The 112,652-nt window shown below is 67.0% G+C and carries 100 protein-coding genes and 1 pseudogene; 61 read left to right on the top strand and 40 right to left on the bottom strand.

All coding sequences use genetic code 11. The features are described from left to right. Nucleotides 1-148 precede the first annotated feature (148 nt). From AC1DZY_RS06480 to eda, 10 genes are all read left to right on the top strand, one after another. On the top strand, nucleotides 149-1,738 hold the full coding sequence (locus tag AC1DZY_RS06480; RefSeq protein ID WP_476819268.1) for an ABC transporter substrate-binding protein: 1,590 nt from the start codon (nucleotides 149-151) through the stop codon (nucleotides 1,736-1,738). Nucleotides 1,739-1,864: 126 nt separating this feature from the next. Continuing rightward, the gene (locus AC1DZY_RS06475) at nucleotides 1,865-2,890 is read left to right on the top strand and encodes an ABC transporter permease (RefSeq protein ID WP_476819267.1); all 1,026 of its coding nucleotides are present in this window, start codon (nucleotides 1,865-1,867) and stop codon (nucleotides 2,888-2,890) included. A 168-nt stretch (nucleotides 2,891-3,058) separates the two neighbouring features. Then, a complete protein-coding gene (locus AC1DZY_RS06470) occupies nucleotides 3,059-3,280 on the top strand; it encodes a type II toxin-antitoxin system RelE/ParE family toxin (RefSeq protein WP_476819266.1) in 222 nt (73 codons plus the stop codon). A 14-nt stretch (nucleotides 3,281-3,294) separates the two neighbouring features. Then, nucleotides 3,295-3,588 carry a helix-turn-helix domain-containing protein gene (locus tag AC1DZY_RS06465; protein WP_476819265.1) on the top strand — a complete coding sequence of 98 codons (294 nt, stop codon included), beginning with the start codon at nucleotides 3,295-3,297 and terminating at the stop codon, nucleotides 3,586-3,588. Next, nucleotides 3,585-4,475, top strand: coding sequence for a nickel transporter permease (nikC, locus tag AC1DZY_RS06460; RefSeq protein ID WP_476819264.1), 891 nt, complete (start codon nucleotides 3,585-3,587; stop codon nucleotides 4,473-4,475). The genes AC1DZY_RS06465 and nikC overlap by 4 nt, the downstream gene beginning before the upstream one ends. A 2-nt stretch (nucleotides 4,476-4,477) precedes the next feature. Next, complete coding sequence (locus tag AC1DZY_RS06455) at nucleotides 4,478-5,335, top strand: ABC transporter ATP-binding protein (protein WP_476819263.1); 858 nt, start codon at nucleotides 4,478-4,480, stop codon at nucleotides 5,333-5,335. Between the two features lie 11 nt (nucleotides 5,336-5,346). Continuing rightward, on the top strand, nucleotides 5,347-6,102 hold the full coding sequence (locus AC1DZY_RS06450) for an ABC transporter ATP-binding protein (protein WP_476819262.1): 756 nt from the start codon (nucleotides 5,347-5,349) through the stop codon (nucleotides 6,100-6,102). A gap of 115 nt (nucleotides 6,103-6,217) precedes the next feature. Continuing rightward, nucleotides 6,218-7,723, top strand: a complete 1,506-nt coding sequence (gene zwf, locus AC1DZY_RS06445; protein WP_476819261.1) for a glucose-6-phosphate dehydrogenase — start codon at nucleotides 6,218-6,220, stop codon at nucleotides 7,721-7,723. After that, a complete protein-coding gene (locus AC1DZY_RS06440) occupies nucleotides 7,723-8,409 on the top strand; it encodes a 6-phosphogluconolactonase (protein WP_476819260.1) in 687 nt (228 codons plus the stop codon). The genes zwf and AC1DZY_RS06440 overlap by 1 nt, the downstream gene beginning before the upstream one ends. Nucleotides 8,410-8,441: 32 nt before the next feature. Further along, a complete protein-coding gene (gene eda, locus AC1DZY_RS06435) occupies nucleotides 8,442-9,086 on the top strand; it encodes a bifunctional 4-hydroxy-2-oxoglutarate aldolase/2-dehydro-3-deoxy-phosphogluconate aldolase (protein ID WP_476819259.1) in 645 nt (214 codons plus the stop codon). A gap of 3 nt (nucleotides 9,087-9,089) precedes the next feature. Here eda and AC1DZY_RS06430 read toward each other — a convergent pair whose 3' ends face one another. After that, on the bottom strand, nucleotides 9,090-10,196 hold the full coding sequence (locus AC1DZY_RS06430) for an NAD(P)/FAD-dependent oxidoreductase (protein ID WP_476819258.1): 1,107 nt from the start codon (nucleotides 10,194-10,196) through the stop codon (nucleotides 9,090-9,092). A gap of 16 nt (nucleotides 10,197-10,212) precedes the next feature. After that, nucleotides 10,213-11,385, bottom strand: a complete 1,173-nt coding sequence (locus AC1DZY_RS06425) for a M20 aminoacylase family protein (RefSeq protein ID WP_476819257.1) — start codon at nucleotides 11,383-11,385, stop codon at nucleotides 10,213-10,215. Between the two features lie 312 nt (nucleotides 11,386-11,697). On the opposite strand from AC1DZY_RS06425, the gene AC1DZY_RS06420 reads away from it, so the two are divergent. From AC1DZY_RS06420 to AC1DZY_RS06410, 3 genes are all read left to right on the top strand, one after another. Continuing rightward, nucleotides 11,698-12,753: a DUF2778 domain-containing protein gene (locus AC1DZY_RS06420; protein ID WP_476819256.1), complete on the top strand. Its 1,056-nt coding sequence runs from the start codon at nucleotides 11,698-11,700 to the stop codon at nucleotides 12,751-12,753. A gap of 252 nt (nucleotides 12,754-13,005) precedes the next feature. Next, nucleotides 13,006-13,227, top strand: a complete 222-nt coding sequence (locus AC1DZY_RS06415) for a hypothetical protein (protein WP_476819255.1) — start codon at nucleotides 13,006-13,008, stop codon at nucleotides 13,225-13,227. A 236-nt stretch (nucleotides 13,228-13,463) separates the two neighbouring features. Continuing rightward, nucleotides 13,464-14,783: a tetratricopeptide repeat protein gene (locus AC1DZY_RS06410; protein ID WP_476819254.1), complete on the top strand. Its 1,320-nt coding sequence runs from the start codon at nucleotides 13,464-13,466 to the stop codon at nucleotides 14,781-14,783. A gap of 46 nt (nucleotides 14,784-14,829) precedes the next feature. On the opposite strand, the gene AC1DZY_RS06405 is transcribed toward AC1DZY_RS06410, so the two are convergent. Beyond that, entirely contained in the window at nucleotides 14,830-15,798 is a 969-nt protein-coding gene (locus AC1DZY_RS06405; protein WP_476819253.1) for a threonine ammonia-lyase, read from the bottom strand. 169 nt (nucleotides 15,799-15,967) lie between these two features. Between AC1DZY_RS06405 and argE the strand changes: the two genes are divergently transcribed. The 6 genes from argE (at nucleotide 15,968) to AC1DZY_RS06375 (ending at nucleotide 23,044) form a co-directional block, all read left to right on the top strand. Then, nucleotides 15,968-17,119, top strand: a complete 1,152-nt coding sequence (argE, locus tag AC1DZY_RS06400) for an acetylornithine deacetylase (protein ID WP_476819252.1) — start codon at nucleotides 15,968-15,970, stop codon at nucleotides 17,117-17,119. 232 nt (nucleotides 17,120-17,351) lie between these two features. Next, the gene (locus AC1DZY_RS06395) at nucleotides 17,352-18,941 is read left to right on the top strand and encodes an ABC transporter substrate-binding protein (RefSeq protein ID WP_476819251.1); all 1,590 of its coding nucleotides are present in this window, start codon (nucleotides 17,352-17,354) and stop codon (nucleotides 18,939-18,941) included. Between the two features lie 117 nt (nucleotides 18,942-19,058). Further along, on the top strand, nucleotides 19,059-20,039 hold the full coding sequence (locus tag AC1DZY_RS06390) for an ABC transporter permease (RefSeq protein ID WP_476819250.1): 981 nt from the start codon (nucleotides 19,059-19,061) through the stop codon (nucleotides 20,037-20,039). Nucleotides 20,040-20,055: 16 nt separating this feature from the next. Beyond that, nucleotides 20,056-21,000 carry an ABC transporter permease gene (locus AC1DZY_RS06385; RefSeq protein WP_476819249.1) on the top strand — a complete coding sequence of 315 codons (945 nt, stop codon included), beginning with the start codon at nucleotides 20,056-20,058 and terminating at the stop codon, nucleotides 20,998-21,000. 38 nt (nucleotides 21,001-21,038) lie between these two features. Then, complete coding sequence (locus AC1DZY_RS06380) at nucleotides 21,039-22,040, top strand: ABC transporter ATP-binding protein (protein ID WP_476819248.1); 1,002 nt, start codon at nucleotides 21,039-21,041, stop codon at nucleotides 22,038-22,040. After that, a complete protein-coding gene (locus AC1DZY_RS06375; protein WP_476819247.1) occupies nucleotides 22,037-23,044 on the top strand; it encodes an ABC transporter ATP-binding protein in 1,008 nt (335 codons plus the stop codon). Before AC1DZY_RS06380 ends, AC1DZY_RS06375 begins: the two co-directional genes overlap by 4 nt. A 6-nt stretch (nucleotides 23,045-23,050) precedes the next feature. Here the strand turns inward: AC1DZY_RS06375 and AC1DZY_RS06370 are convergent, their stop codons facing one another. Further along, a complete protein-coding gene (locus AC1DZY_RS06370) occupies nucleotides 23,051-24,316 on the bottom strand; it encodes a peptide ABC transporter permease (protein ID WP_476819246.1) in 1,266 nt (421 codons plus the stop codon). Nucleotides 24,317-24,512: 196 nt separating this feature from the next. On the opposite strand from AC1DZY_RS06370, the gene AC1DZY_RS06365 reads away from it, so the two are divergent. Beyond that, nucleotides 24,513-24,722, top strand: coding sequence for a DUF2478 domain-containing protein (locus AC1DZY_RS06365; RefSeq protein ID WP_476819245.1), 210 nt, complete (start codon nucleotides 24,513-24,515; stop codon nucleotides 24,720-24,722). 18 nt (nucleotides 24,723-24,740) lie between these two features. Continuing rightward, the gene (gene mobA, locus AC1DZY_RS06360; RefSeq protein ID WP_476819244.1) at nucleotides 24,741-25,391 is read left to right on the top strand and encodes a molybdenum cofactor guanylyltransferase MobA; all 651 of its coding nucleotides are present in this window, start codon (nucleotides 24,741-24,743) and stop codon (nucleotides 25,389-25,391) included. A gap of 121 nt (nucleotides 25,392-25,512) precedes the next feature. Here the strand turns inward: mobA and AC1DZY_RS06355 are convergent, their stop codons facing one another. Together AC1DZY_RS06355 and AC1DZY_RS06350 are read right to left on the bottom strand one after the other, a co-directional pair. After that, the gene (locus tag AC1DZY_RS06355) at nucleotides 25,513-26,637 is read right to left on the bottom strand and encodes an Mrp/NBP35 family ATP-binding protein (protein WP_476819243.1); all 1,125 of its coding nucleotides are present in this window, start codon (nucleotides 26,635-26,637) and stop codon (nucleotides 25,513-25,515) included. Further along, nucleotides 26,628-26,894, bottom strand: a complete 267-nt coding sequence (locus AC1DZY_RS06350; protein ID WP_476819242.1) for a sulfurtransferase TusA family protein — start codon at nucleotides 26,892-26,894, stop codon at nucleotides 26,628-26,630. Before AC1DZY_RS06350 ends, AC1DZY_RS06355 begins: the two co-directional genes overlap by 10 nt. A gap of 223 nt (nucleotides 26,895-27,117) precedes the next feature. Between AC1DZY_RS06350 and mobB the strand changes: the two genes are divergently transcribed. Next, nucleotides 27,118-27,636, top strand: coding sequence for a molybdopterin-guanine dinucleotide biosynthesis protein B (gene mobB / locus AC1DZY_RS06345; RefSeq protein ID WP_476819241.1), 519 nt, complete (start codon nucleotides 27,118-27,120; stop codon nucleotides 27,634-27,636). A 7-nt stretch (nucleotides 27,637-27,643) separates the two neighbouring features. Next, nucleotides 27,644-28,900, top strand: coding sequence for a molybdopterin molybdotransferase MoeA (locus tag AC1DZY_RS06340; RefSeq protein WP_476819240.1), 1,257 nt, complete (start codon nucleotides 27,644-27,646; stop codon nucleotides 28,898-28,900). On the opposite strand, the gene AC1DZY_RS06335 is transcribed toward AC1DZY_RS06340, so the two are convergent. The 3 genes from AC1DZY_RS06335 to AC1DZY_RS06325 all read right to left on the bottom strand — a co-directional run bounded on the left by AC1DZY_RS06335 (nucleotide 28,901) and on the right by AC1DZY_RS06325 (nucleotide 34,424). Continuing rightward, nucleotides 28,901-29,665 (bottom strand): TIGR02186 family protein, encoded by a 765-nt coding sequence (locus tag AC1DZY_RS06335; RefSeq protein ID WP_476819239.1) that lies wholly within the window; start codon nucleotides 29,663-29,665, stop codon nucleotides 28,901-28,903. Beyond that, nucleotides 29,662-30,591, bottom strand: coding sequence for a sulfite exporter TauE/SafE family protein (locus AC1DZY_RS06330; RefSeq protein ID WP_476819238.1), 930 nt, complete (start codon nucleotides 30,589-30,591; stop codon nucleotides 29,662-29,664). Before AC1DZY_RS06330 ends, AC1DZY_RS06335 begins: the two co-directional genes overlap by 4 nt. 278 nt (nucleotides 30,592-30,869) lie before the next feature. Next, nucleotides 30,870-34,424, bottom strand: coding sequence for a tetratricopeptide repeat protein (locus tag AC1DZY_RS06325; protein WP_476819237.1), 3,555 nt, complete (start codon nucleotides 34,422-34,424; stop codon nucleotides 30,870-30,872). A 360-nt stretch (nucleotides 34,425-34,784) separates the two neighbouring features. Here AC1DZY_RS06325 and AC1DZY_RS06320 point away from each other — a divergent pair, with 360 nt between their 5' ends. The 6 genes from AC1DZY_RS06320 (at nucleotide 34,785) to AC1DZY_RS06295 (ending at nucleotide 41,841) form a co-directional block, all read left to right on the top strand. Beyond that, entirely contained in the window at nucleotides 34,785-35,240 is a 456-nt protein-coding gene (locus AC1DZY_RS06320; RefSeq protein WP_476819236.1) for a MerR family transcriptional regulator, read from the top strand. A gap of 243 nt (nucleotides 35,241-35,483) precedes the next feature. Beyond that, nucleotides 35,484-37,280 carry an acyl-CoA dehydrogenase C-terminal domain-containing protein gene (locus AC1DZY_RS06315; RefSeq protein ID WP_476819235.1) on the top strand — a complete coding sequence of 599 codons (1,797 nt, stop codon included), beginning with the start codon at nucleotides 35,484-35,486 and terminating at the stop codon, nucleotides 37,278-37,280. A 58-nt stretch (nucleotides 37,281-37,338) separates the two neighbouring features. Continuing rightward, nucleotides 37,339-38,547, top strand: coding sequence for an acetyl-CoA C-acetyltransferase (locus AC1DZY_RS06310; RefSeq protein ID WP_476819234.1), 1,209 nt, complete (start codon nucleotides 37,339-37,341; stop codon nucleotides 38,545-38,547). 87 nt (nucleotides 38,548-38,634) lie between these two features. Then, nucleotides 38,635-39,084, top strand: a complete 450-nt coding sequence (locus AC1DZY_RS06305; RefSeq protein WP_476819233.1) for an endonuclease domain-containing protein — start codon at nucleotides 38,635-38,637, stop codon at nucleotides 39,082-39,084. Further along, complete coding sequence (locus tag AC1DZY_RS06300) at nucleotides 39,081-41,285, top strand: 3-hydroxyacyl-CoA dehydrogenase NAD-binding domain-containing protein (RefSeq protein WP_476819232.1); 2,205 nt, start codon at nucleotides 39,081-39,083, stop codon at nucleotides 41,283-41,285. The genes AC1DZY_RS06305 and AC1DZY_RS06300 overlap by 4 nt, the downstream gene beginning before the upstream one ends. Before the next feature lie 172 nt (nucleotides 41,286-41,457). Further along, complete coding sequence (locus tag AC1DZY_RS06295) at nucleotides 41,458-41,841, top strand: hypothetical protein (RefSeq protein ID WP_476819231.1); 384 nt, start codon at nucleotides 41,458-41,460, stop codon at nucleotides 41,839-41,841. A 185-nt stretch (nucleotides 41,842-42,026) separates the two neighbouring features. On the opposite strand, the gene AC1DZY_RS06290 is transcribed toward AC1DZY_RS06295, so the two are convergent. Beyond that, nucleotides 42,027-42,260 carry a hypothetical protein gene (locus AC1DZY_RS06290; RefSeq protein WP_476819230.1) on the bottom strand — a complete coding sequence of 78 codons (234 nt, stop codon included), beginning with the start codon at nucleotides 42,258-42,260 and terminating at the stop codon, nucleotides 42,027-42,029. Nucleotides 42,261-42,268: 8 nt separating this feature from the next. Next, complete coding sequence (gene aptA, locus AC1DZY_RS06285) at nucleotides 42,269-43,609, bottom strand: omega-aminotransferase AptA (RefSeq protein WP_476819229.1); 1,341 nt, start codon at nucleotides 43,607-43,609, stop codon at nucleotides 42,269-42,271. A gap of 177 nt (nucleotides 43,610-43,786) precedes the next feature. On the opposite strand from aptA, the gene AC1DZY_RS06280 reads away from it, so the two are divergent. The 3 genes from AC1DZY_RS06280 to AC1DZY_RS06270 all read left to right on the top strand — a co-directional run bounded on the left by AC1DZY_RS06280 (nucleotide 43,787) and on the right by AC1DZY_RS06270 (nucleotide 48,155). Next, nucleotides 43,787-45,568, top strand: coding sequence for a tetratricopeptide repeat protein (locus AC1DZY_RS06280; RefSeq protein ID WP_476819228.1), 1,782 nt, complete (start codon nucleotides 43,787-43,789; stop codon nucleotides 45,566-45,568). A 153-nt stretch (nucleotides 45,569-45,721) separates the two neighbouring features. Continuing rightward, on the top strand, nucleotides 45,722-47,209 hold the full coding sequence (locus AC1DZY_RS06275) for an EAL domain-containing protein (RefSeq protein WP_476819227.1): 1,488 nt from the start codon (nucleotides 45,722-45,724) through the stop codon (nucleotides 47,207-47,209). A 76-nt stretch (nucleotides 47,210-47,285) separates the two neighbouring features. Next, a complete protein-coding gene (locus tag AC1DZY_RS06270; protein WP_476819226.1) occupies nucleotides 47,286-48,155 on the top strand; it encodes a TIGR01459 family HAD-type hydrolase in 870 nt (289 codons plus the stop codon). Between the two features lie 100 nt (nucleotides 48,156-48,255). Here the strand turns inward: AC1DZY_RS06270 and AC1DZY_RS06265 are convergent, their stop codons facing one another. Beyond that, nucleotides 48,256-48,639, bottom strand: coding sequence for a response regulator (locus AC1DZY_RS06265; protein WP_476819225.1), 384 nt, complete (start codon nucleotides 48,637-48,639; stop codon nucleotides 48,256-48,258). A 268-nt stretch (nucleotides 48,640-48,907) separates the two neighbouring features. On the opposite strand from AC1DZY_RS06265, the gene AC1DZY_RS06260 reads away from it, so the two are divergent. From AC1DZY_RS06260 to mutL, 9 genes are all read left to right on the top strand, one after another. Then, nucleotides 48,908-49,351, top strand: a complete 444-nt coding sequence (locus AC1DZY_RS06260; protein ID WP_476819224.1) for a MaoC family dehydratase — start codon at nucleotides 48,908-48,910, stop codon at nucleotides 49,349-49,351. Nucleotides 49,352-49,435: 84 nt separating this feature from the next. Beyond that, nucleotides 49,436-50,416, top strand: a complete 981-nt coding sequence (locus AC1DZY_RS06255; RefSeq protein WP_476819223.1) for a bifunctional riboflavin kinase/FAD synthetase — start codon at nucleotides 49,436-49,438, stop codon at nucleotides 50,414-50,416. Between the two features lie 210 nt (nucleotides 50,417-50,626). Then, a complete protein-coding gene (gene ileS / locus AC1DZY_RS06250) occupies nucleotides 50,627-53,791 on the top strand; it encodes an isoleucine--tRNA ligase (protein ID WP_476819222.1) in 3,165 nt (1,054 codons plus the stop codon). Continuing rightward, complete coding sequence (gene lspA / locus AC1DZY_RS06245) at nucleotides 53,788-54,270, top strand: signal peptidase II (protein WP_476819221.1); 483 nt, start codon at nucleotides 53,788-53,790, stop codon at nucleotides 54,268-54,270. The genes ileS and lspA overlap by 4 nt, the downstream gene beginning before the upstream one ends. Before the next feature lie 76 nt (nucleotides 54,271-54,346). Next, nucleotides 54,347-55,015 (top strand): hypothetical protein, encoded by a 669-nt coding sequence (locus AC1DZY_RS06240; protein ID WP_476819220.1) that lies wholly within the window; start codon nucleotides 54,347-54,349, stop codon nucleotides 55,013-55,015. A gap of 119 nt (nucleotides 55,016-55,134) precedes the next feature. Beyond that, nucleotides 55,135-56,427, top strand: coding sequence for a M16 family metallopeptidase (locus tag AC1DZY_RS06235; RefSeq protein ID WP_476819219.1), 1,293 nt, complete (start codon nucleotides 55,135-55,137; stop codon nucleotides 56,425-56,427). A 61-nt stretch (nucleotides 56,428-56,488) separates the two neighbouring features. Then, nucleotides 56,489-57,784 (top strand): M16 family metallopeptidase, encoded by a 1,296-nt coding sequence (locus AC1DZY_RS06230; RefSeq protein ID WP_476819218.1) that lies wholly within the window; start codon nucleotides 56,489-56,491, stop codon nucleotides 57,782-57,784. A gap of 46 nt (nucleotides 57,785-57,830) precedes the next feature. After that, nucleotides 57,831-59,153 (top strand): glucose-6-phosphate isomerase, encoded by a 1,323-nt coding sequence (locus AC1DZY_RS06225; protein WP_476819217.1) that lies wholly within the window; start codon nucleotides 57,831-57,833, stop codon nucleotides 59,151-59,153. Nucleotides 59,154-59,295: 142 nt separating this feature from the next. Next, nucleotides 59,296-61,098 (top strand): DNA mismatch repair endonuclease MutL, encoded by a 1,803-nt coding sequence (mutL, locus tag AC1DZY_RS06220; RefSeq protein ID WP_476819216.1) that lies wholly within the window; start codon nucleotides 59,296-59,298, stop codon nucleotides 61,096-61,098. Between the two features lie 2 nt (nucleotides 61,099-61,100). On the opposite strand, the gene AC1DZY_RS06215 is transcribed toward mutL, so the two are convergent. The 5 genes from AC1DZY_RS06215 to AC1DZY_RS06195 form a co-directional block, all read right to left on the bottom strand. After that, nucleotides 61,101-61,475, bottom strand: coding sequence for a DUF2019 domain-containing protein (locus AC1DZY_RS06215; RefSeq protein ID WP_476819215.1), 375 nt, complete (start codon nucleotides 61,473-61,475; stop codon nucleotides 61,101-61,103). Next, nucleotides 61,472-61,660: a hypothetical protein gene (locus AC1DZY_RS06210; RefSeq protein ID WP_476819214.1), complete on the bottom strand. Its 189-nt coding sequence runs from the start codon at nucleotides 61,658-61,660 to the stop codon at nucleotides 61,472-61,474. Before AC1DZY_RS06210 ends, AC1DZY_RS06215 begins: the two co-directional genes overlap by 4 nt. Before the next feature lie 60 nt (nucleotides 61,661-61,720). Continuing rightward, complete coding sequence (locus AC1DZY_RS06205; RefSeq protein WP_476819213.1) at nucleotides 61,721-62,122, bottom strand: hypothetical protein; 402 nt, start codon at nucleotides 62,120-62,122, stop codon at nucleotides 61,721-61,723. Nucleotides 62,123-62,307: 185 nt separating this feature from the next. Next, nucleotides 62,308-62,868, bottom strand: coding sequence for a 16S rRNA (guanine(966)-N(2))-methyltransferase RsmD (gene rsmD, locus AC1DZY_RS06200; protein ID WP_476819212.1), 561 nt, complete (start codon nucleotides 62,866-62,868; stop codon nucleotides 62,308-62,310). Nucleotides 62,869-62,880: 12 nt separating this feature from the next. Further along, on the bottom strand, nucleotides 62,881-65,151 hold the full coding sequence (locus tag AC1DZY_RS06195) for a pseudouridine synthase (RefSeq protein WP_476819211.1): 2,271 nt from the start codon (nucleotides 65,149-65,151) through the stop codon (nucleotides 62,881-62,883). A 244-nt stretch (nucleotides 65,152-65,395) separates the two neighbouring features. Here AC1DZY_RS06195 and AC1DZY_RS06190 point away from each other — a divergent pair, with 244 nt between their 5' ends. After that, nucleotides 65,396-65,824, top strand: coding sequence for a nucleoside deaminase (locus tag AC1DZY_RS06190; RefSeq protein WP_476819458.1), 429 nt, complete (start codon nucleotides 65,396-65,398; stop codon nucleotides 65,822-65,824). 1,110 nt (nucleotides 65,825-66,934) lie between these two features. On the opposite strand, the gene AC1DZY_RS06185 is transcribed toward AC1DZY_RS06190, so the two are convergent. Beyond that, nucleotides 66,935-67,678, bottom strand: a complete 744-nt coding sequence (locus AC1DZY_RS06185; protein ID WP_476819210.1) for a sulfite exporter TauE/SafE family protein — start codon at nucleotides 67,676-67,678, stop codon at nucleotides 66,935-66,937. Nucleotides 67,679-67,953: 275 nt separating this feature from the next. On the opposite strand from AC1DZY_RS06185, the gene AC1DZY_RS06180 reads away from it, so the two are divergent. Next, nucleotides 67,954-68,700, top strand: a complete 747-nt coding sequence (locus AC1DZY_RS06180) for an ArsR/SmtB family transcription factor (protein WP_476819209.1) — start codon at nucleotides 67,954-67,956, stop codon at nucleotides 68,698-68,700. On the opposite strand, the gene AC1DZY_RS06175 is transcribed toward AC1DZY_RS06180, so the two are convergent. From AC1DZY_RS06175 to purD, 5 genes are all read right to left on the bottom strand, one after another. Next, nucleotides 68,660-69,532: a patatin-like phospholipase family protein gene (locus tag AC1DZY_RS06175; RefSeq protein WP_476819208.1), complete on the bottom strand. Its 873-nt coding sequence runs from the start codon at nucleotides 69,530-69,532 to the stop codon at nucleotides 68,660-68,662. The genes AC1DZY_RS06180 and AC1DZY_RS06175 overlap by 41 nt on opposite strands. Before the next feature lie 229 nt (nucleotides 69,533-69,761). After that, entirely contained in the window at nucleotides 69,762-70,667 is a 906-nt protein-coding gene (locus AC1DZY_RS06170) for an alpha/beta fold hydrolase (protein WP_476819207.1), read from the bottom strand. Continuing rightward, nucleotides 70,664-71,083: a type II toxin-antitoxin system VapC family toxin gene (locus AC1DZY_RS06165; RefSeq protein ID WP_476819206.1), complete on the bottom strand. Its 420-nt coding sequence runs from the start codon at nucleotides 71,081-71,083 to the stop codon at nucleotides 70,664-70,666. The genes AC1DZY_RS06170 and AC1DZY_RS06165 overlap by 4 nt, the downstream gene beginning before the upstream one ends. After that, nucleotides 71,080-71,337, bottom strand: a complete 258-nt coding sequence (locus tag AC1DZY_RS06160) for a type II toxin-antitoxin system VapB family antitoxin (RefSeq protein ID WP_476819205.1) — start codon at nucleotides 71,335-71,337, stop codon at nucleotides 71,080-71,082. Before AC1DZY_RS06160 ends, AC1DZY_RS06165 begins: the two co-directional genes overlap by 4 nt. Nucleotides 71,338-71,394: 57 nt before the next feature. Then, nucleotides 71,395-72,675: a phosphoribosylamine--glycine ligase gene (gene purD, locus AC1DZY_RS06155; protein ID WP_476819204.1), complete on the bottom strand. Its 1,281-nt coding sequence runs from the start codon at nucleotides 72,673-72,675 to the stop codon at nucleotides 71,395-71,397. A 90-nt stretch (nucleotides 72,676-72,765) separates the two neighbouring features. Here purD and xseA point away from each other — a divergent pair, with 90 nt between their 5' ends. Continuing rightward, nucleotides 72,766-74,358, top strand: coding sequence for an exodeoxyribonuclease VII large subunit (gene xseA, locus AC1DZY_RS06150; protein WP_476819203.1), 1,593 nt, complete (start codon nucleotides 72,766-72,768; stop codon nucleotides 74,356-74,358). A gap of 12 nt (nucleotides 74,359-74,370) precedes the next feature. On the opposite strand, the gene AC1DZY_RS06145 is transcribed toward xseA, so the two are convergent. Next, nucleotides 74,371-75,204 (bottom strand): dienelactone hydrolase family protein, encoded by an 834-nt coding sequence (locus AC1DZY_RS06145; RefSeq protein ID WP_476819202.1) that lies wholly within the window; start codon nucleotides 75,202-75,204, stop codon nucleotides 74,371-74,373. Nucleotides 75,205-75,294: 90 nt separating this feature from the next. Here AC1DZY_RS06145 and AC1DZY_RS06140 point away from each other — a divergent pair, with 90 nt between their 5' ends. After that, nucleotides 75,295-75,516 (top strand): DUF2093 domain-containing protein, encoded by a 222-nt coding sequence (locus tag AC1DZY_RS06140; protein WP_476819457.1) that lies wholly within the window; start codon nucleotides 75,295-75,297, stop codon nucleotides 75,514-75,516. Nucleotides 75,517-75,520: 4 nt separating this feature from the next. Here AC1DZY_RS06140 and lpxK read toward each other — a convergent pair whose 3' ends face one another. The 5 genes from lpxK to AC1DZY_RS06115 all read right to left on the bottom strand — a co-directional run bounded on the left by lpxK (nucleotide 75,521) and on the right by AC1DZY_RS06115 (nucleotide 79,889). Then, a complete protein-coding gene (gene lpxK / locus AC1DZY_RS06135) occupies nucleotides 75,521-76,522 on the bottom strand; it encodes a tetraacyldisaccharide 4'-kinase (protein WP_476819201.1) in 1,002 nt (333 codons plus the stop codon). Continuing rightward, nucleotides 76,522-77,823: a 3-deoxy-D-manno-octulosonic acid transferase gene (locus AC1DZY_RS06130; protein ID WP_476819200.1), complete on the bottom strand. Its 1,302-nt coding sequence runs from the start codon at nucleotides 77,821-77,823 to the stop codon at nucleotides 76,522-76,524. The genes lpxK and AC1DZY_RS06130 overlap by 1 nt, the downstream gene beginning before the upstream one ends. Then, a complete protein-coding gene (locus AC1DZY_RS06125) occupies nucleotides 77,820-78,569 on the bottom strand; it encodes a lysophospholipid acyltransferase family protein (RefSeq protein ID WP_476819199.1) in 750 nt (249 codons plus the stop codon). The genes AC1DZY_RS06130 and AC1DZY_RS06125 overlap by 4 nt, the downstream gene beginning before the upstream one ends. A gap of 155 nt (nucleotides 78,570-78,724) precedes the next feature. Then, on the bottom strand, nucleotides 78,725-78,961 hold the full coding sequence (locus AC1DZY_RS06120; protein ID WP_476819198.1) for a DUF4170 domain-containing protein: 237 nt from the start codon (nucleotides 78,959-78,961) through the stop codon (nucleotides 78,725-78,727). Nucleotides 78,962-79,076: 115 nt separating this feature from the next. Further along, complete coding sequence (locus AC1DZY_RS06115; RefSeq protein WP_476819197.1) at nucleotides 79,077-79,889, bottom strand: 3'(2'),5'-bisphosphate nucleotidase CysQ; 813 nt, start codon at nucleotides 79,887-79,889, stop codon at nucleotides 79,077-79,079. 267 nt (nucleotides 79,890-80,156) lie between these two features. Here AC1DZY_RS06115 and AC1DZY_RS06110 point away from each other — a divergent pair, with 267 nt between their 5' ends. Next, complete coding sequence (locus tag AC1DZY_RS06110) at nucleotides 80,157-80,678, top strand: DUF6101 family protein (protein ID WP_476819196.1); 522 nt, start codon at nucleotides 80,157-80,159, stop codon at nucleotides 80,676-80,678. A gap of 17 nt (nucleotides 80,679-80,695) precedes the next feature. Here the strand turns inward: AC1DZY_RS06110 and AC1DZY_RS06105 are convergent, their stop codons facing one another. From AC1DZY_RS06105 to AC1DZY_RS06095, 3 genes are read right to left on the bottom strand one after another with little or no spacing between them, the layout of a single operon-like run. Beyond that, the gene (locus tag AC1DZY_RS06105) at nucleotides 80,696-81,142 is read right to left on the bottom strand and encodes a GNAT family N-acetyltransferase (RefSeq protein ID WP_476819195.1); all 447 of its coding nucleotides are present in this window, start codon (nucleotides 81,140-81,142) and stop codon (nucleotides 80,696-80,698) included. After that, nucleotides 81,139-82,098: a 4-hydroxybenzoate octaprenyltransferase gene (gene ubiA, locus AC1DZY_RS06100; RefSeq protein WP_476819194.1), complete on the bottom strand. Its 960-nt coding sequence runs from the start codon at nucleotides 82,096-82,098 to the stop codon at nucleotides 81,139-81,141. Before ubiA ends, AC1DZY_RS06105 begins: the two co-directional genes overlap by 4 nt. 16 nt (nucleotides 82,099-82,114) lie before the next feature. Further along, entirely contained in the window at nucleotides 82,115-82,600 is a 486-nt protein-coding gene (locus AC1DZY_RS06095) for a hypothetical protein (RefSeq protein WP_476819193.1), read from the bottom strand. 212 nt (nucleotides 82,601-82,812) lie between these two features. Between AC1DZY_RS06095 and AC1DZY_RS06090 the strand changes: the two genes are divergently transcribed. The 4 genes from AC1DZY_RS06090 to AC1DZY_RS06075 all read left to right on the top strand — a co-directional run bounded on the left by AC1DZY_RS06090 (nucleotide 82,813) and on the right by AC1DZY_RS06075 (nucleotide 86,749). Further along, nucleotides 82,813-83,568, top strand: a complete 756-nt coding sequence (locus tag AC1DZY_RS06090) for a 16S rRNA (uracil(1498)-N(3))-methyltransferase (protein ID WP_476819192.1) — start codon at nucleotides 82,813-82,815, stop codon at nucleotides 83,566-83,568. Nucleotides 83,569-83,720: 152 nt separating this feature from the next. Then, a complete protein-coding gene (locus AC1DZY_RS06085) occupies nucleotides 83,721-84,893 on the top strand; it encodes a carboxylate-amine ligase (RefSeq protein ID WP_476819191.1) in 1,173 nt (390 codons plus the stop codon). Nucleotides 84,894-85,099: 206 nt separating this feature from the next. Further along, nucleotides 85,100-86,479, top strand: coding sequence for a glutamate--cysteine ligase (locus AC1DZY_RS06080; RefSeq protein WP_476819190.1), 1,380 nt, complete (start codon nucleotides 85,100-85,102; stop codon nucleotides 86,477-86,479). 93 nt (nucleotides 86,480-86,572) lie between these two features. Beyond that, nucleotides 86,573-86,749 carry a Flp family type IVb pilin gene (locus tag AC1DZY_RS06075; protein WP_476819189.1) on the top strand — a complete coding sequence of 59 codons (177 nt, stop codon included), beginning with the start codon at nucleotides 86,573-86,575 and terminating at the stop codon, nucleotides 86,747-86,749. A 10-nt stretch (nucleotides 86,750-86,759) separates the two neighbouring features. On the opposite strand, the gene AC1DZY_RS06070 is transcribed toward AC1DZY_RS06075, so the two are convergent. Beyond that, nucleotides 86,760-87,653 (bottom strand): LysR substrate-binding domain-containing protein, encoded by an 894-nt coding sequence (locus AC1DZY_RS06070; RefSeq protein WP_476819188.1) that lies wholly within the window; start codon nucleotides 87,651-87,653, stop codon nucleotides 86,760-86,762. Nucleotides 87,654-87,809: 156 nt separating this feature from the next. Between AC1DZY_RS06070 and AC1DZY_RS06065 the strand changes: the two genes are divergently transcribed. Together AC1DZY_RS06065 and AC1DZY_RS06060 are read left to right on the top strand one after the other, a co-directional pair. Continuing rightward, complete coding sequence (locus AC1DZY_RS06065) at nucleotides 87,810-88,169, top strand: DUF1127 domain-containing protein (RefSeq protein WP_476819187.1); 360 nt, start codon at nucleotides 87,810-87,812, stop codon at nucleotides 88,167-88,169. Nucleotides 88,170-88,449: 280 nt separating this feature from the next. Continuing rightward, nucleotides 88,450-90,345, top strand: coding sequence for a methyl-accepting chemotaxis protein (locus tag AC1DZY_RS06060; protein WP_476819186.1), 1,896 nt, complete (start codon nucleotides 88,450-88,452; stop codon nucleotides 90,343-90,345). 75 nt (nucleotides 90,346-90,420) lie between these two features. Here the strand turns inward: AC1DZY_RS06060 and AC1DZY_RS06055 are convergent, their stop codons facing one another. From AC1DZY_RS06055 to AC1DZY_RS06040, 4 genes are all read right to left on the bottom strand, one after another. Continuing rightward, nucleotides 90,421-91,368, bottom strand: coding sequence for a DUF937 domain-containing protein (locus tag AC1DZY_RS06055; RefSeq protein WP_476819185.1), 948 nt, complete (start codon nucleotides 91,366-91,368; stop codon nucleotides 90,421-90,423). Next, nucleotides 91,349-92,779 carry an MATE family efflux transporter gene (locus AC1DZY_RS06050; protein WP_476819184.1) on the bottom strand — a complete coding sequence of 477 codons (1,431 nt, stop codon included), beginning with the start codon at nucleotides 92,777-92,779 and terminating at the stop codon, nucleotides 91,349-91,351. Before AC1DZY_RS06050 ends, AC1DZY_RS06055 begins: the two co-directional genes overlap by 20 nt. Continuing rightward, entirely contained in the window at nucleotides 92,776-94,638 is a 1,863-nt protein-coding gene (locus AC1DZY_RS06045; RefSeq protein WP_476819183.1) for a monovalent cation:proton antiporter-2 (CPA2) family protein, read from the bottom strand. The genes AC1DZY_RS06050 and AC1DZY_RS06045 overlap by 4 nt, the downstream gene beginning before the upstream one ends. 124 nt (nucleotides 94,639-94,762) lie before the next feature. Continuing rightward, entirely contained in the window at nucleotides 94,763-95,410 is a 648-nt protein-coding gene (locus AC1DZY_RS06040) for a glutathione S-transferase family protein (RefSeq protein WP_476819182.1), read from the bottom strand. 133 nt (nucleotides 95,411-95,543) lie between these two features. On the opposite strand from AC1DZY_RS06040, the gene ispH reads away from it, so the two are divergent. The 4 genes from ispH (at nucleotide 95,544) to AC1DZY_RS06020 (ending at nucleotide 98,977) form a co-directional block, all read left to right on the top strand. Continuing rightward, the gene (ispH, locus tag AC1DZY_RS06035) at nucleotides 95,544-96,545 is read left to right on the top strand and encodes a 4-hydroxy-3-methylbut-2-enyl diphosphate reductase (protein ID WP_476819181.1); all 1,002 of its coding nucleotides are present in this window, start codon (nucleotides 95,544-95,546) and stop codon (nucleotides 96,543-96,545) included. A gap of 12 nt (nucleotides 96,546-96,557) precedes the next feature. Further along, on the top strand, nucleotides 96,558-97,523 hold the full coding sequence (locus tag AC1DZY_RS06030; RefSeq protein WP_476819180.1) for a homoserine kinase: 966 nt from the start codon (nucleotides 96,558-96,560) through the stop codon (nucleotides 97,521-97,523). Nucleotides 97,524-97,844: 321 nt separating this feature from the next. Next, nucleotides 97,845-98,291 (top strand): ribonuclease HI, encoded by a 447-nt coding sequence (gene rnhA, locus AC1DZY_RS06025; protein ID WP_476819179.1) that lies wholly within the window; start codon nucleotides 97,845-97,847, stop codon nucleotides 98,289-98,291. Between the two features lie 104 nt (nucleotides 98,292-98,395). Beyond that, nucleotides 98,396-98,977 carry a hypothetical protein gene (locus AC1DZY_RS06020; RefSeq protein WP_476819178.1) on the top strand — a complete coding sequence of 194 codons (582 nt, stop codon included), beginning with the start codon at nucleotides 98,396-98,398 and terminating at the stop codon, nucleotides 98,975-98,977. Nucleotides 98,978-99,208: 231 nt separating this feature from the next. On the opposite strand, the gene AC1DZY_RS06015 is transcribed toward AC1DZY_RS06020, so the two are convergent. From AC1DZY_RS06015 to AC1DZY_RS06005, 3 genes are all read right to left on the bottom strand, one after another. Beyond that, a complete protein-coding gene (locus tag AC1DZY_RS06015) occupies nucleotides 99,209-99,658 on the bottom strand; it encodes an N-acetyltransferase family protein (protein WP_476819177.1) in 450 nt (149 codons plus the stop codon). Nucleotides 99,659-99,950: 292 nt separating this feature from the next. Then, on the bottom strand, nucleotides 99,951-100,775 hold the full coding sequence (locus AC1DZY_RS06010; RefSeq protein ID WP_476819176.1) for an IS5 family transposase: 825 nt from the start codon (nucleotides 100,773-100,775) through the stop codon (nucleotides 99,951-99,953). A 31-nt stretch (nucleotides 100,776-100,806) separates the two neighbouring features. Further along, entirely contained in the window at nucleotides 100,807-102,174 is a 1,368-nt protein-coding gene (locus tag AC1DZY_RS06005; protein WP_476819175.1) for a HAMP domain-containing protein, read from the bottom strand. 176 nt (nucleotides 102,175-102,350) lie between these two features. Here AC1DZY_RS06005 and AC1DZY_RS06000 point away from each other — a divergent pair, with 176 nt between their 5' ends. From AC1DZY_RS06000 to AC1DZY_RS05980, 5 genes and pseudogenes are all read left to right on the top strand, one after another. Further along, entirely contained in the window at nucleotides 102,351-103,298 is a 948-nt protein-coding gene (locus tag AC1DZY_RS06000) for an ArdC family protein (protein WP_476819174.1), read from the top strand. Nucleotides 103,299-103,444: 146 nt separating this feature from the next. Continuing rightward, a complete protein-coding gene (locus AC1DZY_RS05995) occupies nucleotides 103,445-105,568 on the top strand; it encodes a ParB/RepB/Spo0J family partition protein (protein WP_476819173.1) in 2,124 nt (707 codons plus the stop codon). Nucleotides 105,569-105,747: 179 nt separating this feature from the next. Continuing rightward, a pseudogene (locus tag AC1DZY_RS05990) lies at nucleotides 105,748-110,117 on the top strand (strawberry notch-like NTP hydrolase domain-containing protein). Further along, nucleotides 110,117-111,163 carry a DUF7146 domain-containing protein gene (locus AC1DZY_RS05985; RefSeq protein ID WP_476819172.1) on the top strand — a complete coding sequence of 349 codons (1,047 nt, stop codon included), beginning with the start codon at nucleotides 110,117-110,119 and terminating at the stop codon, nucleotides 111,161-111,163. Before AC1DZY_RS05990 ends, AC1DZY_RS05985 begins: the two are co-directional and overlap by 1 nt. 344 nt (nucleotides 111,164-111,507) lie before the next feature. Next, entirely contained in the window at nucleotides 111,508-112,437 is a 930-nt protein-coding gene (locus tag AC1DZY_RS05980) for a DUF2493 domain-containing protein (RefSeq protein WP_476819171.1), read from the top strand. Nucleotides 112,438-112,652 lie beyond the last annotated feature (215 nt).

Here is a 112,652-nt window from a genome sequence, read left to right as displayed (position 1 = left end):
TCGAGCGGCTGCGCAAGAATTAGGCATGGGCTGCCTTCGGGCTGCGGGCGCTTGCGAGCGTCATGGCTGGACATCGCCCGTGAACTGGTCCCAAAATGCACCGAACGGCCGAAAAGCGGCCGGCGAAATCAAACGATGGGGAATTTCCATGCGTCATGTAGCGAAATTGCTGGCGGTATCCGCCTTCAGCGCCCTGATGGCCTCGACCGCGATGGCCCAGACGCCGAAGGACACGGTCGTCATGGCCAAGCAGATCGACGACATCATTTCGCTCGACCCGGCCGAGGTGTTCGAGTTTTCCGGCGGCGAAGTCGTCGGCAACGTCTACGACAAGCTGGTCAAGTTCGATCTGGCCGACCCCTCGAAGCTCTACGGCGATCTCGCCGAGGGCTGGACCATCAGCCCCGACAGCAAGACCTACACCTTCAAGCTCAAGCCCAACGTCAAGTTCCACTCGGGCAATCCGCTGACGGCGGAGGACGTGGTCTATTCGTTCCAGCGCGTCGTGGCGCTGAACAAGTCGCCGGGCTTCATCCTGACCCAGTTCGGCCTGACCAAGGACAACGTCACCGCGATGGTCAAGGCGGTTGATGCCAGCACCGTCACGATCACCGTCGACAAGCCCTACGCGCCGAGCTTCTTCCTGAACTGCCTGACGGCGAATGTCGGTTCGATCGTCGACTCCAAGCTGGTCAAGGCCAACGAGAAGGCCGGCGATTTCGGCTATGAGTGGCTCAAGCAGAACTCCGCCGGCTCGGGCGCGTACAAGCTGCGCGCCTGGCGCGCCAACGAGCAGTACACGCTCGAGGCCAACGACGCCTGGTTCATGGGCGCGCCGAAGATGAAGCGCGTCGTGGTGCGCCACGTCGCCGAGCCCGCATCGCAGCGCCTGCTGCTCGAGAAGGGCGACGTCGACTACGCCCGCAACCTGTCCAAGGACCAGCTCGAAGCCGTCAAGGCCAATGCCGATGTCGTCCAGCAGGTCGGCGAGAAGGGCTACATCCTCTATCTCGGCCTGAACCAGAAGAACCCCAACCTCGCCAAGCCCGAGGTTCGCGAGGCCCTGAAATACCTCGTCGACTACGATTCCATCGAGCGCAACATCGTGTTCGGCACCTACAAGCCGCACCAGGCCTTCCTGCCCAAGGGCTTCCTCGGCGCCATCGACGACCGGCCCTACAAGTTCGACCCCGCCAAGGCCAAGGAACTGCTCGCCAAGGCCGGCCTGCCGAACGGCTTCTCGGTCACCATGGACACCCGCTCGGTCAACCCGATCACCGACATCGCGCAGGCGGTGCAGGCGAACTGGGCCCAGGCCGGCATCAAGCTCGAACTGATCCCCGGCGACGGCAAGCAGACCCTGACCAAGTACCGCGCCCGCACCCACGACATCTATATCGGCCAGTGGGGGCCGGACTATCAGGACCCGCACACCAACGCCGAGACCTTCGCGATCAACGAAAACAACGCCGAGGACGCCCGCTCCAAGACGCTCGCCTGGCGCAATGCCTGGGACATCCCGGAGATGAGCAAGAAGACCGGCGCGCTGGTTTTCGAGACCAACAGCGAGGCCCGCAAGACCGGCTATGAGGGCATGGAGCGCGAGCACCAGAAGGTCTCGCCCTTCGTCATCATGTTCCAGCAGGTCGAGGTCGCCGCCCACCGCAAGAACGTCGACGGCCTGATCCTGGGGCCCGGCTCGGCCAGCAACCTCTACTCGAAGCTCAGCAAGAACTGAGATCGGCTCTCGTGATCGATCCGCCGCGGCTGTAACGGCCGCGGCGGATTTCTTGCTTGGGCAATCCCCGGCAAGACGACGAAAACCCCAACAACAAGAAGCGGTCGGGTCTTTATGGCGACAGGCATGGCGGGACGGTCGATGCGCTGGGGCAAGCTGGCCTGGCGCGAAATCTCGACGGTGGCGATCACGATTTTCGGACTGCTGCTGGTCACCTTCTTCATCGCCCGCGTCATACCGATCGACCCCGTGCTGGCGGTGGTCGGCGACAACGCCAAGCCCGACGTTTACGATGCAGCCCGCGCCGCGCTCGGCCTCGACAAGCCGCTCTGGCAGCAATTTGCGATCTATGTCGGCAAGGTCTTCACCGGCGATCTCGGGAAGTCCGTGCTGACCTCCAATCTCGTCGTCGACGACATCAAGCGCGTCTTTCCCGCCACGCTGGAGCTGGCGACGCTCGGCACGGCCATCGGCGTGACGCTCGGCGTTCCGCTCGGCGTGCTGGCTGCGGTCTATCAGGGCCGCTGGCCCGACCAGCTCGCGCGCCTGATCGGCCTGCTCGGCTATTCCGTCCCGGTGTTCTGGTTTGGCCTGATGGGCCTGCTGCTGTTTTACGCCAAGCTCGGCTGGGTCGGCGGTCCCGGCCGCATCGGCGTGGCCTATCAGGATTTCGTCGATCCGATCACCGGCGTCCTCGTTATCGACGCGGCGATGCAGGGCGAATGGGAGGCGTTCCGGGACGCCTGGTCGCACCTGATCCTGCCTTCGGCCGTGCTCGGCCTGCTCAGCGTCGCCTATATCAGCCGGATGACGCGCAGCTTCATGATCACCGAGCTGCAGCAGCAATACGTCGTCGCCGCCCGCGTAAAGGGCATGTCGGAGGTCCGGGTGATCTGGCGTCACGCGTTGCGCAACGCGGTGGTGCCGCTCGTCACGGTGATCGCGCTCTCCTACGCCAATCTGCTGGAGGGCTCGGTGCTGACCGAGACGATCTTCGCCTGGCCGGGGCTTGGCCGCTACATCACCAACTCGCTGCTCAATGCCGACATGAATGCCGTCCTCGGCGGCACGCTGGTCGTCGGCGGCGTTTTCATCGGCGTCAATCTCATCTCCGACATCATCGGCCGTCTGGTCGATCCCAGGACACGGTAAAGGCAGTCATTGCGTCAATGTATCAATTTTGGTACTCATGCCTAAGCCATTCGAAAAGAAGCTGGCCGCGAAATTCTATGAGCCGAGAGGGGCGCTGCTCCCGTCAGGGAGTGGCTACGGGGTCTCTCTCCGGAGGATCGGAAGGCGATCGGAATCGATATCAAGACGGTGGAGTTTGGCTGGCCTGTCGGCATGCCTCTGTGTCGCTCTCTGGCGGGACGCAAGGGTCTTTGGGAGGTGAGAACGAACCTCTCGGGCGGGCGCATCGCGCGGGTTCTGTTCTGCATTCACGAGGGTCGGATGGCGCTTCTGCATGACTTCGAAAAGACGACTCAGAAGACGCCGGATCGCGAGCTTGATATCGCCACGAGGCGGATGAAAGGATTGTGAGATGAGCGAAGGTCTTGAGAGAAGGTCTTGAGAAAGGTCGCCTCGGGCAGTCGTTCGACGATTTCCTGAAGGAAGATGGCATCTACGAGGAGGTCACCGAGACCGCCGTCAAGCGAGTCATCGCCTGGCAACTCAGCGAAATCATGCAGGAGCAGAAAATCACTAAGGTCGAAATGGCGCGGCGCTTGGCCACCAGCAGAGCGCAACTGAACCGGCTGCTCGATCCCAACAACGATTCGGTCACGCTCGGCATGCTCTCGCGCGCCGCCAGAGCGGTGGGCCGCAACATTCGACTCGAGCTGGCATGAGCACCTGGACCGACTATCTCGTCACCGACTCACCAGCTTCGCGCGGACAGGCGCGGCTGGGCCAGCTCTACCGGCAATGGCTCGCCTTCAAGCGCAATCCGCTGGCGGTCGCCGGGCTCGTGATCGTCGTCGCGCTGCTGCTGGTCGCGGCCCTTGCGCCGGTGATCGCGCCCCATAATCCGCTGGCCCAGAACCTCGACCGGCGTCTGATGCCGCCTTCGGGTGTCAACTGGTTCGGCACGGATTCGCTCGGCCGCGACATCTTCAGCCGCATCGTCTACGGCGCGCGGGTGACGCTCGTCATCGTCGTCCTCGTCGTGATCTCGGTCGGACCGATCGGCCTCCTGATCGGCGCGACCTCGGGTTATCTCGGCGGCTGGGTCGACCGGCTGCTGATGCGCATCACCGACGTGTTCCTGGCGTTCCCGCGCCTCGTGCTGGCGCTGGCCTTCGTCGCCGCGCTCGGACCCGGGCTGGAGAACGCCGTCATCGCCATCGCCATTACCGCCTGGCCGCCCTATGCCCGCGTCGCCCGGGCGGAGACGCTGATCATCCGGCAGCAGGACTATATCGCCGCCGTCAGGCTGCAGGGCGCCTCGCAGTGGCGCATCGTCTGGAAGCATGTCGTGCCGATGTGCCTGCCCTCGCTGATCGTGCGCACCACGCTCGACATGGCCGGCATCATCCTGACTGCGGCTGGCCTCGGCTTCCTGGGCCTGGGCGCGCAGCCGCCGATCCCGGAATGGGGCGCGATGATCTCGGCCGGCCGCGAGCAGATCTTCGACCAGTGGTGGGTCGCGACCTTCCCGGGGCTGGCCATCTGCATCGTCGCGCTCGGCTTCAATCTGCTCGGCGACGGTCTGCGCGACGTCATGGACCAGAGGTGACCATGACAAGCGAAACGCCCTTGCTCGAACTCGACAATCTCCGCGTCAATTTTCACACCCCGACCGGCATTGTGCGCGCGGTCCGGGGCCTGTCCTTCACGCTGGGCCGCGAGCGGCTCGGCATCGTCGGCGAATCCGGCTCCGGCAAGTCGATGACGGGCCGCGCCATCCTCGACCTCATCCCCTATCCCGGCGAGGTGCTGGCCGATCGCATGGTCTATCGCGGCCAGGATCTGCTGACGATGGACAAGCGCACGCGCCGCAAGCTGCGCGGCCGCCACATCTCGATGGTGATGCAGGATCCGAAATTCTCGCTCAACCCGGTCCAGACCGTGGGCGAGCAGATCGCCGAGGCCTATCGCGTCCATCACAAGGCCAGCGCCAGGGAGGCGAGGGAGCGCAGCCTCGCCATGCTCGAGGCCGTACAGATCCGTGAGCCGGGGCGCGTCTACGAACTCTACCCGCACGAGGTCTCGGGCGGCATGGGCCAGCGCGTCATGATCGCGATGATGCTGATCGCCGAGCCCGACATCCTGATCGCGGACGAGCCGACCTCTGCGCTCGACGTCACCGTGCAGCTGCAGATCCTGAAAATCCTCGACGATCTCGTCACCAGCCGCGGCATGGGGCTGATCTTCATCAGCCACGACCTGCATCTGGTGCAGTCCTTCTGCGACCGCGTGATCGTGATGTATGGCGGCAAGGCGATGGAGACGCTGCCGGCCGCTGAGCTCGCCGACGAATCCGCGCGCGGTCGCCGCCACCCCTACACGCTGGGCCTGCTCGGCTGCCTGCCCGATCTCGACCACCCCCGCGAGAAGCTCTCGACCCTCAACCGCGATCCGGCATGGCTGGCATGAGCGGGACCGACATGCCCACGCAACCCGCCATCATCATCGACAAGCTCAACGTCTCCTTCGGCGATTCGCATGTCGTGAAAGACCTCTCCTTCACCGTGCAGCCCGGCGAGAGCTACGGCATCGTCGGCGAGTCCGGCTCGGGCAAATCGACCGTGCTGCGTGTTCTCGCCGGCCTCAACCGGGAATGGAGCGGCGATGTCGCGATCCTGGGCGAGAGCCAGCCCAAGATCCGGAACAAGGCCTTTCACCGCGCCGCCCAGATGGTCTTCCAGGACCCCTACGGCTCGCTCCATCCCAAGAAGACCGTCGATGATGCGCTGGCCGAGCCGCTGGCGATCCACGGGATTCGTGATGCCGAGGCCAAAATCGCCCGGGCCATGGCCGAGGTCGGGCTGCCGTCTTCGTTCCGGTTCCGCTACCCGCACCAGCTTTCGGGCGGCCAGCGCCAGCGCGTCGCGATCGCCCGCGCGCTCGTGCTGGAGCCGACGATCCTGCTGCTGGACGAGCCGACCTCGGCGCTCGACGTCTCGATCCAGGCCGAGGTCCTGAACCTGCTGCAGGCGCTGCGCCATGAACGCAAGCTCACCTACATCCTCGTCAGCCACGATCTCGCCGTGGTCGCGCATATGTGCGAGCGCCTGCTCGTGATGCAGTTCGGGCGCGGCGTCGAGGAGATGACCTCCGCCACACTCGCGGCCCGCAGCCCGCAGACCGCCTACGCCCAGCAATTGCTAACCGCGAGCGAGGGCTTCAGGCGCGCCGGCTGACGGGGCAGTGCGGCCTTGCCGCCAAAGCGTTTGGCAAGATCCCTGCGAGGTCTCATTCTCGTCGCAGGCTTGCCTTCAACTCGACAGCCGCCTGACCGTCACGGAGCCCAATCCCATGGATGCCATCGCCGACCGCGCCCCGAGACTGGAGGCCGCGCCCGAGCGCACGCCAGTGCCGACCTTCGATCTCGTGATTTTCGGCGCCAGCGGCGATCTCGCCTTGCGCAAGCTGTTTCCGGCGCTGGCCCAGCGCAACCGGGAGGGCGTCTTCTCGGAGGACAGCCGCATCCTCGCCATGGTCCGCAAGGAGGAGGATGTCGAGGGTCTGCCCAAGCAGGTTGCCAAGCGCCTCAAGGAGGAAGGGCTCGGCCCTGAGCAGATCGCGGATTTCCTGCGCCGCCTCACCATGGTGCAGGCCGATGCGCTGAAGCCCGAGACTTTCAAGGCGCTTAAGAAGGCGCTCGGCGACACCGACCGCGTCCGCTCCTTCTATCTCTCGACGCCGCCGGACCTCTTCATCCCGATCTGCCAGAACCTCGACAAGGCCGGCATCCTGACGCCGACCTCGCGCATCATTCTGGAGAAGCCGCTCGGGCGCGATCTGGCTTCGGCGCGCGAGATCAACGACGCCGTCGCCGCCATCCTCCCGGAAGACCGGACCTACCGGATCGACCATTACCTCGGCAAGGAGACGGTGCAGAACCTGCTGGTGCTGCGCTTCGCCAACACGCTGTTCGAGCGCTCCTGGTCGAGCCGCGACATCGACAACGTCCAGATCACGGTGGCCGAGACGGTCGGGCTGGAGACCCGCGCCGGCTATTACGACAAGGCCGGCCACATGCGCGACATGGTGCAGAACCATCTCATGCAACTGCTCACGCTTTTTGCCATCGAGCCGCCCAACATGCTGGAGGCCGGCGCAGTTCGCGACGAGAAGATCAAGGTGCTGAAGGCGCTGCGCCCGATCGTCGGCCCCGACGTCCAGCGCTACACCGTGCGCGGGCAATATGGTCCCGGCCAGATGGATGGCCAGCGCGTGCGCGGCTACGCCGACGAACTCGGCCATGCCAGCAACACCGAGACCTTCGTCGCCCTGCGCTGCGAGATCGACACCTGGCGCTGGGCCGGCGTCCCGATCTATCTGCGCACCGGCAAGCGCATGGCGCAGCGCTATTCCGAGATTGCGGTGACCTTCAAGCCGGTGCCGCACTCGATCTTCGGCGGCGGCAGCTGCGACAGGCTCGACGCCAACCGCCTCGTCATCCGGCTCCAGCCCAATGACGGCGTCCAGCTCCAGCTGATGATGAAGGTGCCGGGTTCGGGCAAACTCAAGATCGTGCCGCGCCAGCTCGATCTGCGTTATTCGACCGCCTTCGACGAGCGCACGCCCGATGCCTATGAACGCCTGCTCACCGACGTCATCCGGGGCGACCAGACCCTGTTCATGCATCGCGACGAGGTCGAGCAGGCCTGGGCCTGGATCGATCCGATCATTGCCGGCTGGCAGGACTATGCCCCCCATCCGCATCGCTACACGGCGGGTTCGTGGGGGCCGTCCCAGGCGATCGGCCTGATCGAGCGGGAGGGCCGCTCATGGGCCGATCCGGAGGACCTGATCTGATGTCGACGGCCGCAGGCCCGCTGGTCTGGCATCGCTTCGAGACGCTGCACGATGCGTCCGAGGCGCTGGCCGAGGCGGTCGCGATCCGGCTCCGGGTTCTGCTGGATACGCAAGGGCGGGCTCTGCTCTGCGTGCCGGGAGGGACCACGCCGGCGCGGTTCCTGGCAAGTCTCGGCGACCATGATCTCGCCTGGGACAAGGTCACGCTGCTGCCGACCGACGAGCGTTTCGTCGCGCCAGACGACGTGGCCTCGAACGAGCGGATGATCCGCGAGAATTTCGCGCCGCTGCTGGACGGGCGCGCCGCTTTCCTGAGCTTTCACGGCTATGGCAGCGATATCGAGGCGGCTGCCTCGACCTTGGGCGGTGTGCTGTCGGCGCTGCCGCCGATCGACCTCCTGGTCTGCGGCATGGGAACGGATGGCCACATCGCCTCGCTCTTCCCCGGTGGCGCGCCTGTGGCTGGCGGCGATGGCGACGTCGTTATGGCTCGTCCGCCGGGCCTGCCGCCGCGCCTGTCATTGTCCGCCGGCCGGCTCGCCGGTGTCGGCTGGGCCTGTCTGCTCGCGGCCGGCGGCGTCAAGGAAGCCGTGCTGAAGGCAGCGCCTGAGCGTGCCGTGGCGCTTCCCGTCGATCTGCTGCTGGAGCGGCCGCAGGGGCTCGACGTGTACTGGGCGAAGGCTTAAGCGGGCGCGAGGCCTTTGAGGAGTTGCGACCCATGTCGAATGAACCGGAAATCGCGCGGCTTGCCGCCTGCGGCGTCGTGCCGGTGGTGGTGATCGAGGATGCGCATCTGGCGGCCCCGCTGGCGCGCGCGCTGCTGGCAGGTGGCATCGATGTGATCGAGGTCACCTTGCGCCGCCCCGCCGCCATGGCCGCTCTGGAAACGATTGCGCGCGAGGTGCCGGAAATCCTGAGCGTGGCCGGCACCGTCGTCACGCCGGGCCAGGTCACCGAGGTCAAGGATGCCGGCGCGCAGGCCGTCGTCAGTCCCGGTTTCTCCGAGGCCGTGGACGACGCCATGCGCGCTGCTGGATTACCCTGGCTGCCTGGCGTCGCCACGGCGTCCGATTGCATGCGCGCGGTCGCGGCCGGGCGGCTCACCTGCAAGTTCTTCCCCGCCGAGCAGGCTGGCGGCACGGCGGCGCTGAAGGCGCTGTCGGGCCCGTTTCCGCAGATGAAATTCTGCCCGACCGGCGGCGTCGGCCTGAACAATCTCGCCGATTATCTCGCCCTCAAGCAGGTCATCTGCGTCGGCGGCTCCTGGCTCGTGCCGGCCGACGCCATCGCCAACCGCGACTGGTCGCGCGTCACGCAACTGGCGAAGGAAGCCCGCGAGCGGGTCGCGGCGTTGCGAGGTTGACGCTCACGCCGCTAGCCGCTGCACCACCATCTCGGCGATCGCCAGCGAACTCGTCAGCCCTGGACTCTCGATCCCGAGCAGGTTGACGAGGCCGGGCACGCCATGCGCGGCCGGGCCATCGATGCGGAAATCCGGCATCGGCTCGCTCTGCGAATGCAGCTTGGGCCGGATGCCGGCATAGTCGGCGACGAGCGCGCCGTCGGGCAGCGCCGGCCAATAGGTGCGGATCGCGGCGTAGAATTTGTCCGCACGGGCCGGATCGACGATCAGGTCCTGGTCGTGCGCGACCCATTCGACATCAGGCCCGAACTTGACCCGGCCGGCCATGTCGATCGTCGCGTGAATGCCCAAGCCCGCCGCTTCGGGAACCGGATAGACCAGATGCGAAAACGGCTGCTTGCCGAGCAGCGAGAAGTAGTTGCCCTTGGCGTAGTGCTGCACCGGGACATGGGCCGCCGGGAAACCTTCGAGCTTGCCGAGCAGTTTCGGCGCGCCATGGCCGGCCGAGTTCACCACGGTCCGCACCGAATAGGTCGCAGGCTCCTCGCCGCCGAAATCGACGCTGAACCCCTCGGCCTCGCGTCGCCAGCCGGCGATCGGCGTGTTCAGCGCGAGCGACCCTCCAGCCGCCTCGCATTCGCCGAGCAGCGACAGCATCAGCGCGTGGCTGTCGACCACGCCGGTCTCGGGCGAGAGCAGGGCGATCTCGCAGCGCACCTCGGGCTCGCGGGCCCTGGCCTCGTCGGCGTCGACCCAGCGCAGCGTCTCGACGCCCGACGCCGTGGCTCGCGCCATGATCGTCTCCAGCGCCGGCCGCTGGCTGGCCGAGGTCGCGACGATCAGCTTGCCGCAGGCCTTGTGGGGCAGGCCGCGCTGACGCAGGTAGGGGTACAGCAGCCTGCGGCCTTCGACGCAGACCTTCGCCTTCAGCGAGCCCGGCGGATAGTAGATGCCGGCATGGATGACCTCGCTGTTGCGCGCCGAGGTCTGCGTGCCGATGCCCTCAGCAGCCTCGGCGATCACGACCTCGCGGCCAGCCAGCGCCAGCGCTCGCGCGGTCGCGAGGCCGACGACGCCGGCCCCGATCACAAGGCAATCGATATCGCTCATCCGTGCGCCGACGCTCTCACGCGTGCTGCGGCATGGCGATCTCGACCAGGCTCGCCCAATAGGTCACGCCGACCGGAATCGCCGCATCATTGAACTCGTAGGCCGGATGATGGAGCCCTGCGGAATCGCCGTTGCCCATCATGATGTAGGCGCCCGGCCGCTCCTCCAGCATGTAGGAGAAGTCCTCCGAGCCCATCGTCGGCGGGATTTCGGTGTCGATCGAATCCTTGCCGAAGATGCTTTTGGCGGCGCTGGTCACGAAATCGGTCTGGCCGGCATGGTTGAAGGTCACAGGATAGCCGCGGTCGTAATCGACGGTCGCGACCAGGCCGAAGGAGAGCGCGACGCCGGCTGCGATCTCGCGGAAGCGCTTCTCGGCGAGGTCGCGCATGTCGGGCGAAAGCGTGCGCACCGTGCCCTTGATCTCGGCGGTCTGCGGAATGACGTTGAACGCCTCGCCCGCCTTCACCGCCGTCACCGAGATGACGAGCGACTCCATCGGATCGGCATTGCGCGAGACGATGGTCTGCAGCGCGGTGACCAGATGACATGCCGCGATCAGCGGATCGACCGTGTCGTGGGGCTTGGCGGCGTGGCCGCCACGGCCCTCGAAGGTGACCAGGAATTTGTCGGCGGCCGCCATCATCGCGCCCTTGCGGATCGCGAACTGGCCGATCGGAAGGCCAGGCATGTTGTGCAGGCCGTAGACCTCCTGCACGCCGAAGCGCTCCATCAGACCGTCCTTGCACATTTCCTTGCCGCCGGCGCCGCCTTCTTCGGCCGGCTGGAAGATCACGATCGCGGTGCCGTCGAAATCGCGGGTCTCGGCGAGGTATTTTGCCGCGCCCAGCAGCATGGCGGTGTGTCCGTCATGGCCGCAGGCGTGCATCTTTCCCGGCACGGTCGAGCGGTGCTCGAGATTGGTCTCCTCATGGATCGGCAGCGCGTCCATGTCGGCGCGCAGGCCGATGACCTTGCCCGAGCCCTGGCCCTTGCCACGGATCACGCCGACGACGCCGGTGCGGCCGATGCCGGTGACGACCTCGTCGACACCCCAGGCCTTCAGCTTCTCGGCGACGACGCCGGCGGTGCGGCCGACATCGAACAGCAGTTCGGGATGACGATGAAAGTCGCGGCGGATCGCGGAAATTTCGGGGGCGAGCGCGGCGATGAGTTCGGATTTGGGCATCGGATCCTCGATGGGAAGGCGGCGGCATGGTCCGCGGGAAACGGGTTGCCAAGCCTGCAAGCTAGCGCGGGACGCTGGCCCCTGTCCAAGCCGATTGCGGCATGAGGGGGCGGAAGTGGCGGAATGGCTTCCTGCAAGCGCCATGAAGCAGCGCCGATTCATCGGCGATTAACCAAAACGCGGTCTTATAAAGGCAGGACGAGTTTTGGGGCTTCCATCACAGTCAGGCGCAACGAGCGGCCCCCATTTGCGCGGGGCGGCGTTTAGGTCTGCCGGGGCGGCGGCGCGTATCCGAGTATCCGAGAGTGCGTCATGAGTAACCCGATCGGCAGGCGAAGCGGCGGCTTTTCGCAGTCCCGCATCAGACGCCGCCGCAGTCATTTCTCCCGCAGGATCATCGCCGTCGTCGCGCTGGGCTTGGGCGCGGCCGCTGCCGTCTCGCTGTGGGATCTGCCGGATTCCAAGCCCGCCACATCGGAGCCGGATCGGAAGGCCACACCCGTCATCATCGCTGCGGCGAATGCTTACGAGCCGCTGCTCGATTCCGGCTACTCGCTTGGTCATGCGCCGCAGGGCTTCGGCCGCAGCACCCCGCTCGGGGCGGAGTTCCTGCCGTCGACGCCAGCCGAGATCGCAGCCCCCCATCCGCCGGTCCGCGCGGTCGAGCCGAAGCCCGCGCCGATGCCGCCCGATGCGTCGCAGCTTGTCCAGAATGCACCGCTGCCGATGCCGCGCCCGCCCGGCCTGCGCTCTCCGACTGCGCCGGAGCGCCCCGCGATCGCCAGCCCGCAGCCGTCCCAGCGCCGCGTGAAGACGGTCGCCGTTCCCGCAACGCCGGCCGATAATCGCTCCTTCTTCGAGAAGCTGTTTGGCGTCCGGCGTTCGCCGGGCGAGGCGCTCGCCTATGCCGCGCCGCAGGACGATGTCGTCGACGCCGGTCGCGGGCGGCGCCTGAGCCCGCTGCCCTCGACGCCGCTCGCCTCGGCGGCGCGGACGGCGGTCTACGACATCAGCGCCCGCGTGGTGCACATGCCCAATGGCGACAAGCTCGAGGCTCATTCCGGCCTCGGCGACAAGCTCGACGACCCCCGCTTCGCCCATGTCCGCATGCAGGGCGTGACCCCGCCCCATGTCTACGACCTGACCGAGCGCGAGGCGCTGTTCCACGGCGTCAGGGCGCTCAGGCTCAACCCCGTCGGCGGCAGCGGCGCGATCCATGGCCGCGCCGGGCTGCTCGCCCACACCTATCTGCTCGGCCCCAACGGCGATTCCAACGGCTGCGTGTCGTTCAGGGACTACGACAAGTTCCTGCAGGCCTTTCTCCGGGGCGAAGTCCGGCGGCTCGTGGTCGTCGCGAAGATGGGGTGAGCTGGCGGGGCGCCGCGTCGTCTCGTTCCTTCTCCTATCCGGGTTCGCACGAGACCCCCGACGTGGAACCCTATCCCGGAGGGACAGGGGTTCTTCCAGTGCCATTTTCGTCATCGTCGGGCTTGTCCCGGCCATCCACGTCTTGCGTCGCTGTCGAGGAGCGAAGCCGGGTGATCATGCTCGCTGACGCCGTCACATGGCGGCGGCATTCCGACCGTGCTATCGCGCCTGGCCAGCGGAAAGTCCGATATCATGAGCGACAGCAAGGCCTTTCAGATCGAAGTCACCTCGCCGTCCCGGGCCGGGCGGCAGGTCTTCTTCGTCGAGGCGGCGTCCGAGGATGCGGCACTGACGGCTCTCGCGCTGCATCCGGCGCTGCCGCCGGAATCCGCCCTCAAGCTCCAGCGCCGCCTGAGCGATTCGGAGCTCGATCTCCACCAGATCGGGACAGACGATATCGTGCAGTGGGTTTAGGGATTGCGCCGACAGGACAGGCGACAGGGCGGATTTAGCCCCGTTGCCGAGCGCGATCTCCGCATGGCTCGAGCCGTCGCTTTTTCTTGCCGCGGCTATGATGCCAGAATCGTCATTCTGGCGACGCCGGCGAACTGTGCCTTCGACGCGATGATGTAAAGTGTCGAATTGCAACGACGGACGACCATGCGCAGAGAGCGATAACCGTATTGTCCGTGACGGCTCCGGGACGTTCGATGACCCAATATGACCGACGAGATTTGCCCATCTCTACAACGTCCGAGGTGGCGGCGGAGCGCTACCGCGAGGGCGTCGATCTTCTCATGGCGGCTTGGCCAGGCGCGGAGGCGACGCTTGATCAGGCCATCGCGGCCGATCCGGATTTTGCGCTGGCCTACGCGGCAAGGGCGCGGCTGCACGCTATCCGTGGCGAGGCGGGGGCCGCGAAGGCTGCGATCACCGTGGCGACTGAACTGGCCGAACGCAATGGCACTGCGCGCGAGCGGAGCCATGCGGCGGTGCTGGCGCTTGCAGTCACCGGTCAATCCGCGAAGGCTCTAGGCGCTGCGTTCGCCCATAACGACATGTGGCCGCGCGATGCTCTCATCCTGTCGCTGCCGCTTGGCGCCTTTGGCCTCCTGGCCTTCTCGGGCTTGCCAGATCATGATCAGGCCAGGGTCGATCTTGTCGAGCGGCATGCGGCGAGCTTCTCGGACGATGATTGGTGGTTCCTGACCTATCGCGGCTGGTCCCATACCGAGAACGGCTCCGTCGCGCATGGCCGCAAGCTGACGGAGCGCGGTCTTCTCAGCCGCCGCCAGAATGCAAATGGGGCTCACGCGCTGTCGCACGCCATGTTCGAGCAGGGCGCTGGAGAAGAGGCGGAAGCACTGATTGCCGACTGGCTGCCGATCTATGAGCGCTCGGGCATTTTGCACGGGCACATCGCCTGGCATGCCGCGCTCGCGGCGCTGGAGCGCGACGATCCCGGGCAGGCGCTCGCGATCTATACCGAGCATGTCCAGCCCGCTGTCACCAAAGGCGTACCGATCAACGTCATCACGGACAGCGTGTCGTTGCTTTGGCGTCTTCAGGCTTACGGCTATGACGTTCCGGCGGGACTGTGGGAAGCGGCAGGCGCCTATTCCTCCAACTACTTCGGCAAGGCCGGCTTCTCGTTCGCTGACGCTCATATGGGTTTGCTGGCGGCGGCGACCGGAAACACGGTGGCGGCGACGGAGCGCATCGAGGAGCTGACCAGGCTTGTCGAGGCGGGCACTCTCGCGGCCGGGCCTGTCGTCCCGGCGATCTGTCGCGCGGCGCTGGCCTTTGCCGAGGCCGATTATGCGGGCTGCGTCCGTATCCTTGAGCCGGTCGCGGCCGAGGTCGTCCGCATCGGCGGCAGCAACGCTCAGCGCGAGGTGATAGAGGATACGCTGCTTCAGGCGCTGATCCGGAGCGGTGAAACGGCGAAGGCTAGGGTGCTGCTCGACCGCCGCCTGCACCGCCGGCCTTCGCTGCGGGATACGCGCTGGCGCGGCCTGCTCGCCGCGTAGGCCTTCGCGGAACTACTTTTCGCGAGCGAGCCTGGACTGGCGGCCTCTAAACCCCGAACCGCTCCCGCCACGCGGCGATATCCTCCAGCGCGACGTTCGAGCCGCAGAGCACCAGCCCCACGCGCTCGCCAGGCTTGAACATGTCCTTCCGCGCCATCGCCGCCGCGACGACGCAGGCCGCCGCCGGCTCCAGCAGGACGCGCCCGTTCTGCAGCACCCAGACGAGTTCGCGCACCGCCTCGGCGTCCGGCACCACGACGATCTCCTCGAGGAACTGGCGCGCGGCGGCCATGGTGCGCTCGGTGGCGAAGGGCGCGTTCAGCGTGCGCGCGATCGAGGTCGCGCGCAGCGGCACCGGCTTTCCCGCCGCCAGCGCCTGCGTCATCGTGGTCGCGCCTTCCGTCTCGACGCCATGGATGCGGACGGCCGGATCGAGCCCCTTCAGCGCCGCGCCGACGCCGGCCGCAAAGCCGCCGCCGCCAATCGAGATGAAGACGTGGTCGAGCCGCCCGCCGGCGTCGCTCGACAGCTCCAGCCCCAGCGTGCCGTGCCCGGCGATGATAGCGGGGTCATCGAAGGAATGGATGTTGGTCATGCCTTGGGCGGCGTAGGCGTCGGCCTTGGCGAAGGCCTCGATCGCGTCCTCGCAGAGTTCGACCTCGCCGCCGGCGCCTTTCGTCAGCGCGATGTTCAGCGCCGCGACATCCTTCGGCATCAGGACGAGCGCGCGCGCGCCCATCGCGCTGGCGACCATCGAGACGGCGATGGCGTGGTTGCCGCCCGAGACCGTGACGACGCCGCGCTTCAGCTCGGCCTCGCTCATCGACATCAGCTTGTTGAAGCAGCCGCGCACCTTGAAGGAGCCGGCGAGCTGCAGGGATTCGACCTTGACGACGGTCTCGAAGCCGAGCCGGGCCGAGAGGCCGGCGCTGTGATAGGTCGGCGTGCGCCGGACCTTGCCGCTGATGCGGGTGGCTGCGGCCTGGATGTCGGCAAGCGTGACGTCGAAATTCATGAGCCTTGAGCCTTCTGCTGGGTCGCTGCTCTTATAAGCGAGGTTTGAGCCGGCGCGAGCCCGCCTTCGCGCAAGCCGGTCAGGCGCTGCCGAGTTGACCTTGCGCGTCAACGGCATAGCCTGCGGCACGAAACCTGCCTGCCGCCGTGGCTTTTGGAGACTGAAAAACGTGACGCTGACGCCCAAGGAGATGCTTGCCAAACTGGTTTCGTTCAACACCGAATCGCAACGCAGCAATCTCGACCTGATCCATTTCTGCCGCGACTATCTCGCAAGCCTCGGCGTCGAGAGCACGCTGGTGCCGAGCGAAGACGGCCAGAAGGCCAATCTCTACGCCACGATCGGCCCGAAGGTGGACGGCGGCGTCGTGCTCTCGGGCCATACCGACGTGGTGCCGGTCGCCGGCCAGGACTGGACCTCCGATCCCTGGACGCTGACCGAACGCGACGGCAAGCTCTACGGCCGCGGAACCTGCGACATGAAGGGTTTTGATGCCATCTCGCTCGCGCTCGTCCCGGAGATGCTGGCCGCACCGCTGAAGCGCCCGGTCCATATCGCGCTGTCCTATGACGAGGAGGTCGGCTGCCTCGGCGCGCGCATCCTCGCCAAGGCGATGACGGCGGCCGGGCTGAAGCCTTCGGCCGTGATCGTCGGCGAGCCCTCGATGATGCAGGTCGTCACCGGCCACAAGGGCGGCACGCGGTTGAAGACCACCGTGCGGGGTCATGCCGTGCATTCCAGCCGCGTCGATGTCGGCGTGCCCGCCGTGATGGTCGCGGGCCGGCTGATCGCCTGGCATGACGAGGTCATGTCCGAGAACAGGGCGAACGCCAGGAACGACAATCCCTTCGAGCCGCCCTACACCACGCTGCATGTCGGCGTCGTCCACGGCGGCACGGCGGTCAACATTACCGCAGAGCACTGCGCCTTCAGCCACGAGGTCCGCGTCATCCCCGGCGAGGAGCACATCAACTATGTCGAGCTCTACAAGGCAAAGGTCGCCGAGCTGGAGGCGCAGATGAAGGCGATCGCTCCGGCATCGGGCATCGATGTCGAGGTCACCTCCTTCACCCCGCCGCTCGGGCCCGAGATGAACGGCGAGGCGGAAGCCCTGTCGCGCCGGCTCACCGGCGACAATGGCAGCCATGTCGTCGCCTACGGCACCGAGGGCGGGCTGTTCCAGGCCGAGGGCTGGTCGACCGTGGTCTGCGGCCCCGGCGACATCGCCCAGGCCCACCAGCCCGACGAGTTCATCACGATCGCCCAGCTCGATGCCGGCGCGGCCTTCGTGCGCGGCGTGATCGCGGAGCTGTCGCGCTGAGGCGCGGCAACAGGATTGCGCTTGCGCGCGGCGCCCCCCGCCTGTTTCGTGGGCGCCGCGTGGAGGTTCCCGAAATAAAGTTCGATTTGGAACAAAATCTGGCGCGGGCATGTAGACGGACGACCCGTCTGCTCAATAATCTCCTATAGTGCAGGCGGTCGGCGCAATATCGTTCGCCCCGCCGGAGCCGCTCTCGCGTAGAGCGGGCGTCAACCATCTGGGAGCATCGACCATGTCCTTCAAGACGACCTGCCTGGCCGCCGTGGCGATGCTCGCATTGACCTGCGGGACGCTTCAGGCCCAGACGCTGCGCTACGCCAACCAGGGCGAGCTCAAATCGCTCGATCCCTACACCGTCAACGAGACGACGACGCACGCCCATCTCGGCCATCCCTATGAAGGGCTGATCCGGCGCGGCAAGAATCTCGAAATCCTGCCCGGCCTCGCCGAAAAATGGGAGGTCTCCGCCGACGGGCTGACCTGGCGGTTCTTCCTGCGCAAAGGCGTCAAGTTCCATGGCGGCGAGGATTTCACCGCCGACGACGTGGTGTTCTCGGCCGACCGTTCGCGTGCGCCCGGCTCCAACGTGCAGACCCGCGTCCCGACCTCCGCCAAGGTCGTCAAGATCGACGATCACACGGTCGATTTCATCCTGACCTCGCCCAACCCGATCCTGAACTACCAGTGGGACACCTGGTACATCATGTCGAAGAAGTGGGCGGAGGCGAACAACTCGACCGCCCCGACACCCGCCAGCGCCACGACGCCGACCTTCGCCTCGCTCAACGCCAACGGCACTGGCGCGTTCAAGGTCGAGAGCCACCAGCCCGGCGTGAAGACCGTCTACAAGGTCAACGAGAACTGGTGGAACAAGAGCCCGGAGCACAATCTCAAGGAAATCATCTTCACCCCGATCGCCTCGGACGCCACCCGCGTTGCGGCGCTGCTCTCGGGCGAGGTCGATGTCATCGAGCCGGTTCCGGTGCAGGACATCCAGCGCGTCAACAGCGCGGCCAACGTCCAGGTGCTGACGGGGCCGGAGCTGCGCACGATCTTCCTCGGCATGGATCAGGTCCGCGACCAGCTCGTCGAATCGAGCGTCAAGGGCAAGAACCCCTTCAAGGACATCAAGGTCCGGCAGGCTTTCTATCAGGCGATCGATATCGAGACGATCAAGACCCGCGTCATGCGCGGCCTCTCGACGCCGTCGCCGCTGATGATCGCGCCCGAGCTGTTCTCCAACGCCGGTTTCACCCGCGCCAAATTCGACTCGGCCGCCGCCAAGAAGCTGCTGACGGAAGCCGGCTATCCCGACGGCTTCGAGGTCGGCATGGACTGCCCCAATGACCGCTACGTCAATGACGGCGCGATCTGCCAGGCGGTCGTCGGCATGCTCGCCCGCATCGGCGTCAAGGTGAACCTCAACGCCCAGCCCAAGGGCCAGTATTTCGGCAAGGTGCTGAAGCCCGGCGGCTACAACACCTCGTTCTACCTGCTCGGCTGGACGCCCGGCACCAGCGACGCCCACAACGTGCTGTTCGACATCCTCGGCTGCCGCGACAACCCCGCCTCCTCGCGCGGCGAATCCAACGTCGGTGGCTATTGCAACAAGAAGGTCGACGCTCTGACCGACAAGATCCTGGTCGAGGCCGACAAGGCCAAGCGCGACGCCATGATCAAGGAAGCCTTCCAGATCGTGATCGACGATTTCGGCTACATCCCGCTGCACCAGCAGGCTTTGGCCTGGGGTGTGTCGAAGAAGGTCAAGCTCTCCCAGCGCGCCGACAACGCCGTGAACTTCCAGTACGCGACGAAGGAGTGAGCGGGTGCAGCGTCATTCTCGGGCTTGACCCGATAATCTCATGACCAGAATGCACCGGTGTCGGAGATGGTCGGCTCAAGCCCGACCATGACGGCTCGGTAGCAACCCAAGGCGTCCATGCTCGCTTTCATCCTGCGCCGGCTGTTCCAGTCGCTCATCGTCATGCTCGCCGTGGCGCTGATCGCGTTCGCGATGTTCCGCTTCGTCGGCGATCCGGTGAACCAGATCGTCTCGATCGATACGCCGCAGGCGCAGGTCGCCGAAATCCGGCGCTCGCTCGGGCTCGACGACCCGTTCCTCGTCCAGTTCGCGCGCTACGTCTACAACGCCGCCCGCCTCGAATTCGGCATCTCCTACCAGTTCCGCCTGCCGGTGATCTCGCTCTTGGGCGAGCGCGCGCCCGCCACGCTGGAGCTCGCGCTGATGTCGGCGCTGTTCTCGCTCGCGGTCGGCATTCCCATGGGCGTCTACACCGCGCTGAAGCGCGAAAGTCCGCTGGCGAAACTCTTCCAGGCGGTCTCGCTCATCGGCATCAGCCTGCCAACCTTCCTGATCGGCATCCTGCTGATCTACCTGTTCTCGGTGACGCTGGGCTGGCTGCCCTCCTTCGGGCGCGGCGAGGTCGTCAAGCTCGGCAATTGGTGGACGACCGGGCTTCTGACCGCCTCGGGCCTCAAGGCGCTGATCCTGCCCTCGATCACGCTGGGCCTGTTCCAGATGACGCTGATCATGCGGCTGGTGCGCGCCGAGATGCTGGAGGTCTTGCGCGCCGACTACATCAAGTTCGCCCGGGCGCGTGGCCTGAAGACCCGCACCGTCCATTTCGGCCATGCGCTGAAGAACACGCTGGTGCCGGTCATTACCATCGCCGGCCTGCAACTCGGCTCGATCATTGCCTTCGCCATCATTACCGAGACGGTGTTCCAGTGGCCGGGCATGGGCCAGCTCTTCCTGCGCTCGGTGCAGAACGTCGATATTCCGGTGATGGCGGCCTATCTGATCATGATCTCGTTCCTGTTCGTCTCGATCAACCTGATCGTCGACCTGCTCTACGCCATGGTCGATCCGCGCCTGCGCGCGACTGTCGGCGCGCATTGAGCGGGGAGGGGACGACATGACCATCGCCAAGCCCCCGAGCGAAAAGGCTCCCACCCGCTGGGAGCGCTTTCGCGACAGCGACATCCTCGCCAGCTTCCTGAAGTCGAAGGTGACGATGGTCGCCGCGCTCGTCGTGCTGATCCTGTTCATCGGCGCGGCGTTCTCGCCTTGGCTCGCGCCGACCAACCCGTTCGACCCGGCGACGGTGTTCCTGGCCGATTCGATGATCCCGCCAGCCTGGCAGGATGGCGGCGAGGCCCGCTTCGTGCTGGGCACCGACGATCAGGGCCGCGACCTCTATTCCGCGATCCTCTACGGCATGCGCGTCTCGCTCGTCGTCGGCGGGCTCGGCTGCATTCTCGCGGCCTCGATCGGCATCACGCTGGGCCTGCTCGCGGGCTATCTCGGCGGCCGCACCGACGCGATCATCATGCGCATCGCCGATGTCCAGCTCACCTTCCCGGCGATCCTGATTGCGCTCCTGATCGACGGCGTCGTGCGTGGCATCTTCAAGAACGCCTCGCGCGAGGACACGGCGATCTACGTGCTGGTGATCTCGATCGGCCTGAGTTTCTGGGTGCAGTACGCCCGCACCATTCGCGGCTCGACGCTGGTCGAGCGCAACAAGGACTACGTCATGGCGGCACGGCTCGTCGGCCTGCCCGCGCCGCTGATCATGCTGCGCCATATCCTGCCCAACGTCATCGGGCCGGTGCTGGTCATCCTGACGATCAATCTCGGCCTTGCGGTCATCACCGAGGCGACCCTGTCGTTCCTCGGCGTCGGCCTGCCGGCGACGCAGCCCTCGCTGGGCACGCTGATCTCGATCGGCAACAAGTACCTGTTCTCCGGCGACTGGTGGATCGTCGCTTTCCCCGGCATCACGCTGGCGGCGCTCGTCCTGGCTGTGAACCTGCTCGGCGACTGGCTGCGCGACGCGCTCAATCCGAGGCTGAGGTGAGAGATGGTTGCCTGCCGACGCCCATGGCCGTTTCCGCGATGACTGATCCCGTCCTTTCGGTCCGCGACCTCACCGTCGAGTTCGTGACGCGGCGCGCCACCTTGCGCGCGCTCGATGCGATCTCGTTCGACATCGCGCGCGGCGAGGTGCTCGGCGTCGTCGGCGAATCAGGTGCGGGGAAATCCGTCACCGGCTCGGCGATCATCGGGCTGATCGACCCTCCCGGCCGCATCGCTGGCGGAGAGGTCCTGCTCTCTGGGCAGCGCATCGACAACCTGCCGCCCGACGCGATGCGGAAGGTGCGCGGAAAGCGCATCGGCATGATCTTCCAGGATCCGCTGACCAGCCTGAACCCGCTCTATCGCGTCGGCGAGCAGTTGATCGAAACGATCCGGACCCATACCGACCTCAACGCCACCGATGCCCGCAAGCGCGCCATCGCGCTTCTCGACGAAGTCGGCATCCCCGCGCCCGAGCGCCGCATCGACGGCTATCCGCACGAGTTCTCCGGCGGCATGAGGCAGCGAGTGGTGATTGCGCTGGCGCTCTGCGCCGAGCCTGAGTTCATCATCGCCGACGAACCGACGACGGCGCTCGACGTCTCCGTGCAGGCGCAGATCATCGCGCTGATCAAGCGGCTCTGCGCCGAGCGCGGCACCTCGGTCATGCTGGTCACCCACGATATGGGCGTCATCGCCGAGACGGCCGACCGGGTCGCGGTGATGTATGCCGGGCGCATCGCCGAGATCGGGCCGGTGCGCGAGGTGGTGAAAGAGCCCCTGCATCCCTACGCAAGGGGGCTGATGGGCGCGATTCCCTCGCTCGAGGGCGAGACCGACCGGCTCGTGCAGATTCCAGGCTCCATGCCGCGCCTCTCGGCGATCCCGAAGGGCTGCGCCTTCAATCCCCGCTGCGGCCAGGTCTTCGCACGCTGCCATGTCGAGCGCCCGGAACTGATCGCGGTCGGCGACCGCAAGGTCGCCTGCCATCTCTACGATGCGTCCCAATCCTCGCGTGACAAGCCGGAGATCGCGGCGTGAGCCAGAGCCCTCCCGAACGGCCGTTCATCGAGGTGCGCGATCTGCGCCGCGTCTTCGACGTCTCGAAGCCCTGGCTCAACCGCGTGCTGGAGCAGGCGCCGCGGCAATATCTCAAGGCGGTCGATGGCGTTTCCTTCGACATCCGCCGCGGCGAGACCTTCGCGCTCGTGGGCGAGTCCGGCTCGGGCAAGTCGACGGTGGCGCGCATGGTGGTGGGCCTGCTGCCGCCCTCGGGAGGCACGGTCGCGATCGCCGGAATCTCGATGAACGACGTCAATGTCGCGCAGGAGCGCCAGCGTCTGCGGCGGCGCATCCAGATGATCTTTCAGGACCCTTACGCTTCGCTCAATCCGCGCTGGCGCGTCGGAAGGATCATCGCCGAGCCGATCCGCGCCTTCGACATCGTCCAGGGCGAAGCCGACATCGCCGACCGGGTCGGCGAATTGCTGACGCTCGTCGGCCTGCACCCCGACGACGCGAAGAAGTTTCCGCACGAATTCTCCGGCGGCCAGCGCCAGCGCATCGCGATCGCCCGCGCGCTTGCCTCCAACGCCGAGTTCATCGTCTGCGATGAGCCGACCTCGGCGCTCGACGTCTCCGTGCAGGCCCAGATCCTCAACCTGATGCGCGACCTGCAGCAGAAATTCGGCCTGACCTACCTGTTCATCTCGCACAATCTCGCGGTCGTCAGGCACATGGCGACGCGCATCGGCGTGATGTATCTCGGACGCCTCGTCGAGGTCTCGGACGGCAAGCAGCTCTTCTCGAACCCGCGCCACCCCTACACCCGCATGCTGCTCGACGCGGTGCCCGACCTTGCCATGGCCGGCAAGGCGCGCGAGGGCGTGAAGGGCGAAATCCCCAACCCGATCTCCCCGCCTTCGGGCTGCACCTTCCATCCGCGCTGCCCGCTGGTCTTCGAGCGCTGCCGTGTCGAGAACCCGCTTGTGATCGACGGGGTCGCCTGCCATGCGGTCAACGAGGGCCGCGTCGCGGCGGCCTGAACCGCCTCAGACGCTGTTCGTCGGCGCGGCCGGCCGATCGGTCTTGCGCCGGTTATGCGCTTGCGGCTCCGACAGCGGGGCGACCGGCCGTTCGGTGCGGTACTGTCCGCGCGCGATGGCGGTGAAGAGCAGCGCGACGGCCGCCAGCGTCATCAGCCACCAGGGTTGCAGCGTAGCGAAACCCAGCGCCGTCAGGGCGAACGCAGTGGTATAGGCGGCGACGCCGCCGGCCGCGAGCGCGCCCTGCATTCGGCCTGCCGCGCGAATGGCGAAGTAAAGGCAGATCGAGGCGGCGGCTGCACCGACGATTCCCAGTTCGTACCAGGTCTCGAACAGCAGCGTCGTCGGCGTCGTCTGAGGCAGCGCGCCGGTCACCCGGCCACGCAGCACGGTGTCGAGCCCATGCCCGGTGACGAGTTGGACCGGCTCGCGGCTGACGACATCGGCCCAGACGCCGAGCGCCAGCACGAAATCGCCGGCGCTCTCGGGAAAGCGCGACACGATCGGGATCAGCAGGAAGGGCAGGATCGGCGCGAGCAGCATCACGCCGGCGATGACGGCGGCAATGATCGGAACGGCCTTGTCGCGGTTGGCCGTGACAGCGCCGAACGCCGCCGCGCCGCAGATCATCGCGACCGCCTCGCCATCCTCGAAGCGCGTCAACGCGAGCATGCCGACGAGAAGCGCCAGCCCCAGCGCGCTCAAGCCGCGTGCGCGCGACAGCAGCCAGGCCAGCGCCGGCCAGGCCATGATCAGCACGACGCTGACGCCGCGCTCCACGCTGCCGACCTCGACCTCCGAGCGACGAAGCGCCGCAAAGACGATCAGCGCCAGCGCGAAAATTGCCGCAAGCCCGGTGCCCAGCGCGGCGAGATTGAGGTTGGAGGCGCGCATGCGTTCGGGCAGCGCCGCCGTGCCGCAGAACCCGAGCGCCACCGCCAGCACGAGATTGCCGGCCTTTTCCGTCGCCGATGTCGTGTAGGGGCTCCAGATCAGCGAGAGCACGGCCCAGCCGACGAGCCCGAGCAGGATCAGCCCCGGCCGGCTCGTCAAGGCGCGCTTCAGCGTGCCGGTGAACCAGCCCGGCTCCTCCACCAGCGACGATATCACCAGCAGGATCACCCCGATCGGCACCAGCACGACGGCGGCGCGGCGAGACACCAGCGAGGCCACCGGCAGCGCGAGCGCGAGTGTGGCGAAGCCGATGCGGCGCAGCAGCACGGCTGCGTCGGCGGCAGGGTCGAGCGGGCCTTGGGCGTTGCGGCGGATCATCAGGGCAAACCGGCAGGGTTCGCCCGGAAAAAGCGCCGGACAATCAACCCCTTCCAACCTTAGCGCGTGGGCAGGCGGGCGACTGTAGGGGCGGTGCAACACTGTCGCTGCATCTCGCGCGGCCATTTCCGGGCGAAAAGTCGATCTGACGAAAGCGCTCTGGCGGGATCGCACCGTTCATGGGATGAATCGGGCGATGATGATCGCCGCTATTCCCCACGCCCGAGGTTTTCCGATCGATGGCTTGATGGCCGATCTGGCCATGCGCCTGAAACGGCGGGGCTTGCGGCTCGGCGGCCTCGCCCGGCACAACACCGGCGATTGCGACGGTGGCTGCCGGGCGATGCTGCTGGAGATGCCGGCGGTCGAGGCCTGGGCGCCGGCGCGGGCCGAGATCGCGGCCTGAGGCCGGAGCGCGATGGCCATGGCTGACACGGGCCATCCCGAGACCCTCGGTCTGCTTCTCGCCGGCGGCCTCGCCCGGCGCATGGGCGGTGGCGACAAGCCGCTGCGGATGCTCGCCGGCAGGGCGATCCTCACCCATGTGATCGCGCGCCTCGGCCCGCAATGCGATGGCCTGCTGCTCAATGCCAATGGCGATCCGGCCCGCTTTGCCGGCCATGGCTTGCCTATGGCGGCTGACAATGTGCCTGGCTTTGCCGGGCCATTGGCCGGCATTCTGGCTGGACTCGACTGGACGGCGGAGCATCGACCGCACCTGCAATGGCTGGTCAGCGTCGCCGCCGACACGCCCTTTATCCCACCCGACCTCGTCGCCCGTCTGCACGGCGCGCGCGAAGCGGCCGGCGTTCCGCTCGCCTGCGCGGCGTCGGGCGGCCGCGCGCATCCGGTGATCGGCCTCTGGCCGGTCTCGCTGCGCGAAGAGTTGCGCCATGCGCTGACGGTCGAGGATGAGCGCAAGGTCTCCCGCTGGGCGGCCCGTCATGGCTGCGCATCCGCTGAATGGCCGGCCCTGCCGGTCGATCCCTTCTTCAACGCCAACACGCCTGAGGATTTTGCTGAGGCCGAACGCCTGTTTGCGGTGCTCGGGGATACCCTCCCAGCACCGCCTTGAGGGCCGCCATGGTCGCGCGCCGCTATTCCAGCGTCGCGCGCCATCTCGCCACGGGACAGTTCGCCCTGCAACAGGGTGAACACCCGATCTAGCTGGATCGCTGCTGTTTCGGCCGCTGGAATCACTCGATGACGATCCGCGGCGCGGCCCGGACCGGGCTGCCCGCAAGTCTCGCCATGACCTCCCGCGCGATCATCAGATAGGCTTTGGCATGGGCGGAGTCGGGGTCGCTCGCCACGATCGGGCGGCCGCCATCGGAGGTCTCGCGGATCGGCATCGCCAGCGGAATTTCGCCAAGGAACGGCACGTTCTGGCGCTCGGCTTCATGGCGCGCCCCGCCATGGGCGAAGATGTCGGAGCGGTGGCCGCATTCCGGGCAGATGAAATAGCTCATATTCTCGACGATGCCGAGGATCGGCACCTCGACCTTGCGGAACATCGCGACGCCGCGGCGCGCATCGAGCAGGGCCAGATCCTGCGGCGTCGAGACGATGACGGCGCCAGCCAGCGGCACCTGCTGCGCCATCGTCAGCTGCGCGTCGCCTGTGCCGGGCGGCATGTCGACCACGAGCACGTCGAGTTCGCCCCACGCGACCTCGCGCAGCATCTGGGTGATCGCCGAGATCACCATCGGCCCGCGCCAGATCATCGGCGTCTCCTCGTCGATCAGGAAGCCGATCGACATGATCTTCAGGCCATAGGCCTCCATCGGCGCGAGCGTCCGGCCCGAGACGAGGCGCGGCTTGCCGCTGACGCCGAAGATCCTGGGCACAGAGGGCCCGTAGATATCGGCGTCGAGGACGCCGACCTTGAGCCCGAGCGAAGCCAGCGCGACCGCGAGGTTCGCGGTGGTGGTCGATTTGCCGACGCCGCCCTTGCCGCTGGCGACCGCGATGATCTGTTTGACGCCCGGAACGCCCGTGGCCTTGGGAGGCGGCCCGCCCGGGCCGGCAGGGCGATGCGCCTGATGGCGGGCCTGGGCGGCGGCCGATGCCGGGGCCTTGTCGGCGGTCAGGCCGACGAGAACCTGCGTCACGCCCGGCAATCCGGAAACCGCGCTCTCGGCGGCCTTGCGCACGGGCTCCATCGCGGCGGCCTCGGTCGCGTCGATGCCGATGGCGAAGATCACCTTGCCGCCGTCGATCAGCACGTTGGCGATGCGTCCCGAACTGGTCAGCGATTGCCCGCTCGCCGGCAGCTTCACCAGTTCGAGCGCGCGCAGGATGTCGGCTTCGGTCACGGACACTGTTGCAAAACTCCGGCGTCGCTGGCGTGCGCCGCGACCTTGCGAATGTGGAAGACGAGGAGCCCGCCTTCGGCGTCACTGTGCTCGATGGCGTCGCCGGTCTCGCGCAGCAGGTTGGGGATGTCGATCGCCGCCATCGGATCGGTGCATTCGATGACCAGCAGCGCCCCGGTCTTCGCGCTTTTCAACGCCTTGCGCACCCGCAGCGCCGGCAGGGGGCATTTCAGACCGCGCAGATTGAGCGGGATCGTGGTCATGGCGCTCGAAAACTCCGAGGCAGGGCTGCGCTTCATATGATGGCTCGCGCGCCGGTAGCAACCGCGCTCGCCTCGCCCGGATGCTGCGCGGGAAAGGGCGTGCGCCCGGCTTCCGGCAGCCTTGCCCGCTTGACCACGCGATGCGAACTGAAAGATGACAGCGGGGCGCGCCGGACGCGCGGTTTTATTCCAGCACGGTTTTGTCCTTGCACGAAGGCTCTCGATGCGCGTGATCGGTCTGGCGGGATGGAGCGGCGCGGGCAAGACCACGCTCCTGACCCGCCTCATTCCCGAACTGGCCAGGCGCGGCATCTCGGTCTCGACGCTGAAGCACGCCCACCACGCCTTCGATCTCGATACGCCCGGCAAGGATTCCTATGCCCATCGCGAGGCCGGCGCGCGCGAGGTCTTGATCTCCTCGCAGGTCCGGTGGGCCGTGATGCACGAATTGCGCGGCGCGCCCGAGCTGCGCCTGCCGGAGCTGCTCGGCCATCTCTCGCCGGTCGACCTCGTCATCATCGAGGGCTTCAAGCGCGATCCCCATGCCAAGATCGAGGTTCACCGCACGGCCAACGGCAAGCCGCCGCTGCACCCCGACGATCCCAGCATCATCGCCATCGCGAGCGACATCGCGTTCCCGATGGCCGGGCGGCCGGTGCTCGGTCTCGACGATATCGCTGGCATCGCCGATCTTGCGCTCGCCGGATCAGAGCCGATCGCAACCGTGCTGGCGCGGGGCTGAGGATGTCATGGCGCAGCTGAGCCGGGACGAGGACGCCGTGGCCGGCACGCTGATGAGCGTCGAGCAGGCGACGGAGCGCGCGCTTGCTCTGGTCGCGCCCGTCGCCGGGACCGAGAGCGTCGCACTGGCTGACGCCGATGGCCGCGTGCTGGCGCAGGACGTCGTCGCGGGCCTCGATCTGCCGCCCTTCGCCAACTCGGCGGTCGATGGTTACGCCGTGCGCTTCTCCGATCTCACCGGGGCGGGCGAGACGAGGCTCGCGCTTTCGGGGCGGGTCGCCGCCGGCGCCGAAGCATCGGGCGTGTCGAGCGAGGGTGTCGCCATCAGGGTTTTCACCGGCGCGCCGCTGCCGCCCGGCGCCGATACGGTCTTTATGCAGGAGGATATCGGGCTCGACGGCGGCGTCCTGCGCCTGCCTGACGGTCTTGAACGCGGCGCGAATGCCCGTCCGGCAGGCGAGGATATCGCGCGCGGCGAGACAGCTTTGCAGGCGGGGACGCGCCTGCGACCGCAAGACCTCGCGTTGCTCTCCGCGCTCGGCATGACCGGGATCGATGTCCGCCGCCGCCCGCGTGTCGCGCTCTTCTCGACGGGCGATGAGCTGACGGAGCCCGGCGCAGCGCTCGCGCCCGCCGCGATCTACGACGCCAACCGCAGCCTGTTACGGGCCATGCTTGCGCGCGCCGGGGCGGAGGTCGTCGATCTCGGCATTCTTCGCGACGATCCGCATCGACTGACGCAAAGACTGGCGGAGGCCGCCACCTCCTGCGATCTGATCCTGACCTCGGGCGGCGTCTCCGTCGGCGAGGAGGATCACGTCAAGGCCGCCGTCGAAAGCGCCGGCTCGCTGGCGCTTTGGCGCATCGGCATCAAGCCCGGCCGGCCCGTCGCGATGGGCAGGGTCGGCGATACCCACTTCATCGGCCTGCCCGGCAATCCCGTCGCGGTCTTCGTCACCTTCGCTTTCGTAGCCCGCCCGCTGATTGCGCGGCTGGCGGGCACCGGTTTCGTCGCGCCGACGCCGCTGCCGGTCAGGCTCGGCTTCAGTTACGACAAGAAGGCGGGCCGGCGCGAATATCTCCGCGTTTCGCTCGCAACCGGCCCGGACTGCATCATGGTTGCGCTGAAATACCCGCGTGACGGGGCGGGCGTACTGACCTCGCTGACGCGGACGGACGGGCTCGTCGAACTCGCCGAGGGTCTGACACGGATCGAGGCCGGGGCGATGATGCCGTTTTACGGATATGCCGGGCTGATCGGCTGATCAGTCGCGCCGGAACACCACGCTCGACAGCCAGCCGAAGAACAGCGCCAGCGCCACCGTCGCCAGTCCGTACAGCAGGGGCTGGTCATGCGCGCCCGAGGCCAGCCGCTGCTCGATGCCGGATTTGACCACCTCGAAATTCGTGGTCTGGCGCGCCAGCGGCACGCCGCCGGAATAGAGCACGATCTCGATTTCATAAGTGCCGGTCGGCGCGGTCGCCGGCACCTCGATCGGCGCGCTGAACAGCGTGTTGGAGAGGAAGGTGACGCCGCGCTCCTCCAGCGAATAGAGCCCCTTCTCTTCCAGGATGCGCACCATGCCTTCCCGGAAGCGGGCGGTGGTGACGTCGAAATCCAGCCCCGAATCGGGGTGGAGCTCGGCATTGCCCAGCCCGATGCGATCGCGCCGCGCCGTCTCCTCGCTCATGATCTCGCCGAGCGGCCGATTGCTGGACACCGAGAGGAAGACCGAGTTCTCGGGAAAACGCCGCTGCGTCCGGTTGATCCAGATCGGCCCGAGCCGCTCCTTCTCGCGCACCAGCAGCATCCGCCTTGGGCCGCGCACGGTGACGAGGATGTCGTAGGGGTCGGCGCGCCCGGTGGTGCGTCCATCGCGCTCGACCAGCCCGAAGACGGTGAGCTGGTCGCCGTCATAGTTGGAGGTGATCTGGATCTGATGCGTCGAGATCGACGCGATCAGCGTCTCGGCTTGCGCCTGATGTGTCGATAGGGCCAGCAGGGCGAGCGCTGCGAAAAACCGCCTCATCGCGCCCGCTCCGGCACGACGACGGAAAATGCCTCGGTCGGCGGCACGACGAGTTCCACGATGAAGCGCAGGCCGACCGAGAGGATCAGCAGCGCCAGCAGCAGCCGGAAGGATTCGACATTGAGGTTGCGCGCCGCCCGCCCGCCGAACTGTGCTCCGATCACGCCGCCGACCAGCAGCAGCACCGCCAGGATCAGGTCGACCGACTGGTTGGTGATGGCGTGCAGCACGGTCGCGCCGGTCATCGTCACGAGGATCTGGAACAGCGAAGTGCCGACCACGACAGCGGGCGGCACGCGGAAGAAATAGATCAGCGCCGGCACCAGGATGAAGCCGCCGCCGACGCCGAGGACCGCGCCGATGAAACCGATCACGACGGCCAGCACCGCGATCGGCAGCACGCTGGCATAGAGCCCGGAGCGATGGAATCGCATCCGCAGCGGCAGGCCCATCCACCACGGATGCGTGCCCGCGCGTCGCCGCAGCCGCGCCGGCTTGCCGGCCCGCACGCGCATCATCGCCCGCACCGCGTCATAGAGCATCAGTCCGCCGATGATGGTGAACAGCGTCACATAGGACAGCGTGATGACGAGCTCGAGCTGGCCGAGCCGGCGCATCAGGTTGAAGAACAGCACGCCGAGCACCGTGCCCAGGATGCCCCCCGTGACGAGCACCGTACCGAGCTTGAAGTCGAGCGCGCCGCGTCGCCAATAGGCCAGCACGCCGGTGGTCGAGGAGCCGGCGACCTGGGCCGCCACGGTCGCGACCGCTACCGCAGGCGGAATATCGAGGAAGATCAGCAGCGGCGTCAGCAGGAAGCCGCCACCGACCCCGAACAGGCCCGAGATGAATCCGACCGCGCCGCTGAGGCCCAGCACCATCAGGATGCTGATCGGAAGCTCTGCGATCGGGAGGTAGATCTGCAATCCCTGGTCCTCGCGCCCGGACGCGATCTGGCAGGAGCGCCACGCCCGATCGTCCCATCCTGCACCAATCGGGTTAAGGTATGATGCCCTGGCGCGGAAACGCGTCCGCCATGGGGATCATCCTCGACGCGGCGATCGCCGCTGCGGAGATAAATGTCGCGAGGCGGGGAGGGCATGCGCCGGTTGGCGGTTTTGCTCTTCGCCCGTCAACACGTCGAAACCGTGACATTGTGGACGAAAGCGAAAGAGGCGCCTGCGGCGCCCCTCTCTTGCGCAGTTCAGCCGCGCTGCGGCTTGGCCGGCTTCTTGGTCGCGGCGCTCGGCGTCTCGTCCCAGCCCTTGGCCGGCGGAGCGACCTCGTTGGCGTTGGCTTCGAGCGCCTTGGGCTTCCAGCGTTCCACCGAGAGCTTGGCCGCCGCAAGGTCGGGGGGCGACATGCGCTGGCCGACTTCGTCGCGCTTGCGGCCGGCGTCCTCGTCGCCCTGGCCCGCCGCGATGGCAAACCAGAGATAGGACTGCCCGAGATCGGCGGGAGCGCCAAGCCCGCGCCCGAGCAGGATCGCGAGGTTGTACTGGCTGTCGCGCACGCCGAGTTCGGCCGCCTTGCGGAACCATTCGGTCGCCTGGGCATAGTCGGGCTTGCCCGAGACGCCCTCGGCATGGAGGACGGCGAGATTGTGCATCGCCTTGGCGTTGCCGCGCTCGGCGGCGCGCGTGTACCAGACCCGGGCGAGCCCGATGTCGCGCGGCGCGCCGACGCCTTTCTCGAACATGTTGCCGAGCCGGAACTGCGCCGGCGCGAGTCCCGCGACGGCGGCGCGCTCGAACAGGCGTAGCGCGAGCTTGGGGTCGCGCGTCGCGCCGGGGCTGTCGGCGGCCTTGCTGGCGAGTTCGTAGACCGCCCGCGCGTCGCCGGAGAGAGCCGCCTTCCGGAGGCCGTTGCTGCCGAGGCTGGCGGGCAGGTCGCCGAGGCCGGTCACTGGCTGGAGCGTGTCCTGGCTCACGGCCGGTGCGGTCGTGGGAAGCTGCATCGGCGCGGACCCGGTCACGTCGGGCGTCGCGACGGACGCAAGCGCCGATCCTGCGATCGAGGGCAGGGAGGCGATGGGAGCCACGGGCTGCAGCGCCGAGGTCTGGTCCTTGGCGGGTTTATCCTGGGACGGCTTGGCCGGCTCGATCTCCGTGGCGGCCTGCGGTGCGGCGACCGTGGCTTCGGGAGCCTGCGGGCTTTCCTTGGCGACGGGAGCGATTTTTGTGCCGCCCTGGAGCGCGCCGGTCGCGACATGGACCGCGCCCATGGCGAGCACGACCGCGGCGACGCCGAGCAGGATCGGCCGCCGGCGCTTCTCCATGATTTCCTTGAGCCTGCCGCCCCCCTTGGCGGGCTCGGCAGTGTCGGCGGGCGGCGTCGCGGCTTCGGTCGCAGCCTTGGCGGAGCGCCGTGCGGCCGCGATCAGGTTCTGGCGGATCGATTGGGGGTCCTGCGCGGTCGCCTGCGCCGCGCCGGCGCGCGGACGGCCGGAGCCGGGTTCGAGCGGCAGGTCGAGCGACGCCATCGAGGGCGTCTCCGGCTGGGGCGGTGCGACCCGGTCGGAGGCGATCCTGTCTTCGAGCGCGACGCTGACATGGGCCGGCAATTCGGGCATCCGCGCCATCGGCATGACGGGCGCGCGGGGCTTCTCGGCGGAGCGGGGCGACATCGCCGGCCGCTCGGCGGGTGCAGCCTGTCGCTCGGTCGCGAGTTCGCCCTCGATGCTGGCAAGGCGCGAGATAATGGTTTCGAGCGTCTGGTGGACGGCGCCGATCGCATCCTGCGTCTCGCGGCCCGAGGAGACATGGGTCTCGCGCAGACCGGTCAGCAGGTTGCTGAGCTCGGCAATGCCGGCGCCCGGCGCTGCCTTGCCGGACATGTCGGCCATCGCGGCGCGGGCGGCGCGCTCGGCGGCGTCCGTGGTGTCCTGGCGCAGGGTCTGGAGATGGAAGACGAGATCCTGCAGCGTCCGTTCGATGCCGGTCTCGGCCGAGCGCGTCGCGGCTGCCGTGTCGAGCCGGGAGGCGATGCCGGAGATCTGCTGCTCCAGCGCGTCGAAGGAATCGGTGCCAGCGCCGGGACGGCCGGCCTCGTCGATCTTCTCGGCGAGGTTGCGCAGCATGTCTTCGATCGGGCGCAGGTCGACGCGGGCGACCTGGACGTTTTTGCCCTCGTTGACGAGCTGGGTCAGATTGCTGGAGGCGGCGAGATTTTCGATCCGCCCGGCCAGAGCCTCGATCTGCCGGGTCACGGCGGTCGGGCCGTGCTCGGCCAGGCTTTCGATCCGCTGCTGCAGCGTTTCGATCCGGCTTTCGAGCTGGCTGGGCTGCTGCCGGCCTGCCATGTCCTCGAGCTTGATCACGAGCGCTTCGATACGGTCGGACAACACGTTGGAGACGCCGTGTCCCGAGGCGTCCATCGCGCTCAGCTTCGCGGCGAGCTGTTCGGCCTGGGCGCTGATCACGTCGGGCCGCATCGCCGGCAGCGCGTCGATCTTGCCGGCGAGCGCCTCGACCTGCCGCGACAACGACATCATCGGGGCCGGGTCGGCATGGCGATCATGGCCGCGATCGGCCATGATGGCGTCGCGGACGTCCTCGATCGTCAGCGCGAGGCTGCGCAGCTCGCGGCCGTCCGGCTGCACGTCGCGCAGCCGCGTCATCTCGGAAGACAGCGTCGAGACCTGGCGCGACAGGTCGTCGAGGCGCGGATCGCTCGCCGACGACGACATCATGTCGCGCAACTCGGAAATGTCGCGCATGACCGGAGCCAGCACCGAGCGGTCGCCGCCGCGCGCGGCAAGCGCATCGACCTTGGCGGCGAGGTGGGCGATTTCGAGTTCGAAGCGCTCGTAGCTTTCGCCCGAGCGTTCCTGCGAGAGGCGCGAAACCTCCGACTCGATCCGCGCCAGCGGCTTCATGACCGGGTCGAGCCGGTCGCGGCGGTCCAGCCTGTCGAGGCGCGAGCCGAGATCGGCAATCATGGCCTCGATCGGCCTTGTGTCGATCTGGGTGATCTGCGGCGCACGCTCGATGGCGGCGGGGCGCGGACGGGGCGCGGGCTCGGCTGCCGGGCTCGCAGGCGCGATCCGGGCGCTCAGCTCGCGCAAATCCTGGCGTAGCGCCGCGATGCGGTTCTCGGGGATCGTCGTCTGGCGGAACTGCTGCGGCTCGCTGTCCACATCCAGCGCGCGCTGGCGGGCGCGGATGTCGCCGACGGCTGCGGCCAGCCCATCGCGGCTGAAGGCGAGGCGCGGCGCCTGCGCCGGCTTGCGCTGGGCCTCTACGTTCTTGCGCTCGATATCGACGAGGCGCTCGCCCATGCTCTTGATCGCGTCGGCGATGACGTTGGTCGCGCGTTCCTGGCGCTCGGCCGCGGCGCGTTCGCCGGAGGTGATGCGGCTTTCGGTCTTCTCGATCCAGCGCGTGATCGAATCGAGCGCGCCGGCTGTCTGCGCGCTGGATTCACGCGTCAAACGCTCGGCGCTTGCGGCCTGGCTGATGACGGCCTCGATGTCGTCGCGCGACAGGGCAGGCGTCGCCTGCCGGGGGGCGGCGCTGGCGGCGGCCTGCGAGGAGGTGTCCATCTGGCCTTGCGACAGCCGGGCGAGGCGCTCCGATAGCGCCGCGATATCGAGCTGCTCGGGAGGCGCGCCGTCGGAATCGCCCTCTTCGGCCTCTTCCCTGATCTTGTGATCGAGCCATTCGCCAAGCGTCATGCCGGCGCGACGCGCTGCTGCCTTGGCTGCATCGCGGGTGCGGGGGTCGACGCCCTTCACGCTCCAGGGCAAGCTTGTAGCCATGATGTCGCTCGCCTGCGGGGCCTAGTCCCTGGTCTGGACGGTGCAGGCCCCTGATCCCGCTGCCGTCCCTGCGAATTCGGCGATCCGTGAAGATAACGTTGCCGTTGACGCGACGCCGATCCGCAGACCCGACTTTTCGCGGGCATGGTAAACAGGGAGTTAAGATCGACGGGCGTCCGGTTAATTTTTTACGAATTGCCGCTGCGGCAAGGCTTTGAAGCCGGCTCGTAACCGTAACTTACCTGAGGGAAGGTCGATATTACCTGACGCTAGGAGATGGGCGACGCTATGTGGGGCTCAACGAATCCTGACCGCCAGTGTTGCCGGTCGATTCGAATCCAGCCCGCAAGGAATGCACCCATGTCACGCCACAGCCTCGCTATGGCGGCCTCTTCGACTGTTGAAGGCCGCTCGTCCCAGTCCACGCCCGCCGAGGCCGATCTCGCCGGCGGCTTCACCATCAGCGACCTCGCCCGCGATTTCGACGTCACCCTGCGCACCCTGCGCTTCTACGAGTCCCGCGGACTGCTTTCTCCGGCCCGCTCGGGCATGACCCGGATCTATTCCGGCCGCGACCGCGCCCGCCTCACTCTCATCCTCAAGGGCAAGCAGCTCGGCTTCACGCTCGTCGAGATCCGCGCCATGCTCGCCAACGAGGAAAAGAAGGGCGGCGCGACCGCCGAGGGTTCGGCTTCGGTCGGCGGGCTCCAGCTCAGCCAGGAGCAGGTCTCCGAGCAGCTCGAGCTGCTGCGCGCCCAGCGCAAGGAAATCGACGAGGCGATCGTCGAGCTCGAGGCGACCCAACGCCGCTCCTGACGCGCCTGTCTCGCTAAAAATTCCGTCTGCCGTGCAAAACAAGCCCCGGGCGTCGCGCCCGGGGCTTCTTGCTGTCGAGATGTCGTTGCGCCCGCCCGAAAGCGGGGTCAGGATCATCTCCGCGATCACCAGATCGCGATTGCCTCTTGCGATTCCGCCGAGATAGTTTATATGTGAACTATCTGGAAGCGGTGCTATCGCGAATGCGCGACCGACCTGCTTTGCGACGAGAGGGAGGATAAAATGCCGGTTTACAAGGCGCCCGTCGACGACACCCTGTTCCTGCTCAACGACGTCTTCAACATCGAACGCTACAACAACCTGCCGGGCTTCGCCGACGCGACGCCCGACGTGGTCGAGGCGGTGCTGGGCGAGGGCGCCAAGCTTTGCGAGGAAGTGCTGCAGCCGCTGAATCTCTCCGGCGACCAGGAGGGCTGCGTCCGCAATCCCGACGGCAGCGTCACCACGCCGAAAGGCTTCAAGCAGGCCTATGAGGCTTTCGCCGGGGGCGGCTGGATCGGCCTGGCGATGGACCCAGAATATGGCGGCCAGGGCCTGCCCTACACGCTCGGCGCCGTGATGAACGAGTTCGCCTCCTCAGCCAACATGGCCTTTTCGATGTATCCCGGCCTGACGGCGGGCGCGATCGCGGCGCTTTATGTCCATGGTTCCGACGAACAGAAGCGTACCTATCTGCCCAAGATGATCGAGGGCGCCTGGTCGGGCACCATGAACCTGACCGAGCCGCATTGCGGCACCGATCTCGGCCTGATCAAGACCAAGGCCGTGCCGCGCGGCGACGGCTCCTATGCCATCTCCGGCACCAAGATCTTCATCTCGGCCGGCGAGCAGGACATCACCGAGAACATCATCCATCTCGTTCTGGCCCGCATCGAGGGCGCGCCCGCCGGCGTCAAGGGCATCTCGCTCTTCGTCGTACCGCGCAACAGCGTGGGCGCGGACGGCTCGGTCGGCGAACGCAACGGCGTCTCCTGCGGCTCGATCGAGCACAAGATGGGCATTCACGGCAATTCGACCTGCGTCATGAACTATGACGGCGCGCAGGGCTGGCTGATCGGCACGGAGAACAAGGGCCTCAACGCCATGTTCGTGATGATGAACGAGGCGAGGCTCGGCGTCGCGATCCAGGGCCTGGCCCAGTCCGAGGTCGCCTACCAGAACGCCGTCGCATACGCCAAGGACCGTATCCAGGGCCGGGCGCTCACCGGCGCCAAGGAGCCGGCCAAGGCGGCCGACCCGATCATCGTCCATCCCGACGTGCGCCGCACGCTGATGTCGATCAAGGCCTTCAACGAGGCCGCGCGCGCCTTCGTGATCTGGAATGCGCTGAAGTCCGACATCGCCCACCGTTCGGCCGATGCCGGCGAGCGCCAGGCCGCCGACGACCAGCTCGGCCTGATGACGCCGGTGCTGAAGGGCGTGCTGACCGATGTCGGCTTCGACAACGCGGTCAAGGCCCAGCAGATGTATGGCGGCCATGGCTACATCGCCGAATGGGGCATGGAGCAGTTCGTCCGCGACGCCCGCATCGCCATGATCTACGAGGGCGCCAACGGCGTCCAGGCGATGGACCTCGTCGGCCGTAAGCTCGGCCGTGACGGCGGCCGCGCCATCATGAGCTTCTTCAACGAGGTCGGCGGCTTCCTGCAGGAGAACGCCGGGGACGAGGTGCTGAAGCCCCTGTTCGCGCCGCTTCTGGTCTCGCTTGGCCATCTCCAGCAGGCGACGATGTGGTTCATGCAGAACGCGCTCGCCAAGCCTGACAACGCCGGCGCCGGCGCGACCGACTACATGCACCTGCTCGGCCTCGTCTCGCTTGGTTATATGTGGGCGAAGATGGCCAAGGTCGCGCAGGACAAGCTCAAGGCCGGAGCCAACGGTTCGACCGAGCGCATGAACACCAAGCTCGCCACCGCTCGTTTCTTCATGGAGCGCAGCCTGCCCGAGACGGCGGCGCATCTGGCGCGGATCACCACCGGCGCGGATTCGACCATGGCGCTGAGCGCCGACCAGTTCTGACCATGACGTCTGGCACAAGAACAAGCCGCCTCAGTGCGGCCAGCCCGGGAGGCCTCCAATGGCAGACGCCTACATCTACGATCACGTCCGCACGCCGCGCGGCAAGGGCAAGGCCGACGGCTCGCTGCACGAGGTCACGGCGATCGAGCTCGGCACCACGACGCTGCGCGCGCTGAAGGACCGCAACGGGCTCGATACCAGGCTGGTCGAGGACGTCGTCTTCGGCTGCGTCGATCCGGTCGGCGAGGCCGGGGCCGACATCGCGCGGGCCGTCGCGCTCAAGGCCGGCTACGGCAAGGAGGTGCCGGGCATCCAGATCAACCGCTTCTGCGCGTCGGGACTCGATGCGGTCAACCTCGCCGCGGCGCAGGTGATGTCGGGCCAGAAGGAGATGGCGATCGGCGGCGGCGTCGAGAGCATGTCGCGCGTCGGCATGGGCGCGTCGGGCTTCGGCATGGCGGTCGACCCATCCGTCGCGATCGATACGTATTTCATGCCGCAGGGCATCTCGGCCGATCTGATCGCGACGAAATACGGTTTTTCCCGGGATGACGTCGACGCCTACGCCGTGCGCTCGCACAAGCGCGCCGCAGCCGCCTGGGAGGCCGGACGCTTCAAGAACTCGGTGATCCCGGTCACCGATATCAACGGGCTGATCATCCTCGACAGGGACGAGACCATCCGTCCCGGCACCGACATGCAGGCGCTGGCAAGCTTGAAACCTGCCTTCGTCCAGATGGGCGAGATGGGCGGCTTCGACGCGGTCGCGACCGCGGCGCATCCTGATGTCGAGTTCGTCAATCACGTCCATCACGCGGGCAATTCGTCGGGTATCGTCGATGGCGCGGCAGCCGTCCTCGTCGGCTCGAAGAAGGGTGGCAAGGCAGCGGGCCTCAAACCCCGCGCCCGCATCCGCGCCTTCGCCACCGTCGGCTCCGACCTCGCGCTGATGCTGACCGGTCCGGTCGACGTCACCGAACTGGTGCTCAGGAAGGCCGGCATGAAGACCAGCGATATCGACCTGTTCGAGCTGAACGAGGCGTTTTCCTCGGTGGTCCTGCGCTTCCAGCAGGCCTTCGACATCGATGACGCGATTCTCAACGTCAATGGCGGCGCCATCGCCATGGGTCACCCGCTCGGCGCGACCGGCGCGATGATCCTCGGCACCGTGCTCGACGAGCTGGAGCGCACCAACAAGACGACCGCGCTGGTGACGCTCTGCGTCGCCGCCGGCATGGGCGTCGCCACCATCATCGAACGGGTTTGAGTTTCGTCCTTCTCCCCTCGGGGGAGAAGGTGGCCCCGCGAAGCGGGGTCGGATGAGGGCAGCGCCAACGTCGGAAAGGAGGGTCCAATGCAGCGCCGGAATAGCACGCCGACCCGTGATTTCGCACGCGGCCAGCGACGTGCGCCTACCCGTGCGGAAGCCCTGTTCTGGCAGGCGGTGCGCGGCCGTCGTTTCGGCGATCTAAAGTTCAAGCGCCAGATAGCAATTGGCCCCTACATCGCCGACTTCTGTTGCTTCGAGCACCGCCTCATCGTCGAGCTGGATGGCGAGCCGCACTGTGACCCTCAACAGCGCCTGCACGATTTGCGACGCGACACGTTCCTTCAGGCTCAGGGCTATCTCGTCCTGCGCTTCCCCAATGACATTGTCTTGACCGGCCTCGAACTCGTTTTGCGCCAGATCGCAGAGCGCCTCGCGCTGGCCGAACGTCCCTCATCCGACCCCGCTGCGCGGGGCCACCTTCTCCCCCGAGGGGAGAAGGAAGAGCGCCCTCTGGAATCAGGAGATTCAGCATGAACCTCACCAATTTCCGCTTCGAGACCGATTCTGACGGCATCGCCACCGCGACATGGGACATGCCCGGCCGCTCGATGAACGTCATCACCCCCGAGGTGATGACCGAGCTCGACCAGATCATCGACAAGGTCGCCTCGACGGAAGCCATCAGGGGCTGCGTCGTCACCTCCGGCAAGGAGGCCTTTTCCGGCGGCGCGGATCTCACCATGCTGCAGGGCCTGCGCGATCTCTATGTCGGTCTCGCCAAGGAGAAGGGCGAGCAGGTCGCGATGCAGACCTTCTTCGACGAGAGCCGCAAGCTTTCGCTGCTCTACCGCAAGCTCGAAACCTGCGGAAAGCCCTTCGCTGCCGCAATCCACGGCGTTTGCCTCGGCGGGGCTTTCGAGCTTGCGCTCGCCTGCCAGTACCGCGTCGTCTCCGACGATGCCTCGACCCGCGTCGGCCTGCCCGAGATCAAGGTCGGGCTGTTTCCGGGAGCCGGCGGCACCCAGCGCGTCTCGCGGCTGATGCAGACCGGCGACGCCCTGCAGATGATGTTCAAGGGTGAGCAGGTGAAGGCGCTGCCGGCGCGCAATACCGGCCTCGTCCATGCCGTCACGGCCCGCGCCGAAATGGTCGAGAATGCAAAAGCCTGGCTCAAGGCCAACCCGGCAGCGACGGCGCCCTGGGACCAGAAGGGCTTCAAGCTGCCCTCCAACAAGGTCTATTCCCCGGCCGGCATGCAGATCTGGCCGCCGGCCAATGCGATCTATCGCCGCGAGACCAATGACAACTACCCGGCCGCACGCGCCATCCTGAACGCCGTCTATGAGGGGCTCCAGCTCCCCATGGATCTCGGGCTCAAGGTCGAGAGCCGCTACTTCGCCAAAATCCTGCGGACGAAGGAGGCGGCCTCGATGATCCGCTCGCTCTTCGTCTCGATGCAGGAACTGAACAAGGGCGCGCGCCGCCCGGCCGACGTTCCGCCCTCGAAGCTCAAGAAGGTCGGCATCGTCGGTGCCGGCTTCATGGGCGCGGGCATCGCCTATGTCTCGGCGCAGAACGGGCTCGAGGTCGTGCTGGTCGATCGCGATCAGGAGGCCGCCGACAAGGGCAAGGCCTATTCGCACAAGCTGGTCTCCGACCAGATCATGAAGGGCCGCGCCAAGACCGCCGACCGCGATGCCATTCTGGGTCGCATCAACGCCACCGCCGACTACGCCGCGCTGAAGGGCTGCGACCTGATCGTCGAGGCGGTGTTCGAGGACCCCAAGGTCAAGGCCGAGGTGATCGCGAAGGTGGAAGCCGCCGTCGGTCCCAGGACGATCTTCGGCTCCAACACCTCGACCCTGCCGATCACCGGCCTCGCCGAGCACAGCCAGCGGCCCAAGAACTTCATCGGCGTGCATTTCTTCTCGCCGGTGGAAAAAATGCTGCTGGTCGAGATCATCATGGCCAAGAAGACCGGCAAGAAGGCGCTCGCCATGGCGCTCGACTTCGTCCGCGCCATCCGCAAAACGCCGATCGTCGTCAACGACACGCGCGGCTTTTACGCCAACCGCTGCGTCGGCAACTACATCCGCGAGGGCCATCTCATGCTGATGGAAGGCATCCCGCCGGCGATGATCGAAGCCGCCGGCAAGCAGGCCGGCATGCCGGTCGGCCCGCTCTCGCTCAACGACGAGGTCGCGGTCGATCTGGCGTACAAGGTGCTCAAGGCGACCAAGGTCCAGCTTGGCGATGCGGCGGTCGATCCGGCGCAGGAAAAGCTGCTCACCGACATGGTCGAAAAGCACGGCCGGCTCGGCCGCAAGAATAAAAAGGGCTTCTACGATTATCCCGAAGCCGGGCCCAAGCGCCTCTGGCCCGGCCTCGCCGAGCTGACCAAAAACCGCATCGATCCCGAGCAGGTCGACATGACCGAACTCAAGCACCGCCTGCTGGTGACGCAGGCGCTGGAGGCGGCGCGTACCTATGAGGAGGGCGTCGTCACCGATCCTCGCGAGGCCGATGTCGGCTCGATCATCGGCTTCGGTTTCGCGCCTTACTCCGGCGGCACCCTCAGCTATATCGACAACATGGGCGCGGCCGCCTTCGTGAAGCTCTGTGAGGGCCTGGCGAAGAAGCACGGCGAGCGCTTCAAGCCGAACCGCCAGCTCAAGCGCATGGCGAAGACGGGCGAGAGCTATTACGGCGCGGCGGCGGGGAAGGCGGCCGCCTAGAACCTTCTCCCCTCGGGGGAGAAGGTGGCTCGGCGAAGCCGAGACGGATGAGGGAAGGGTCGCCGAAGCGGCCCTTTTTTCGTTTTAGTGATCGGAGGGCCGAAACTCATCCTGACAGCTATTGGCCTTGGTCGGTCCAACATGACGGCCGACGTCGGCGAGGATAAATCGGATGAAAACGCTCGTCGACTACATGTACCGGGACGCGTCAAACTATAAGCAGTTCGGTCATTTCGTTCTGGACGGTCCGTTCGATCTGGAAGCCGTCGAGCCATTCATGTGGGACGGCGAATTCTTCATCCCCGAACGAGTTGGCGTGAGAACACTCGTGCCGGCCGAGAAAACGCGGGATGATCACTACCTCCACACAATCGCGTCGACCCGCGTGGTCGAGGCAACAGATTTTCTGATGCCAGCGGACACTTTTGTAGAGCGATTTCGCCAAGCGGCGGCGGAGGGTTGGTTCTATGAGCGGCTGTCAGGCACCCAACTTCAATATGCGCGCGCAGAAGGGCGAAGGATCGGGCTGGCAAATCCGGAATGGGATGAATTTTAGACGCTGATGATTTGACCCGGATCGCACCGTCATCCCGGACAAGCCGCAGAGCGGGGCAACTCTGCGGTCCGTAGAGCGTCGTCGTGTCCTATAAAGAATCCCTGGGCGACCTTCGGTCGCCCAGGGTGGCAGGGCGTTTCCAAGACGAATTATCTCGATCTCTGCGTCGATTAATTACTCAACGGTCAAAGCCCATAAACGCGCGCGAGAATGCTATGCAGCTCGCGCGCGCTATCCGCGGTGAATTGAATCGTCTGGCTCATTTTCCCCGCGAGCTTGCGCTCTTGGGAGCCAAAGGTGTCGATCTGAACGATAGGTAGCGCATCAGGTGGACGAATTATTTTGACGCGGGCCGTGACCTCCGTGGGGTGAAGCTGACCGTTGTCCTCGCGAACGTCGAAGTGCGTTATAATCGCCATCTTCTATTCTACTTCGCCACCAACCTGATCACCCGCTGGAGCTTCCCGATCAGCTCTTCCACCTGGCTCTCCGAAACGATCAGCGGTGGCGAGACGCAGATCGTGTCGCCCGCCGTGCGGACCATCAGGCCTTCCTCGCGGAAGGCGCGGTCCATCGCCTCGTAGCCGCGCTTGCCGGCGCCATCCGCGCGTGGCGCGAGATCGATCGCGCCGACGATGCCCACTGTCCTGATATCGACCACATTGGGCTCGCCCTTCAAGCTCATCACGGCGTCCGCCCACATCGGCTCCATCGCGCGGGCGCGCTCGAAGAGACCTTCGTCGCGATAGATGTCGAGCGTCGCCAGGCACGCCGCCGCCGCCAGCGGATGGCCGGAATAGGTGTAGCCGTGGAAGAGCTCGATGACGTTGTCGGGGCCGCCCATGAACTTCTCGTAGATGTGCTTGCGCACCAAGACGCCGCCCATCGGCACCGCGCCCGAGGTCACGCCCTTGGCGAAGGTGACCATGTCGGGGATGACGCCGTAGCGTTCGGCCGCGAAGGCATAGCCCAGGCGGCCGAAGCCGGTGATGACCTCGTCGAAGATCAGCAGGATGCCATGCTTGTCGCAGATCTCGCGCAGGCGCTTGAGATAGCCCTTCGGAGCCGGCAGGCCGCCGGTCGAACCCGCCATCGGCTCGACGATGACGGCGGCGATGGTCGAGGCGTCGTGCAGGGTGACGATGCGCTCGAGATCATCGGCGAAATGCGCGCCGTAATCCGGCTCGCCCTTGCTGAAGGCCTGCTTCTCGCGGTCATAGGTGTGGGTGATATGGTCGGTGCCGGTCAGCAGCCCGCCGAAGAATTTGCGGTTGTTGACCATGCCGCCGACCGAGATGCCGCCGAAGCCGACGCCGTGATAGCCGCGCTCGCGTCCGATCAGCCGCGTCTTTGAGCCCTTGCCGGAGACGTTCCAGTAGGCGAGCGCGATCTTCAGCGCGGAATCGGCTGCTTCCGAGCCGGAGCCCGCGAAGAAGACATGGTCGAGATCGCCCGGCGCCAGCGCCGCGATCCGCGCCGCCGCGGCGAAGACCTTGGGGTGGCCGTACTGGAAGGAGGGCGCGAAATCGAGTTCGCGCGCCTGCGCCTGGATCGCCTGGATGATCGGCTCGCGGGCGTGGCCGGCGTTGCAGCACCACAGGCCCGCCGTGCCGTCCATCACCGGCTTGCCTTCGGGGGTGTAGTAATACATCCCCTCGGCGCGCGCGACCATGCGCGGGTTCTGCTTGAACGACCGATTGGCCGTGAACGGCATCCAGAAGGCTTCGAGGTCGTTGGGGTTCCCGACAGCCTGGGGTGCGGAGGTCATGCGCGGCGTTCCTGATCCGGTTAAGCGTCTCTCAACCTAACAGCACGATCCGGGCTGTAAATCTCCAGCGCGTCGGGGCATCCCTGCGCCCCGCACGGGCGCACTGGTATGTGAGATGACGTTACGTCGTTTCTGGCGTAGCTTGCCAAAGGGGGATTCAAACTGGGCCAGACCCCAATGGGCGAAAGCGGCGAACCCGACCGACTGAACGCACCGGCGGCCGCGGCGATCCGCGCGGCTCTTCAGCGCGTTCTGGCCGCCGATCCGTTCCGCGGCGCGCCACAGTTGCAGGCATTCCTGAGCTTCATCGTCGAAAGCGCCATCGTCGGCCGCGGTTCGGAGCTGAAGGGGTATACCATCGCCGTCGAGGCCCTTGGCCGCGCCCCCGATTTCGATCCGCAATCGGACCCGATCGTGCGGGTCGAGGCCGGGCGGCTGCGCAAGGCGCTGGCCCAGTACTATGCCGGGGAGGGGGCTCGGGACCCGGTTCGGCTGAGCATGCCGGTCGGGGCTTATGTGCCGGTGTTCGCGTTCTCCGAAGACGCTCTGGACGAACCCGAGCCGTTGGCCGAGACCGCCGACGCCCTGTCCGAAGTCGAAGCCGGGGTCGTTCTCCCGGCCGCCTCGGACGTTGCCGTCTCGCGGCGCTGGCTCACCCTCGCCGGCATCGCGCTCGCAGCCGGGCTGGCGTCGCTTGGGCTCTGGTATCGCCTGAATCCCGCCCAGCAGGTGCTGCCGGCTGCGCCGGCCCAGCCTTCGGCGGCGCTGGCCGAGACGATCGCCAGGCCCGCGTCCATGCCGGTGCAGCTGCCGGTGCTGGCGATAAGGGTGGGCGAATTGCCGCCCGATCCGGAACTGGCGGAGATCGCGCGCCGGGCATCGAGCCTGCTGGCGGACGCGATCGCGCGCTTCGACGATCTCGTCACGGTCAAGGCGCCCGGCGATCCCCGCGCCGACACGGAAGGAGCCAACTACGTCTTCGAGATGAGTGCGACCCGCTTCGGTGCGACGACCGAGGCCGTCGCCAGGCTGCGTGCAGTCGCCGACGGGCGCATCGTCTGGACGGCGTCGACAAATCGCCTTCCGGTCCAGAGCGCCGACGATCACGAACTGCCGGAGATCGCGAGGCGGCTGGCGATCCGCCTTGCCGAGCCCTTCGGCATCATCCACGCCGATTTCCGGCAGTCGGCATCGTCGCCGGCGATGCGCTGCATTTTCGAGGCGCTCGATTTCCGTCGCACCATGAAGGCCGAGGATCATCTGGCGGCACGCACCTGTCTCGAGGGGCTGCTCGATCGTGATCCGAATTTTCACCCGGCCTGGTCGCAACTCGCCTTCCTGATTCTCGACGAATACACCTCGGGCCTCAACCCGCTGCCCGGCCCGCCGCTCGACCGTGCGCTGAGCGCGGCGCTGAACGCGGTCCGGCTGTCGCCTTCCAGCGCGCGCGCCAACCAGGCGATGATGGACGTGCTGTTTGCGCGCGGGCAGACGACCGAGGCGCTGGCGGCCGGCCGCGAGGCGATGGCGCGCAACCCCTATGACCCCACCATCATGGCCGATCTCGGCGCGCGCTATGTCCAGCTCAACCGGCCGGCCGAAGGGCTGCCGCTGCTGGAGCGCGCCGTCGGGCTCAGCACCGGCCGGCCGTCCTGGTATGATTTCTTCGCCTTTCTGGCGGCGCGGCTGACCGGTGACACTGCCCTGGCCGAGACCCATGTCGCGCGGCTGCTGGCCGATGAAGGCCCGTTCAGTCTGCTCGGCCGTGCCATGCAATGCGCCGTGACGGGCGATCAGATCGGCCTGACGACGGCCGTCGCCAGCCTGACGGAGATGTCGCCGCTGTTCCGGCTCGACCCGCGCCTGTTTCTGGAGCGAAAGGGTTTTGGCGCCGCAGTGGTCGAGCGGATCATGGCCGACCTTGGTCCTGCGACGATCGATCTGCTCAAGCCGCGTTGAGGCAGCGCTTTTCGGGTCCGATCCACCGCCTTTCTACAGTCTTTGCGACGCCCAGGCCGCCCGGCGCTCGCAACCGGGCCAGCGCGCGGGTACTCTTTGAAAATATTCCGTGATTCGCCTGCTCGTCCCGATCAACCCAGCGCGATCGTTGCCTTGGCCCCCATCCGTCTGAACGCCATTCACCCTCTCGCCGGCGCCGTCACCGGCCTGTCGGCCGGCGCGATCGTGACGTTGCTGCTGCCCGGTGCGCTCGGCAATGCCGCGGGGCTGTTGCTGACCGGGGCAGGGCTGATCGGCGCGGCAAAGCTCTATGAGCGCCGCGTGCTGGCGCAGAAGGAACAGGTTTTTGCTGCTCTGGGCGAGGTCAAGGTCCGGCTCGCCGCCAACGCCATCCGGCTCGACAACCTCTCCCATCGCGTCGAGCAGTTGCCGATGGGCGAGCGCGACGCAGCGCCCGCCAGGGCCGCGATCAATGAGCTGACGGCGGAGGTCGGCCTGCTCGGCGATCTCATTCATCAGGTCGCGACCACATTGGCTGACCATGACGAGCAACTGGCGATTGCGCAGTCGCGGCTTCCCGCGCCACCGCCGCCACAGCCCGCGCCGGTGGTCGTCATCGATCCCGAAGCCGCCCGCCGCGCCCGCGCCGATGCGCTGGCGGCCGAGCGTGCGGAAATCGCACTCGCAGCCGAGCGCCGTGCCGCCGACGAGCGCGCCGCGATCATCAGCACGGCCTTGTCGGCCGGCAAGGTCGAGGTTCATCTCCAGCCGATCGTGCAGTTGCCGCAGCGCCGCACGCGCGGCTACGAGGCTCTGGTCAGGCTGCGGCTGGACGAGAACACGCTGCTCCTGCCCGAGGATTTCCTCGCCATCGTCGAGGAGCGCGGGTTTGGCCCGACGCTCGACGCGCTGATGCTGACGCGGACGCTCGCCATCGCGCGCCATCTCGGCGCCAAGGATGGCGAGCTGTTCGTCTCCTGCAATTTCAGCGCGGCGACGTGGAACTCCTCGAAGGCGCTCGCGACTTTGGCGCGCATCCTCGACAAATACCGCGAGCACAACGGCAATCTCGTCGTCGAGATGCCGCAGCGCGTCTTCCGCGCGCTCGATCCGACGAGTCTGGGCCTGCTCGGGGCGATGTCGGCCAACGGCGTTCGCTTCGCGCTCGATCAGGTCGCCGATCTCCGGCTCGATCCCGCAGCGCTGTTTGATCGCGGCATCCGCTTTGTGAAAGCGCCGGCCGCGCTGCTGCAGCGGGAGATGGCGGGCGAGGGTTCGCTCGACATCGCCGCCGGCGATCTGGCGGCGATGATGGCGCGCGCCTCGGTGATGCTGATCGCCGACGAGATTTCTGATAATCCGACCGTTGCCGACATGATCGAACTCGGCGTCACCTATGCTCAAGGGACCGTCTTCTCGCCGCCGCGCCCGGTCAAGCCCGAGGTCTTCGCCGAGCCGGAAGCCGCGCCCGAAGCCGCGTCGCCGGCAACGCCCGCGCCGGCCGCCGTTGCAGCCCCGCCGCGCAGCGTCGCCGACGTTTTGGGCTATACCGCCCGCCCGCCAGCGCCGCCCGCAGCGCCGGCTGTGGACGAGGCCCGGCCCGAGCGCGTGCCGTTCCGCTCGGTGCTGCGCCGCGCCTGAGCGCGAGTCGGGCTATCCCTGTCATGTGCTCATGCGATAGAGCGGGCGCTCCAGATCCAGCGGAGTGATCCCAGTCTTGTCGCCATCACACAGCGCCACCACCCGGCCACTGACGGGCTTTTCCGGGATCGCGGCCGGGTTCGATCTCTGCCTTTGCGACATCTGGGGCGTCGTCCATAACGGCGTCGTGGCCCATCGCGATGCCGTCGATGCGCTCGTCGCGATGCGCAGGCAGGGCGTCACGGTGGTGCTGGTCACGAACGCGCCGAGGCCCAATCCCGAAATCGCGCGGCAGCTTGCAGGGCTTGGCGTGCCTGAGGATGCCTGGGACGCGATCGTCACCTCCGGCGATGTCTGCCGCGCTTTGATCGAGGCCCGCGCGGGCGAGCCGGTCTTCATGCTCGGGCCCGATCGCGACCTGCCGCTGATCGCCGGGCTCGACGTCATGCGGGTCGGCCCGGAGGCCGCGGGTTACGTGCTCTGCACCGGCCTGTTCAACGACGAGACGGAGACGGCCGCAAGCTATGCCGGCCTGCTCGGCGGTTTTGCGGCGCGCGGCCTGTCGCTGATCTGCGCCAATCCCGATCTGGTGGTCGATCGCGGCGGCCGCATGGTGCCCTGCGCCGGGGCGATCGCGCTCGCCTATGAGGAGATCGGCGGCAAGGCGGTCTATGCCGGCAAGCCGCATCGCCCGATCTACGAGATGGCGCTCGCGACGGCAGAGCACTTGCGTGGAGCCCTGATCGACCGCAATCGCATCTGCGCCATCGGCGACGCCATCCGCACCGACATCGCCGGCGCTTCAGCCTTCGGCGCGACGAGCATCATGGTGCTCGCGGGCATCCATGCGCAGGATCTGTACGAGGCCTCGTGGGAGGCGCGCCACGGCTGGTTCTCGGGCCAGAGCCACCGCCCCGACTACGCCCTGCCGCATCTGGTGTGGTGAAGACCGGCGACGGGCGCTTGCAACCTCAGCCCTCATCCTTCGAGACGCAGCCTTCGGCTGCTTCTCAGCGTGAGGGCTATTCATTTATGAAGCGATGGCCTCAGGCGGCGCAGACGGACTCGATCTTGGTCTTCAGCGTCTGGGCGTTGAACGGCTTGACGATGTAGTTGTTCACGCCGGCCTTCTTGGCGGCGATGACGTTTTCGGTCTTCGATTCGGCGGTGACGATGATGAACGGCGTCTCCGCGAGCGCAACCTCTTCGCGAACCCGGCGCAGCAACTCGAAGCCGGTCATCGGCTCCATGTTCCAGTCGGAGATGACGAGGCCGTATTTCTTGTCGCGCATCTTGGCGATCGCCGCCGAGCCGTCGGCCGCATCGTCGACGTTCTCGAAGCCGAGCTGCTTCAGCAGGTTGCGGATGATCCGCACCATCGTCTGGTAGTCGTCGACCACCAGGATCGGCATTGACGGGTCGAGAGCCATTGGCGTGCTCCAAGCATAACGTTCATGACGCGGGCCAGAACCCGCATCGCTCCGCCGTCCTGAAACGGCGGCCATAGGTCGATTGTCTTAAGCCCCCCGCGTTTCAAAGCCGTTAATCCGATCGTCAAGTGACGTAACGGCATAGGACCACGCCGCCCGTCACCAAAGTCCAATGGCCGGAACCAGCCGGCTGTGAGAGTGTTTCGCAAATGCGAGATGGACGCCGGGCATCGCCGATGCGCCGCGCGCGGCGAGGCGGACGAAAGCCATGAGCAGCACCCTCTATCAGGTCCATACCTTCGAGGATCTGTCGGTCGGCCAGAGCGAGAGCCTGATGCGCACGGTGATGGAGCGCGACGTCTCACTTTTCGCCGACCTCTCGGGCGACGCCAACCCGATCCATCTCTGCGACCGCTATGCCGCCAACACGAAATTCGGCCAGCGCATCGCCCATGGCATGCTGACGGCGAGCCTGGTCTCGGCGCTGCTCGGCACGCGCCTGCCCGGCCCCGGCGCGGTCTATCTTTCGCAGACCCTGACTTTTCTGGCGCCGGTCAAGATCGGTGACGTCGTCACCGCACGTGTCGAGGTGGTCGAACTCGTGCCCGAGCGCAGGCGGGCGCGGCTGTTCTGCGAATGCCTCGTCGATGGCAAGGCCGTGCTCGAGGGCGAAGCCTGGGTCGCGCTGCCGCCGCCGCGCCCGAAGGATTGAGACGGCGCGCTTGACGCATCCGCGCGCTTGAGGCCAAACACGGCTCCGGCTGGGACGTCCCGGCATCGGGATGCATTCTGATCCATGACGCCTCAAGACGACGTGGCCCAATACGACGCGCACTCGGCCTTCGTTCTCGATCTCGCCAAACCGGTTCCTGATGTGCTGCGCGGCGCGGTGCTGGCGCTCGGCAATTTCGACGGCGTCCATCGTGGCCATGGCGAACTCGCGCGCGTCGCCGTCGCGATGGCGGGAACCGGCGGCAAGGCCGCGGCGCTGACCTTCGAACCGCATCCGCGCAGCGTTTTCAGACCCGATCAGCCGGTCTTCCGCCTGACGCCCCCGGCGGTGAAGACCGAGCTGCTCGGCCGCGCAGGCTTGCCGCTGACCTTCGTTTTGCCGTTCGACCGCGAGATCGCCGCGATCGAGGCGGAAGCCTTCGTCGATGACCTGCTGCTCGGGCGGCTGGGAGCCGCCGGCCTCGTCTGCGGCTATGATTTCCATTTCGGCAGGGGCCGCGCCGGCTCGCCTGAAATGCTGCAGGCCAGGGCAGGGGCGGCCGGCATCCCCGTCGCGGTCGTAGCCCCCTATTCCTGGGCCGGCGAGCCGGTCTCCTCGACCCTGATCCGCACCGCGCTCGAAACCGGCGATGTCGCCCGCGCGGCAGAATTCCTCGGCCGGCCCTGGTTCGTGCGCGGTGTCATCGCCCATGGCGACAAGCGCGGCCGCGAACTCGGCTATCCCACCGCCAACATGCATTTGCCGCGCGATTGCAGGCTGCGTTACGGCATCTACGCGGTGCGGATGAAGATCGACGGCGTCTGGCATGACGGCGTGGCGAGCTTCGGCAGCCGTCCGACCTTCGATGACGGCGCGCCGCGGCTGGAAACCTTCGTGTTCGATTTTGCCGGTGATCTCTACGGCAAACGTGTCGATGTCGCGCTCGTCGCCTGGCTGCGGGGCGAGGCGAAGTTCGACAGTCTCGATGCGCTGATCGTCCAGATGGACGCCGACAGCACGAGCGCGCGCGACATCCTGGCGGAAACGCCGGCCTTCCTTCCTTAACCAGCGCCTGCTAGAAGCCGCTCATGCTTTCGATCCGCGCGACGCTGATAGACATGGTCCGGCGAATTACGGGCCCGGCTGCCGCCCTGCGCTGACGCGCGGGCGCTTGCGCAAGCCGGGGTGACGATCGCTTTTTTGACCCTTCACGATGGACTTCGCGCCGCGCCGTCACTGGATGGCCCGCTTGTCCGCATTGCCCGAGCCGGACCCATGACCGACAAGACTGCCGACAAGCCCGAAACCGTCGATTACTCGCAGACCCTGTTCCTGCCGCTGACGGAGTTCCCGATGCGCGCCGGCCTGCCGCAGCGCGAGCCGGAACTGCTCGCCCGCTGGGCGAAGATCGACCTCTACCGCAAGCTGCGCGAGGCGGCCGCGGGCCGCGACCGCTTCATCCTGCATGACGGCCCGCCCTACGCCAACGGCAACATCCATATCGGCCATGCGCTGAACAAGGTGCTGAAGGACCTCGTCACGCGCTCGCAGCAGATGCTCGGCCAGGATTCCAACTACGTGCCGGGCTGGGACTGCCATGGCCTGCCGATCGAGTGGAAGATCGAGGAGCAGTACCGCGCCAAAGGGCTGAACAAGGACGACGTTCCCGTCGTCGAGTTCCGCAAGGAGTGCCGCGCCTTCGCCGAGAAATGGGTCGATATCCAGCGCGAGGAGTTCAAGCGGCTCGGCGTCGAGGGCGACTGGGACGATCCCTATCTGACCATGGCCTATGGCGCGGAAGCCCAGATCGCCCGCGAGATCATGAAATTCGCCGAGAGCACGCAGCTCTATCGCGGCTCGAAGCCGGTGATGTGGTCGGTGGTCGAGAAGACCGCGCTGGCCGAGGCCGAGGTCGAGTACGAGGAGCATGTCAGCGACACGGTGTTTGTGGCGTTTCCGATCGATCCGAAATCGACATCGGGTACCGCTTTAGTTAGCGACTTTCGTCCGGGTTCGGCACCGCCGAATGTTATGGGCGACTTGCAGAAGGCCTCCATCGTTATCTGGACGACCACGCCTTGGACGATCCCGGGCAACCGCGCGATCTCCTTCTCCAATCGCATCGCTTACGGCCTCTACAAGGTCACGGCAGCGCCCGAGAATAACTGGGCAAAGTTCGGCGCGACTTATATCCTCGCCAAGAACCTAGCCGAGTCCGTCTTCAAGGCGGCCAAGGTCGAGGCGTTCGAGCTCGTCGCCGACGTGCCGGCCGATCAACTCGCCGGCCTGACCTGCGCCCACCCGCTGCGCGGCCACGGCTACGATTTCGACGTCCCCCTGCTGGATGGCGACCATGTCACCGACGAGGCCGGTACCGGCTTCGTCCACACCGCGCCCGGCCATGGCCGCGAGGATTTCGACATCTGGATGGCCAATGGCCGCCAGCTGCAGGCGCGCGGCATCGAGACCCACATCCCCTACACCGTCGACGCCGACGGTCGCTTCACCAGGGATGCGCCGGGCTTCGAAGGCGCGCAGGTCATCACCGACAAGGGCGAGAAAGGCAACGCCAACGAGGTCGTCATCAAGGCGCTCGCCGCCAGCGGCAACCTCGTCGCGCGCGGCCGGCTGAAGCACCAGTATCCCCATAGCTGGCGCTCGAAGAAGCCGGTGATCTTCCGCAACACGCCGCAATGGTTCATCGCGATGGACAAGGCGATCTCCCCTCTTCCTTCTCCCCTCGGGAGAGAAGGTGGCCCGGCGAAGCCGGGTCGGATGAGGGAAGACCGGGTGAGCGGGTCGTCAGACGTCCCTCATCCGTCTGCTGCGCAGCCACCTTCTCCCCCGAGGGGAGAAGGGGAGCTAGCTCCCGGTCATAATGCCGACACCCTGCGCAATCGCGCGCTTCGCGCCATCAAGGAAACCCAGTGGGTCCCCGCCGCCGGCGAGAACCGCATCAACGGCATGATCGTCAACCGCCCCGACTGGGTGGTCTCGCGCCAGCGCGCCTGGGGCGTGCCGATCACCGTCTTCGTCGAGAAGGAGACGGGCAAGCTCCTCGTCGACGCGAAGGTCAATGCCGCCATCGCCGGGGCCTTCGAGGCCGAGGGCGCCGACGCCTGGTTCACCGACACCGACGGCGCGCGCTTCCTCAAGCCCTTCGGCTATGACCCGTCTCTGTATGAGCGCGTCACCGACGTGCTCGACGTCTGGTTCGATTCAGGCTCGACCCACGCCTTCACGCTGGAAAAGCGGCCCGATCTGCGCGCGCGGCGGCGCGGCGAGGGCGGCAACGACCGGGTGATGTATCTCGAAGGCTCCGACCAGCATCGCGGCTGGTTCCATTCCAGCCTGCTCGAAAGCTGCGGCACGCGCGGCCGCGCGCCCTTCGACGTCGTGCTGACGCACGGCTTCTGCCTCGACGAGAAGGGCGAGAAGATGTCGAAGTCGAAGGGCAACGTCACCGCCCCGCAGGACATCATCAAGGATTCGGGCGCCGACATCCTGCGCCTGTGGGTCGCGGCGGCCGATTATTCCGACGATCTGCGCATCGGCAAGGAGATCCTCAAGACCTTCGTCGAGACCTATCGCAAGCTGCGCAACACCACCCGCTGGATGCTCGGCACGCTCGCCCATTTCAGCGAGGACATCCGCGTCGGCGAGCCGCAGACCATGCCGGAGCTGGAGCGGCTGATGCTGCACCGGCTGGCCGAGCTCGGGCCGCAGGTCGAGGAAGCCTATCGCACCTACGACTACAAGAAGGTCGTGAACCTGCTCTCGCAGTTCATGAACACCGAGCTTTCGGCCTTTTATTTCGACATCCGCAAGGACGCGCTCTATTGCGATCCTTTGTCGAGCCATGTCCGCAAAAGCGCGCTGACGGTGGTCGATCATCTCTTCCGCTGCCTTGCGACCTGGCTCGCGCCGATCCTCGTCTTCACCACCGAAGAGGCCTGGCTCGAGCGCTATCCGGATTTGAAGGCCAGCGAAGGCTCGGTCCATCTCGAACTGTTCGGACAGGCGCCCGACCATTGGCTCGATCCCGAACTGGCCGAGCGCTGGAGCAAGATCCGCCGCGTCCGCCGCGTCGTCACCGGCGCTCTGGAGCTGGAGCGCGCCGGAAAGCGCATCGGCTCCTCGCTGGAGGCCGCGCCGAAGGTGTTCATCGCCGATCCCGATCTGCGCGCCGCTCTGTCGGGGCTCGACCTCGCCGAGATCAGCATCACCTCCGGCATCGCGATCGTGGCGGGCGAGGGGCCAGCCGAGGCGTTCCGCCTCGCCGACGTGCCCGGCGTCGCCGTCGTCTGCGAGCGTGCGCCCGGCGTGAAATGCGCCAGGTCGTGGAAGTATTTCGATCCGGCGCGCGCCGATGCCGCCTATCCCGACGTGACGCCGCGCGACGCCAAGGCGCTGCGCGAACTGGGCCAGCGCGCGCGATGACGAAGCTGCGCCTGCTCGGCGTCATCGTGCTCGGGCTCGTCTTCCTGCTCGATCAGGCGAGCAAGCTCTGGCTGCTCTTCGGCATCGGGCTGGCCGAGAACGGCCCCTTCGCTGTTACGCCCTTCATGGACGTCGTCCTCGCCTGGAACAGGGGCATCTCCTACGGCCTGTTCCAGCAATACAGCGATCTCGGGCGCTGGGGTCTGGTGGTGATTTCCTTCGTCGCCGCGATCTGGCTCGGGCGCTGGATGTGGCGCGAAAGCCGGACTCTCAGCGTCGTCAGTCTCGCGCTGATCATCGGGGGCGCGCTCGGCAACGGCGTCGATCGCGCGGTTTATGGTGCGGTCGTCGACTTCGTCCACCTGCATTGGGGCAGCTTCAGCTGGTACATCTTCAACATCGCCGATGCGGCTATCGTTGTCGGCGTGGCCGCTCTGCTGTATGAGTCCTTTCGCTCCAGCCCGGACAAGGCGGCTTGATTGGCGTTCTGCCATCGTTTTGCCGCTGGTCTGGTGTTGAGACAGGGACGCTGGAATTCCCGAGGGAGGTTTTGAGATGGCCAATCGCATCCGCGTGACGCATTGCCTGTTCGCTGGCGGCCTGCTGCTTGCGGCGGTCCCCGCTTCGGCGCAGGAGGGCGTGCTGTTCAAGAACCTGATCGAGGGTGTCATCGGCGGCAAGAGCAACAACGACATCGAGTATCGCCAGCGTCCGCCGCTGGTCGTGCCGCCGGGCTCGACGCTGCCGCGGCCGCAGGAGCCGGCGAGCACCCGCAACGCCTCCTGGCCCAACGATCCCGATGTCGCCAGACGTCGCGCCGAGGACGCGCGCGCGCTCGTCCCCGCGACCGAACGCGAGAAGTACAAGGACAACCAGCGCCCGCTGCTCAGCCAGGAAGAGCTCCAGCGCGGTCGCGTCTCCGGTCGCGATGGCGGCCGCTACCTGCCGATCCAGCAATCGAAGACCTTCGACGAGAATATTGGGCCGATTCGCACCGGCCGCGACATCGCGGGCCAGCGCAATGCCGACGATCTCGCCAGCCTGACCTATGGCAGCGAACCGGACCGGAAATATCTCTACGAGCCGCCGGTCGGCTACCGTCGTCCCGCCGGCACGGCTCCCGTCGGCCCCGGCCGCAATGCGCCGCGCGAGGACACCCAGGCGCTGGGGCAGAAGGAGTTCGCGCAGGGCCTGCCGGCGCCGACCCTGCCGCCGGTGAACTGAGCGGGCGAACCGGGCGGGGGAACCGGGCAGGCGAACCGGGACTGCGTCTCGCATCTGGCTCTATCGGGGGTTGCCGCCTATATGGGTTTGATGACCCGCCGCCAACCCATGGGCCCGCGATGACGATCCATATGCCGCCGACCCGCCTGACCTCGCCCGTCGAGTCGTTCCAGCTCGGCAACGGCATGGATGTCGTGGTCGTGCCCGACCATCGCGCTCCGGTCGTGACCCACATGGTCTGGTATCGCAACGGCTCGGCCGATGATCCGGCCGGCAAGTCGGGCATCGCCCATTTCCTCGAACATCTGATGTTCAAGGGCACGGCGAAATGGCCCGCCGGCGAGTTCTCCAAGATCGTCGCCGGCTTCGGCGGCCAGGAGAACGCCTTCACCTCCTTCGACTACACCGCCTATTTCCAGCGCGTGCCGAGGCAGCACCTGCGCGCGATGATGGATTACGAGGCCGACCGGATGACCGGTCTCGCTTTTGAGGAGAGCGTCGTCGGCCCCGAGCGCGATGTCGTACTGGAAGAGCGCAAGATGCGCGTCGATTCCGATCCGGCGTCCCAACTCGGCGAGGAATTCTCCTCGGCGATGTTCGTGCATCACCCCTATGGCACGCCGATCATCGGCTGGGAGCACGAGATCGTCGAACTGAACCGCGACGATGCCTTCGCCTATTACCAGCGCTTCTACACCCCTGAGAATGCGATCCTCGTCGTCGCCGGCGACACCGACGCCACCGAAGTCCGTGCGCTCGCCGAGGCGACCTACGGCGTCATTCCGCCGCGCGGCGAAAAACCCCTGCGCAAGCGTCCTTCCGAACCCGATCCGCGCGCGTCGCGCCGCGTCTCGCTCAGCGATCCGCGCGTACACCAGCCCTCGCTGCGGCGCGGCTGGCTGACGCCGACCTATCTCAGCGGCGACCGCACCGAGGTCTTCGCGCTGGAGATCGTGGCCGAGGTGCTCGGCGGCGGCACGACCTCGCGGCTCTATCGCAGTCTCTGCGTCGAGCAGGAACTCGCAGCCGGCGCCAGTGCCTACTTCATGGGTTCGATGGTCGATCGCTCGGTCTTCCAGGTCTCGACCAGCCCGCGCCCCGGCGTCGACATGGCGACGCTCGAAGCCGGGCTCGACGCCGCGTTGGCGACGTTCCTGGCCGATGGGCCAACCGAGGTCGAGATGGCGCGCGCCCGCACCCGCCTTGTCGCCGAGACGATCTTTTCGCGCGACAGCCAGTCCTCGCTCGCGCGCATCTTCGGTGCGTCGCTGGCCGTCGGCGAGACGGTCGAGGACGTGCTTGCCTGGCCCGAGCGGATCGAGGCGGTGCCGCGCGAGGCGGTGGTCGAGGCGGCGCGTCGTTATCTCCGGCCAGACCGCGGCGTCACCGGCCTGCTGCTGCCGGCCGCCTGATCCGAGCCTCGCCCCTCTAGCAACCGCGCGGGGCCTCGATGCCCTGCCGACAGGAAGCGACATGAACGCGCCAATCTCTCCCGCCGTCTCCACTCTGGCCGGCCCTTCCGTCACCGTGCAGAAGGTCCGCTCGGCCGCCGGCGTCGAAGCCTGGCTGGTCGAGGAGCACAGCCTGCCGCTGATCGCGCTCGATTTCGCCTTCGACGGTGGTAGCTCGCGCGATCCGCGGAACATGGCCGGCAGCGCCTATCTGATCTCGGGCCTGCTCGACGAGGGCGCGGGCGATCTCGACGCCGAGGCCTTCCAGGGCAAGATGGCCGACCACGCCATCAGCCTGGGTTTCGATGCGCGGCGCGACGATTTCCATGGCCAGATCCAGACGCTCTCGCGCCATCGCGACGTCGCCTTCGAATTGCTGGCGCTCGCCGTGAACGCGCCGCGTTTCGATATCGACGCGGTCGAACGCGTGAAATCGCAGATCGTGGCGGGCCTGCAGCGCCAGGCGCAGAACCCCGAGACGCTCTGCCGCAATGCGCTCTATGCGGCGGCCTTCCCCGGCCACCCCTATGGCCGCCCCGAAAAGGGCGATATCGACAGCGTCTCGAAGCTCGAAGCCGGCGGCCTGAAAGCGCTGACGCACGATCTGCTCAGCCGCGGCGGTCTCAAGGTCGTGGTTGTCGGCGACATCACGGCCGACGAACTGGCGCAGCGGCTCGACCAGATCTTCGGCGCTTTGCCGGTCGGTGCGGCGCGCGCGCTGCCGAGCGAGGCCCTGCCGATCCATGGGCTCGGCCAGACCCATGTCATCGATCTCGACGTGCCCCAGACCGTGCTGCGTTTCGTCGGGCCGGGCCTGATGCGGCACGATCCCGATTTCGTCACGGGGAGCGTGCTGAACCATATCCTCGGCGGCTCCGCCTTCACCTCGCGGCTGTTCATGGAAGTCCGCGAGAAGCGCGGCCTCGCCTATGGCGTCTCGTCGAGCCTGCTGCCTCTGCGCGAAGGCGCCATGCTCGTCGGCGGCACCTCGACCCGCAACGATCGCGTCGCGGAATCGCTGGCGGTCATCCGCGAGGAGATGCAGAAGCTCGCGGTTGAGGGCCCCACCGAGCATGAGGTCGAGGAAGCCAAGCGCTACATCATCGGTTCCTATCCGCTGCGTTTCGACACCTCGCCCAAGATCGCCGGCGAATTGCTCAGCCTCGCGGTCAACGGCTTCGAGCCGGAATTCCTCGCCGAGCGCAACCGCCACTTCGCCGAGGTCACGCTCGCCGACGTCAAGCGGGTCGCGGAACGCCTGTTTGGCGATCCGCGTTTGCTGGTGCAGGCGGTCGGCCGGCCGGTCGGACTCGTCTGAACCCCTTCGTTCTTTTCCTGAAGTCCAGCGACGGAATCCAGTGTCCATGCTCAAGCAAAGCTTCGATCTCGCGCTCGAATCCGGCGTCGGCAAGGGCGGCATTCCCGATGCGGCGTTCGAGCAGGCGCTGGCCGATCTCGGCCCCGCGCTGGCGCGGCTGCAGGGCCAGGCGAAGGACGGTTCTTTGCCGTTGCTGGCGCTGCCGTCGGACACCGCCGATCTCGGCCCCGTCCACGCCGCCGCAAAGCGTCTCAAGGACGGCGCGACCGATATCCTCGTGCTCGGCACCGGCGGCTCCAGCCTCGGCGGCCAGACGCTGGCGCAGCTGACGGGCTACGGCACGGCCGGTCTCTCGCAATTCCTGCCCGCGCCGCGCGTGCATTTCATCGATAATCTCGACCCCGCGACCTATTCCGAGCTGCTGTCGAAGCTGCCGTTCAAGACCACGAAGTTCGTCGCCATTTCGAAATCGGGCGGCACCGGCGAAACCCTGCTGCAATCGATCGCCGCGATCGACGCCATGCGGGCGGCGGGGCTGAGCGACGCCGAAATCGGCGCGCGTTTCCAGGGCCTCTCCGAGCCGGCCAGGCCGGGCAAGCTGCATCCGCTGCGGGCGCTGCTCGAGCCCTTTGGTGCGCCGTTCCTCGAACACCATACCGATGTCGGCGGACGCTATTCCGTGCTGACCAATTGCGGCCTGCTGCCGGCAGCCGCGCTCGGCCTGAACATCGAGGCGCTGCGTGCCGGCGCGGCCAGGGCGGTCGCCCCCGTTCTCGCGGGCAAAAGCGTGCGCGAGACGCCGGCGGCCGTGGGCGCGGCGCTCCATCTCGCCGCGATGCGTTCGGGCAAGAACATCGCCGTGCTGATGCCCTATGCCGACAAGTTCGCGCTGCTGACGCGCTGGTGGATGCAGCTTTGGGCCGAGAGCCTCGGCAAGGACGGGCAGGGCACGCAGCCCGTGGGCGCGCTCGGGCCCGTCGACCAGCACTCGCAGCAACAGCTCTATCTCGCCGGACCGAAGGACCGCTTCTTCACGGTCATCACCGTGGGCGCCAAGGGCAAGGGGCCGAAGATCGACGCCGGCCTCGCGGCCAAGATCGGCCAGGACGATTTCGCCGGCAAGACGATCGGCGATCTCGTCGCCGCGCAGGGCATCGCGATGATCGACACCTTCGCCAAAAACGGCTGCTCGGTCCGCCGCTTCCATGTCGAGACCATCGACGAGACGGTGCATGGCGAGATGCTGATGCATTTCATGCTGGAGACGATCCTGACCGGCTATGCGATGGGTGTGGACCCGTTCGACCAGCCGGCGGTGGAGGAAGCGAAACTCCTCGCCAAGCGCTATCTTGCCGAAGGGCGCAGCTGAGTCGCTCCACGCGAGCCCTCATCCTGAGGAGCAAGCCGAAGGCTTGCGTCTCGAAGGATGCTCCAGGAGGCTCCCGAGACCACTGGACCATCCTTCGAGACGCCGCAGCGCGGCTCCTCAGGATGAGGGCTGAGGGAGAAGCATGACCGTCCGCCGCCTCGATCCTGTCCTCGTCGACCGCATCGCCGCCGGCGAGGTGATCGAGCGGCCGGCCGCCGCCGTGAAGGAGCTGGTCGAGAACGCGATCGACGCCGGGGCGCGCGCGATTGCCGTCACCGTCACGGCCGGCGGCCGGGAGCTGATCCGCGTCGTCGATGACGGCGCCGGCATGACGCCCGAGGATCTTGCGCTCGCGGTCGAGCGGCACGCGACCTCGAAACTCCCCGATGGCGATCTTTTCGCGATCAATTCGCTCGGTTTTCGCGGCGAGGCGCTGCCCTCGATCGGCTCGGTGGCGCGGCTCTCGATCGCGACGCGCCGCCACGATGCGAGCCAGGGCGTCGGCCTCGTCGTCGAAGCCGGCGAGAAGGGCGTCGTTCGCCCGATGGCCGCAGCTCCGGGCACGCGCATCGAGGTCGTCGACCTCTTCGCCTTTACGCCCGCCCGCCTGAAATTCCTGAAAAGCGACCGCGCCGAGGCGCAGGCCGTCTCCGAGATGCTGCGGCGGCTCGCCATCGCCCATCCCGCGATCCGCTTCTCGCTGGAGGGCGAGCATGTCACCGGCTTCGACTGGCCGGCGGAGGCTATCGGCGAGGACGGGCAACTGCGCCGGCTCGCCCGTGCTCTGGGCCGCGACTTCCCGGAGAACGCCTTGCGACTGGAGGCGGCCCGCGAAGGCTTCCGCGTCTCGGGCTTCGCCGGGCTGCCGACCTTTCATCGCGGCACCTCGGCTGGCGTGCATCTGGCGGTCAATGGCCGGCCGGTGCGCGACAAGCTTTTGCTCTCGGCCGTGCGCGGCGCCTATGCCGATGTCGTGCCCTCGGACCGCCACCCCGTTCTCTTCCTCGATGTCGCCTGCGATCCCCGCCTCGTCGATGTCAACGTCCATCCCGCCAAGAGCGAGGTGCGCTTCCGCGACCCGCAGCTGGTGCGCGGCCTCGTCGTCTCCAGCCTGAAGGCGGCGCTGGCGCAGGCCGGCCACCGCGCCACCACGACCGGCGGCGCGCGGACGCTGGAGGCCTTCAGGGCGGTGTTTTCCGGCGGATCGTCGCAGGCTCCGATCTGTCCGCAGCTCGAGGCTGCCCCAGTCTGGCCGCGCCATGAGGCGGGCCTTTCCGAGAACACGCAAACCGGCTTTTCAGGCTTCGCCGCGCCCTCCGCCGATGCGCGCGCCCACGTCGCCGAACCCAATGCCGACGCGCTCGACCGGCCGCTCGGCGCGGCCCGCGCGCAACTGCACGAAACCTATATCGTCGCGCAGACGCGGGCCGGCATCGTCATCGTCGACCAGCACGCCGCCCATGAGCGGCTGGTCTATGAGCGCCTCAAGGCCGAGCGCGCCGTGGCGGGCATCGCGCGCCAGCCCCTGCTGCTGCCGGAGGTGGTGGAACTCGATCCCGTTGACGCCGACCGGCTGGTCGCGGCGGCGGGTGAACTCGACCAGCTCGGCCTCGTCATCGAGCCCTTCGGCCCCGGCGCCGTGCTGGTGCGGGAAGCGCCGAGCCAGCTTGCCGGCGGCAATCTCCAGCGGCTGGTGCGCGATGTCGCCGACGCGCTTGCCGAACACGGCACGACCGGCTCGCTCGAACGCCGGCTCGACCATGTGCTGGCGACGATGGCCTGCCACAACTCCGTCCGCGCCGGTCGTCGGCTGCGCCCCGAGGAAATGGATGCGCTCCTGCGCGAGATGGAAGTCACGCCCAATTCCGGCCAGTGCAACCACGGCCGGCCGACCTATGTCGAGCTGAAGCTGTCGGATATCGAGAGGCTGTTCGGGAGAAGGTGAGGCTATTGCGGCCGATAGAAGCCGGTATCGATGTTGTGGAGCGTGATGCCGGCGTCCATGGCTTGTGGCTGCCACTGGCCGTCGACGATATCCTGCAGTTCGCGTCGAGCGGCGAGGTAATCCACAGCGAGATTGGCCCGGGCCGCCGACAGCCGGACCTGCATGTTGGGGTGGCCGAAAAGACTTATGAGCAGGCGTCGCTGATCGCCTGCGCGCGACTTGAGCTCCATCTCAAGCGCGTGCACGCGCCAGATCAGGCGGTTCACGCGAGCATTTTCGTCGCGCTCCATCGCGTCGTACTGCTCGATGCAGAGCTGCTCGAAGCGGTGCACGATGTCGGCGTTCGGCAGTGAGTTCAGGCTTTCTCCGCGTTTCATTTGAGGACGCCCACTTCGCGCATCGCCAAGTGCCCGATGCGGACATGCTCGGACCAATCCCGGCCGCGAAGATATGAGCGCGGCGATTGCATGCCAAAATCGGGATTGGGTCGCGTGTACCAGCTGGTGATCTCATAATGCCGGTATTTCGGCACGCTGACCACATTGTCGACGCTCTCGATCATGGAACTTGGAAAGCTCTCACGCGTCTGAGCGCCCTGTTCGACGATATGGTGGTCTTCATATCACAGCTGTCGCTTGCCGGCATTCTGCTGGAGTTCGGCGAGCGTCTTGGGAGAGTCCTGATATGAGCGGATCGAAGGCCATTCGGAGTAAAGCCAGTGGCCTGCTTCGATCGCCATGAAGGCCGCGCCGATCGGGCCCGCTCGTCTCAATGTGTGGCGCGCGATCTCTTTGGCCAGCGCCTTGGCGGCCTGGGTTTTCGAGATCTTGTCCTTGGGCGGTTCCGGCGGATCGAGCGATGGCCCGCCATTATCGCCTATGCCCGGCTGCCGGCCCTGGGCATAACCCTCGACATAGATCCATTGGCCGCTGCCCGGCCCGCTTCCTCCCGGAGTTCGCGGCTGGTCCTCCCTGAACCCGGCCTTTTCGACGAGCCTCTCCAGTCGCGCCAGGGCTCGCATCATGCGCTCGCCGGCGAGATGGCTGGCGAGCCTGCTTTGGCGCAGCCGAGTGGCTTGAGCGTGCTGCTGAATCGATGAAAAAGGAAGCATCCGTGCATTCAATCTCCGTGACGGACACGGATCATGAGCGCGAAAGGCAGGGCTGGGGACAAATTGGCCGCGAGGTCTCGCTCAAACGCCGATGCGGCTCACCTTGCCCTTGCCATTACAACCTGCGTCTCGCCATACTCCCGCCGCTCCAGTACCTCGAACCCTTCCGGCAGCGCGACTTCGACGCCGGCCGCCTCCTCCAGCACGATCAGCGCTTGCGGCTCCAGCCAGCCGCCGTCGCGCGCGGAGATCAGCGCCTTCTCGCCCAGTCCCTTGGCGTAGGGCGGGTCACAGAAGACGAGGCCGAAGGGCGGCATCGGCCCGATGTCGCCGAGCTTGGTCGCATCGCGCCGGAAGACGCGGCTGTGGCCGGCGACGCCGAGCGTCGTCTGGTTCTCGCGGATGAGCCCGCGCGCCTCCGCGCCGTCATCGACCAGAAGCGCGAACGCAGCCCCGCGCGACAAAGCCTCGAACGCCATTGCCCCGGTGCCGGCGAAGAGATCGAGCACGCGTGCGCCCTCGGCCACGTCGTCATAGGCATGCGCGAGCACGTTGAAGAGCGATTCGCGCAGGCGATCCGAGGTCGGGCGGATCGTCCCGATTCCAGGCTTCGGCCCGGCCAAAGGCCGTCCGCGCAAGCGCCCTCCGACGATCCGCATCGCCTCCTAGCCTCAGTCGCGCTTGCCGCGAGCGCCGCCGCCGGAGCGCGGACCCTTGCCGCCGCCACCCGGACGCCCGCCGCCGCCGGGCTTGCCGCCGAAGGGGCGTCCGCCGGACGGTTTCCCCCCGAAAGACTTGCCTGCGGAAGACTTGCCTGCGGAAGGCTTGCCTGCGGAAGACTTGCCCGCGAAGGGCTTGCCGCCACGCTCGCCGCTGCGGCCCGCCGGCCGCTCGCTCGAGCGCGCGGCGTAGCTTTTTGCAGCCCCGCCGGGCTTGTCGCCAAAGCTGCGGCCGCGCGGCTTCTCGTCGCCGCTGCGTTCGCTGAAGCGGCGCGCGGGCCGCTCCGCGCCATCGCGGGGCGCGCGCTCGGGACGATCGGTGCGGGGGGCTGCGTCCTGCCAGGGCCTGTTGTCCGCGCGGTCGCGGCCTTCGGATTCCTGGCGTGGACGGCGGGCGGGTCTTTCGCCTCCGCCCGTCCGCTCGCCACGTTCCGGCATGCGCTGGGCGCGGGCGGCCGCGTCGCCGCGTTCGCTGCGCGGCAGGCGGTCGGGCCTGCGCTTGGGGTTGACGCCGTCCTTTCGGGGCCGCTCCTCCTCGCGGGCGGGCGCGCTGACGCGCTCGACCAGCACGCGCCGGCCGCTGGGATCGGCGATCGCCTTGTCGCGGACGCGCCTGACCTCTCCCGAGGCCTCGCGCGTCTGGCGCTCCTCCCTCGGATCGGCGCCGCGACGGGGCGGGGCCTTGCGCTCGCGCTGCGGCTGCGCTTCCGCATCGCGCCAGACAGTGCGCTTCCAGGGCTTGTCGCTGCGATCGTCGAGCGAGGGCGTGCGCACGGCGTCGCTCTGCCAGCGCTCGCGCTCCGGCTTGCCTTCGCGGTCGCCGGTCTCGCGCCGGCGCGGCCGGTCGTCGCCACTTGGCGCGCGTTTGGGCTGGGGCGGGGGGGCGGCCGGCATCTCGTCGCGGCGCGGGGCTTCCAGATCGACGCCGGCTTTCGCGATCAGATCTTCGCCGAGCTGGTCCTTCAGCACGCGCGAGCGCACCTCGTCGGCCTCGCCCTCGGGCAGGTCGCCGAGCTGGAACGGGCCAAACGAGACCCGGATCAGCCGGTTCACGTCGAGCCCGAGATGCTCCAGCACCGTCTTGACCTCGCGGTTCTTGCCCTCGCGCAGATCGACCGTGAGCCAGGTGTTGGAGCCCTGCTGACGCTCGAAGCGCGCCACGATCGGGCCATAGGAGACACCCTCGATGGTGACGCCGTCGCGCAGGGTGTCGAGCCGGTCCTGCGTCACCGAGCCGAAGGCGCGGACGCGGTAGCGCCTGAGCCAGCCGGTCTCCGGCAGTTCGAGCATGCGCGCCAGACCGCCATCATTGGTCAGCAAAAGCAGGCCTTCGGTGTTGATGTCGAGCCGGCCGATCGAGAGCACGCGCGGCAGATCTTCCGGCAGCGCGTCGAACACGGTCGCGCGCCCTTCCGGGTCGTGGTTGGTCGTCACGAGGCCGCGCGGCTTGTGGTAGAGCCACATCCGCGTGCGCTCGCGCGCCGGCAAGGGCTCGCCATCGACCAGCACGATATCGTCGGGGCCGATATCGAGCGCCGGGCTTTCCAGCACCTTGCCGTTCACGCTGACGCGGCCCTCGACGATCATCGCCTCGCTGTCGCGGCGCGAGGCGACGCCGGCCCGCGCCATCACCTTGGCGATGCGCTCGGGCTCCCGGCTCAGCTGCGAGGCCAGCAGCTTCGGCCCGGCGGCCGTCTCCTCGGGCTTGGGCCGCTCGAAGCGCCTGGCCCCGTCGCGGGGCGGGCGGCTCGAGCTGCGCTCGCCGTCGGGCCGGGCCCGGAACGGCCGCTCGCCGCCCTCGCGCGGTGGACGGCTGGAACTGCGTTCGCCGTCGGGCCTCGCACGGAACGGCCGCTCGCCGCCCTCGCGCGGTGGACGGCTGGAACTGCGTTCGCCATCGGGCCTTGCACGGAACGGCCTGTCGCCCCCCGCGCGTGGCGGCCTCGGCGCGCCGTCGCGCTGGCCTGCCGGCTTGTCGAAACGGCGCGGCGGACGCTCGCCGCCTTCGGACGGACCACGGCTGGGACGCTCGCCGCCCTCGGTGCGGCTGCGGAACGGCTTGCGCTCGCCCGACGCCGCGCCAGAACGCGGAGGCCCGCGACGCTCGCCATCGCGCCCGAAGCCGCCGCCATCCTTGCCGCCGCCATCCTTGCCGCCGCCACGGCCGCCTGCGCCGCCGCCCTTGCGCGGGCCACGGCTTTTCTGGTTGTTATCGTCGCTCATGATCGCTCCGGAGCATGGTCCGCGGGAAGGATAGGCGCTTCCGCGAAGGGCCGATGCTGAAATATCGGGTGTCGTTGCGTATTCTGCGCCGGCGGATGTCCGCCGAACGGAACGCTGACTGATAAGCGGCGCTTGTAGCAGAGCCACATCCGGCTCGCGAGCGCTAAAGCCAGGGATTTTGAGGGTGCTGGCAAAGGGCAAAACCGTGGACGCCAAGGGTTGCGACAGCAGGGGTTCCGATGCCATGGCGCTGGCGCTCGACGAGGCCCGCGCCGCAGCCTTGCGCGGCGAGGTGCCGGTCGGCGCCGTGGTGCTGCGCGACGGCGTCGTGCTGGCGCAGGCCGGCAACCGCACGCTGGAGCTCAGGGACCCGACCGCCCATGCCGAGATGCTGGCGCTGCGGATCGCCTGCGCCGCGATCGGTAGCGAGCGCCTGATCGGCTGCGATCTCTACGTCACGCTCGAACCCTGCCCGATGTGCGCGGCGGCGATCTCCTTTTCCCGCATCCGCCGGCTCTATTTCGGCGCTGGCGATGTGAAGGGCGGCGCGGTCGAGAATGGTGTGCGGCTCTATGCCAGCCCGACCTGCCACCATGCGCCGGAGGTGTATGGGGGGATGCGGGAAGGGGAGGCGGGGGAGATGCTGCGGGCGTTTTTCAGGGGGCGGCGGTAGCGTCGGCGTCAGGGCGAACCGTAGGGTTGTCGAGTCGCTGTGATCGGATCCCGCCCCATAATGTCGCGCCGCAATCCAGCAGAGCGCCAGGAACCCTCTCCCGGAGGGAGAGGGCTGGGTGAGGGGTCGGACGTTCTCCGCCCGTGACTCGTACCCAACCGCGCCGTCATCCCGGACAAGCGGCGAAGCCGCGCCGATCCGGGATCCATCATAGGGCACATGCGGCGCTCTATGATGGATCCCGGGTCAAGCCCGGGATGACGGTGGTGGTTCCGAGGCGATCCGAGGARCGATGTGCGAGCGCYCGCACCGAAAGCCCCGCCGGTTTACGCCGCGAGGGTTTTCAGGGTTGTCCGRWTGCGTATTCCCRAGGGGATGCGCGGGGAGAGGTGGCGTCGCAGTCGGTGACTGCGYGCCGATGTCGAAGTCGATTGTCGATGTCGAGGCAGCGCCGAATGCCGCCACCCCGCCCCGCGCGCGGCTGTCTTCCGGTTTCGCTCGCCGCCCATTGAGGTCGGGCATGACCGGGATTGCTGAAGCCCCCGGCGACGAGCGGCCCCTCCATGGCCAGAGCCTCGCGACGGCCTCGCCCATGAACACCGCAACCCCGCCCGGCCGCACGATGCCTCGCGACAGCCCCCTTGGTCGGGCGGAGCGGGGGGAGAATAGGCATGGGCGGCAGGGGGCGGGGATAAGTGAGGCGCGGTGCGCATGGCCGAGGCAGGAACGACTGCTTTAGGTGGGGAGCGGGCTCTGAGGCAGCGGATCAGTCCTGTTGCCCTCGCGCGAGTGGCCGTCCAGTTATGACAGTGACATAGCCCGTGTTCCAGTGATCCTTCCCAAGCTCGTAGGGATCGATCACGAAACCTCCGGGCTGGTCACGGAAGCCATTTGGCAGCACCGTCCTTGCTTGGGCTTGTTGGGCATCGGCCTGCGATGAGTAAACGCCTATAAGTTTATCATCCGTCTCACCGTCCCCGAGATCATGCGTATGGAAGAGCACAAATACGGTTGTCATGAATGTAGAGCCCGATTTGGAGAGCACCACGACCACGTAGCATGTCGCGAAAGCAACGTCCGCGACCTGTTGGGGAGCAGCCACGCCAGCCCTCACCCCACGGCCCGCCACACCAGATACGTCCCCAGCGCCAGCAACCCCGCGAAAAAGCACATCTTGAACGTCGCAGCCGAAATCCTCTGGCGGATCATCGTGCCGGCCGTCTGGCCGGCCAGCGCCGGAACCAGCGCCAGCAGAGAATGCCAGGCGACGTCCATGTTCAATGCACCGGCTCCGATCAGCCCGAACGACAGCGCCAGCGTCGAGACGATGAACGACACGCCAAGCGCCTGCACCAGCTCGTCCTTGTCGAAGCCGAGCGCCTGCAGATACGGCACGGCCGGCAGCACGAAGACGCCGGTCGCGGCGGTGGCGACGCCTGTCGCGACGCCGATGACCGGCCCGAGCCAAGCTTCGGCATTCGCCGGCACGCGCAGCTTCGCAGCCTTGAGGCCCACCAGCGCATAAAGCACGAGCGCGATGCCGAGCCAGAGGGTAGCCGAGCCGTCCTTCTGCTGCGCAAGCAGCCCCGCGCCCGCCCATGTCCCCAGGCAGATGCCGGCCAGCATCGGCCAGAGCCGCAGGAGGATCGGCCTGAGGGCGGGGCCGGAGGCGATCTGCCAGCCATTGGTGACGAGATTGGGCACGACCAGGAGCGCCGCCGCCTGCGCCGGGGCCATCACCACGCCGAGGATGCCGACGGCGATGGTCGGCAGGCCGAGCCCGATGACGCCCTTGACGAAGCCGGCGAACAGGAAGGTCACGGCGATGAAGGCGATGAGATGTGCGTTGTCCATGGGCCGCTTGTGCCATCGCCGGCCGGCGCTGTCGCCGCCCGACACTACGGTGGCGGCCGTAGTGTTGTCGCTTGCCTGAGGCGGGGCTGGGGATGCCAATTCGTCTCGTTCATCCAAGCGCCGTCATTCCGGACAAGCGGCGCAGCCGCGCCGATCCGGAATCTATCGTAGGGCCCGACTTTTGGCCGACTTCGCTCTACGATGGATTCCGGGTCTCCGCTGCGCTGCGCCCGGAATGACGGCGGGGAATCGCGAAATGTTTGGGAGCGGCCGTCATGTCCACCAACGGACCCTATCTCGCCGAGATCGCGCATCTGATGGGCGATCCGGCCCGCGCCAACATGCTGCACGCACTGATGGACGGGCGCGCGCTGACGGCCAAGGAGCTGGCCTGGCTCGCCGGCGTGGCGCCGCAGACCGCCAGCGGCCATCTCGCCAGGCTGATGCAGGGCGGGCTCCTCGCAGTGTCCGTGCAGGGCCGCCATCGCTATTACCGGCTGGCCGGCGCGGAGGTCGCCGCTGCGCTGGAGGGGCTGATGGTGCTTGCGGGAACGCAAGGCGCCGGCCGCCGCCTGCCTTCGCGCGTCGGCGAGGAACTCAGCCGCGGCCGCACCTGCTACGACCATTTCGCCGGCAGGCTCGGCATCGCCATCCATGATGCGCTGGTCGAAAGCGGGCATCTCACGGTGGCCGAGGGCGGCTATGGCCTCAACGCTTCGGGCGTCGCGGTCTTCGCCGCGCTCGGCGTCGATCCCGTTGCAGCCAGCAAGGGCCGCCGCGCCGCCCTGCGCCCCTGTCTCGACTGGAGCGAGCGGCGTCCGCATCTCGCCGGCAGCCTCGCCGCGGCACTGGCCTGCCGCTGTTTCGAGACGGGTTGGGTGCTGCGCAAGAAGGACAGCCGCGTCGCGATCCTGACCGGGGCTGGCAAGACCGCCCTTGCCGACGCCCTGCCGGGCTTCCGCTGCGACGAGCCCGATGCGGTCACGCCTGCCGTTCGAGCGCCTGCGACAGCCTTCGCTTGACCTCGTCCTTGACCGGCTCGGAGGCTTCGAGGATCGCCTTCGCCTTGAAGAAGTCGAGCCCACCGATGCCGTCGACGCCGGCGCGGATCAGGATGTCGGGCGGCTGGCGCTCGATCATGCGCTGCACGATCGTCCGCGTCAGGATCTGGCTGACGCCGACCATCGCCTCCAGCGGCTCGGGGATTCGGGTGTCGCTGACGGTCGCGGGCGCGCTGGTATCGACCGCCATGACGATGCGGCCAGGCAACAGCAGCCGGTCATAGGGCAGGGGGTTGATCGCCCCGCCATCGATCAGCACGCGCCCGTCGATCACCACCGGTTTGACCAGACCGGGAATGGCGAGCGAGGCGGCGACGGCCGGCGTCAGCGGCCCCTCGCGCAGCATCGCCTCGGCGTGGAGATGATAGTCGGTTGCCAGCGCCGCAAACGGCGTCTTCAGCTCCTCGAAACGGTCGGGCACCGCTTCCGGCCAGAACAGGTCGAGCAGCCGCTCGCCGTCGATCAGCACGGGGTTGCCCAGCCCCCGCATCAGATCGGTGAACTTGCCGATGCGCGCGTCGAGCAGCCTCGCGATCACACGGGCCCTGTCCTTGAAGGTGGCGAGCGTGTGCTCGCGCAATTCCTTGCCCGAGAGGCCGGCCGCATAGGCCGCGCCGACGATCGCGCCCATCGAGCAGCCGACGATCAGCACGGGCCGGACGCCGAGCTCGTCGAGCGCCTCCAGCACCGGGATATGGCTCAGGCCGCGCGCGCCGCCGGCGCCGAGAACCAGTACGAGTTCGGGGGCGCGGTGGTCGGGCTGGGTGGGTGAGAGCTGGGCATCGCGTGGCATGGCGCGGAGTCTGCGTTCGCCAATGGCGAAAGTGCAACCGTCAACACGGTCCACCTTCGCTCATTTCCCCGCGACGTCATTCCGGGCGCAGCGAAGCGGAGACCCGGAATCCATCGTAGCCGCCAGCGCTCGACGATGGATTCCGGATCGGCGCCGCTGCGCGGCTTGTCCGGAATGACGGCGCCCCTTGTTAAGGCCGCGAGGCCTGTCGATGAGGCGCGATCACAGCTTAGCCCGCCAGAAACGGCTTCAGCGCCGCCAACGTCGCCGCCGGATTTTCCTCCGGCAGGAAATGGCCGCTTTCGATCGCCTGGCCCTCGGCCTGGGGCGCGAAGGTCGCCCGCCAGATCTCCAGCGGGCTTGCGCCCCTGGCCGGGATGCCGGCCTCGCCCCAGAGCGCCAGCACCGGACAGAGAATCGTCTTGCCGGCCGCGAGATCGGCCCTGTCGTGGTCGAGATCGGTCGTTGCGCCGGCGCGGTAGTCCTCGCAGGCGGCGTGGATGCGGGCGGGGTCGTTAAAGGATTCGCCGTAGGAGCGCAGCGCCAGCGCGTCGAACAAATCGAGGTTTTTTGCCCGCGTCCAGCTTGCGATGGTGTGGTCGAGCCAGCCGGCGGGATCGGCCTTGATCAGGTTTTCGGGCACCGGTTCCGGCTGCGCCAGGAAGGTCCAGTGATAGACCTGCATGGCGCGCGCGGCGTTCATGCCCTCCCACATCGAGAGCGTCGGCAGGATGTCGAGCAAGGCCAGCCGCTCGACCCGGCCGGGATGGTCGAGCGCCAGCCGGTAGGCCACGCGCGCGCCGCGATCATGGCCGATGACGGCAAAGCGGGCATGCCCGAGCGCCTGCGTGACGGCGACGATGTCCTCGCCCATGGCGCGCTTGCTGTAGAGCGCCTTGCCGCCATCGCCATGGGGCGCAGCCGACCAGCCATAGCCGCGCAGGTCCGGACAGATGACGGTGTGCGTCCTGGCAAGTTCCGGCGCGAGCCTGTGCCATTCGGCATGTGTCTGCGGAAAGCCATGGATCAGCACGAGCGGCGGCCCCTCGCCGCCGACCCGCGCGAAGATCTTGCCGACCGGGCCGTCGATCCAGTGCGGCTTGAAGCCGGGGAAAAGGCTGTCGAGATTGCTCATGGCGCTGCGCTCGCTGTGATGGCGGAAACGATGTCGGTCCGGCCGAAATCCTCGCCCTTGTAGAGCAGAGGCGCATTCAGCGATTTTGCCAGCGCATAGGAAAAGCAGTCGCCGAAATTGAGCTGCGCGGGGTGACGGCCCCTGCCGAAGCGCAGGAAAGCCTCGGCGGCGAACGCCGACTGCTCGGCATCGACGGGCCTCTGGGCGATGGCCAAAGTCCGCAGGGCGTCCTGGAGCCCGCCGACGTTGAGGTGCGCAATGCGTGACGACAGCACCATGAACGTCTCGAGGAAAGCGACGGTCGAGCAGTGATTCAGGGGGCGGGCATTCAGAATGGCCTTGAAAGCGGACGCTTCGGGCTCTTCGGTCAGGATGGCCACGATCGCCGACGTATCGACGGCCAGCGACCGCGTCATACCGGCAACCCGTTTTCGTCGTAGCCGATGATCTCATCATCGGTGCGCGGGTCCTCGATCCGGTTGGCGCGAAACTCCGCGAGGATTCGTTCGAGCCTCTCATGATCGATCGAGCCTTGCCGCCTTGGTTGGGGCAGTCTCGCCAGCCGCTCCTCCGCAGCGATCCGCACCGCCTCCGCGATGGTCTCGCCAGTCTGCCGAGCCATCTCTCGGACGACCCGGTCGGTAGCCGCGTTCTTGATCAGCAGGGTCATGCCGCCTCCGTATATATACTAGACTTGGGTCGAGTATATAAGGCGGCGGTCGCCTTGTCAGCCCTCGCGCTCGCGTTTCACCGCCTGCCAGCCGATGTCGCGGCGGCAGAAGCCGCCCGGCCAGTCGATCAGATCGACCGCCTTGTAGGCCCGCGCCTGAGCCTCGCTGACATTGTTGCCGAGGCCGACGACGTTCAGCACCCGCCCGCCATCGGCGACGAGGTCGAGCGCCGTCTGCTTCGTGCCGGCGTGGAAGACGAGCGCATCGTCGAGCGCCGCGGCCTTCTCGATACCCTTGATAACGCTGCCCTTTTCAGGGCTTGCCGGATAGCCTTTCGCCGCGAGCACGACGGTCAGCGCCGCCTCGTCCGACCAGCGCAGCGTGATCTGGTTGAGCACGCCGTCGCAGGCCGCCAGCAGCGCCGGCACGATGTCGCTCTTCAGGCGCGGCATCAGCACCTCGCATTCGGGATCGCCGAAGCGGACATTGTATTCGATCAGTTTTGGACCCTGCGCCGTGATCATCAATCCGGCGAAGAGCACGCCCTTGAACGGCGTTCCCCGCTTCGCCATGCCGGCGAGCGTCGGAGCGATGATCTGCGCCATCACCTGGTCTTCGAGAGCCTTCGTCATCACCGGCGTGGGCGAATAGGCGCCCATGCCGCCCGTATTGGGTCCGATGTCGCCGTCGCCTACCCGCTTGTGATCCTGCGCCGAGGCCATGGCCAGCGCATGCGTGCCGTCGCAGAGCGCGAAGAAACTCGCCTCCTCGCCGATCATCCATTCCTCGATCACGACCTCCTCGCCGGCCGCTCCCAGGCCACCCGAGAACATCATCTCGATGGCAGCATCTGCTTCCGCATTCGTCTCGGCCATGACCACGCCCTTGCCGGCGGCGAGCCCGTCGGCCTTGATCACGATCGGTGCACCCTGTTTGGCGACGTAAGACTTCGCCGCCGCCGCGCTGGTGAAGCGCCCGAATCCTGCCGTCGGGATGCCGAATTCGGCGCAGAGTTCCTTGGTGAAGGCCTTCGAGCCTTCGAGCTGAGCTGCGGCTTTCGAGGGTCCGAAGGTCTTGATGCCGGCGGCCACGAGGTCATCCGCGATGCCCGCCACCAGCGGTCCTTCCGGCCCGACGACGACGAGGCCGATGCCCTGAAGCTTGCAGAAAGTGACGACAGCCTGATGGTCGGCGATGTCGATCGCGACGTTCGCGCCGCACTGCGCGGTGCCGGGATTGCCCGGCGCGATGAAGAGCCGGTCGCACAGGGTTGAGGCCGATATCGCCCAGGCGAGCGCGTGCTCGCGGCCGCCCGAACCGATCAGAAGGATATTCATCGCGCTCTCCGCTGTCTTGTGGCGCAATAACCGCATGGTCAGCGCGGGGCAACGCTTCAGCTATCGCGTCCCCATCGTTATGCTCGTGCTATGGACATCGAATCGCCCGACGCGCCCGTCTCCAATGCCCCGGAATGGTCGGTCTCCGACCTCTCGGGCGCGCTCAAGCGCACGCTGGAGGACGCCTTCGGCTTCGTGCGCGTGCGCGGCGAGATTTCCGGCTATCGCGGCCCGGTCGGCTCCGGCCATGTCTATTTTTCGCTGAAGGACCAGAACGCCAAAATCGATGCGGTGATCTGGAAGGGCGTCTTCGGCCGCCTCAAGACCCGGCCACAGGAGGGGCTGGAGGTGATCGCGACCGGCAAGATCACCACCTTCGCCGGCAAGTCGAGCTACCAGATCATCATCGATTCGCTGGAACCGGCCGGCGTCGGCGCGCTGATGGCGTTGCTCGAGGAGCGGCGCAAACGGCTGGCGGCGGAAGGCCTGTTCGCGGAAGAGCGCAAGCAACTCATTCCTTATCTGCCCCGCGTCATCGGCGTCGTGACGTCTCCGACGGGCGCGGTCATCCGCGACATCCTGCATCGGCTGGAAGATCGTTTTCCGCGCCATGTCCTGGTCTGGCCGGTGCGCGTGCAGGGCGAGACCAGCGCAGCGGAAGTCGCCAACGCCATTGCCGGTTTCAACGCATTGCCGGAGGGCGGGCGCATGCCGCGCCCCGACGTCATCATCGTCGCGCGCGGCGGCGGCTCGCTCGAAGATCTGATGGGTTTCAATGAGGAGGTCGTGGTCCGCGCGGCCGCCGCCTCGCTGATCCCGCTGGTCTCGGCGGTCGGCCATGAGACAGACTGGACCCTGATCGACCACGCCGCAGATCTGCGTGCGCCGACCCCGACCGGCGCGGCCGAGAAAGTCGTGCCCGTCCGCAGCGAACTGATGGCGCAGCTTGCTGATCTCTCGCGCCGGCAGGCCGGGGCGATGCGCCGCCTGTCCGAGCGCCGCCGCAGCGATTTGCGCGCGCTCGCCCGCGCGCTGCCCGCGCCGGAGGCGGTGCTGTCTGGCCCGCGCCAACGCCTCGATCTGGCGGCGACGCGGCTGGCTCCGGCCCTGGCGCGCAATGCCCGCGCCCATGAGACGCGTTTGGCCGGCCTGGCGCAGCGGCTCGGCCGGCATTCACCCACTGCACGGCTTGCCGGCTATGCCGCGAGGCTCGATGGCCTGTCGAGCCGCCTGCGCGCGGGCCGCGATGCCCTGCTGCGTGCGGAACGGTTGCGGGTCGCGCGCGCGGGAGAGCGCATCGACGATCTCGCGCAGCGTGTCAGCCGCGCCTTTGTCCAAAGCCTCGTGCGCCGGCAGGAGCGCCTCGGCATTCTGGCGGATCGAGGCGGGCGCGCTTTCGGGCAGGGTGTCGCGCGCCGTCGCGGCAGTCTCAACGCGTTGGGTGGCCTGATCACCTCGCTCGGCCCGCAATCCGTGTTGGCGCGCGGTTATGCGCTGGTTCGCGACGAGACGGGCGCGCTGATCCGCGGCGTGGCGCAAGCGCAGCCGGGGCAGGGGCTCAGCATTCAGGTCAGCGACGGCGCTTTCGCCGCGTTCGTCTCTGGCGGGGGCGAGCCGCCATCGAGGCCGGTGCGTCCGTCGCGCAAAGACGCGCCGAAAGCCGGGCAGGGCGATCTGTTCTGACCGAGATCCCGGTCAGAACCCCTTCAGGAAAGCCTTGACCCGCTTCAGCGCATCCTCCCGCGCGGCCGGGTTGGTCCCGACCGTCGCCTTGCCCGTGCCGGTCGCCGAATAGACGATGTCGGAACGCTCGCGCACTTCGAGGCGGGGATGGTCGAAATCGTGCAGCGCGCCGGGGTAGAGCACAAGCTCCACCTTTTCGCCGCGCCGTTTTGCTTCCTGGGCGAGGACATCGCAGGGCGCGGGCGGCGTCCAGTCATCGGCGTCGCCCATCAGGATCAGCACCGGCAGGCGCGCCGCGAAACTGGCGGATTCCGATTGCAGGCGGCAACCGGGGTAAAAGGCGATGGCGCGGAGGAAGTCGGGCTTGGTGTCGGCCGGCCGCCGGTCCTTGCGGATGGCTGCAAGAACGGCCGAGCCGCCGCCCGACCAGCCCATCAGCGAGATCATATCCTTGCGGATGTCGTCTCGCATCTGCAGCCAGTAGCGGGCGGCTGCGGCATCGCCGACGCGCTCGCGGCTGGGCCGCACCGTCACGTCCTTGACGCCGCATTGCGAGCCGAGCTTGCGCGAGCCATAGCTGTCGGGCATCAGCGCGATGAAGCCCGCCTCCGCCAGTTGCTCGCCCCAGTCGGAATGGCGCAGCGAGAGCCTGCCGTCGCTGCGCCACAGGCCGTTGCAGCCATGCATGGCGACGACGGCGGGGAAGGGGCCTGGTCCTGCCGGGCGGTACATGATGGCGTCCAGTTGGCCATCTTCGATCGGGATGCGCACGCGCTCGTACCCGCCGGCCCAGGCGGCCGAGGAGACAAGCAGAGCAAATCCGGTCAGGGCAGCGACAAGGCGCATGAGGCTGGACATCATCGACGGGAACGCTATCACAGGGCTCGGATTATTTCGATAATCCGTTTCATGATCAACGGTTTCGATGCATTCACAATGAATATCAGCGAGCGCCCGCCCAGCCCCGGACCCGAAGCCGCCCTCGACTATGGTCACGGCGAGTTTCGCGTCGTGCGGCCGGGCGCCTTCGTGCGCTGCGCGGTGACGGGCGCGCCGATCCGGCTGGAGGACCTGCGCTACTGGTCGGTGGAATGGCAGGAAGCCTACATCTCGCCCGAGGCCGTCCAACTGAGGCTGCGGCGCGCCGGCCGGGCCTGAGCGCTCAGCGCTTCGGCAGGGCCTGATCCATCAGTGCGGTGATTTGTCCCGGCTGGTCGAACCGCAACGCGACGGGGACGACGAGCAGCCTGTCGCGCTCGGCCGCAGGCCAGAGCGGATCGAGCTTGGTCATGTCCTTCTCCGTCGTCGCGATCAGCGCACCGCGCTGTTTTGCCTCAATGATCAGCGCTGCAACATCGCCAGCGCCATAGGCGTGATGATCGCCGAAGGCGCGTTGCGCGATGATCGTCGCGCCGGCGGCTTCGAGCGTTGCCACGAATTTGGCCGGGCGGCCGATACCCGATACGGCGATGACCTTTGTCCCGGCCAGGCGCTTGGCGATCCCGGCCGCCGGTTCGAGGCTGGCCTTTAAAACCGGCAGGCCGTGATCCCGTGCCATGCGGGAGACGGCCTCGCCCGGCTCGCCCGCGCCGATCACCACGAGCGCATCAGTCTGCGCAAGCTGCCCGGCGAGCGGCGCGCGCAGGGGGCCGGCCGGCAGGCACAAACCGTTTCCGACGCCGCTTCCGCCATCGACCACGGCGATACGCAGGGTCTTGGCCAGAGACGGGTTTTGCAGCCCGTCATCCATCACGACGACGCTTGCGCCCTGCGCCTTGGCCAACCTCGCGCCCATTGGGCGTTCGCGCGCCACGATGGTGCGGGCGCGGCGGGCGAGCAGCAAGGCCTCGTCGCCCGTCGCTTCGGCACCGTGCAGGGCGGTATCGACCTCGATCGGCCCCGCCAGCGTTCCGCCATAGCCGCGCGTCAGCACGAACGGGGTCTCGCCGCGCGCCTGCAGCAAGGCAACCAGCGCGATCGTCGTCGGCGTCTTGCCGGCGCCGCCCGCGATGAAATTGCCGACGCAGATCACGGGCAGGCCGGCATCGACGCCGCTCCGCCGCATTCGCGCCAGCGTCACCGCGCCATGGATCCAGCCGAGCGGCTGCAGCAGGCGCGCCAGCAGTCCGGGGCGTGGCCGCCACCAGAACTCCGGCGCACGCATCAGGAGGCCGCCTCGCGCTGGCCGATCGCGACGCGCATCAGCAGCGGCTCGATCGCCTGCATCGTCCGGGTAAGCGCGCCGCCGAGCTGGCCGCTGGTCTGGGCCGCTGCGCGCGCCGCCTGCCGCGCCGAGGCCGGGTCGCTGAGCCAGCGATGCACGGCGCCTGCCAGCGCCTGCACGTCGGGCGTCTCGCGCGAGCCGCCGTCGCTGTCGAAGGCTGCGAAGATTTCGGCGAAATTGCCGACATGGGGGCCGTGGAGCAAGGCGCAGCCGAGCTTGGCCGGCTCGATCGGGTTGTGCCCGCCGACCGGCACGAGCGAGCCGCCGAGGAAAGCCACCTGCGACAGCCGGTAGAACAGCCCGAGCTCGCCCACGGTGTCGGCAATATAAAGCTCGACATCGCGCTCCGGCTGCTGGCCCGCGCCGCGTCGCGCCACGGCGACGCGATTGGCCTGCGCGAGCTCCTCGATCTCCACGCCGCGTTGGGGATGGCGTGGCGCGATGATCGTCAGGAGCTTCGGCAGATGCGCCTTGATGCCGAGATGGGCGGAGATGATCTGCTCTTCCTCGCCGGGATGCGTGCTCGCCGCGATCCAGACCGGACGGCCGGTCGTCAGACCGTCGAGGATCGCCAGCGTGTTGGCGTCGGCGGGCGGGGCGGGCACGTCGAATTTCAGGTTTCCGGCGATCGAGACACGTGGCGCGCCGAGCTGCGCCAGCCGCTCGCCGTCACCCTGCGACTGGGCGAGGCAGCATTCGAAGCCCGACAGCAGGTAGCGCGAGGTCTGCGGCGCCTTGTACCAGCGCCTGAAAGAGCGCTCCGACATCCGGGCATTGACCAGAACGAGCGCGATCATGCGCGCCTTCGCCTCGATGATGAGGTTGGGCCAAATCTCGGATTCGCAGATCAGGCCGATCTCAGGCCGCCAGTAGTCGAGGAAGCGGCGCATATAGCGGGGAACGTCGAGCGGCAGGTACTGGTGGATCACCCCGGCCGGCAGCCGCGCCGCAAGCAGCTTCGCCGAAGTTACGGTGCCCGAGGTCACCAGCACGGCGAGCCCCCGCCGCTGCAGCTTCTCGACCAGCGGCAGCAGCGTCACGGTCTCGCCGACGCTCGCGCCGTGGAGCCAGACCAGCGTCTTGTCGGGGCGGCGTACACCGGGATAGCCGCGTCGCTCGGCAAAGCGCGTCGGGTCTTCCTTGCCGCGCCGCCGTCGCCAGACCAAAAGCCCCGCCGCAGCAGGTTCGAGCAGGGCGCTGAGCACGCGGTAGCCCTGCAGGATGGAGCCTTTGCCGATCATGCCGCTTCGCCCGCGGGTGCACGAACGGGCGGGTAGGCCTGCCGCAGGCCTTCGCCGGGGTCGCTCGCGCCGATCAGCGCATAGGCGCGAGCGTGGACGGCATCGAGCCCGGCCTCCAGAGCGAGCCTTGCCGCCTCGACGGCCGCCTCGTCGGCATGGCGGTCGACATGGATGGCCTCGCCGACGACGATCGCGCCGCGCCCGAAGGGCAGTCCGATCGAGGCGCGGTCCCAGCTCTTGAAGTCGATCCGCCGGCTGGTGACCACCGCGATCGGATGGATCGGCCGGCCCGAGGCGCGCGCGAGCTGGATGATGCCGGGCCCGGCGACGCGCGCGCGCTTTGGGATGTCGGCGGTCAGCACCATGGTATCGCCGGCGGCCAGCCTGCGGACCATGGCGAGAAATGCGCTGGCCCCGCCCTTCTCCCTGATCTTCTTGCCGAGCGCGCCTGAGCCGCGGATCGCGCCGATACCGAGCTGGCGCAGCGCCACCGCGTTGAAGCCGCCATCGCCATGGCGCGAGACCAGCGAGCAGGCCGGCATCCAGTTGGGTCGGGAAAACGGGATCATGATGTGCTGGCCGTGCCACATCGCGATGATCAGCGGCAGTTCGGGCCGGACTTTCTCATAGATGTCGGCGGGCTCGACCACGAAGCGGTTCGTCGCGCGAACGAGCTTGAGATAGCCCGCCAGCATCCGGCCGAGCGTCTCCTGCGCCGCGCGCGTCTTGAGAATGGAGAAACCCATCGCTGGTGACGGAACCGATCGGTGACAAAGGGGCCGTGGCCCGGCGAACGCGCGCTGCGCCCGCTCCGGCCATGGCCTAGAGCATCATGGGGGAAAGTGGAAACCCGCTTTCGGGCGATATCATGCCCACGGATGGCCTTTGGCCGGTCCCGGCCTCAGATCTTCGGCGGCTCGGGATCGAGCAGGCGATGCAGATGGACGATGAAATAGCGCGTCTGCGCCTGATCGACCGTCGCCTGCGCCTTCGACTTCCAGGCGACATGGGCGCTGGCGTAGTTCGGGTAGACGCCGACCACCTCGACCTTTGACAGGTCCTTGAAGGTGACGCCTTCGAGCGAACTCAGTTCGCCGCCGATGACGAGATGGAGAAGCTGCTTCTGTTCGGGTTCCAAATCGGTTCTCCAGCCTTGGCGATGTCGGCGCGGCAGCAGATAAGCCATTCGCTCCTGCGGTGCGAGTGCCGCCGCGCTGTGTTCTGCAATTCCCGGTCCGTCGCGATGATGACGCTCAGATGCGCTGCGACTGTCCGTCGCGCATGCGCTGCAGGCTTTGCAGCAGCGGCTCCGCGAGACTGTCGCTGCTGGCGACGAGCAGGCCATGCACCGGCGTCTCGCAGTTGTAGATCGCGATATGACCGTCGCTGCTGCAGAGCCGGCCGCCGGCTTCGCGCAGGATCAGATCGGCGGCGGCGAGATCCCAGTCGCGTGCGTCCGGCGAGATCAGCCCGCCATCGATCGTTCCGTCGGCGATCCGCGCCAGCCGCAGCGCGAGCGAGGGAATCTTGTCGGCCGGCATGAAGGCCTCCAGCCGCGCCATCGCATCGAGCATCGGCTTGGGGCCGGCGATGCGCGCTTCCGCCAGCGTCGAGACGGTCGACGTCCAGATCGCTTCGCCGTTCAGGAAGGCTCCGGCGCCGAGCACGGCCGTGTAGGTCGCGTTGCAGGCCGGCGCATGCACCACGCCCAGGATCGGCACGCCGTCGTCGAGCAGCGCGACGCAGACCGCCCAGTCCGGCGATCCCGCCATATAGGCGCGCGTGCCGTCGATCGGGTCGACGACCCAGACGAAGCGGCGCGTCAGGCGCAGCGAATCGTCGACGGTTTCCTCGGAAAGCCATGCGGCGTCGGGCAGCATCACCGACAGCCTGATGCGCAGGAAGGTGTCGACGCCGATATCGGCCTCGGTCACCGGGGAGCCGCCGCTCTTCGACCAGGTCTTCGCCGCCGTCTTCTCGCCCGGGCGGAAGAGCGCAAGCGCGATCTCTCCGGCCTCGATGCAACTGTCGCGAACGGCAGGCAGCAGATCTGAGGCGATGGGCATCGGGGAGCTACTCATCATGGGTTCCGTATCGAATGGCCATGCTTCGGTTACAAGCTGAAAATGCGCCCGCCCACCGAAAGATTCCGTCAAGCATCATGCAGGAAACAGGCCATTCAGGCGTCTCTGGACCTCAAATCACGCTCCTTTAACCCTCCGCCTTAAGCGCTCGGAGAGGGCTTGGACGCAACTCTCGACCTGCAAGCACGAGAGCCCCGGACTTACAGAGGGCTCCGTAGCGGCAGGGACATAGAGAGGCGTTTTAAACCGATGGCCAGCGTCACGCCGGCTGCCGGAGAGGTCGGCTTTGCGCCTGATCTCTCCGGCTGCCCGACACACCCGACCACCGTTCCGAAAAACCCGATGCCGGCGCAGGCTGATGCGCCGCGCATCGAGCGGATCGCCTCCGTCAGGATATTGCGGGGCAATCCCGGCTGGCGCGGCATCGCCATGCGGCTGGCCCCCGGCGATCATGACGAGGAGCGTTTCGAGCTCGCGCTGACCGCCGGCGACGGCCGTTCGATCACCATCGCGGTGGTCGATCAGGACGATGCCGTGGCGCTCTGGCGCGATTGCGGCCGCTCCAGCGGCCTGCCGCTGCTGCTCGAGACCAGCGACGGCGCGATCTCCGAACCCTATCCGCAACTGGGCCGGCTCGCGCTCGGCGCGGTCAGGATCAGGCGGCGTCATTCCTTCCTGAACGGACGCCGCCCGCGTTTCCTCGTGCGCCGCAAGACCGGCCGCCTGGCCGAGCGTCCGGTCATCGTCGCGGGCGAACGCCTGACGGACTGATCGAAAAACGCCTTCCCTTAAAGCGCAAGCACCAGGACGCTTTCGCCGTTGGGAAGGACTTCGCCCGTCTCCCGAAAGCCGACCGATCGATAGAAATCGAGCGGGCTTGCAGGTCCGAGAACGACGCTGGTCCTGATGCGCAGGGCATTTTGCGCGCGCAGCATCTGGAACACCAGCGCCAGCGCCGCCCTGCCATAGCCTTTGGCCTGATGATCGGCATCGATCATGAAGCGCCAGAGATAGCGGGCGTCTGGCTCGCCGGCCGGACGCCACATCATAAATCCGACCGGGATTTCGCCTGCATGGACGGCCCTGAATTCGGCGGCCGGCTCGAAATATGCCTGTGCGATGGAGATCGCATTGGGCGCGACATAACCGGTCTGGGCTTCGAAGACCTTCAGCGCGCAGATGCTGCGGACCGTGGCGGCCGTCACGTCATGCAGGGAGACGCGAGCTTCCGTCACCGCAGCCCGAAACGCACCAGCGCATCGAGAGCAAAGCCTGCCGCCAGCAGCAGGCCGGCCTTGTCGTTCGAGCGGAACAGCTTCAGCGCCAATGCGGGCGTCACGCCCTCGATCCGCGCGACCTGCCAGCCGAGATGGCCGGCGAAAGCCGCGACGCCGAGCCAGGCCAGGACGCCACCGCCCACCAGCCAGGTCGCGCAGGCCGCCAGCAGGACTGCCAGCGCAAAGCAGCCTCCGATCGCCTGCCGCGCATGCTCGCCGAAATAGCGCGCGCTCGACTTGATGCCGGCGATGGCGTCGTCCTCGATGTCCTGCAGCGCGTAGATCGTGTCGTAGCCGATGGTCCAGACCACGGCTGCCGCGTAGATCAGGAAGGCCGGCGGGTCGAGCCGCCCGAAGACCGCGCTCCAGCCGACGAGCCCGCCCCATGAGAAGGCAAGCCCGAGCACGAATTGAGGCATGTTGGTGACGCGCTTCATGAACGGATAGATCGCGACGATTGTCAGCGAGGCGATGCCGGTCCAGATCGTGAAGCGGTTGAACTGGAGCAGAACCAGAAAACCGACCAGCGACAGCCCGACCATGAACAGCGCCGCGGCCTTCGTCGTGACTTGGCCCGAAGGCAGCGGCCGTCCGCGCGTGCGCGCCACCTGAGCGTCGAGCTTGCGGTCGACGATGTCGTTGAACGTCGAGCCGGCGGCCCGCATGACGATGGCGCCGACGAGAAACAGCAGGCAGTGCCAGGGATTGGGAAAGGGCTGCCCGGCCGCGATGGCGGCAAGGCCCGCCGCCCACCAGCACGGCAGCAAAAGCAGCCACCAGCCGATCGGCCGTTCGATCCGCGCGAGCTTGAGATAGGGCCGCAACGCCGGTGGCGCTGAGGTATCGACCCAATGGCCGCGCAAGGCGTCCGGCAGCGGTGCGTCCGGTTGCGGCGCGGTCGCTGGATCGGGCACCGGTCTCACCGAAAAATCAGAGTGCGCCCTGGGGAACGCGCAGCGAGCCGCCCGTGATGGCGTCGGCGCCGCCGAAGATATTGCCGCCGCCGCGCTGCTGTTGCTGGGCCTGCTGCTGGGCGCGCTTCTGCAGGATGGCCTGCTGCTTTACCGCGTTGCAGGCCTGGTTGCGGATGCCGGCGGCCCGCTCGTTGTCGGCCTTCATGCCCTCGACGAAGCTCGGTGGAATCTGGCACCAGTCCTGGTTGGCACCGGCGAATTTCAGCGCTTCGTTGCCATTGCTGACGAGGCTGCCGAGCGTGCTGCACGCCTGGGCCGGCGTCAGCTTGCGCTTCGCCTTCGAGGCGGCGTTCAGCCTGCCGACGATCGCCTGCCGGTCCGCCAGCAGTTTCTGCATCTGGTCGCAGCCGGACGCCTGGGCCTGGGCCGGCGCAGCGTTGAAGACCGAAGCCGCCACGAGGCCGAGCGTCGCGATCACTCCCGAAGCCATGCTGCGTTGCATCGTACCCATCTCCGCCCTTGACTGTGCCGCGGGCATTCGCGCCCCGCGATGTTCTTAACAGCCCCGCCGTGTTAGCGCTAAGCGCCGGGGCGAGTCTATCCATGAGCCGGCACTTCCGCCGAACTCACCGTTCGATCTTGCCGATAGGCCGGGAATGTGGCGGTTTTCGCGTTGGCTTCGACAGGAAACAGCAAATTGCGGAGCTTCCCACATTGAATTCGCCGACCGAGATCGACTTCGCCCGGTACCGCCTCTGCCTTCCGGCCGATCTTGGCGCGGGCATCCGTTTGCCGCTGGAGCGCGAGCAGGCGAACTACCTCCTCAACGTGCTGCGCCTGAAGACGGAGGACAGCGTCATCGTCTTCAACGGCCGCGACGGCGAATGGCTGGCGGCGATCACGGCGGAGGGGCGTAAATCCGCCAGCCTCACGCTTGTGAAGCAGCTTCGTCCCCAGCCGCCGGCACCCGACCTGCACTATCTTTTCGCTCCGCTGAAGCATGCGCGCCTCGACTATATCGCCCAGAAAGCCGTCGAGATGGGGGCCGGCGTGCTCCAGCCCGTGCTGACAAGGCGGACGCAGGTCTCGCGTTTGAATCTCGACCGGCTGCGCGCCAACGCGGTCGAGGCGGCCGAGCAGTGCGGCATCCTCTCACTGCCCGACATCCGGCCCGAATGCGGGCTCGATGCGGCGCTCGATGCGCTCGATCCCGATCGGCTGCTGGTCTTCTGCGACGAGGCGATGGCGCGGGAAAGCCCGCTCGAAACCCTGGCCAAAGCCACCCCTGCGCCGCTCGCTGTGCTGATCGGGCCCGAAGGCGGTTTCGACGAGGCCGAGCGCGCGCGCATCCTGCAACGCCCCAAAACCCTGCGGATATCGCTGGGGCCGCGCATCCTGCGCGCCGACACGGCGGCGGTGGCGGCGCTGGCGCTGGTTCAGGCCGTGCTCGGCGACTGGCCGCGCGGCTGACAGGGAACGTCGGGGCGTCTCGGGCGTTTTCGCGCTGGAGCCGCATTGTCGACTCATTGACGGTCAGGCTGGCGCGCCCGGCCGGCTCGCGATGCCGCAAGCGCGGTGGCCCCGGCACGGCCTCCAATGATTCGCCTGACGAGGATGACGCCATGGACGACGCCTGCCGCTTCGGGATCGAAGAGGAATACTTCCTGTCGGACGCCACCACCCGCAACGTCGTCCGCAAGGTGTCGCCAGCATTCATCGCCGCCGTGCAGGAGCGCTTTCCCGAGGAGGCCCAGCGCGAAATGCTGCAATCGCAGATCGAGGTCGCCACGCCCGTCTGCGAATCGATGGCGCAGGCCAGGGAGTCGCTGACGAAATTGCGCCGGGGGCTGGCCGGCGTGGCGCTCGAACACGACATGCTGCTGCTCGCCTGCGGCACCCATCCCAGCGCCGTCTGGTCGCGCCAGCGCGCCACCGAGGCCGCGCGCTACGACAAGATCATGCGCGATCTCCAGATGCTGGGCAGCCGCAACCAGCTCTGCGGCCTGCACGTCCATGTCGAGGTCGAGGATGAGGACGAACGCATCCGCCTGATGGTGCGCATCCTGCCTTATCTGCCGCTGCTGCTGGCGCTTTCGACCTCGTCGCCCTTCTGGCAGGGGCAGCGCACCGGCCTGATGGGCTACCGTCTCGCGGCCTATGCCGAGCTTCCGCGCACCGGCCTGCCCGAGCTCTTCCTCGATCCCGCCGATTATCGAACTTACGTCGAGACGATGGTCGCGGCCGGCGCAATCAAGAATGCGAGCTATGTCTGGTGGGCGATTCGCCCCTCTGAAAAGCACCCGACGCTGGAGCTTCGCATCGCCGACAGCTGCACGCGTCTCGACGACACGCTCGCGATCGCCGCGCTCTATCGCTGCCTCGTCCGACATCTCCGGCGCAACCCGGCGCTGAATGCCGATCTCACCGCAGCCTCCCGYGCCATCGCGGCGGAGAATATCTGGCGGGCCCAGCGCTACGGCAGCCATGGCGGGTTGATCTGCGCACAGAGCCGCAGCATGCGCACCGTGCCGAGCCTGATCGATGATCTCGTCGCGCAGCTGGCGGACGACGCGGCGGCGCTCGACTGCGCCGAGGATCTCGCCCATTGCCGCGCGATCGCCAATGGCGGCACCAGCGCCGATATCCAGCTCGCGGTCTTCGAGGAAGCGCGCTCGCGCGCCGGCGGACAAGCGGCCGGGCTTTCAGCGGTCGTCGACTGGCTGTCGTCGCAGACCCGTCTCGATGGCGCGGATCTGGCGCATGCCGGCCGCGAGCCGATGCGTGGCGCGGCCTGAAGGCATCGGATTTCGGCGCTGGCGCAAGACCGTCAGCCGCGCTGCCTTGCGTTGACGCATGGACCGCTCTTGCATCAACGCGCGGCCGGGGTCGTTGTCGAGCGCCGGGCGCTCGCCTATGTCTGGCGCATCTGGATGCCTGATCCGTTCGCGCCGCTTGCGTGGAGGGAAGCCTGGCTGCCTTCTCCCTCTGCGCCGGAGCGCCCATGGCTCGCGATGTGTCCGATTCGACCCCGATCGGGTCCAAGGCCGAACTGATTGCCTGGATTGCGGCAGGCGAAAAGCCGCCCTCCGCCTTCAGGATCGGCACCGAGCACGAGAAATTCCCGTTCTACACGGACGACCTCTCGCCCGTGCCCTATGACGGTCGCCCCGGCAGCGGCGGCATACGGCATCTGCTGGAAGGCATGCAGGAGACGCTTGGCTGGGAGCCGATCGTCGATGCCGGCCACATCATCGGCCTGGCTGGCCCCGATGGCGGCGGCGCGATCTCGCTGGAGCCCGGCGGCCAGTTCGAGCTGTCTGGCGCGCCGGTCGAGACGCTGCACCAGACCGCTGAAGAACTCGCCGGCCATCTCGCCGACACGAAGGCAGTGGCGGCGCCGCACGGCATCGGCTTCGCCCTGCTCGGCCATTCGCCGTTGTGGACGCGGGCGCGGACGCCGGTGATGCCCAAAAGCCGCTACAAGATCATGATGAACTACATGCCCAAGGTCGGCACGCGCGGCCTCGACATGATGCTGCGCACCTGCACGGTGCAGGTGAACCTCGATTTCTCGACCGAAGCCGACATGGTCAGGAAGCTCAGGGTCTCGCTGGCCCTGCAGCCGCTGGCGACGGCCCTCTTCGCCGCCTCGCCTTTTACCGAGGGCAAGCTCAACGGGCTCCAGTCGATGCGCTCGGAGATCTGGCGCGACACCGACAAGGCCCGCTCCGGCATGATCCCCTTCGCCTTCGACGAGGCGATGTCCTACGAGGCCTATGTCGACTGGGCGCTCGACGTGCCGCTGTATTTCGTCAAGCGCGGCGCGACCTATCACGACGTCGCCGGCGCATCGTTCCGCGATCTGCTTGCCGGCAAGCTGGCGCAACTGCCCGGCGAGCACGCCACCATTTCCGACTGGGCGAACCATCTCGGCACGTTGTTCCCCGAAGTCAGGCTGAAGCGCTTCCTCGAAATGCGCGGCGCCGACGCTGGTCCCGAGGAGATGCTGAATGCGCTCCCGGCCTTCTGGGTCGGATTGCTCTACGACCAGACCTCGCTCGACGGCGCCTGGGATCTGGTCAAGGGCTGGAGCGACGAGGAGCGCCAGGCCCTGCGCGATGCGGTGCCCAAAGCCGGTCTTGCCGCCACCATCGCCGGACGCACGCTGCGCGATCTGGCGGTCGAGGTGCTGGCATTGTCGCGCGCCGGTCTCGCCCGTCGGGCGCGGAAGGATGCGGCGGGACAGGACGAGACGATGTTCCTCGATCCGGTCGACGCCATCGTCGCGGGCGACCGCACGCTCGCCCAGGACCTCGCGGCGCGCTACGCGGAAAAATGGGGCGGGAGGATCGAGCCGGCCTTCAGCGAGCTTGCGATCTGAATGGACTGAAACGCTCGGGAAATCAGGTCTTTCAAGAGGATTTTCCGGGGCGTGTTAACGAATTAGCCGATTCTGGCGGGTATTATCGCCAGTATGGAGCGCGTCAGGACATATCTTCGGGACTTCGCCGCCGCCGAACAAGGCGCGACGGCGATCGAATATGGCCTGATCGCCGGCCTGATCTCGATCGTCATCGTCACCGGCGCGACCCTGATCGGCCAATCGGTCATAGACTTCTTCACCAAGGCCGCCGCCGGCTTCAAGAGCTGACGCAGGCGCGCTATTCCGCCGCCGTCTTGAAGCTCTGCAGGTTGTCCAGGCTCTGGATGATGTGCTCGGCCAGCGCGTTCGACAGCACCGAGGGGTCGAAGCGCGTGCGCAAAAGCCCGATCTTGCAGGATGGCAGCGCCGCGAACCCCTCGCTTGGTCCCAGGATGCGCATGCCGGGCCTGACGGCGCTCTCCGGCAGCACGGACACGGCAAGGCCCGCCACCACCGCCGCGCCCACCGCCGTCGAGTTCCAGCTCGCATAAAGCACGCGGAAACGCCGGCTCTTGGTCTCCAGCGCCTCCACCGCGGCCTGACGCCAGTTGCAGGTCGGGCGGCCCAGCGCCAGCGGCAGCGGATCCTCCTCATGCACGCCGTGGCGCGCCGATGTGACCCAAAGCAGCGGCTCGATCCGGATGATCTCGCCCTGGCCGCGGCTTTCGACATGGGTGATGATGGCGAGGTCGATATCCCCGGTGGCGATGCGCTCGGCCAGCATCGGCGTCGGCTCGCAGACGACGGTGACCTCCGCGCGCGGATTGGAGCGGGCGAAACGGGCGAGGATCTCCGGCAGATAGCGGTCGGCATAGTCGTCGGGCACGCCCAGCCTGATCCGGCCCTTGAGATCGGCGTCGGTGAAGCTCGCGACGCATTCGAGGTTCAGCCTGACGATTCGGCGGGCATAATCGAGCAGCCGCTCACCGTCCTCCGTCAGCTTGGCGTGGCGCCCGTCACGCCCGAAAAGCGGCCGACCGACGCGCTCTTCCAGGCGCTTCATCTGCATCGAGACGGCCGACTGCGTCTTGAAGACGATCTCGGCTGCGCGGGTGAAGGAGCCGGTATCGGCGATGGCGACGAAGGTCTTCAACTGGTCGGCATCGAGCACATGCGCCATGGCGGCCCCCATTCCCGGTTCATCAATATCCGTGCTGTGAAGCATCATAAGCATTCGTTTGGCTTATGGCCAGCCAAAAGCTATCCTTTGGTCATGCTCAGGTTTTGCCAGCGGTGCGTCCGGGCAAAATCGGAGATGCCCGTCGCTTTTGAACCCCAGGAGGCCGTCATGCTGCTCATGACCTTTGCCACGAAGTCGTTTGCGTCCGTCTCGGTCGTCGCCACGCGCGTCACGACCACGGTTTTCGCCGGCGTGGTGTCCCTGACCAAAGCGATCGTTCACCGCCGCGAGATCCTGCAACTGACGGAGCTCGATGAGCGCGGATTGAAGGACATCGGCCTCGTCCGTTCGGATGTGGAAGGCGCGCTCGCCACCTCCTGGCTTCGGGATCCGTCCGCCTTCCTGGCCTCGCGCTCCAGCGCGAGCTCCAGCGTCGCCTCGGCGCGGCGCGAGGAAGGTCTTCGCCAGACGCTGGTGAAGCCCTCGGTCAAGCCGATCACCGAACATGCGGTTGCGTGCAGCGCCTGACCCCTTGGGGCTGCGAGTTCCTGCGGGCGGAGGCTTCGTGCTTCCGCCCTTTTTCATGTCTGGCGGGTGGGATTGCATGAAGCGATTCCGCTCCTTTCGCGCTGAAACGAGGCGCTGGAACAAACAGGTTCGGTAAAACCGCCCCGTTCGGTGCTCGTTTGCCGGGAAATTCTCGGACTAGTCCGAAAGGCCTAACCCAAAATTCACCAAATTCGACGATTCTCCCGCTTCATGAGGCATGCGCAGCGGCGCGGGCCGGCCCTGCACGAGGATATCGACGATGCGGTTTTCCCTTCGCCTCCAGGATCTCTCGATCCGGACCAAGATCGCCATGCCGCTGGTCATCATCGGCGCGATCAGCGGGGCGACGGCGGTCTATGGCGGCATGGAGTATGGGCGGATCCAGAAGACCTATTCGGACCTGATCTACCAGCGCTCGGCGGCGATCCTCGATTCGGCAGAGGCGACCCGCACGATGAGCGACATCCTGCGCGATCTCTACAAGGCGATCGCCTATCCCGAATACATGAAGCAGCTCGACACGGCGCTCAAGGCGGTCGAGCAGTCCTATAGCGGCGCGCAGATGCAGCTGATGAACGCCAAGATCAGCTTTCCCGTCCGCGCCGCCGATTTCGACGCATTGTCCCGGCGCTTCGTCGCCCTGAAAGGTCAGATCGACGATATCGTCAAGCAGGCGGCCAAGGACGAGGACCTCGCCGCGCTCTCGGTGATGTCGCAGCTCGATATCTCGATCAGCGCGATCGTCGCCGACGCCAGCAAGCTCAACAACGAGATCAAGAACGACACGCAGGCCCATTCCGACGCGCTCGACGCGGAGGGCCGAAGCCTGCACCAGCTGATGCTCCTGCTGACGGCGCTCGGCATGCTGCTCGGGCTCGCCGGCGCGATGCTGCTGTCGACCCGCACGATCACCCGCCCGCTCGGCGGATTGAAGCTGCGCATGGGCGATCTTGCGTCGGGCAATTACGACGTCGCCATCGACGGCCAGGCCCGCAAGGACGAGATCGGCGCGATGGCGCGCGCTGTCCAGATCTTCAAGGACAACGGCCTGGCCGTGCGGCGGCTCGAAGCCGAGACGGCCCAGGGTCGCGAGGCGTCCGAGGTGCAGCGTCACCAGATCGAGGGCGAGCGCGCCGCCAATGCGCAGGAGCAGGCGCGCCTTGCCCACGAGCAGGGCCAGGTCATGGGCCTGCTCGCAGAGGGGCTCGACCTGCTCTCGCAGGGCGATTTGACCTATCGCATCGACGCGCAGGTGGCCTCCGCCTACGAGAAGCTGCGCGACGACTTCAACGCGGCGGTCAGCCATCTCTCGCAGACGGTCATGACGATCCAGTCGACCACCGGCGACGTCGGCAACGCGGCGCGCGAGATCAATATGGGCGCCGACGACCTGTCGAAGCGGACGGAGGAGCAGGCCTCGTCACTCGAAGAGACGGCGGCGACGACCGAGGAGCTCGCAGCGTCGGTGAAGGCCTCGGCCAATGCCTCGCGGCAGGCCGTGGCGCTGGCGGATGAGGCCATGAACGTCGCCCGCAAGGGTGGCGCGATCGTCGGCGACGCGGTTGCCGCGATGACGCGGATCGAGGCCGCCTCGAAGAAGATTTCCGATATCACCTCGGTCATCGACGAGATCGCCTTCCAGACCAACCTGCTGGCGCTGAACGCTGCGGTGGAAGCGGCCCGCGCCGGCGATGCCGGCAAGGGGTTCGCGGTCGTCGCCTCGGAGGTCCGCACGCTCGCCCAGCGCTCATCGGAGGCCGCCAAGGACATCACGGCGCTGATCACCGAATCGGGCGTGGAGGTGGCGCAGGGTGTCGGCCTCGTGCGTTCGGCCGGCGAGGTGCTGGAGCGCATCGTCGAGGCCTCGCGCAAGGTCTCGGCCACCGTCTCCGACATCTCTGCCGCGTCCGCGGAACAGGCCAACGGCATCGACGAGATGAGCCAGACCGTCGCCCATATGGACGAGATGACCCAGCAGAATGCAGCTTTGGCCGAGGAAAGCGCCGCCAGCGCGACCCAGCTCAGCGGACAGATCACACGCCTGAACGAACTGGTCGCAAGCTTCCGCACCGGTGGCGATGCCGGGGAGTTACGCGGTCTCTCGGCGGCGATGGCGCGCGGTGAGCAGGACTGGCAGGAACGTCGCGTCGCCTGAACGGACTCTGGCTGTCTCGGCAAAAGGGCGGGCGCGCAGGCGCCCGCCCTTTGTCGTTTCCGTGCGGCGTTGGCTTCAGCGCCGGTTCTGGCCGCCGAACATGCCCTCGAAGATCGACTTCAGCGCGTCCTGATGGCTGTCCTGCACCTGCCGGCCGTGTTCGAACATCTGGTTCAGCGCGTCGAGCCCGATCGAGCCCGGCCCGGTCTGCGCCGATGACGGGGTGTCTGCCGGTTCGTCCTCGGGCTCCGGCTCGGGCCGGCGGCGCTGTTGCGGCGCGCTTTGCGGCGGCTCGGCCTGCTGCCCGCCGCCCAGCATGCCGGTCAGGATCTGGCCGAGGATGCCGCCGCCCATCTGCTCCATGCCGGTCTGCCCGCCCGGCATCTGGCCGCCGCCGAAGGGGCCGCCGCCCGGCGCCTGGCCGGGCATCGGCGCCTGGGAATTGCCGAACAGGCCGCCGAGGATAACGTCGAGCGGGCTCGACGGGTTTTGCGGCATTGGCGAGGGCGCTGGCTGCGCGCCCGGCATCTGCCCGCGCATCATGTCGCCGATCTGGCCGAAAATCCCGCCCATGCCCTGGCTGCTGGCCGATTTGAAAAGGCCGCCCATCACCATCGAGGCGATGATCGGCAGCATCTGCTTGAGGATCGCCTGCCCGACGCCGCTGGTCGCTGCGGCCTGGGCCGCGACCGCGTTGCTGACCTCCTTCGAGCCGAAGAGCTGGCTCAGCACATCGTTGCCCATCGGCGTCGCCTGGCTCGGAATGCCGGCCGCCGGCGTCTCGAACATCTTCGCGAAGGGCGAGGCCGTCATCATCTGGGCGAGGTTGCCGAAGGCGTAAGGGTCCTGCGTCTGGCGCTGCAGCCCCATCGAGAAGGCCGGCAGCAGCGCGTCCATGGCGCTCTGGGTCTGCTGCGGCGTGAGCCCGTATGCCTTGGCGATATTCTGCATCGCCTGCCCGTTCTGGGCGTTCTGCATCATCTCGAACAGGTTCATCATGGCTTTAGCCTCCGGCGCGCTCATGGTCTGCTGCCGCCTGAGCAGGGACGATAGCAGCGCGGGACCTCGAGGCAAGCGCGTCGCTGGCGCCGGCCTTGCGCTCGAGCCCGGCGATGCCGCGATAGGCGAAGGCGAGCGCGACCACGCCGAACAGGACGGCCCCGAGCGCCGAGCCCGCGAGCGCGCCCTTCGGCCCCCAGTAATGCGCGCCGAGCAGGGACAGCGGCACGGTGCCCAGTGTGGCGCGGCCCCAGCTGAACAGCGTCGAGAGGATCGGCATGCCCAGATTGTTGAAGGCGGCATTGGCGACGAAGAGCAGACCGACGAAGATCCACATCGGCCCGGCGATCAGGCAGAAGAACTGCACCAGCTCCGCCGTCAGGCCGGTTGCGCCGAAAGCCGTGACGATCGGCCCGCGCAGCAGCAGCAGCGCGATCCAGGCGACGACAACGCAGGCGATGGCGAAGATCGCCGCGTCGGTGAAACCCTTGCGCATCCGGTCGAAGCGGCCTGCGCCCCAGTTCTGGCCGAGAATCGGCCCGATCGCGCCCGACAGCGCAAACAACACGCCAAAGGCGACAGGCACCAGACGGTCGATGATCGCGAGCCCCGCGATCGCGGCGTCGCCGAAGCGCGCCATCACACCGGCAAAGACGGCGTTGGCGATCGGCGTCGAGAGATTGGTCAGGATCGCTGGCCCGGCGATCGCCATCGTGGCGGCGGTATCCATGCCCAATGCCGCCGACGACGGCCGCGCGACCATATCGTGGACCTTGACCGCGCCATGGAAGCCGACGCTCGCGATGATGATGCGTGACAGCACGATGGCGACGGCCGCGCCGTCCGGGCCAAGGCCGAAGCCGAAAATGAAGAGCGGATCCATCACCGCCGTCGCCAGCCCCCCGGCCAGCGTCACGAACATGGCCCGCCTTGCGTCGCCGACGGCGCGCAGCACGCCCGAGAAGCCCATGCCGACCGCCATCAACACGTTGGATGGCAAGACGATCCACAGGAAGGACAGCGCGACCGCATAGGATTCGTCATGCGCGCCCAGCGCCCGCAGCAGCACCGGCAGGCAGGGCAGGACGATCAGGGTCAGAGCCACCGCCGCGATCGCCATCAGCGCGATGGTCGAGCCGGCCATGCGGCGCGCACCGACGCGGTCGCCGCTTCCCAGCGCGCGCGCCGTCAAGGCGCCGACCGCGATCATCAAGCCGATATTGATCGAGACCATCAGGTAGAGAACGATCGTGGCGTAACCGACACCCGCCGTCGCTTCCGGCCGCCCGAGCCAGGAGACGTAGAGCAGCGACAGCAGGTCGACGACGAAGATCGCCATCAGCCCGACAGAGGCCGTCGCGGTCATCACCGCGACATGGCGCATCAGCGAGCCGGTGACGAAGACCGCCCGTGGCGTTCCGGCGGGAGCGTTCACCGCTCGGGCTCGCCGACGCCGCCGACCGCGACTTCGGCTCCGCCGTCCTCGATGACCTCCTGCGTCTCCTGCGTGAGCGCCTTCGACTTGCCTTTGGGCTGGACCAGCGGCTCGGGCGTGACGCGCGGCACCTTGTTCAGCGCAGCCGCAATGCCCTCGGTGAACTGTATCTCCATGCGCTGCGCGTCGCGGTCGCGGACATGGTCGATGACGAGGCTCGCCTCGTCATAGTTGAGGCCCAGCCCCTCCAGCGTGACGCGGCCGAAGCCGAGCGCCGATTCGAAGGTCTCGCGCATCTGGTAGTCGACGCCGGCCTTCATCAGGTCGATGGCGTGGATGCGGTCATAGGCGCGCACGTTCAGCCGGACATTGGGGAACTCGGCCTTGGCCATCTCGACGATGCGCAGCGCCGCGTCCTTGTCGTCGATGCAGACGCAGAGCACGCGGGCCTTGCCGACGCCGGCCGCGCGCAGCACGTCGAGCCTGGTGCCATCGCCATAATAGATCTTGAAGCCGAATTTCGCGGCCGAGCGGATGCGCTCGACATCTGAATCGATGATCGTCACGTCGACATGCTGGAGCAGCAGCGCCTGCGTCACGATCTGGCCGAAGCGGCCGAAGCCGACCACGACGACCGAGGCCTTGCCCACGTCGGTGAAATCCTCCTCGATCGTCTCCGGCTCGATCCGCGCCAGCAGCCAGATGTCGATCAGCTTGGCGACGACGGGGCCGATCAGCATCGAGAGCGCCGCCAGCGCGGTCGCGATCGCGCCCTGCCGCTCGTCGAGCAGGCCAAGCGAAATCCCGAGCGGCAGCAGCACGAAGGCGAATTCGCCGGCGGGCGAAAGCAGCGCGCCGGCGCGCACGGCCTCCGTCAGCGAGGAGCAGGAGGCGCGCAGGATCGAGCCCGCGACGACGATCTTGAACAGCACCAAAAGCGGCGCGGCCAGCGCCAGCAGCAGCCAGTTGTCGAGCACGAGCTGCAGATCGAGCGACATGCCGACGGCCATGAAGAACAGGCCGAGCAGCACGCCGCGGAAGGGCTCGATATCGGCTTCCAGCTCATGGCGGAAATGCGAATCCGCCAGCAGCACGCCCGCCAGGAACGCGCCCATCGCCATGGAGAGCCCGACATGCTCCATCAGCAGGGCGGCGCCGAGCACGATGAACAGCGCGGCCGCCGTCATCACCTCCTTGGCGCCGCTCTTGGCGAGGATGCGGAAGAACGGGTTCAGCACATAACGGCCCGCCAGCACGATGATCGCGATGGCGGCGAATGCGATGCCGAGGCTCGCCATCGCCTGTCCAGCCCCGCCGGGCCTGGCCTCCGTCGTCGTCGCCAGCAGCGGCAGGAAGGCCAGCGCCGGCGCGATCGAGATGTCCTGGAACAGCAGGATCGAGAAGGTGCGCCGGCCATAGGGCTCGTTGCCGTCGCCGCGCTCCTCCAGCAATTGCAGCGCGATGGACGTCGCCGACAGGGCCAAAGACAGCCCGACCGCGATCGCGCCGCCAACCGACAGCCCGAACCACCAGCCGATCCCGCCGATGATGCCGGCGCTCAGCGCCATCTGCGACAGGCCCGCGCCCAGAATGTCCTTGCGCATCGAATAAAGCCGCGCCGGCTGCAATTCGAGCCCAACCAGAAACAGCAGCAGCACGACGCCGATCTCGGCCGTGCCGCGGATCGCGTCGGGATCCTTGATCACGCCGAGCACCGAGGGGCCGATGACGACGCCGGCCGCGAGATAGCCCAGCACCGCCGACAGCCCGATCCGCCGGAACAGCGGCACCGCGATCACGGCGCCGGCGCAGAAGGTCAGGATCGGCGGCAGATAGCTGGTGTGGGATACGTCTGCCATGGAGCGCTCATCGGCTGGAAGCGCCGGCGTCCAGAGGCCGACGCGCCCAATCTAGGCGGTCGCCGTCGATCCTGCGAGGGCAGCGCGGCCACAATGGCCTGCAAGCGTGCGCTGCGTCCTGAGCTCAGGCCGGCGCGTTCTCGCGGAAGGGCTGCATCTGCGCCTCCAGCGCACGCGCGAAGGCCGGCCGCGCCAGGCAGCGCTCACGATAGGCCGTCAGCGCCGGAAAGCGCGTTATGATCTCGTCGGGGACATCGCGCAGCACGCAGGCCATGATCAGGTCGCCGGCGCTGAAGCGGCCGTCGAGATAATCCTTGCTGCCAAGCCACTGATTCAGGGACTGCAGGCGCTTGGTCACCATCTCGACGATCTGCGGACGGCGTTCGATCGTCCAGGCCTCGCCCTTGTGGAAGATGTCGGTGCTGGCGAAGCCCGCGACATGCGGCTCGATCGAGTTCAGCGCGGCCAGGATCCAGGTCGCCACCCGGGCCCGGCCGGCCTCGTCCTCGGGCGCCAGCGCCACGGATTTGCGCGAGAGATAAAGCACGATCGCGCCCGACTCGAACATCTCGACCTCGCCGTCGCGATAGGCCGGCACCTGCCCGAAAGGCTGCCAGGCGCGATAATCCTGCGAAGCCTGGTCGTCGCGGCCGAGCAGTGTCGCCTCGTAAGGCAGGCCGGCCTCCTCCAGCGCCCAGCGCACGCGCAGGTCGCGGACATGGCCCTGCGCGAAGGGCGGCACCCAGCGGAAGGCGGAAACATGGATCGTCATGGCGTGAGCTCCCTCGTTGGCCGGGGGCAGGGTCTACGTTCCTGCCGATCAAATACTTAACCAAGTGGTAATGTAATGTCAATTCCGGCTCGTATGCGGCGGGCATTCCTTGACATCGCCAGCATCGCGCCGAATGAAGGCGGCTTGTTTCTGGAAGGTCCCGACCGCCTTGGGCAAGCCGCCGCTCGACATTCTGCTTTGCGCGCCGCGCGGCTTTTGCGCGGGCGTCGTGCGCGCCATCGACGCGGTCGAGAAGGCGCTGACCCTGCACGGCGCGCCGGTCTATGTCCGCCACGAGATCGTGCACAACAAATACGTGGTCGAGTCTCTGAAGCGGAAAGGCGCGGTCTTCGTCTCCGAGCTGTCGCAGGTGCCCGATTCGTCGCGGCCGGTGATCTTCTCCGCTCATGGCGTGGCCAAATCGGTGCCGACGGAAGCTGGCCAGCGCAACCTCTTCGCCATCGACGCGACCTGCCCGCTGGTGACCAAGGTCCATCGCGAGGCCGAGGTCCACCACAAGCGCGGGCGTCACATCCTGCTCGTCGGCCACGCCGGCCATCCCGAGGTGATCGGCACCATGGGGCAGTTGCCGCAAGGCGCGATCACGCTGATCGAGACGCTCGACGATGTCGCGACGCTGAGCCCACCTGCGGACCAGGCGCTGGCCTATGTCACGCAGACGACGCTCTCGGTCGACGATACACGCGAGATCGTCGAGGCCCTGCAGCGGCGCTTTCCGGCGCTGATCGCGCCGCACAAGGAAGACATCTGCTACGCCACGACCAACCGGCAGGAGGCGGTCAAGCGCGTCGCGCCCCATGTCGAGGGCCTGATCGTGGTCGGCTCGCCCAACTCGTCCAATTCTCAGCGCCTGCGCGAGGTGGCCGAGCGCGCCGGCTGCCCGGCCGCCCGCCTCGTCCTGCGCACCGACGAGATCGACTGGTCGGTCTTCGGCAACATCCGCAGCCTTGGCCTGACGGCCGGCGCGAGTGCGCCCGAGGTGCTGGTCGAGGAGATCATCGACGCTTTTGCCGAGCGCTACGAGGTCCGCGTCGAGACGGTCTCGACCGCCGACGAGAGCGTGTTCTTCCCGCTGCCGCGCGAATTGCGTGACGCGCCCGCCGCAGCCGAGTGATCGAGAACAGCCTTGGCCGTCTATACCGAAGTTCCAGACGACGAGATGGCCGCCTTCGTGGCGCGCTATGGCATTGGCGACCTGCTCTCGGTCAAGGGCATCGCCGAGGGCGTCTCGAACTCGAACTTCCTGCTCCACACCACGCAGGCCTTCTTCATCCTGACGCTCTATGAGGAGCGCGTCGACGCCGCCGACCTGCCCTTCTTCATCGGGCTGATGGAGCATCTCGCCGGACGCGGGCTGATCTGCCCGCAGCCGGTCAGGATGCTGGACGGCCAGACGGTTGGGCGGCTCGCCGGACGCCCCGCCGCGATCGTCACCTTTCTCGACGGGCTCTCGGTGCGCCGGCCCAATGTCGCCCATTGCGCAGGCGTCGGACGCGGCCTGGCGCTGCTGCATCAGGCCGGCGCCGATTTCGCCATGGAGCGGGTCAACTCGCTGACGGTGCCCGACTGGCGGCCGCTGGCGGAGCGGGCGGGCGGCGCCGCCGATACCGTCTCGCCCGGCCTGAGCCGGCGCGTCATGGCCGAGATCGCGGTGCATGAGGCGTCCTGGCCGCAGGGCCTGCCGAGCGGCGTCATCCACGCCGATCTCTTTCCCAACAACGTCTTCTTCCTCAAGGATCGGTTGTCGGGGCTGATCGACTTCTATTTCGCCTGCACCGACGCCTTCGCCTACGACCTCGCCATCTGCCTGAACTCCTGGTGCTTCGAGGCCGATTCCTCGTTCAACCTCACCAAGGGGCAGGCCCTGCTGGCGGGCTATGAGAGCGTGCGGCCGCTGACGCCCGCCGAGGTCGACGCCCTGCCGCAGCTTTGCCGCGGCTCGGCGCTGCGCTTCCTGCTGACCCGGCTGGTCGACTGGCTGAACGTACCGGCGGGCGCGCTGGTGAAGCCGCATGATCCGCTGGAATACGACCGCAAGCTCGTCTTCCACCAGCGCGTCAGGGACGCGCACGACTACGGGCTGAAACGATAATGGCCGTAACCCATCGGAATGAAACGCGGGGAACCCCTCTCCCGAGTGGGAGAGGGGCAGGGGTGAGGGCCGGACGGCGCCGAAACGGGTGCGGCGCGCTCCGCTGCCACGTAGCTGCAGATCACTGGTCTTGGGGCCGTCACCTCACCCCTGCCCCTCTCCTTACAGGAGAGGGGTTCCCCGCGCTGTGTCTCCGCGGAAGGGGCCTGCCATGAGCGACGTGATCGAAGTCTGGACCGACGGTGCGTGCTCCGGGAACCCTGGCCCAGGCGCGCTTGGGGCTTGCCCCATTCGCGCGAAAGACAATAGCCGGGGCTGGCCATGAGCGACGTGATCGAAGTCTGGACCGACGGTGCGTGCTCCGGGAACCCCGGCCCCGGCGGCTGGGGCGCGATCCTGTCCTACAAGGGCACACAGCGCGAACTGTCCGGCGGCGAGGCGATGACCACCAATAATCGCATGGAGCTGATGGGAGCGATTTCGGCGCTGGAGACGCTGACGCGGCCCTGCACGGTGGCTGTTCACACCGACAGCCAGTATCTGCGCCAGGGCATCACGGCGTGGATCCATGGCTGGAAGCGCAATGGCTGGAAGACCGCCGACAGGAAGCCTGTGAAGAACGAGGAGCTCTGGAAGCGCCTCGATGCCGCGCTCGGCCGCCACAAGATCGAGTGGAAATGGGTCAAGGGCCACGCAGGCAACGAAATGAACGAGCGTGCCGACGAACTGGCGCGGGCGGGCATGGCGCCGTTCAAGCCGGGGCGGTGAAGCCCGGTTCGAGGCGCCTCTTGCGGTGACGCCTGATTTTTGACGCGGTCCAGCCTGACGGTTAAGCGGTTGTTTCAAACGACGAGATCGCGGACGCTTGCCAGATGTTCGGATCACCAATAGTCGCCAGCTTGACCGGGCTTTGTGCGGTAGGTGGTGTCATTGTCGGGGCGTACTACGCTTCGGTGCCTGCAATTCTCGGCAAGACGGATTTCGAGATCGCCGGCGTCGCGACGAAGGCTCGCCTCGAATGGTGGTGCTGCGAGCAGGGTCGGCCCTTCAGCAAGATCGGCATCATTTCGGGCAGCGGGCAGGAAACCGTCGCGAGCGGCTGGGCCGAGCTCGCGTCCAGCCGCGCCAGCTTTTATCTGACGCCCGAGAACTGGCTCATCGTCTTGACTCCCAAGGCCGGCATTGTCGCCTTCAGACCAACCAGTACCGACGTTTTCGAAGACGCGCGCTCGACGACCCCCAAGAACGGCCATCCTTCCGAATGGCGCTATCTCGGCGCCGTCGACGGAACGCCGACCCCGAAGCCGAGCTTCAGGTTTTACTCGCCGTCCGAGCAACGCGAATGCATTCCCATGCTGGGTGTCAAATTCGAGCAGCGCGCCAGATTTCGTCTGCAGCACCAGTCGAACGGGACTTGCAACGCCTCCGAAACTGCGATCGAGCAGCGCAACTAGCGCTTGCTGCTTCAGCACGGAACCACTCCCGTCATCCTGGGCGAGCGTAGCTCGGCCCGGGATCCATCATAGGACACGACAGCGCCCTATGATGGATCCCGGATCTGCGCCGCTGCGCGGCTTGTCCAGGATGAAGCGGTGGTTCCGGGAAAAGCAGCACGCTCTGACCCGGCCCGCGAGGCTCGGCGACGGATCGGGATCGGACTTTGCCGATCGCATCGTTCCGCGCCCTCAGCCCAGCGGCTGCCGGTACACGATGAAGCCCGATTTGTCGGCGACCTTGTCGTAGAGCGCCTGTCCTTGCAGGTTGGTTTCATGGGTCTGCCAGTAGACGCGAAAGCAGCCCTTCTCCTGCGCCATCATCCGCACGGCCTCGATCAGCAGACGGCCCGCGCCGGTGCCGCGTGCGTCGGGAGCGGTAAACAGGTCCTGCAGGTAGCAGATGTTCCTGATGTTCCAGGTCGAGCGGTGTATCACCCAATGCACGATGCCGATCGCCTTGCCGTCGCGCTCGGCGATGAAGCCGCCCATCGGTTCGGCGCCGCCGGTCAGCCGCGCGAAGGTCTCGTCATGGATTTCGGGCGCGAGCGAGGCTTTGTAAAACGTCAGATAGCCCTGCCAGAGCGGGTTCCAGGCAGCGCGGTCGGATGCCGCGAGCGGGCGGATGGTGGTCTGCGACATGGCCGGGCTCCCCGAATGATCGCGGAAGGCTAGCGTGGCCGCCCACGGCTGTCTCATGACAAGGCGCAATCGGATCGATCACGCAGGATTCGGTAAGAGAATTCGGCCCTGACTTCCGCTCCCGACCCTTTGCAGAAGCTCACTCCGCATGCGAACGTCGTCCTTACGGCTATGGGAGCTAACCAATGTTCAGCCGCTTTCTTGAGTTTCTGAACCCGCTCCACACTGCCGAAACAATCGCTAAGCGGTACTTCCACAGCCCTGGCATGACTCAGAGTCCGTTTGAGAATGCTCACGGATGGACGATCCGCCGCAGCATGAGGCTTCCGAGCGCGATATGGATCATGGCCTCGGAGACATCGAGGCGCTGTTCGTAGTCTCGGACGAGGCGCTTCCAACGGGTCATCCAGCCGAAGGTGCGCTCAACCACCCATCGCCTTGGCAGCACCTTGAAGCCAGGTTCCTTGTCGGTGCGGCGGACGATCTCGATGACGAAGTCGCGATAGGCGGCGGCGTCCATGAGGCGGGTGCGATCATAGGCGCCGTCGGCAAACAAATGCTTGAGCCAGGGCCAGCGTTTGCGGATGGCGGCGACGATGGATTGGGCGCCGGCGCTGTCGGAGATATCGRCGGTGGTGAGGTTGACCATGAGCAGCCTGCCATCGGTATCGACGGCGATATGGCGCTTGCGGCCGACTATCTTCTTGCCGGCGTCGAACCCGCGCTTTTCCGCCGCCGGCGCCTTGATCGACTGGCTGTCGACCACGGCTGCGGTCGGGCTCTGCTCCCGGCTCTCACGCTCGCGATCGAGCATCAGCGCGACGTCATGGATCGTCCTGAACAGCAGACGACGAACGAAGCGCCGGAACCACCAGTAGACTGTCTGCCAGGGTGGAAAATCATTCGGCAACATCCGCCAGCCGCCACCGGTCCGAGCGAGATAGCGCAGGGCGTCGAGCACCTCGCGAAGGTCGGTCGTCGGCTTGCGTCCGCGCTTCGGCACTGGCGGCAGAAACGGCGCGATGAAGCGCCACTCCTCATCCGTCAGATCAGTCGGGTAGCGCTTCGCGCGCTTCTCAAATCCAGCCATCCGGCCACGGCTCGCTCGAGTCCACATCCCAAGCTTGAATCACGCCGCAGCGGCCGCATCAACCCATTCTCAAACAGTCTCTTAGCTGATCCGAAGCGGAAGCGACGCCCGCGATATGTAGGCCGGCTGACTTCGACGATTCGCCCGCCGCATCGGCTTGGTCGAGCACACTTGATGAGCAGCCCTCGAGCTCAACAGACGCAGCCGATAGCTCCTTGGCAACGCTTTCCACGTTCAGCAGGACCGTGCGTGCGCTGTCATCAAAACGCTTGATCAATCTGTCGATGATGATTGACCTCGCCGCAAGATTGTCCTGCGTTGCGGCATGGGCACCTGCTAACTTCAGGCGTTCGTCGGCGGTGTCTTTGAACACAAGGACTGCTCTTGCCATCTGGCCGATTTCGTCGGCGCGTTCGGTGGATGGGATAGGCCGAGTGGAATCACCTTTTGCCAGGCTCAACATGGTGTCGCGCAGTTGCCGGATCGGCCGTGACGTCGTGCGAGCTACAAAGAGCGACAAGGCTGATCCGATCGCCAGAACGACAATAATCGTGCTGAAAACAGTGAATTTCATTCGCGCTTGGACGCGAGCCAGTTCTCCGGCGGCCGCAGCTTCGCGAGGTTCGATCGCCCGCTCGAGGGCAAAAAGTTTTGGCGTGAGAATATCGACAGCATCGGTCAATTTTTCCGCTTCATCGGCGAAGCTTTTTTCGCTGTCGCTCCATTGCGGAAAGGACTTGGAATACGACTGAAGCGCTGCGGCGACGGTGTCGCGTTGGTCGGCGCCGTCAAAAGACGCCAGAGCGATGGCTCTCTCAATTCTACCAAGTTCCACCTCCCACTGTGCCAGATGCGTGTTGTTCAGCGAGTTCCGAAAATCGGCTTCAGCGCGACGCAAGCCCAAAGCGGCTGTCAGCATGCGCAGCCTGCCGGGATCGTCGCTGCCCAGCGCGACAGCCCTGGCCAAACCTTCCAACTGGGTCCCGGCGTGCTGAAGCGAGGCGTCCGATCCCTCGAGGCCCGCAGCAAGGCGGCCGGAAACCGGCCGGAAGCGGGCTCCGATCTCAGTGACGTCCCCGCTGACCTCGGCCAGCTGCGGCCCGAACCCTTGCGCAGTCAGCTTCGTCGAGGCCGCCGAAACGCTATCGGCCAACACAGCGTGGAGGCTCAGCGTGACGTCGCCATCTGTGGTTGATCGCCGAAACCTGAAATCACGGCTGGCCACCTTCAACGCGAGGGCCTCCGCTCCGATCTTGCGAACGGCGGCGCCGACGCGGCCAAGCTCCTCATGCTCTGCAAACCGGGCTGCGATAGCGCGATCGCCTTCCGCCGTCACGAGACCGATCGTGATCAACCCGGCGATGAACACCAAGCTGACCGATGTGATCCGCGTCTGGAGCGATAGGGCCAAGCTGAGTTTATTCACGGGAGCCTGACCGTAGGGAGGGCAGCCTTGATTGAGCTACATGATGGTAAAAGAAAGCCTAAGCTTTTGATGTGGAACCGAAGCCCGGTTGGGATGAGAGTGAGAGTGCGAACGGTTTAGCCGTGACGGATTGATGTCGGGAGAGAGTCTTCCGGCGCCCGTCGCGGAGAACCGCGATGTCCAGAACCGCTGCTCGCGCTCGCCCCAGTTCCGACCGGGCGAGCCTTTACGATGACATCACCAACAAGATTATCAGCGAGTTGGAGGCGGGGAGGGTGCCCTGGGTCCAGCCATGGGGTACGGCGGCTGCGAAGGCGTCGCTCGCCATGCCGAACAACGCTGCCACGGGTCGCCACTATTCGGGGATCAACGTCCTGATCCTTTGGGGCTCGGTGGTCGAGCATGGTTTTCCCGGCCAGAGCTGGCTCACCTTCCGCCAGGCGCTCGCGCTCGGAGGCAATGTCAGAAAGGGCGAGCTTGGCACGACGGTAGTCTATGCCGACCGGTTCGTGCCCGATGAAGGGAAGAACCGCGCTCGCGAAAGCGGCGAGGAAGCTCAGGCGATCCCGTTCCTCAAACGCTTCACCGTCTTCAACGCCGCGCAATGCGAAGGCCTGCCCGACGACGTCGCGCTCGTCGCCCCGCCGCCCCCGCCCGGGCTGATCGAGCCCAGGGTTGAGTCCCTGATCAAGGCGACCGGCATCGACTTTCGCATCGGCGGAAATCGCGCCTTCTATACGCCGGCCCAGGATTTCGTGCAGATCCCGCCGCCCCAGGCCTATTTCGAGCCGATCAACTGGCATCGAACCGCCCTGCATGAGCTTGGCCACGCCACGGGCCATGCCTCGCGCCTGAACCGGGATTTCTCCGGCTCCTTCGGCTCGAAAAGATATGCCTTCGAGGAGCTGATCGCCGAGATGAATGCGGCCTTCTGCTGCGCCTCGCTCGGCATCGCTCCGACGGTGCGCCATGCCGATTATATCGGCTCCTGGCTCGACGTGCTGCGCGAGGATAACCGCGCGATCGTGCGTGCAGCTTCCCAGGCCAGCAAGGCGGCTGACTATCTCCTTGGGTTCTTGCCCAACCCCGCCGCCGCGGAAGACGATCAGCAAGAAGCAGCCTGATGATCGCTCGTTCGGACGGGCGGTTCCTCTGCGAGTTCGTTCTGTGCCTGTCGAGGCCGTGAGAGGAAGAGGAGGAATGGGAATTTCGTGACGGGTTGGAGGTCGAGAGAGAGGCTCTCGGCGGCCCGTCGCGGAGCTCAATCCCAATGGCAGCCACGGTTCAAAAGATCACCCTGTCGTCCTCGCGCGACATCCCCTTCAACAAGCTCGTGCTCTCCCAGGCAAACGTCCGGCGCATCAAGGCCGGCGTCTCGATCGAGGAGCTCGCAACCTCGATCKCCCGTCGCGGCCTCATTCAGAGCCTCAGCGTCCAGGCCGTCACCGACGCTGAGGGCGTCGAGACCGGCATGTTCGAGGTGCCGGCGGGCGGCCGGCGTTTCCGGGCGCTCGAACTGCTGGTGAAGGGCAAGCGCCTCGCCAAAACCGCGCCCGTTCCTTGCGTGGTTCGCGACCGCGACAGCGAGATCCTGGCCGAGGAGGTGTCGCTCGCCGAGAATATCGAGCGCGCGCCGCTTCATCCCCTCGATCAGTACCGCGCCTTCCAGGACATGCTGGCCAAGGGCATGACCGAGGAGGCAATCGCCGCGGCATTCTTCGTGCCCGTCACAGTGGTGAAGCAGCGGCTGCGTCTGGCCTCGGTCTCGCCCGCGCTGCTAGAGGTCTATGCCGATGATGGCATGACGTTGGAGCAGCTCATGGCCTTCACGGTTTCCGCCGACCATGATCGTCAACTGCAGGTCTGGGAGGCGATCAAGGATGCTTGGTCGAAGGAGCCTTATCAGATCCGCCGCATGCTGACCGAAAAGACGGTGCGGGCTTGCGACAAGCGCGCTGTCTTCGTCGGTATCGACGCCTATGAGGCGGCCGGCGGCATCGTCCTGCGCGACCTGTTCCAATCCGACGATGGCGGTTGGTTGCAGGATGCAGGTCTGCTCGATCGGCTCGTGGCGGAGAAGCTCAAGAACGAGGCCGAAGCGATCGCCGAAGAAGGCTGGAAGTGGATCGAGGTCGCGGTCAGCTTGCCGTTCGATGTCGCGCGCGGACTGCATCAGGTGTCCGGGACGCCGCTAGATCTCACAGCGGAGGAGCAGGCGACGATCGAGGCACTCAAGGCCGAGTTCGCGACGCTCGAGGCGGAGTATGAGGGCGTCGACGAATTGCCCGAGGAGGTCGACCAGCGCCTCGGCGAGATCGAGACCGCACTGGCAGCGTTCGAGTCTCGTCCGATGCAGTTCAATCCTGCTGATATCGCCATCGCGGGCGCCTTCGTCAGTATCGACGCCAACGGCTTGCTCTCGGTCGAGCGCGGGTTTGTCCGGCCCGAGGATGTTCCGCCCGTCTCGGTCGATGGCGCGGATGGATCGGAGACCGACAGCGCAATCGACCCCGCCAGCCCGTCGGTGCAACGCGCCATCATCACGATCGGTGGCCAGTCGGTCGCTTCCGAGGAGGACGAGGACGACGTCATCAGGGCGCTGCCGGATCGCCTAGTGACCGAACTGACCGCGCACCGCACGCTGGCGCTGCGCGACGCCCTTGCCGGCAACCCGCATGTCGCGATGACCGCGCTGCTGCACAAGCTCGTCGTCGACACCTTCCAGCACCGCTCGGCGTCCGGTTGCCTTGAGGCTTCGGTCCGTCACGTCTTCTTCCCGGTCCAGGCGGACCAGTTGAAGGACAGCCCCTCGGCGAAGGCGGTGACGGAGCGCCACGAGGCCTGGAAAGCGGAACTGCCTGCTGATGATGATGCGCTCTGGGAATGGCTCGCGGCGCTCGACGATGCCAGCCGCATGGCGCTGCTCGCTCATTGCGTCAGCTATGGCGTGAACGCGCTCTACGAGAAGGCCGACCGTTACGGTGGAGCGGTGACAGTGCATGGTGTCCGGCAGAGGATCGCGCAGGCCGATCGGCTGGCGCGGGCTGTCGGGCTCGACATGGTCGAGGCCGGTTGGACGCCGACGGTCGGCAACTATCTCGGCCGCGTCACAAAACCCCGTATCGTCGAGGCGGTACGCGAGGCCAAGGGCGAACAGGCCTCGCAGCTTATAGGCCATCTCAAAAAGGGCGACATGGCGAAGGAGGCCGAGCGCCTGCTGGCCGACAGCGGTTGGCTGCCCGAGCCGCTGCGCTTCACAGACATCAACGATAGTGCAGCCGGCGAGGAACGCGAGGTGGATGGCGAAACCACCGCGTTGCCGGAATTCCTCGCCGGCGATGAGGACGGCTCCACCGTGGACGGCGACCCCGTCCACCTGATCGCTGCCGAGTAACACCGTGCGCGACCGCTCGGTCGCGCCCCATCCTGAACCTTAAGCCCGGCCGTCCCAGCGGCCGGGCTTTTTCTCTGTCGGGCGCTTGAGAGGAAGAGGGCTGCCGGAAGGGGTTTGAGCCGGGCTCGTCGAGAGAGAGCCGCCCGGTCGTCCCGTTCCGCTCTCCCGAGGTCCTCTCCATGCTCAATGTCTCATCTGCCGTGGCAACCGTGCCATTCGCTCCCATCCCGACCGGGTCGCCGGTTGCGATCGACCCCTCTGCCGCCATTCATGGCGCGGCTCAGATCCTTCTCCCGCATCTCGAACGCGGCCAGCGCATCGACGCCGCCACCTTACGCACTGCAATGGAGATCGCCTTCGGCGCCTCCGATGCGTCCGGCGCCTGGGACTGGAAGACGGCCTATGACACCTGCGAGGCTGCAACGGTGCTGTTCCTGCGCCGATACGGCAAGGCGCTGTTCCGCAAAGCCGGCTCGCCGGGCGCGGCACTGCCCATGCTCGAAAGAATCGTCGATCTCCTCCCGACGCACACACGGCGCTCGCTGGAAAGCGACGCGTTCCAGCAGTTCAGCACACCCGTTCCGCTTGGCCTGGCAGCGCTGACGGCTGCGGCGATCATGCCGGCCGACCGGGTGCTGGAGCCTTCCGCCGGCACCGGGCTGCTCGCTATCCTGGCGGAGATCTCCGGCGGCGTTTTGGCGCTGAATGAACTGGCCCAGACCCGGGCCGGGCTGCTGTCGCGCCTGTTCCCGGGGATTCCCGTCACACGCTTCGACGCGGCGCAGATCGACGATCATCTCGATCCTGTCACCTCCCCTACCGTCGTACTGATGAACCCGCCCTTCTCGGCGATGGCCCATGTCGAGGGCCGCATGGCGGACACCGCACTTTGCCACATTGCTTCGGCGCTGGCGCGTCTCGCAGATGGCGGCCGCCTTGTCGCGATCACCGGCGCGAATGTCTCGCCGGAGGTACTGACCTGGCGCGAGTCGTTTGTCCGGTTTCAGCAGCGCGGCCGCGTGGTGTTCACCGCCGCTATCGACGGCGCCGTGTTCGCCAGGCATGGCACGACGTTTCCCACGCGATTGACCGTCATCGACAAGTTGCCCGCCGAGGATCCGGGCCAGTTTCCGGCATCACTGGGCATGGCGCCTGACGTCGCCACCCTGATTTCCTGGATCGGTGAGCACGTCCCGGCACGGCTGCCGATCGCTGAAGCAGGGCGTGGGCCGAGCGTCATCGTGCCGATCACCACGTCGCGCTTGGTGCGGGCCCATCTCCCGCAGCTAGCGGTCAAGCCGCCCGCGTGCAGCGCCGCAGGACCGGAAGGGGTCGAACTCGCCTACGAGACCCTGGACTGCAGGCCCGATGACAGCGGGCGGATCACGGACGCGATCTACGAAGAGTATCGCCTCCAGACCATCCGGATTCCCGGCGCTCGGCCGCACCCGACCAAGCTGGTGCAATCGGCGGCAATGGCCTCGGTTGCACCGCCAAAGCCGAGCTCCCGGCCGATGCTCCCCGCAGCCATCGTCACCAACGGGCTCCTGTCCGATGTCCAGCTTGAGACTGTCATCTATGCCGGCGAAGCCCATGCAGACTATCTCGCCGGGTCCTGGACGGTGGACGAGACTTTTGACGTCGTCTCTGCTGCGCGTGACGACGCCGCGAACGCCGTGCGCTTTCGGCGTGGGTTCATGCTCGGCGACGGCACCGGGGCCGGAAAAGGCCGCCAGTCCGCCGGCATCATCCTCGACAACTGGATGAAAGGCCGCCGCAAGGCGGTGTGGATCTCTAAATCCGACAAGCTGATCGAGGACGCCCAGCGCGACTGGTCGGCGCTCGGCATGGAGCGCCTGCTGGTCACGCCGCTGTCGCGGTTCCCGCAGGGCAGGGACATTCGGCTCGATCAGGGCATCCTGTTCACGACCTATGCCACACTGCGCTCCGACGAGCGCGGCGACAAGGTTTCGCGCGTTCGGCAGATCGTCGACTGGTTGGGCTGCGACTTCGACGGCGTGATCATCTTCGACGAAAGCCACGCCATGCAGAATGCCGCTGGCGGCAAGGGCGAGCGTGGTGATGTCGCAGCCTCGCAGCAGGGCCGCGCCGGCTTGCGCCTTCAACACGCCTTGCCGAATGCCCGCGTCGTCTATGTCTCGGCGACGGGCGCGACCACCGTGCACAATCTCGCCTATGCCCAGCGTCTGGGCCTTTGGGGTGGCGAGGATTTCCCCTTTGCGACCCGGGCCGAATTCGTCGAGGCGATCGAGGCCGGCGGCGTCGCCGCCATGGAGGTGCTGGCCCGCGATCTGCGCGCGCTCGGGCTCTATACCGCCCGGTCGCTGTCCTATGACGGCGTCCAGTACGAGCTGCTCGAGCACAAGCTCACGCCCGAGCAGATCCGGATCTATGACGCTTATGCCGGGGCCTTCGGCGTCATCCATAACAATCTCAATGCGGCGATGGAGGCGGCGAATATCACGACCACGACGGGCTCCGCTCCCAGCTGAACCGTCAGGCGAAGTCGGCGGCGCGCGCGGCCTTCGAAAGCACGAAGCAGCGCTTCTTCGGCCATCTGCTCACCAGCATGAAGACCCCGACCCTGATCGGCGCAATCGAGCAGGATCTGACGGATGGCCATGCCGCCGTCATTCAGATCGTCTCGACCGGGGAGGCGCTGATGGAACACCGCCTCGCGGAGATCCCGACCGAGGAATGGAACGACGTCCGCGTCGACATCACCCCGCGCGAATATGTCCTCTCCTATCTGCAGCATTCCTTCCCGGTGCAGCTCTACGAACCCTTTACCGACAGCGAAGGCAATCTCTCATCGCGCCCGGTCTATCGCGACGGCCAGCCCGTCGAGTGCCGCGAGGCCGTCGCCCGCCGCGATCGCCTGATCGAGACGCTGGCAAGCTTGCCGCCGGTCCCCGGAGCGCTTGACCAGATCGTCCAACGCTTCGGCACGGACATCGTCGCCGAGGTCACGGGCCGGTCGCGTCGCATCGTCCGCAAAACCAGCACTGGCGGCATCGATCGCCTCGCCGTCGAGAACCGTGCGGCTTCCGCCAATCTCGCGGAAGCCCAGGCCTTCATGGACGACCAGAAGCGCATTCTGGTTTTTTCGGATGCTGGCGGTACGGGCCGGAGCTACCACGCCGAGCTGACGGCGAAGAACCAGCGGCTGCGCGTCCACTATCTGCTCGAACCCGGTTGGAAGGCCGATGCCGCGATCCAGGGGCTCGGTCGGACCAACAGGACCAACCAGGCGCAGCCGCCGCTGTTTCGGCCGATTTCGACCGACGTAAAAGCGGAGAAGCGCTTCCTCTCGACCATCGCCCGGCGGCTCGACACGCTAGGAGCGATCACCCGCGGCCAGCGTCAGACTGGCGGGCAAGGCCTGTTTCGTCCCGAGGACAATCTCGAAAGCCAGTATGCCCGCGATGCCCTGCGACAGCTTTATCTCTTGCTCGTGAGAGGCAAGGTTGAGGGCTGCCCGCTCCAGATGTTTGAGGATGCCACCGGCCTGACGCTGATGGATTCCTGCGGCCTCAAGGATGAGCTGCCGCCAATCACGACCTTCCTCAATCGGCTGCTGGCGCTGACCATCGACCTTCAGGGCATCCTGTTCACGGCGTTCGAGCAGTTGCTCAACGCCAGGATCGAAGGCGCGGTCGCTGGCGGCAGCTACGATGCCGGCCTGGAGACGCTTCGGGCGGAGAGCTTTGTCGTCACCGATCGCCGCACCATCCATGTCCACCTCGGCAGCGGAGCGGAAACACGGTTGCTCACGATCACGCAGCGCGAGCGCAACCAGCCAGTCTTGCTGGCTGAGGCCTTGGCTCGCCTTGATGATCCCCGCGCCAAGCTGCTGATCAACGAGCGCTCCGGCCGCGCGGCTGTGCAGGTACCGGCGCCTGCGCTGATGCTCGACGATGGCGAGATAGAACGGCGGGTCCGCTTGATCCGGCCGATGGAGCAGCATCAGGCCTCATTGTCGATGATGGCGGCAAGCCACTGGATCGAGGCGAACCAAATCGAGTTCGCTGAGACCTGGACTGCGGAACTGACGAATGTGCCCGAGTTCACCGAGAGCACCATCCATATCGTCGCCGGCTTGCTCTTGCCGATCTGGAAGCGTCTGCCCAACGAATCCTCGCGGGTCTATCGGCTCCAGACCGATGAGGGCGAGCGCATTGTCGGACGTCGTGTCTCTCCCGCCTGGGCAGTTGGCGCGCTGTCGACAGGCGCCCCGTCGCTGACGGCCGGCGACGCCTTCGCCGCGCTGATCGACGGCAAGACCATACTCGACCTCACCGAGGGCCTGCAGCTACGGCGCAGCCGCGTCATGGGCGTGAACCGGATCGAGCTCTCGGGTTTCACCGACACCATGCGTGATCGCCTGTCAGCCTACGGCCTCTTCCACGAGATCATCTCCTGGAAGCTGCGCATGTTCGTGCCGACGGATTCGTCGGGCTCAGGGGTCCTGGCCAAGGTGCTCGAGCGCTATCCTGTCGAGCGTGTCGGTGAGCGGGCGGCAGCGTGATGGCTCAGTATGACGCGTCCGACATGGCGCAACGTCTCGGCCGACAGGCTGAAGCCGTGTGCCGTCACTATCTCTCAAGCGGGCGTCGACAGGGGCGCTACTGGCTCGTCGGCGATGCCCGCAATACGCCCGGTCGCTCGATGTTCGTGCGGCTGGTCGGTCCGAAAAGCGGAAAGGGCGCTGCCGGCAAATGGACCGACGCAGCCACGGGCGAACATGGCGATCTCCTCGACGTCATTCGCGAGAGCTGTGGACTGCTCGAGTTCAGGGACGTCGCTGACGAGGCCCGGACCTTTCTCAGTCTGCCGCATCCCGAGCCGGAGCATGCTTCGGCTCGGGGGAATTCGGCAAAGACGTCATCCGGATCGCCGGAGTCAGCTCGGCGGCTACTCGCCATGGCGCGGCCGATATCGGGCACGGTCGCGGAGACCTATCTGCGAGCACGCGGGATCGCGGATTTGCGTGGGACCGAAAGCCTGCGCTTCCACCCGCGCTGCTACTATCGCGCCGACGGGGATGCGCCGACCGAGACCTGGCCGGCGATGATCGCTGCCGTCACTGATCTCGACGGCCGTCTAACCGGAGCGCACCGCACCTGGCTTAGCCCTGACGGATCGGACAAGGCGCCTATCGAGACGCCGAGGCGCGCGATGGGCGAGCTGCTCGGACACGCGGTCAGGTTCGGTGTCGCCGGCGAGGTCATGGCGGCCGGCGAAGGCATCGAGACGATCCTGTCGCTGCGATGCGCTCTGCCCAGTATGCCGATGGCTGCGGCGCTCTCAGCTGCGCATCTCTCCGCCATCCTGTTTCCCGGCACGTTGAGGCGGCTCTACATCGTGCGTGACGCCGATCCGGCGGGGGACAGCGCGCGTGACAGCCTGATCGAACGCGCGAACGCGGCCGGGATAGAGGCGATCGTGCTGTCGCCGGCGCACGGAGACTTCAACGAGGATCTCCGCCTGGCCGGCCTCGTTGCCCTGGGAGCCAACACCCGCGTTCAACTCGCCCCGCAGGACGGCGCCCGCTTCATGGCATTGGCGGCATAGCCCGGTAGGAGAACTGACCGAGCTGTCGTCGCAAGCCTCGCTTGGATGCTGCAATGTCGGAGAGAACCGCGACCTCGGCCTTCGAGAGGGCGATCGGCCGGCAAGCGGCCCGGACCGGCAATGCCTGCGGCCGGTTCTTTTCCGCCGCCCGTCCACCCCACGCGGCAAGCCGCGCGGGGGCCCCGGCTTCGGGCTTTGCATCGCGAAGCAAAAGAACCGGCCTTCGGCATCCTCCGCTTCGCTGCGGCCCTTCGCTTCGCTTCGGGTTCTGATCCGGCCCGCCTGCCGGCTTTCGTCGCCATGAAGGCCGCGAGGGTCGCGGTCGCAACCGACGGGAGCATCCCATGATCGATGATCACTTTGAGCCGAACGCATCTTCCCCGACCGAGCATGTCCTTACCGAACTCCAGCTCTACGGCTACCGTCCCTTCTCGGACGAACCCGATCCTCGGCCGATGCCAGAGGGCGACGACGTCGCCGGCGCCATCGCCGAGATGTTCGGCGCCCTGATCGGCGCCCTGCAGGACACCCGCCTCGACCCCGACCTCGGCGATCTCCTCTGGTCGACCGTCAACATCTTCCACCGAGCGACGGGCCGGATCGAACGCGAGCTCGATGACAACGAACAGGCGCAGCGTCGCAGCCAGCGCGAACAGGATGGTGGCGAGATCAAATCCGTCGAGCTCGAACGCCTGACAGCCGAGGGGCAGACACTGATCGAGCGCCAAAACGCCTTCGAGTTGATGCGCGACCAGGCCGCCGAACACTACGAGCGGCACTGCGGCTCACCCTGGCGCCCGCGCAGCGGCTCGATGGTCAACCACAAGGCGATGACCTCAGCGATGATCGACAGTCGAGAATTCCTCGCTGCGAAGAGGCGGGCATCGCAGGAGGTGCTGCTGCCGCCTGGCCCGAAGATCGCCTTCACCGGCGGCGTCGAGTTCAACGATCACACTCTGATCTGGGCCAAGCTCGACCATGTGCACGCCAAGTACCCGGACATGGTATTGCTGCACGGCAAGTCGCCGAAGGGCGCCGAGTTGATCGCCTCGCGTTGGGCCGATCATCGCAAGGTGCCGCAGATCGGCTTCGCACCCGACTGGACGAAACACGCCAAGGCCGCGCCCTTTAAGCGCAACGACGCCATGCTCGACATCATGCCGATCGGGGTCATCGTGTTTCCGGGCACGGGCATCCAGGACAATCTCGCTGATAAGGCCAAGAGGCTCGGCATCCCGGTCTTCGATTTTCGCGCGAAGCGAGGTGGCGCGTGAGCAATGGCTCACCTTCTGCTTGGTAGGCTTACTACAACCGCATGGCTGAGCCCGTGAATTGTTGCCTTATTTCATACCCTGCAAAGCAGTGCTCATGACAGCACGATCAATCGCGTCGGCAAGCTGAGCCTGAGCAAATGGTTTGCCGAGGCGCAGCAAATCGTCAAGGCCATCATTATCGGGAAGCTCGGCATAGCCCGAGGCCAGAATAATAG

The sequence above is a fragment of the Allobosea sp. P2_A10 genome, from assembly GCF_056405115.1.
Note: the sequence above shows the minus strand (reverse complement) of the source record. Positions and strands in the feature narration are given on the sequence as shown.

What these genes read in the sequence shown, in the direction of transcription:
- AC1DZY_RS06160 (WP_476819205.1), bottom strand. Translation starts at nt 71,337, where the DNA reads ATGACCCTGCTGATCAAGAACGCGGCTACCGACCGGGTCGTCCGAGAG.
- AC1DZY_RS06410 (WP_476819254.1), top strand. Translation starts at nt 13,464, where the DNA reads ATGACCCAATATGACCGACGAGATTTGCCCATCTCTACAACGTCCGAG.
- AC1DZY_RS06115 (WP_476819197.1), bottom strand. Translation starts at nt 79,889, where the DNA reads ATGCCCATCGCCTCAGATCTGCTGCCTGCCGTTCGCGACAGTTGCATC.
- AC1DZY_RS06390 (WP_476819250.1), top strand. Translation starts at nt 19,059, where the DNA reads ATGCTCGCTTTCATCCTGCGCCGGCTGTTCCAGTCGCTCATCGTCATG.
- AC1DZY_RS06210 (WP_476819214.1), bottom strand. Translation starts at nt 61,660, where the DNA reads ATGATCGAGAGCGTCGACAATGTGGTCAGCGTGCCGAAATACCGGCAT.
- AC1DZY_RS06205 (WP_476819213.1), bottom strand. Translation starts at nt 62,122, where the DNA reads ATGATGCGAGCCCTGGCGCGACTGGAGAGGCTCGTCGAAAAGGCCGGG.
- AC1DZY_RS06000 (WP_476819174.1), top strand. Translation starts at nt 102,351, where the DNA reads ATGTCCAGAACCGCTGCTCGCGCTCGCCCCAGTTCCGACCGGGCGAGC.
- lpxK (WP_476819201.1), bottom strand. Translation starts at nt 76,522, where the DNA reads ATGCGTGCGCCGGAGTTCTGGTGGCGGCCACGCCCCGGACTGCTGGCG.
- AC1DZY_RS06065 (WP_476819187.1), top strand. Translation starts at nt 87,810, where the DNA reads ATGCTGCTCATGACCTTTGCCACGAAGTCGTTTGCGTCCGTCTCGGTC.
- AC1DZY_RS06300 (WP_476819232.1), top strand. Translation starts at nt 39,081, where the DNA reads ATGAACCTCACCAATTTCCGCTTCGAGACCGATTCTGACGGCATCGCC.
- AC1DZY_RS06045 (WP_476819183.1), bottom strand. Translation starts at nt 94,638, where the DNA reads ATGGCAGACGTATCCCACACCAGCTATCTGCCGCCGATCCTGACCTTC.
- AC1DZY_RS06325 (WP_476819237.1), bottom strand. Translation starts at nt 34,424, where the DNA reads ATGGCTACAAGCTTGCCCTGGAGCGTGAAGGGCGTCGACCCCCGCACC.
- AC1DZY_RS06095 (WP_476819193.1), bottom strand. Translation starts at nt 82,600, where the DNA reads ATGCAACGCAGCATGGCTTCGGGAGTGATCGCGACGCTCGGCCTCGTG.
- AC1DZY_RS06420 (WP_476819256.1), top strand. Translation starts at nt 11,698, where the DNA reads ATGAGTAACCCGATCGGCAGGCGAAGCGGCGGCTTTTCGCAGTCCCGC.
- AC1DZY_RS06280 (WP_476819228.1), top strand. Translation starts at nt 43,787, where the DNA reads ATGGGCGAAAGCGGCGAACCCGACCGACTGAACGCACCGGCGGCCGCG.
- AC1DZY_RS06215 (WP_476819215.1), bottom strand. Translation starts at nt 61,475, where the DNA reads ATGAAACGCGGAGAAAGCCTGAACTCACTGCCGAACGCCGACATCGTG.
- AC1DZY_RS06040 (WP_476819182.1), bottom strand. Translation starts at nt 95,410, where the DNA reads ATGACGATCCATGTTTCCGCCTTCCGCTGGGTGCCGCCCTTCGCGCAG.
- AC1DZY_RS06240 (WP_476819220.1), top strand. Translation starts at nt 54,347, where the DNA reads ATGGCCAATCGCATCCGCGTGACGCATTGCCTGTTCGCTGGCGGCCTG.
- AC1DZY_RS06320 (WP_476819236.1), top strand. Translation starts at nt 34,785, where the DNA reads ATGTCACGCCACAGCCTCGCTATGGCGGCCTCTTCGACTGTTGAAGGC.
- AC1DZY_RS06450 (WP_476819262.1), top strand. Translation starts at nt 5,347, where the DNA reads ATGCCCACGCAACCCGCCATCATCATCGACAAGCTCAACGTCTCCTTC.
- AC1DZY_RS06080 (WP_476819190.1), top strand. Translation starts at nt 85,100, where the DNA reads ATGGCTCGCGATGTGTCCGATTCGACCCCGATCGGGTCCAAGGCCGAA.
- AC1DZY_RS06180 (WP_476819209.1), top strand. Translation starts at nt 67,954, where the DNA reads ATGTCCACCAACGGACCCTATCTCGCCGAGATCGCGCATCTGATGGGC.
- AC1DZY_RS06315 (WP_476819235.1), top strand. Translation starts at nt 35,484, where the DNA reads ATGCCGGTTTACAAGGCGCCCGTCGACGACACCCTGTTCCTGCTCAAC.
- AC1DZY_RS06430 (WP_476819258.1), bottom strand. Translation starts at nt 10,196, where the DNA reads ATGAGCGATATCGATTGCCTTGTGATCGGGGCCGGCGTCGTCGGCCTC.
- AC1DZY_RS06145 (WP_476819202.1), bottom strand. Translation starts at nt 75,204, where the DNA reads ATGCGCCTTGTCGCTGCCCTGACCGGATTTGCTCTGCTTGTCTCCTCG.
- AC1DZY_RS06015 (WP_476819177.1), bottom strand. Translation starts at nt 99,658, where the DNA reads ATGTCGCAGACCACCATCCGCCCGCTCGCGGCATCCGACCGCGCTGCC.
- AC1DZY_RS06190 (WP_476819458.1), top strand. Translation starts at nt 65,396, where the DNA reads ATGGCGCTGGCGCTCGACGAGGCCCGCGCCGCAGCCTTGCGCGGCGAG.
- AC1DZY_RS06195 (WP_476819211.1), bottom strand. Translation starts at nt 65,151, where the DNA reads ATGAGCGACGATAACAACCAGAAAAGCCGTGGCCCGCGCAAGGGCGGC.
- AC1DZY_RS06165 (WP_476819206.1), bottom strand. Translation starts at nt 71,083, where the DNA reads ATGACGCGGTCGCTGGCCGTCGATACGTCGGCGATCGTGGCCATCCTG.
- AC1DZY_RS06405 (WP_476819253.1), bottom strand. Translation starts at nt 15,798, where the DNA reads ATGAATTTCGACGTCACGCTTGCCGACATCCAGGCCGCAGCCACCCGC.
- AC1DZY_RS06475 (WP_476819267.1), top strand. Translation starts at nt 1,865, where the DNA reads ATGGCGGGACGGTCGATGCGCTGGGGCAAGCTGGCCTGGCGCGAAATC.
- AC1DZY_RS06305 (WP_476819233.1), top strand. Translation starts at nt 38,635, where the DNA reads ATGCAGCGCCGGAATAGCACGCCGACCCGTGATTTCGCACGCGGCCAG.
- AC1DZY_RS06350 (WP_476819242.1), bottom strand. Translation starts at nt 26,894, where the DNA reads ATGACCACGATCCCGCTCAATCTGCGCGGTCTGAAATGCCCCCTGCCG.
- AC1DZY_RS06310 (WP_476819234.1), top strand. Translation starts at nt 37,339, where the DNA reads ATGGCAGACGCCTACATCTACGATCACGTCCGCACGCCGCGCGGCAAG.
- AC1DZY_RS06265 (WP_476819225.1), bottom strand. Translation starts at nt 48,639, where the DNA reads ATGGCTCTCGACCCGTCAATGCCGATCCTGGTGGTCGACGACTACCAG.
- mobB (WP_476819241.1), top strand. Translation starts at nt 27,118, where the DNA reads ATGCGCGTGATCGGTCTGGCGGGATGGAGCGGCGCGGGCAAGACCACG.
- mutL (WP_476819216.1), top strand. Translation starts at nt 59,296, where the DNA reads ATGACCGTCCGCCGCCTCGATCCTGTCCTCGTCGACCGCATCGCCGCC.
- AC1DZY_RS06340 (WP_476819240.1), top strand. Translation starts at nt 27,644, where the DNA reads ATGGCGCAGCTGAGCCGGGACGAGGACGCCGTGGCCGGCACGCTGATG.
- AC1DZY_RS06130 (WP_476819200.1), bottom strand. Translation starts at nt 77,823, where the DNA reads ATGATCGGCAAAGGCTCCATCCTGCAGGGCTACCGCGTGCTCAGCGCC.
- purD (WP_476819204.1), bottom strand. Translation starts at nt 72,675, where the DNA reads ATGAATATCCTTCTGATCGGTTCGGGCGGCCGCGAGCACGCGCTCGCC.
- xseA (WP_476819203.1), top strand. Translation starts at nt 72,766, where the DNA reads ATGGACATCGAATCGCCCGACGCGCCCGTCTCCAATGCCCCGGAATGG.
- AC1DZY_RS06110 (WP_476819196.1), top strand. Translation starts at nt 80,157, where the DNA reads ATGGCCAGCGTCACGCCGGCTGCCGGAGAGGTCGGCTTTGCGCCTGAT.
- AC1DZY_RS06260 (WP_476819224.1), top strand. Translation starts at nt 48,908, where the DNA reads ATGAGCAGCACCCTCTATCAGGTCCATACCTTCGAGGATCTGTCGGTC.
- AC1DZY_RS06365 (WP_476819245.1), top strand. Translation starts at nt 24,513, where the DNA reads ATGATGATCGCCGCTATTCCCCACGCCCGAGGTTTTCCGATCGATGGC.
- AC1DZY_RS06395 (WP_476819251.1), top strand. Translation starts at nt 17,352, where the DNA reads ATGTCCTTCAAGACGACCTGCCTGGCCGCCGTGGCGATGCTCGCATTG.
- AC1DZY_RS06060 (WP_476819186.1), top strand. Translation starts at nt 88,450, where the DNA reads ATGCGGTTTTCCCTTCGCCTCCAGGATCTCTCGATCCGGACCAAGATC.
- AC1DZY_RS06055 (WP_476819185.1), bottom strand. Translation starts at nt 91,368, where the DNA reads ATGAGCGCGCCGGAGGCTAAAGCCATGATGAACCTGTTCGAGATGATG.
- AC1DZY_RS06225 (WP_476819217.1), top strand. Translation starts at nt 57,831, where the DNA reads ATGCTCAAGCAAAGCTTCGATCTCGCGCTCGAATCCGGCGTCGGCAAG.
- rsmD (WP_476819212.1), bottom strand. Translation starts at nt 62,868, where the DNA reads ATGCGGATCGTCGGAGGGCGCTTGCGCGGACGGCCTTTGGCCGGGCCG.
- AC1DZY_RS06170 (WP_476819207.1), bottom strand. Translation starts at nt 70,667, where the DNA reads ATGAGCAATCTCGACAGCCTTTTCCCCGGCTTCAAGCCGCACTGGATC.
- AC1DZY_RS06335 (WP_476819239.1), bottom strand. Translation starts at nt 29,665, where the DNA reads ATGAGGCGGTTTTTCGCAGCGCTCGCCCTGCTGGCCCTATCGACACAT.
- AC1DZY_RS05980 (WP_476819171.1), top strand. Translation starts at nt 111,508, where the DNA reads ATGATCGATGATCACTTTGAGCCGAACGCATCTTCCCCGACCGAGCAT.
- AC1DZY_RS06185 (WP_476819210.1), bottom strand. Translation starts at nt 67,678, where the DNA reads ATGGACAACGCACATCTCATCGCCTTCATCGCCGTGACCTTCCTGTTC.
- AC1DZY_RS06290 (WP_476819230.1), bottom strand. Translation starts at nt 42,260, where the DNA reads ATGGCGATTATAACGCACTTCGACGTTCGCGAGGACAACGGTCAGCTT.
- AC1DZY_RS05985 (WP_476819172.1), top strand. Translation starts at nt 110,117, where the DNA reads ATGGCTCAGTATGACGCGTCCGACATGGCGCAACGTCTCGGCCGACAG.
- AC1DZY_RS06425 (WP_476819257.1), bottom strand. Translation starts at nt 11,385, where the DNA reads ATGCCCAAATCCGAACTCATCGCCGCGCTCGCCCCCGAAATTTCCGCG.
- AC1DZY_RS06125 (WP_476819199.1), bottom strand. Translation starts at nt 78,569, where the DNA reads ATGGGTTTCTCCATTCTCAAGACGCGCGCGGCGCAGGAGACGCTCGGC.
- zwf (WP_476819261.1), top strand. Translation starts at nt 6,218, where the DNA reads ATGGATGCCATCGCCGACCGCGCCCCGAGACTGGAGGCCGCGCCCGAG.
- lspA (WP_476819221.1), top strand. Translation starts at nt 53,788, where the DNA reads ATGACGAAGCTGCGCCTGCTCGGCGTCATCGTGCTCGGGCTCGTCTTC.
- rnhA (WP_476819179.1), top strand. Translation starts at nt 97,845, where the DNA reads ATGAGCGACGTGATCGAAGTCTGGACCGACGGTGCGTGCTCCGGGAAC.
- AC1DZY_RS06440 (WP_476819260.1), top strand. Translation starts at nt 7,723, where the DNA reads ATGTCGACGGCCGCAGGCCCGCTGGTCTGGCATCGCTTCGAGACGCTG.
- eda (WP_476819259.1), top strand. Translation starts at nt 8,442, where the DNA reads ATGTCGAATGAACCGGAAATCGCGCGGCTTGCCGCCTGCGGCGTCGTG.
- AC1DZY_RS06380 (WP_476819248.1), top strand. Translation starts at nt 21,039, where the DNA reads ATGACTGATCCCGTCCTTTCGGTCCGCGACCTCACCGTCGAGTTCGTG.
- AC1DZY_RS06415 (WP_476819255.1), top strand. Translation starts at nt 13,006, where the DNA reads ATGAGCGACAGCAAGGCCTTTCAGATCGAAGTCACCTCGCCGTCCCGG.
- mobA (WP_476819244.1), top strand. Translation starts at nt 24,741, where the DNA reads ATGGCTGACACGGGCCATCCCGAGACCCTCGGTCTGCTTCTCGCCGGC.
- AC1DZY_RS06075 (WP_476819189.1), top strand. Translation starts at nt 86,573, where the DNA reads ATGGAGCGCGTCAGGACATATCTTCGGGACTTCGCCGCCGCCGAACAA.
- AC1DZY_RS06255 (WP_476819223.1), top strand. Translation starts at nt 49,436, where the DNA reads ATGACGCCTCAAGACGACGTGGCCCAATACGACGCGCACTCGGCCTTC.
- AC1DZY_RS06455 (WP_476819263.1), top strand. Translation starts at nt 4,478, where the DNA reads ATGACAAGCGAAACGCCCTTGCTCGAACTCGACAATCTCCGCGTCAAT.
- AC1DZY_RS06370 (WP_476819246.1), bottom strand. Translation starts at nt 24,316, where the DNA reads ATGATCCGCCGCAACGCCCAAGGCCCGCTCGACCCTGCCGCCGACGCA.
- AC1DZY_RS06140 (WP_476819457.1), top strand. Translation starts at nt 75,295, where the DNA reads ATGAATATCAGCGAGCGCCCGCCCAGCCCCGGACCCGAAGCCGCCCTC.
- AC1DZY_RS06385 (WP_476819249.1), top strand. Translation starts at nt 20,056, where the DNA reads ATGACCATCGCCAAGCCCCCGAGCGAAAAGGCTCCCACCCGCTGGGAG.
- ispH (WP_476819181.1), top strand. Translation starts at nt 95,544, where the DNA reads ATGAAGGCGGCTTGTTTCTGGAAGGTCCCGACCGCCTTGGGCAAGCCG.
- AC1DZY_RS06480 (WP_476819268.1), top strand. Translation starts at nt 149, where the DNA reads ATGCGTCATGTAGCGAAATTGCTGGCGGTATCCGCCTTCAGCGCCCTG.
- AC1DZY_RS06020 (WP_476819178.1), top strand. Translation starts at nt 98,396, where the DNA reads ATGTTCGGATCACCAATAGTCGCCAGCTTGACCGGGCTTTGTGCGGTA.
- AC1DZY_RS06230 (WP_476819218.1), top strand. Translation starts at nt 56,489, where the DNA reads ATGAACGCGCCAATCTCTCCCGCCGTCTCCACTCTGGCCGGCCCTTCC.
- aptA (WP_476819229.1), bottom strand. Translation starts at nt 43,609, where the DNA reads ATGACCTCCGCACCCCAGGCTGTCGGGAACCCCAACGACCTCGAAGCC.
- nikC (WP_476819264.1), top strand. Translation starts at nt 3,585, where the DNA reads ATGAGCACCTGGACCGACTATCTCGTCACCGACTCACCAGCTTCGCGC.
- ileS (WP_476819222.1), top strand. Translation starts at nt 50,627, where the DNA reads ATGACCGACAAGACTGCCGACAAGCCCGAAACCGTCGATTACTCGCAG.
- AC1DZY_RS06295 (WP_476819231.1), top strand. Translation starts at nt 41,458, where the DNA reads ATGAAAACGCTCGTCGACTACATGTACCGGGACGCGTCAAACTATAAG.
- AC1DZY_RS06175 (WP_476819208.1), bottom strand. Translation starts at nt 69,532, where the DNA reads ATGCCACGCGATGCCCAGCTCTCACCCACCCAGCCCGACCACCGCGCC.
- AC1DZY_RS06070 (WP_476819188.1), bottom strand. Translation starts at nt 87,653, where the DNA reads ATGGGGGCCGCCATGGCGCATGTGCTCGATGCCGACCAGTTGAAGACC.
- AC1DZY_RS06235 (WP_476819219.1), top strand. Translation starts at nt 55,135, where the DNA reads ATGACGATCCATATGCCGCCGACCCGCCTGACCTCGCCCGTCGAGTCG.